Here is a 115,343-nt window from a genome sequence, read left to right on the forward strand (position 1 = left end):
GTGCTGAGGGGCCCTTGCCGAGCTCGTCTTCGAGAACGGCGAACTGGGCATCTGTGATGGTCGGGGAGTTCGCCGGGCCCGCGGAGCGCAGGGCATCGATGCCGCCCTCGCGCCAGGCATGGCGCCAGCGTTCCACCGAGCGGACACTCACCCGCAGATCCTTCGCGATCACCACGGTCTTCTCACCCGCTGCGAACCGCACCCCGGCCTCACGCCGGATCCCCTCACGAAACGCCCGACGCTCAGCGGTCAGGCCCCCACCCTCCGGATAACGCATACCTCCGACATACCGCAGGGATCATGAACCGTCACCACCCGACGACAAACCGCAAAACTCAGTAACGGGCCCTTGCTGCCCGGTGCGTGTCCTCCGGACACGCTGGTGCTGGATGCGGACGAGACCCAGATCAGCCAGGTAAGCCGCGAGCGGTTGCTGGCCGCGGACATTCTCGTGACGAACTTCCATGCTCTGGGTACGGGAGAGAAGCCCGGGGATCTGCTGGCCAAGCTGGATCCGGATGATGTCGACTTCATCGTTGTGGACGAGGCGCACATCGCTGCCAGCAACTCCTACCAGCGCCTGTTCGCCCATTTCCGGCATGCTCGGACCCTGTTGATGTCGGCATGCTTCAAGCGTCTGGACGGCAGGCCCATCGATGCCGACGTCGTCTACCGCTACAGGCTGGTGGACTCCGTCGCCGACGGCTCGGCGAAGAACCTAAGGGTGCACAGGTTCTCCCCCGATACGGCGGCGACGGTGTACGAGGCCGTATGGCCGGACGGGCGGCGTGAACAGATCGTGGGGCGCCAAGCGCTGCTGGCGGCACTCGGCAACGAAAGGAAGATGGCTCGGATCACTGCACAGTCCGACGCCCCGATCCGGCAGGTGATGGCCGTGACGCGGGTCTGTCTGGATGCGCAGGCCAAGCTACTCGCTCCGGTCAAACCTCGGGTGTTGTTCTCGGCGATGGGCGAGGCCCACGCCCAGCAGATCGCGCGCATAGCCGAGGCTCACGGCATTCCCTGCGGCACCCTGCACCACAGCATGTCGGCCTCGGCGATCGCCGCAACCCGACGCCGATTCGAATCCGACTCGGGTGACCTCCAGGGCATCGTGCAGCTACGGATGCTCGGCCAGGGTTACGACTTCCCGCCCATCAGCGTGGTCGTGCCCGTACGGCCGTACGGCAGCTTCGGCGAGTTCTACCAGTTCGTCGGGCGCGGCGTGCGCGTCCTGCGTCACCCCAGCCGGCCGGCAGACGAGCAGTACCTGGACGTGGTCTGCCATGCCGAGCTCGGCCTCGGAGAACACCTCGAGGCGATGTGTATCGACAACGACATGGATCCGGCGGTTCTGCTCGACGCTCCGCTGATCGACGCCTCTGCGCTCTTGGAAGAGATCGAAGCCAGCGACCGTGACGGAAGTGCGGAGTCTTCTGCTGCCCCGGCCGGTATGGATGCGTTCGTGCTGTACGAACAGGGGCGTGTCGAGCAGCGTGTGGTGCACGGCCTGGACCGTGTGGAGGCCAGGCGGGCGGAGCGGGAACTGCAGCTGATGGCCCAACGCTACGCGGTGTACGCACAGAGCACCGCGACCCCCATGCCGTTCGAGCAGTTCGTGGAATACGTACGGAGGCTGACCAGTGGCCAGTAACCAGCCGGGGTGGTGGCAGCAAGCCACTGACGCAACTACTTCTGACGCCCTGGCCCTGGAGTCAGCTGCAGGGCAGCAAGAGCGATTCGCCAGTCTCGACGCGCTCACGGCTCGGCTCCTGACAGCCGCCCTCAATGGCCAGACAGTGGCTACTGTCATCCAGCGCAACGGAACGCAGGTGTCGGACCTCGTCGAGGTCGTGGGGCTCACGCCCGAGGAGCGAACCCTCTGTACGACAGCGTTCGGGGTCCACGCACAGCAGCAGCGCGGTGCCTGGTACCTCCCGCAGAAGCTATCGCTGAAGGCAGGTGCCGTGAACCTGCCCCATCTGATACATCAACGCCCCGTTCACACCCTTACGATGGCAGCAGACGACAACATCCACATCAGCGCAGTGGGGAACGCTGACACCGTGCTGTTGTGGGCGTTGCTGATCCCTTTGTTCGAGACCTTGATGGAGCCTGTCCGTATCCGCGCTGCAGGCCCGGTCGGTTCGACCGAGGAACAGCGTCAGCTGTGGTCCGGGGTAGAAGAACGCTTCGCCCATCTGGGTCTCGACGGCGATGTACTCGCAGGCTTCCGCTTTGGTGGCGGCTGGCACGCGCTGGACCGGGGCGGACAGCAAGGTGCGCGTCTTCAGCTGATGCACTCACTTGCCGCCGGCGACCTCACCCGGCTCGTCGCCCGCCACCGCATGACTCAGCTCCAGCCGCTGATAGAGGGCTTCGCCAAGAAGGCGAAGAGGGGAACACCGCTCGCGCGTCGTGTGCTGACGCGCGGGTTGCAGCCAGTGGTCTCCGGATACTTCGCAGGCGACTGGTTGGCCGTACTGGACTACCTCCAGGCACCCCCTCATGCGGACGAGGAAGTCATCACCGCGCTGCCCGAACCGCGCCTGTACGTAGGTATGGCATCCCAAGCAGCAGACATGGCTGCCGAAGCTGGGATCTCGGAGGACGAGATCCATGCTGTCCTCGCAGCATTCCTCGGAGGCGCCTCGTCCCTCTCCCCTGTTGAAGAACGGCAGGAGGCTCTGCGTGAGTGGTGGATGGCCTTCGACCAGGCCCACGCCGTGCATGCTCCAGGAATGCGGTCTCTGTGGGGGCTGGTCGACCAGGAGATCATCGCTCTGTCCGGCGACGACCGCGGGCCCACTCCCCAGCTGTACCGGCATGTCCTGCCTTCTGTCGTGAATGAGCGGGTAGACCAGTTGTGGGCGTCCATGACGTTGCAACGCCAATCCCGCAGTATCGTCAGCAATCCCCTGCCTCACCAAGTGATGGCCGATGCCTTCGGCCCGGCCGTGGAGTTCTGGCACGGGGTTGCACTTACGGCCTGGTTCGTTTGCGAAGGCCCGTACTCCCGAGCGCCCTTGTCTCGGGTCGCCGACTATTACAGTCGGCCACTCACCGCGCTGCAGGCCGCCGGCTGCCCGATCGACCCGGGCCTGTTCGAGGACCTGCGCAACGCCGAGCAGCACCTCGGTCCGGAAGAGACCATCACGAAGGACACTCAGCTGAGTGCTGACACGTCCTTCGGTTCCGTCACAATGGCGACAAGCATCGGCTTCGCCACCCGCCGCGAAGGCTTCGAACGAGTACGCGACGTCGTCACCCGTCACCGGCGGGCCTGGGCCGACAAGCATCTCGACGCCTACCTCCAGCAGCGCTGGCGTACTGAGCTGGAAGACGTAGCCCACGCTCACCACCGCTTCGTTGCAGCCAAGGGCCGCCCGCCTACCCTGATCCAGTTCGCCCAGTTCGCCACGACCGCGGCCAATCACTGGACCGGCGGGGAGCTGGAGGCCCTGTACACCGCCATCGGTGAGCCAGCACCGGCCCAGCAGGAGCGCCCCACGCGCCTGCTCCATGGCGACGGCTACGACTTCGCACGCAGCGTCTATCAGGCCCTGGGCGGCAAATCCGTCGATCACGACACCATGATGGATAGCCCAGAAGAAGCCAAACGGCAATGGCAGCTCAGCTGCCTTGCCTCTGAGAGCCTGCGCTACCTCCAGCTTCAGGAGGCGCTCGGCGAACCGCCCAATGCCGAGCAGTTCGGTACCCAGCGCCTGGCCTGGCCTTGGCCTGGCGAGGAAGCCGAAGGCTGGCCCATCCTTCAGCGCGCGATTTCCTACCTCACCGACAGCAGCGTCTCCCCCGCACCGTCCCCTCCTCTATTCGGCATCCCCGCGCTCCGACAGGAGCACAGCCAGGGCAGGGACGAGATTGGGCAGATCCGGCACCTGGCCAAGGGAGCCAACGCCCCGCTTCAGACAGGGCCTGTTTCTGTGCACATCACGACTGCCGGCGCACCCGTCGACGTATCTGCGGTTCTCCTCGCACACAACGGCAAGGTCCGCGACGACCACGATCTCGTCTTCTACAACCATCCTCTCCAAGACGGAGTTCGAGCCGCTGAAGAAACCATCACCGCCGACCTGGAATGCGTCCCCGCCGACGTCAGCCGCATCAACGTCATCGTGAGCATCGATCGGGAAGCAGAACCCACCGCAGTCTTCAACCATCAGACCACCTAGCGGGCGGACATCACCCAGGACTCCAGCAGCACCTTGTCCTTCTCTCCGGAGCCCTTCGCGTCAGGCGAGACCGTCGCCATCGCGGTGGAGCTATACCGCCACACAACGTGCTGGAAGATCCGCGCCGTCGGCCAGGGTTACGACACCGGCTTGGCGGGCCTCGCCGTCGACTTCGGTATCGACGTCGACTCCTGAATCGACGAGCTGGCTGGCATGCGCTGGCGGCGCGTCGGCGCCACAACGCTGCCCGGCACCCCACCGGAGGAAGCACCGCCAACCTAACAATCCGGCAAGACCCATCGCGTGGCCCAATTCGCTGGAGTTAGGGCACTGTTCAAGATGCGACTGTGAGAGCAGCACAATGTCGACATCACCAGGTGCGGTGGTCGGGTTCAATGTCGCGCTCCACGGTCCACCGGATTTCCTGTTGCGCGGACTCGTTCACCGAGCGGTAGAAGCGGTATTCAGGAGATCCCGGTTCACAGGTGGACATGATGCGTGCCGCAGCGTCCCGCGCTTCGACGTCCTCGGCATAGGGCTCACCCGGAGTGGTTGTGCGGACTCCTTCAGTTATCGCGATGCGCAGTCCACTTTCGGCGAGATGGACGAGCTCGTCGGATGCTGCTGCAGTTGCCCGGAGGGCCTCCCGGACAAAACTTGGGTCTTGCCAGACTACGTCGCGCCCCAGCGCTTGCAGGAGGACAGCACTGGCTTGCCTCTCTCGTTCTTCGTCGGATCCCAGGTGGCGAAGAAGAAATTGCTTCACCTCTTGCTCTATAGGCTGGGCCGCAGTCCGGAAGAGGCCGGGAGCATAGAAGGCACGACGGGCAGCGAGGCGGGATCCGGGCTGCGGCTGAGCCGTCCACTCGACAATTCGCTGGAGGCGTTCGATGCGCCCTGGCGACGTGGAGAGATCCAGCGGAAGGTGCCACTTGTACGGCAGGGGGGCGTACCCGGCAATGTGGTCCATCGTCTGCTCAGCCCACTCAACACGGGCCATGAGCAACGTCAAGACCTCGTCGGAAGACAGACGGCCCAGCAGCTTCTGGATCTGATAGTCGTCCAGACGCGGAAGGAGACACAACTCGTCAAGCAGGCTGGAGCGCCGATCGGCTGGGAGGTCCTCCCAGGACAGCCACTCGTACAAGGTGATCGCTCTGGCAACTTCCTCCGCCACCTCGGCGGAGCCAAGCAAGGGGGGTGCACAGACCAGGTCGACCGCCGCGGCCATGTCCCTGCGGGCAAGTACACCTGCGGCTTGAATGACCAGCCGTCGTACGACAGGGTCGGAATCGCCTGCAAGGACCTTGCCGAGGATGGTGAGCGCCTCCGGCGGGACCTGGTGGCCTGGTCGGCGTTCCGTGAGCGCGGTGGCCACGGCGCGCTTGAGCGAAGCCCGCCCGGTCGTGGTGAGCGCATCAGCCGTTTCGATGCCGCGTTCCGGATCGGTGCGAAGCAGGGCGGCCAAGGCACTGGGGAGCACAGCCTGCTGTACGCGTTCCGGACAATCCGCCACGTCTTCACAGATCAAGAGGGCTAGCTCCGGGCGACTGTCGAGCAGGTGGGAGAGAAACGGCTGGGCGTGCTCGGGGTGATATCCGAACACGTCATACCCATCTGAGAGTACGGCGCGGATCTCTTGCCAGATCTGTTCGGCCGGCTGCGGGTTGGTGGCCTCGGCAGTGGCACGCAGCCAAGCGTCCCAGAGCTCTTCGTCCGCGGCGTCGTCCTGGTGACGGCTACGCCGGATTTTGGTCCACCAGCTGGTGTGGAGGGCGGTGGCGAGGTCGTGGGCGGTCGATGTGGAAAGGGCCTCAACGACCTCACGGGCTGCGTGTCTGTTGTCGTCAGAGCCGTACGCGAAATTCCATTCGACAGCCTGCTGTACTGCGACAGCGGCCAAGGGTCCGGGGTTGGCCGAACGCGTGCGGTCGCGCAATTCGTTCAGCAGCTGGGTTACGTACGATTCGCCTGCCCCGTGGGTGCCACGGAGGGCTTCTTCGAAGGTGAGCGCCGCTCGGGCGGACCGCCGGGCATCTCCTTGTTCGTACTCTCGAAAAAGCAGATCGAGTGCCTGGCGGCGGACTTCCCAGACCGATTCCATTGAGAGTGCGATCCGGTGAAATGTGAGAGTCCACCCCTCCTGCGTCGTGGACTCGGCTTCGGATGCGAATACGGGATCGAGCAGTTCGAGGGGCATCCGAGGGTGAACGGATGACTCTGCTTCGGCTACCCAACGGCTGACAGCGCGGATGACGGTCCGCTGCTGCGTGAGCGGCTTGCCAACCTCGTATGAGGCAAGCGACGTGAGGATTCTCAGGGCGTGGTCAGGGTGTGCGTTGAGGGTGCGTGCATCGTCCTTGCCGAAGGCCCAGAGCAGATTGCAGGCTTCTTCGGTATGCCCGGGATCATGAGCCACCGCTTCGAGAACTGGAGGCAGCGCGCCACGCAGAGCGGCTCCAGGATCACGATCGTATAGCTGGCACACCAGGGCGAGAGTTCGCTCAGGTTGGAAGACTCCGACCTGGCGCAGAAAAGCCATGCATTGCACTTGCCTCACGGGGTCAGCCCGAATAATGGAGCCAGCTACCTCGGACCAGAGGGGTTCGACAAGGCCGCTCGTTCGGGCCTGGTCCACACGCCACTGCCATTCAACCCGACTGGTGTTGATCAGCGCGTGGAGTAGGGGTTCATGCTTATCGCCGAGAAATGCGTGGGCGTGTTCTAGGTAACCGGTGGAGGAGCCCGTGGCAGGGAGGAATGCGGCTTCGCCAAGGACTGCGTCACCGAGGAGGTCTGGCACGATTCGAAGAGACGAACCTCGACGAAGGAGCAGGCCAGCCTGCTCGAGGGCCTGGATGTGAGGTGCGACATCGTAGAAGGGAAGGCCCGTGATGCCGCTGAGGGCGGCCCGGAGGTCAGGGGCATCCTCCCGGAAGGGCTGAAGAAGGGCGATCGCCCGCAGCACATCGCGAGGGCGGGTGTCTGGGATCGCAGAGGCGGGAACGGCTGTGCGCAGGAAGGCGTCGCTGAGCTGACGTCGGATGTGTTCGTCTGTGTTCAGTACAGAGGTACTCAGCGTGCCGTCGCGGAGCTGTACTGCTGCAGTCAGCAGCACCAAGGGGCAGTCTTTTGCAGCACGGGCCAGCACGAGGGCGAGATGAGCCTTGCTGGGACCGAGAGCTTCCGTTGCCAGTGCTGCGGCCTCGGTGACGGAGAGTTCCCCCAGGAGCCAGGTGGGGATCGAGGTGTGGTCGATGCCGAGGGCACGCAGGGCTTCCCGAACGGCGGGCATCCCGTAGGGGCGAGTCGCAAGCAGGATCTTGACTTCGGGGCGCTCGCGGCGAACACCAGCTAGGACGGAGCGCAGCTGCTCGCCGAGGTCTTGCGCGTCATCTACGACAAGGAGGAGGCCAGGTGAACGGGGCAAGAGTTCATACGCTTGCGGCGCGATGGGCTCACGGGGAGCCACCCGGACCGACATGGCAGGAACGCCTTCCTCAGGCCGTTCGATGCTCTGGGTGACTGCTTTCAGCAGACGACTCTTGCCGGCTCCCGCTGCGGCAATGACCAAGCCGATGGCAGACGCTTCAGGGGAATCGCCACGGACGAATGCAGCGATCTGCCCCAGTTCGACATCTCGGCCCACGAGGTCCCAACGGTGCGAGAATCGGTCGCCTTGCCCGAACCTGCCGAAGGCCTCATCGGCGGTCTCCCAGGGTGAGGGCTCGGCGATTCCGAGAAACGGTTCGCGCTGGCCAGGGAAATACTTGTCGACGACTCGTACTGCGGCGTCAGAGGCCAGCGTGCCCACCTTCCGCGCCAGGACATCGGCATCCCAAACTTCCCGCGCTCCCACTCCGCAATGAGCGGTTGTGTCACTCCGACGCGCAGCGCCAGATCTTGCTGTGACCATCCCATGGCTTTGCGCGCGGCTATGAGCCACGAGGGGAAATGCTCCACGCATCACAATCTACGCGCACGCGTCAGGGAGACACCAGGGCCGGGACCGCAGACGGGATGATCCCGACGCCCGCCAACTGCCGCGGCCGGCCGAGACCCAGCCGCGTCCCTGCCAGCGCAACGAACCCCAGGCGGATGCGCCGGGTTGCCGTCACCTACCGGTAGAGGGGCTGCCCTTGCTGGAAGCGGGCGCGCCGCAGAGCGCCCGACCCGCCATCATGCAGGCCGCCCGATCAGCACAGACCAAGATCCGGGCCATTCGCGGGCCAGCCTCCGCCCATTCTCGCCCCGCATCCATGTTTCCGCTGGTCAGAGGGGGGGGCCACTCCTGTACCACCAGCACTCGAAGAACATTCTGGTCAGCTGCTCCCCGAAGAAGCTCGGCTTCTTCTGGAGCGGTGAAATCCGCTGTCCGGGCCGGGCGGGTCCGCGCCGGACGACCTGATCAACGCCCCCTCGTAGGAGTTCTGTGGGCCAGTGGTTCGTGCGATCGTGCGGACCGTTGCCCCTTCGCACCGGCCGTCACGACCACCCACGCGTAGGCGACCGAGACGAGCAGCACGCTCGCGCAGACCACGACGGTCGGGCCGGATCGGGAACCGGACGGAGGATCGGCCACCACGGCGACGAGGACGAGCGTGATCGACGCGGCCCACAGGACGGCCGCGACGGGCTGCTGCCCCGCCCGCAGGTGTCCCCTCATGCGTTCAAGGACCACCATGGCGGGAAACAGCACGGCGACCAGGGATACGCCGATGAGCCCCCCAGGATCGTCGAGCAGGCCGCTGAGGCCGACGATGGCCGCGCAGGACAGGACGAAGACCAGCAGGGCGTATCCGAGCGACCCGAGCGCCGCCCCGGCGGGGCGGTGGCGTGCGCGGTGGGCGAAGCACAGGTACAGCAGAAGACCCTCGACGACCAAGAAGCCGGGTTCGAGGAAGTACTCCAGGCCGAAGGTCCGGAGGAAGCCGAGGACCTGCATGACGTCCCAGGCCGCCCAGCCCGCGACGGCGGTCAGCGGGACGGGGGCACAGCGTTGTCTGAACCCCACACGCAGGTACAGCACTATGGCCACGGAGAACAGGACGGCCGCGGCGAGGAACAGGACAGCGAACACCGACATGCCGACTCCGATCCTGGTAGTGCTCGACACGTACGTCGAAGGCCTCCTGGGCCGCTAGTGACGCCGGCCTGGTGGGCGGTCGCCAGCGGTCGGTGATCGCCGGGGTCATCGGTTGCCGACCGCCGGTCGTGCGGAGCCGTCGCGGAGGCCGTGGGCGTCTCCGGCCCGGGAGGTGGCCGGGGTGTCCCCCATGGGCTGTCCTATGAGGTAACGGGAGGTCCGGTTGCTCCAGTGGTTGACGCCTCCGGTGAACTTGCGCAGGCCGTCGGCGTAGCGGTGAAGCTGTTCGCGCTGTTCGGCGGGCAGGTCGCAGTCGTCGATGAGGTCGCTGGCCGCCTCCAGGTCGTCCGCGGCGGCCGCGGCCATGTCGGCGACCTCGTAGAGGGTGTCCTGCACGGGAAGGCCGAGCTGCTGGCACAGCAGCCGTACGAAGGTCCCCCCGCCGCGCCCGGCGAGGTGCTCCTTGATGAAGGAGCCGGCGTCGTTGTAGAGGAAGGAGTAGTCGCTGCAGCAGTTCTCCAACTGCACGACCAGCGGATGGCCGTGGACCTCTTCGGGGAGGTCCACGCGCGAGATCCAGGCGGTCAGCGCGAAGTAGACGGGCATCGCGGCCGACGCGCGCCGGTTGGCGATGTAGTCGGCCAGCGTGGAGAACCGCCTCTCGCCCTCCCTGGCCCTGACCTCCTCGCGCGAGGACGCCCCGTACAGGCGCATGGCCTCGGTGAACCGCACCGCGCACCGCTCGCTCATGCCCAGGCGGCGCATGCGGCCGAGGGTGTCGTCGAAGGGGAGGAACTCGGAGGTGCCGAGGGATTCCAGCACCGAGCAGGCGGACAGGCTGGTGGCCAGGGTGGACTTCCGGTCCATGAGGTCGTCCAGCCAGACCGCCCAGTGGTGGAAGTCGCACAGGGTCCGGATCTGGCGTGCCGTGGCGTCCGGGTAGACCCAGGACACGAAGCCGCCGACGTCCTCGCTCAGCAGCCGCTCGTACTCCCCCGTCTCCAGGGCGACGGTCCCCCGCAGCCACGTGGCGCTGGCCTCCATCGCCGCGGTGTGGAAGTAGTTGCGCTGCACGGGAAAGGGGCGCGGCCGTTCGGTGAGGCCGTGGCGGGGCGTGCGCAGTTCGCTCAGGAGCGTCCCGTCCCACAGCATGGTCGAGGGGCCGCGGCTGAGGTAGGCGTCCTGGGCCGACGAAGGGTCATGTGACGTCAGCGATGCCATCGTGATCCACCCCAGTAGTCGATTTCGCGGCGGATGCGTCCGTCGTCGGCGAACTCGATGATGCGGACGGGGACGGGCATGCCGGGCAATGCGCGGCGCAGGGTTCCGCGCCACGTCCACTCGATGACCCCGTAGTCCAGTGCGGCGGAGCGGCCGCGTAGGGCGGCGCCGAGATCTCCAGGTCGAAGGCGCCGTGGGAGTCGTCCCACAGCCGGACCCAGGCCCAGGCGGATGCCGACCAGGTCGCCGTGGGTGGGCAGGGAGCTCATGACGTCCTTTCCGCAGCGGTCCGGGCGATCTGGCGCAAAGTGGTGGCAGCCGCAGGGGGAGGGCCACTGCGTCCAGGGCGTGCAGGGCCCGTCGGTACCGTGCGGTGATCATGCGTTCGACTTCCGCGCGGGCTCCTGTGTCGTCGAGGACGGTACGGATCCGGGCCGCATCGTCCTCGTCCAGGCGCGGGCGACCGACGAGTCGGTGGATCTCGCGGCGCTGGGCCGGGCCGGCACAGCGCAGGGCGAGGGAGAGCAGCACGGTGGACCTGCCTTCGCGGAGGTCGTCCAGGTTGGACTTGCCGGTCCGCTCGGGGTCTCCGAAGACTCCGAGGAGGTCGTCGCGCAGCTGGAAGGCCTCGCCGAGGGGGATGGCGTAGGCGGTCAGGGCAGCCCGCAGGCCGGGCGGTGCGTCGGCGAGGGCAGCACCGATGTGGAGGGGGCGTTCGATGGTGTACTTGGCTGTCTTGTAGCGGGCGATCGTCAGGCCCCGCTCCGTGTCCGGGTCGGCTCGCCCGGCGGCCAGCAGGTCGAGGTACTGCCCGTACATCACCTCGGTGCGCATGGCTCGCAGTACCGGCAGGACCCGGTGGAGCTGGCGCGGTGTCAGGCCATGACGCGGTGAGCGGCGGGCCGCCCCCGGCGGGCCTCGGAGCGGTCCATGACGTCGTCGTGGATGAGCGCGAAGGCGTGGAACATCTCCAACGAGGCCGCTGCCTGGAGAACCCCGGCGTCCTCACCTCGGCCGCCCGCCGCGTGCCAGCCGGTCACGCACAGCAGAGGCCGCATGCGTTTGCCGCCGGCGCCCAGGAACTCGCCCAGGGTCCGGACGACTTCGTCGGGCAATCGACTGTCCTCGGCGAGACGCGCCTGCCCCGCCAGGAAGCCACCCAGCAGGGAATCGACCTCCCGTCGGACGCCGTCCAAGTCCACGCCCGGGGGCACGGTACGTGGCGACGTCGTCATTCCGTGCCCTCGCGCAGGGTGCCGGCCCCCGGACGGGGCTCACCAGCCGAACCGGCCATCATCAACGTCACCCTTCAATCGGCTCCCGAATCGGGCGAGAGCGTCACGAATCCTCGGCAGGCAGATCACCAAAGCCCTCCAGACATCCCCGGCCATCACACGCACACACATGGAACGCTGACGCGCCCCCGGTGCGCACGGGCGCACACCGGGGGCGCATCACCCTCTCCGCCCCACGCGTATCCGCTGCCACCGAGCCGACGTGTGAGGACCGGGAGTACTCGCCGAAGAAGCTCGGCTGGAGTGGGAGTCGGAGAGAAATCCGGCGCGACGTGAACCACTTGTCCTGAAGGGGCGCGACCGCGTCCCGCCGAACCCCGACCGCGGGAAGGCGAGGGAGTGGAAACACGGATGTCAAATTAACCGGAGAGACGACGAGTTGGTGTGGCGCGGGTGGCCGGGGAAGAGTCCAAGGTCACGTTGACAGCGACGATCAAGAACCCTACGCTCGCATTCAAGCAACGGAAAGATCAAGTCGCGCTGAGCACATGACGGCCGCTTTGAGAGACTTCGTCAGCGGCAGTGCCCGATGCGGACCGAACCGACTTTCCCCACCCCATTACTCCAGCGCTTTACGGAAATGTGGTCGCATGAAGGGCATAGTTCTGGCCGGAGGCACCGGCACCCGGTTATACCCATTAACGCACGCCGTCTCGAAACAATTACTTCCGGTGTACAACAAACCGTTGATCTATTACCCGCTCTCGGTACTGATGCTGGGTAAGATCCGGGACATTCTCATCATTTCCTCGCCCCAGCACTTAGGCGCCTTTCAGGAGCTCCTGGGCGATGGCAGCCAGCTCGGAATCAATATCGAGTACGCCGAGCAGGCGGAGCCGAACGGAATCGCCGAGGCCTTTATCATCGGTTCCGATTTCATCGGCTCCGATCCGGTGACGCTCGTACTGGGCGACAACATCTACCACGGCCCCGGGTTCGGCAGACTGCTCCAGGCGGAGATACAGAATCTCGACGGCTGCGTACTGTTCGGCTATTCGGTCGGCGACCCCGAGCGCTACGGCATCGGCGAGGTGGATGCCGACGGGCAGTTGATCTCCTTGCAGGAGAAGCCGGCCGCACCCAGGTCCGACCTGGCCGTCACCGGTCTGTACGTGTACGACAACGACGTGGTGGACGTGGCCAAGAACGTGCGTCCCTCGCCGCGCGGCGAGTTGGAGATCACCGATGTGAACCGCGTCTACCTGGAGCAGGGCAGGGCCAGGATGGTCAACCTCGGGCGCGGATTCGCCTGGCTGGACACCGGTACCCACGACTCGCTGCTCCAGGCCTCGCAGTTCGTCCAGACGCTGGAACAGCGCCAGGGCGTACGGATCGCATGCCTGGAGGAGATCGCCTTCCGCATGGGCTTCATCGACGCCGCGGCGTGCTACGAACTCGGCAGTCAGCTGGCGAAGACGGGCTACGGAAAGTATTTGATGGAGATTTCCCACCACAGCTGATTTCTCACCCATCTTCCACCGACTCCATCATCTTCCACTGACTCCATACTGAGAGGTGGCCCATGCGGATACTTGTCACCGGGGGTGCCGGGTTCATCGGCTCGCACTTCGTCCGGCAGACCGTGCAGAACAATTACCCGGAGCTGGCCGGATCCGAGGTGACGGTGGTCGACAAACTGACCTACGCGGGCAGCAGAGAAAACCTCGCACCCGTGTCCGCGAGCCCCGGCCTGCGCTTCGTCGAAGGCGATATCTGCGATACGCGACTGATGGCGGAATTGATGCGGGGCATGGATCTCGTCCTGCACTTCGCCGCCGAGTCCCATGTCGACCGTTCCATATCCGGGGCCGGGGAATTCGTGCGGACCAACGTGCTGGGGACGGAGGCACTGCTGACCGCCGCATCGGACGCCGGGATCGGCAAATTCGTCCATGTGTCGACCGACGAGGTGTACGGCTCCCTGGACGCCGACGAAAAGCCGTGGACGGAAGAGGAGCCCCTCGCCCCTAATTCCCCCTACGCCGCGTCGAAGGCGTCCGCCGACCTGATGGTGCTCGCCTTTCACCGCACCCACGGGCTGCCGGTGTGCCTCACTCGGGGATCCAACACCTACGGCCCGTACCAGTACCCGGAGAAAATTGTTCCGCTGTTCGTTTCCCGCCTGCTGGCCGGACAGAAAGTTCCGCTCTACGGCGACGGCGAGAACATTCGCGACTGGCTGCACGTCGACGACCACTGCCGGGGCATTGCACTGGTGGCCGCGGGCGGAAAGTCCGGGGAAATCTACAACGTCGGCGGCGGCACGGAACTGACCAACCGCGCGCTGACCGAGCGGGTGCTCGAACTGCTCGGCGCGGACGGCTCGATGGTGGAACGGGTGGCCGACCGCAAGGGTCACGACCGGCGGTACGCGATGGACATCTCCAAGATCTCGAACACCCTGGGCTACCGGCCCGCGGTGGAGTTCGACGAGGGGCTCGCGGCGACGGTCGACTGGTACCGCCGGCACCACGGTCGTTGGCAGGACGCCGCATAGTCCCGCCGGTCTCGCCCCGCTTCCGCGAGGAGGGGGCCGGGTCACAGCCGTGAAGGCTGTGACCCGGCCCCCTCCTCTCCTTCAGCTCGACACTGCGATGCGTGCGGTGGACCGGGAACCCGAGACCTCCACCAGCCGGTCGCACGCGGGGAGTTCGCCCCCGACTCCCGTCAGGAGCCAGCACGTGCGGTCCTGGGAGAGCCCGGTGAACAGCGCGGCCAGCAGCGGGTCGGCGGCGAACGGGTCCGTACCGGCCGTCGCGTCCACCACCACCAGGGACGGATCGCCGGCCAGCGCACACAAGAGCGCCAGCCGCCAGCGGTCCTCCGAGGAGAGCGGCTCGGTCGACGGCTCGGTGGACGGCGCGGTCAGCGACTCGGTCAGCGGCTCGGAAGCGATGTCCTGCGCGGCCACCGCGGCGCGCAGCCGGTTCAGCCCGTCCTGTACACCGGGCCGGTCCGCCAGCCGGTCGGGGAAGGATTCGAGCAGCCGGCTCGCCTCCTCCCGCGTGTGCCCCGCGTCCTGCGGGCGGACCCGGGCGATGTGCCGCTCCACGACGGACGGGGCGAGGGCGCTCACGTCCACCCCGCCGATGCGCACCTGCCCGGACGTGGGTGTGACGTCGCCGGTCAGCAGGTCGCCGAGCAGCAGCCGGGTGCCGTCGGGGATTCCGACGAGCGCCGTGGTCGTACCGCCCGGGATCTCGAACGAGACCGTGTCGAGCACGGTCGTGCCCTCCACCCGCAGGCTGACGCCGTCGAAGACGAGGTCGGTGCTGTCGGGCCAGTCGGCGCCCGGCCGGACCTCCTGCGACCCGGACTCCCCGGTGTCCAGCAACTTGCCGATGGTGGACATCACTTCGCGTGCGTTCATGACGGTGCTGGTCAGCAGGACGGCTTCCATCACGGGCCGGTACGTGAGGACCGACAGCACGATCAGTGCGACGCCCTTGGTTCCCGAGAGCCCGTCGCCGGAGACGGCCGCCGCGCAGGCGCCGACAGCGCCGCACGCGGCGAGTTCGACCGCCCGCCACAGCAACACCTCGCCGGTGGCGCTCGCCAGGATGCCGCCCGAGCGCCCCGCACCCTGCTCCTCGTAACTCCGGCGGAGCCACTCCGCCCCGTCGGGCTGCTCGCTGCGGGACAGCAGCCGGGCCACGAGGAGGGAGCACAGCGCCAGCACGATCAGCCCCGCCGCCAGCGTCAGAGCGATCTTCAGGTTGACGAAGGCACTGATGACGATCACGGTCAGTGGTGTGGCGGCCGCGGCCACCATCGGCCGCATGACATGTGCGGGAAGTCCCATCAGGACCACGACCGCGGTGCCGTCGAGCGCGGCCAGCCGGTCGGAACGGGCTACGCCGAGGGCGCGGTTGGGCAGTTTCGCCGTGTGCTCGGCGACCTCCCTGTGCAGGGTGGTCACCAGTTCGGCGCCCAGCTCGTTGCCTAGGGGCACGCTGCGGTAGTGCAGTACCGCGTACACCAGGCCGACGACCGCGAGAGCGGCGATCCAGGCCCAGGGCGCCGCCGCACCGGGGGTGAGCAGGCCCTCCGTGATGGGCACCACGAAGGTGAAGGCGACGCCCTGGACGACGGCGCCCAGGAGCAGGAACAGGCACAGCGACGTCAGTCCCTGTTTCCCCGAGACCTGAAGGAAACGAGCGAGCACGGCCCTCATCGGGGCACCTCCTGGAACGCGGGGGACCCTGCGGACCCGGTGGACAGGGCCACGGGGGCCGCAGCGCGGCGCGGCCCCCCGACCGGGTCGAGCAACCCGGCGTACGGGCTGCCGGGACCGGTCAGCTCCTCGTGGGTGCCCGCTGCCACCACCTTCCCGGCTTCGGTCACCACGAGAGCGCCGTCGAGGACCGCGGGCGGCCCGGTGGCGACGACCACCACGGCCGCTCGGCCTCGCAGTTCGGCAACGGCTGCCCGGACGGTGTCCGGGCAGCCGGGGAAGGCCCGCTCGTCGAGCAGGACGACCTCGCGGTCCGTGGCGAGCAGCCGGGCGAGCGCGATCCGCTGGAGCTCGGGGTACGACTGCGGCGCCTCGGAGCCCACGATCGCGTCGTAGCCCCGGGGCAGTGCGGCGATCGTGTCGTGGCAGCCTGCGATGCGCGCGACGCGTTCGGCCTCCGCGGTGCGCCCGTCCGTGCGGTCGGCGGTGATGTACGCGCCGATGGGGCCGATCACGACGGCCGGGTCGGCCTCCACCGCGGCGAGCCGCTCCGCGGGGGTATCGGCGAGCAGCCGGTCGATGACCGAGTCCGCGCCCGCGTCGGTGGTGGCGACGACGGTCAGCACCCCGCGCTCGGGCAGCTCCAGGGCGGGGCCCGGGACCGGCTCGGCCTCCGGTGACACACCGTCCGCGGTGTCCGATGTTCCCGCGCCGTCCGCGGCGGCGGAGGTGCCCGCCCCGTCCGCGGAGCCCGCCGGGGCCGCCGGGGCCGCCGGGGCCGCCGCGGGCGGCACGCTCCCGGACGCGAACCGGCTCAGGCGCGCCGCGGCCTTCTTGCCCTCCCCCCATTCTTCGACGAAGTAGGTGATGGCCAGCAGGGGTGCGGCCAGTCCCGCGCCGACCAGCAGGAACGGGATCAGATCGGCGGGGGCCAGCCACTCCGAGCGGGTCAGCAGGGCTCCCCCGCACAGGACGAAGACGAGCACGGTCAGGGGTGAGAAGGCGATCTCGGCCAGCGCCCGGCCGCCCAGCAGCGAGCCGATGCGGACCCGGAAGAACTCGCTGAACTCATCCGTGACGTCGGCCAGTCGGGCGGCGGAGCGCCGGGTCGCGGCGGCGGTCGCGGCCCGCGTGCCGGCCGGGTTGATGCGGCGCGGCAGGCCCACGGTGGGGCGTACCGCGTCGATGCCGCTGATGCTCGCCGCGTAGTCGCTCGCCATCTCGCGGAAGAAGCGCGCGGAGATGAAGCCGAAGACGGCGAAGCCGAGCAGGATCGGAGCCAGGGTGATGAGCGCCATCAACCAGTCGACCCAGAACAGATAGCCGATCGACAGGACGAACACCAGGACCGCCGAGAGGAGTTCCGACCCCGCCCGGCCCACCATGACGCCCATGGAGACGATGTCACGGCCCAGTGTGGTGCCGTGCTCCTTCCAGGCGGCGTGCAGCGGCCGGGCCGCGCGGGCGCCGCGCAGCCTGCCGGTGACCGCGAGGAGCAGTGTGTCCTGGGTACGTGCCCCCGCCTCCTTGCTCAGGACACGGCCCACCAGCTGGGCCACGAACCCGACGACCGCCGCGGCGGCGACCACGAGGACGAGCCGGCCGATCCTGCCGCCGTCGGGGTCGCCGTCGAGGAGTTCCCTGCACACCTCGATGACGGCGAGGACGGGGCCGACCGTGGCCACCGCCCCGGCCGCTTCCAGGACGAGCGCCGTCCGTGCGCGCCAGACGGCTCCAGTGGGTGTGCTCATCGCTTCGTGACCAGGTAATCGCCGAGGACCAGGAAGTCGATGTCGGTGCCGAGGAAGCACTCGACCGCGTCCTTCGGGGAGTTGACGACCGGCTCGCCCGCGACGTTGAAGGAGGTGTTGACCAGGCACGGCACATCGGTGCGCGCGGTGAACTCGCGCAGCAGCTCGGCCAGTCGGGGATTGCTGTCGTCCGTCACGGTCTGGACGCGCGAGGTGGCGTCGATGTGCGTGGCGGCCGCGATGGTCTGCGTGTACTCGGGCTTCACCGGGAACACGAAGGTCATGTACGGCGAGCGCTCCTTCTTGCCCATCTCGAAGACCTTCGGCGCGTTCTCCTCCAGGACGATCGGGGCGAACGGGCGGAACGGCTCACGGTGCTTGACCCGGGTGTTGATGATGTCCTTCATGTCCGCGTGGGACGGGTTGGCCAGGATGGAGCGGTTGCCGAGCGCGCGCGGCCCGTACTCGGTACGGCCCTGGAACCAGCCGATGACCGTCTTGCCGCTGAGCAGTTCGGCGGTCTTCGCGACGATCGCGCCGTCGGCGTGCTCCTCCCAGGTGACGCGGTCGGTGTAGGCGTCCAGGGTGGCGAGGACCTCCTCGGCGGTGTACTCGGGGCCGAGGTAGGGCGTCTTCACGGGCACGAGCGGGACGTTCTGCTCGCGGACGACGTGGGCTGCCGCGCCGATGGAGATGCCCGGGTCGCTGGCGCCGAAGCTGACCTCGGCGCGCTCGAACGGCAGCTCCTCCAGGAGCTTGGTGTTGTTGACGCAGTTGAGCGCCACACCGCCCTCGTATATGAGGTTGCGCAGGTCGGTGACGTCGGCGAGGGCGCGCAGCTGGTGCGCGGTGACCACTTCGAGGGCCTGCTGTGCGGCGCTCGCGACCCGGACCTGGTACTCGAACTCACCGCGGTTGTCGTCGTTGCCGCCGAAGATCTCGTCGAAGAGGGCGATGTAGGCGCGGGGACCACGCGGGTCGTTGGCCAGGGCCAATGAGTAGCGTCCGGGGGCGTCGAGGGAGACAACGTGGTTCAGGATCGGGTTGTCCTCCCGCGCCGGCGGCTCGCCGAACCCACCGAGGCCCATGACCTTGTACTCGTCGTTGTTCGGGGTGAAACCGAGGTATCGGGTGATCTCGGCGAAGAGCTGGGCGATGGAGTTCTGGGAGTCGATCGTGAACTGATCGAAGACCTTCACCTCGCCGTCGCGGATCTCGCCCATGATGGCGCTGTCCGACTCGCCCTGGCCGTCGCTGATGATGAAGGCGGCGTCGTCGAAGCCGGCGAAGGCGCGGCCGCAGGCGAGGTGTGCCCGGTGGTGCGGGACCGTGACGAGCTTGTCCTCGGCCAGCTCGAAGCCGGTGTTGCGGGCGAAGTCCTGGAGGATCGCGGTCTTGCCGAGCATGCCGGTGTAGAGCTCGCCGAAGTCGGAGAGGGCCTTGAACTTGTACTCGGGGGGAATCGGCGCACCGGCGATCGTGGAGATGGCGGTGTCGGCGAACTCCGGGCTGAACCGCCAGCCGAAGGCGTAGTAGTCGACGTCGGCGAAGTCGAGCCCCGCCTGGTCGAGGACCCAGCGCATGGCGTTGATCGGGAAGGCGGTGGTCTTCTTCTGGCGGTTCATGCGCTCTTCCTCGACGGCGGCGACCAGCTTGCCGTCGATGAACAGGGACGCGGCCGCGTCGTGACCGAGGAAGCTGTGCCGATCGACGCTGTCCTGCGTGTAGCCGTAGAGCTTGCCGAAGATGTCGGCGGCGCGGGAGAAACCGTTGTAACCAAGAACTATCACTGCGCTGTCTCCTCTGGAGCACGGATCTCTGTGAGCCGCGGTGGTGATGTGGTGGCCGGTGGAAGTGGCCGGTGAGAGCCGCGGGGCAGAACTGCGCCCTGCCCCGCGGAGGTTCAGATGTCGCGTTCCGCGAGCCATCCGCGGATCGCGGTGGTGGTCATGGCGATGTTCTCCTCCATGAGCGTGAAGTGGTCGCCCGGTGTGGTGATCCGCGTGTGCGGAAGGGACCAGGTGGCCCGCCAGCCGTCGTCGTCGAAGCCGTCGGCCTGGTACGGCAGGGGCTCCTCGGCGCCCACGAAGAGGGTCGGCGCCTTGGTCCCACTGAGCGCGCACTCGTCCATCAGCGTGTGGTAATGCCCCATCGCGCTGAGGCGGACGCCGCTCAACGCGCCGCTGCCGAAGAGGTGTTCGCGGGCGAAGAGGCCGTCCAGCATGGCGCGGCTCAGCTCGGCGGAGAACCGCGTACCGGCTTGGAAGGTGTCCAGGACGACGGTACCCGAGGGGGCGAGCCCCGACCGCTCCGCGTGCGCGGCAAGGGCGTGGCCGATCAGCCCGCCCGCGGAGTGCCCGAGGAGCACGAAGGGCCGCGAGCCCAGGGCCGAGCGCAGTGCCTCGACCTGGAGGTCGAGGAACGCCTCGAACGACCCCGGCACCAACTCGCCTTCATTGAAACCCGGGTTGACCAGCACCATCACATCACGTTCGCCCTGGATCTGCTGGGCGAGCCCGACGTACTGGAGGGCTCCCGCGGTCGCCGTGATGGCCGGGACGCAGACGAGGGCCGCACGGCCCTCGTCGCCCCTGGCCAGACGGATGGGCTCCTGCAGGTGCTCCGCCGCGCTCTCCTGGCCGAAGACCGCCCGCAGCCGGCCTGCGGCCTGGATGAGGTCCATGCCGGTCGAGCCCGCCCTGCCGAGGGCGTGGGACTGGCGGTAGAGAGCCTCCAGGCTGTCGAACGGCGAGGCGGGGGCGGCCGTGCCGGTGGTGCCCGTGTCGCCCGGCTCCGGCGCGGTGCCGATGAGGTCGACGAGGTGTACGGCGAGGAGTGCCGTGGTCGGGTGCTCGAAGAGCGTGGCCGCGGCGAGCTCCAGGCGTAGGAGCGAGCCGAGCCTGGTGCGTATGTCGATGCCCGCCATCGAGTCCACGCCCAGGTCGAGGAACTCGCTCTCCACGTCGATGACTTCGGCGTCGCCGTGCCCGAGGACCGCGGCGAGCTCGGTACGGATGAGGTCCTCTACGAGCCGGGCCCGTCGGTCGGGCCCGGCGGCGAGGACTCGCGCGACGGCGCCCGGCCCCGCCTGCGCGGGGCGGGCGGCGGGCCGTTGGGCCGGCGCTCGCGGGGTGGGGGCCTCGGTGTCACGGGCGCGCCGGAAGCCGGCGGTGGGCACCGCCCTGAGAGACAGCTCGCGGACCTCGGCGACCGGCCGACCCGTGGTGTCGGCCAGGTGCAGGCGGAGCGCGCCGTCGCCCGCGTCGGACACTCGTACGCGAAGGCTCGTGGTGCCGGTGGCGTCGAGGACCCGTACCCCGCTCCAGGCGGCGGACAGCCACACCTGCGCACCGTCCGCGTCCGTGTCCGTCGGCCGCTCGGCGGTGCGCGCGTGCAGCGCGGCGTCGAGCAGGGCCGGGTGCAGACCGCCGAAGCCGTGACCCGCGGCGAAGGCCTCGTCGGGCAGCGCCACCTCCGCGAGGATGTCGGTGCCGCTGCGCCAGGCGGAGCGCAGACCGCGGAAGGCGGGGCCGTGGACGTGGCCCCGCTCCTCCAACGAGGCGTAGAGGGCCGCGGGTTCGAGGACATGGGCGCCGGGCGGCGGCCAGGCCCCGGACAGTGCGCGGAACTCCGAGGTGTCCACGGGGCTCGGCAGGGCCGGCGCGACGACGGCGCGGGCGTGGCGGGTCCACTCCCCCGCGTCCACACCGGCCGCGGGTTCGGGCCTGGAGTGCACGGTCAGCGCACGCAGCCCCGCCCCGTCCGCCGCACCGACCTGGACCTGGACGTGCACGGCGGCGTTCGGATCCAGTACCAGCGGTGCTTCCAGCGCGAGTTCGGCCACCTGGGCGCAGCCGAGCCTGTCTCCCGCGTACAGCGCCCAGTCGAGCAGGACGCTGCCGGGCAGCACGACGGTGTCCGCGACCGCGTGGTCGGCGAGCCAGGGGTGGGTGGCCTGCGCGAGCCTTCCGGTGAGCAGGGCCGTGTCGCTCTCCGCCGGCTCGACCACGCCGGCGAGGAGCGGGTGGCCGGCGGCCGTGAGCCCCACCGTGCCCGCGTCGCCCGCGGGCGGGGAGACGTCCAGCCAGTAACGCTGGTGCTGGAAGGCGTACGTGGGTACGTCGGCGGGGCGCGCCGACGAGTCGAGCAGGGCCGCCCAGTCGATGGCGCCGCCGCGCGCCCACAGTGCCGCGGCGGTCGACAGCACTGCGGGGCGCGCCTCCCGGCCCTGCCGCAGGGCGGCGGTGACCAGGACGTCGGGGCCTTCGGCCGCCGTGGCCTCCTCGACGGCGGTGATCGTCTCCGCGGCGACGAGGGTGCCCAGCTCGACGATGGCCTCGACGCCGTCGCCGAGGAGCTCCTTCACCGCGGCGTCAGGCCCGGCCGGCTCGCGCAGGGTGCGGTACCAGTGCTCGGCGTCCAGGTCGCCGGCGGCGAGGCGGGCCCCGGTGACGGCCGAGTACATCCGTACGCGTCCGTCGCCCGCGGTGACCTGGGCCGCCAGCGCCCTCACCTGCTCGTGCTCGTGCTCATGCTCGGCGAGCAGGCGGCCCTGTCCGGCGGCGAGCAGCGCGCCGTCGGTGAGAGACAGGATGCCGGCGGTGCAGGCCGCGGCGATCTCGCCGCCGCCGAAGCCGACGACGGCGACCGGGGTGATGCCGAGGGCCGACCACATCTCGGCGAGCGACACCGTGACCGCCCACAGGGCGGGGCGGGCGACGGCCGGGTCGGCGAGCCTGCCGGGATCGTCGCGCAGGACGTCGAGGACGGCGAAGTCGGCGTACGGAGCCAGGGCGGCGGCGCACTCGGCCAGCGCATTGGCGAACACCGGTGAGGTGTCCAGGAGTTCTTGTGCCGCGTCGGCCAGCCCTTCGACCCGGTCGGGGAAGACGAACGCGGTCCTCAGCGATGCGCGGGCCACGCCGCGCGCGGCGCCGTCACCGGGAACGGCCCCGGCCGCGAGGGTGTCGAGGGCGGTGGTGAAGCCGGTGGCGTCCTCGGCGAGGACCACGGCGCGGTAGTCGAAGGCCGTACGGGCGGTCGCCAGCGCGACCGCCGTCCCCGCCAGGTCCACGTCCCGCGCCACGGCGTGCTCACGTAACCGCGCCGCCTGGGACCGGAGCGCAGCGGGCGACTTGGCGGAAAGCACCCACGGCAGTACGCCGACGGCCTCCCGCCCGGACCGATCCCCGGACCGATCCCCACCCTGGGCCACGGCCTCCTCCACGGAAGCCTCCCGTGGGGCCTCCTCCAGGATGACGTGGGCGTTCGTACCACTGATCCCGAAAGAGGACACACCCGCACGCCGCACACCCCGCCCGGGCCACGCGACCTTCTTCCTCGCCAGCTCCACAGCACCCGAGGTCCAGTCCACATGACTGCTCGGTTCGTCCACATGCAGCGTCGGCGGCACCATCCCGTGCCGCATCGCGAGCACCATCTTGATCACACCCGCGACACCGGCGGCGGCCTGCGTATGGCCGATGTTCGACTTCACCGAGCCGAGCAGCAGCGGGCGACCTTCCGGGCGGTCCTGCCCGTACGTCGCGAGCAGCGCCTGCGCCTCGATCGGGTCACCCAGCGACGTACCCGTACCGTGCGCCTCCACCACATCGACATCAGCGGCGCCCACACCCGCGGTAGCCAATGCCTCGCGGATCACGCGCTGTTGCGACGGGCCGTTCGGCGCCGTCATGCCGTTCGACGCACCGTCCTGATTGACCGCGGTGCCCCGCACCACGGCAAGGACACGGTGCCCGTTGCGGCGGGCGTCGGAAAGACGCTCCACCAGCAGCATCCCCGCACCCTCGCCCCACGCGGTGCCGTCCGCACCCTCGGCGAACGCCTTGCACCGGCCGTCGACGGCAAGACCGCCCTGCTTGCCGAACTCCGCGAACACGGTGGGGGTCGACATCACGGCGACGCCGCCCGCGAGCGCCAGGTCGCACACGCCGCTGCGCAACGCGGACACGGCCATGTCCAGGGCGACGAGGGACGAGGAGCACGCGGTGTCGATCGTCACGGCCGGGCCCTCGAAGCCGAAGGTGTAGGCGATGCGGCCGGAGGCGACACTGCCCGCGGTGCCGTTGCTGAGGTACCCGGCGATCTCCTCGGGGATCTCCTGGAGCCGTGCCACGTAGTCGTGGTGCATCAGTCCCGCGTACACGCCGGTCCTGCTGCGCCGCAGGCTCGTCGGGTCGATGCCCGCGCGCTCGATGGCCTCCCAGGAGGTTTCGAGGAGCAGCCGGTGCTGCGGGTCCATCGTGGTGGCCTCGCGCGGCGAGACGCCGAAGAATCCCGCGTCGAACTCGGCCGCGTCGTACAGGAATCCGCTCTCGCGGACGTACGTCGATCCGGTGCGGCCGGGCTCGGGGTCGTAGAGCCGCTGGAGGTCCCAGCCGCGGTCGGTGGGAAAGCCGCCGATGCCCTCGCGGCCGTCCGCGACCAGGTCCCACAGCTCTTCGGGCGAGCCGACGCCGCCGGGGAAGCGGCAGGCCATGCCGACGATCGCGATGGGGTCGTCGCCGGTGGCCCGCACCTCGACGACGCGTGCGCCCCGCTCCACGGGGTCCGCGAGGGTCTCGCCCAGGAAGCCGGCGAGCGCCTCGGGACTCGGGTAGTCGAAGACGAGGGTGGTGGGCAGCTGCACCTTGGTGAACTCGGCCAGCAGGTTGCGGAGTTCGACGGCGGTCAGCGAGTCGAAGCCGAGGTCGTTGAACGACCGGTCGGGCGCGATGCCCTCGGGCGTGGTGTGGCCGAGGACGGTCGCGACGTGCTCGCGCACCAGGTCCACGAGGGCGGCGGAGCGTTCGGCGGCCGACAGTCCGAGCAGCCTCTCGTGCCATGCCGAGGTGGCGGCCGCGGGGGCGTCGGAGGCACGGCGCGGGGCGGACCTGACCAGGGAGCGCAGCAGCGCGGGCGGGTCGGCCTGGCCGCGCAGGTCCAGGCGTACGGGAACGACGACCGGCTCGTCGAGCCGCACCGATGCGTCGAACAGGGCGAGGCCCTCGTCGGCGCTGATGGCGCGGAGGCCGCCCCGGCTGAGCCTGCCCATGTCGGTGTCGGTGAGCGTCCCCGTCATGGCGCTGGGATCGGCCCACAGGCCCCACGCGAGCGAGTGCGCGGGCAGCCCCGCCGCACGGCGGTGCCGGGCGAGCGCGTCCAGGAAGGCGTTGGCGGCCGCATAGTTGGCCTGGCCCGGAGATCCGAAAATGCCCGCGGCCGAGGAGAACAGGACGAACAGGTCGAGGTCCCGCTCCCGGGTGAGCTCGTGCAGGTGCCACGCCGCATCCGCCTTGGGCCGCAGCACGGTGTCCAGACGCTCGGCGGTCTGCGCGGTGACCATGCCGTCGTCGAGGACCCCTGCGGCGTGCACCACGCCGCGCAACTCGGGCAGGGATGCGATGAGTTCGGCCAGCATCGGCCGCTGAGAGACGTCGCAGGCGACGAGGCGCACCTCGGCGCCCGCAGCGCGCAGCTCCTCGGCGAGTTCGGTGGCACCCGGCGCGTCGGCGCCGCGCCGCCCGGCGATCACCAGGTCGCGGACGCCGTGGGCGGTGACCAGGTGGCGGGCCACGGCGGACCCGATGACGCCGGCGCCGCCGGTGACCAGGACCGTGCCCTGCCCGGTGTACGGGGCGGGAGCGTCGGCGTCGGTCGCGGTGCGCACCAGCCGCCGCACGAAGACGCCTCCGCCGCGCACGGCGATCTCGGTCTCCTGGTCGGCGAGCGCGGCGCGCACGGCGGGCCAGGGGACGTCGGCGGGTCCGGTGCCGGGCGCCAGGTCGAGCAGCGCGAACCGCTCGGGGTGCTCGGAGCGCGCCGAGCGCACCAGGCCGTGCACCGCGGCCTGGATCGGGTCCACGCCCTCTCCGGGGTGCACTTCGACGGCGCCCCTGGTCAGTACGGTCAGCCGGGCCGGGGCGATGCCGTCGTCCGCGAGCCAGGCGCGGATGCGCGCCAGGGCGTGGCCCACGTGGGCCCGTAACCCGTCCGGGGCTTCGAGGGCGTCGGCGTCGGCGACTCCCGCGCAGTCCAGGAGCACGGTGTCGGCGGCCGTCAGCTCTTCGAGACCGGTGTCCGGCCCCCAGATCCGCGGAGCCGCTTCCCCGGCGGCTTCCGGTGCCCCCGCCTTCCGGGGTTCCCAGGCCTCGGTGAACAAGGACTCGGCGAGCAGGGCGCGCCTCGGGCCCACGGGGGTCGCCGAGACGGGCCGCAGGACGAGTTCGTCGATGCCGACGACGGGGGTGCCGGTGGCGTCGGCGATCCGTACGCGGACGGCGGCGGTGCCCACGGTCGTCAGACAGACGCGGACGGTACGGGCGCCGCTCGCCCACAGCCGCACGCCGCTCCAGGCGAACGGCACGCGCGAGGTGTTCTCGGCGCCGTCGGCCGCGCCGCCGAGGCCAATGACGTGCAGGGCGGCGTCCAACAGGGCCGGGTGGACGCCGAAGCCCGCGACGTCGTCCGCCGCGGCCTCGGGCAGCTCCACGTCGGCGAAGACGTCGGGGCCGCGCCGCCAAGCCCCGCGCAGCCCCTGGAAGGTGGGGCCGTAGGCGTAGCCCTGCCCCGCGAGGGCGGGGTAGAAGTCCTCGATCTCGACCCGGTCCGCACCCCGGGGCGGCCACACCGCGCCGGTGACCGCGCCGAAGTCGTCGGCGTTCGGGCTCCGGTCCAGTGGGGCGACCACGCCCTGGGCGTGCCGGACCCATTCGGGCTCCACGCCGCTCGTCCCGTCGTCGGACGGTTCGAGGCGCGAGTGCACGACGACGTGGCGGTGGCCCTCGTCGTCGGCGGGGCCCACGCCGACCTGGATCTGCACGGCGTCCTCGGGGGTGAGGACGAGCGGGGTCTCCAGGGTGAGGTCGCGGATCCGGCCGCAGCCCACGTTCTGCCCCGCGCGCAGGGCGAGTTCGACGAAGGCGGTGCCCGGCAGGAGCACGGCGCCCAGGACCGCGTGGTCGGCGAGCCAGGGGTGGGTGGTGAGCGAGAGGCGGCCGGTCAGCACGGAGCCGCCGGCGGAGCTGCCGTCGGCGACGCTGACGGCAGCTGCCAGCAGCGGGTGGTCGAGTCCGGCGAGTCCGGCGCCGCTCACGTCGCTCGCGCGGTGCGGCGGGACGCGGGGCCAGAAGCGCTGCCGCTCGAAGGGGTACGTGGGCAGGTCCTGGCCCGCGGGTACGGCGGGCAGCAGCGCGCGCCAGTCCACGTCGGCGCCGCCGGCCCACAGGGCGCCGACCGCCCTCAGCAAGGTGGCGACCAGGGGCCGTTCGCGGTGGGCGACGGAGGTGACGGTGGCGGAGTGGCCCGCGGCGAGGCTGTCCTCCATCGGCCGGGCGAGCACGGTGTGCGGGCCGATCTCCAGGAAGGCGTCCACGCGCGGCTCCGCGGCGCGCACGGCGTCCTGGAATCGGACGGCCTCGCGGGCGTGCCGCACCCAGTAGTCCGGTGAGGTGATGTCGTCCGCCGCGAGTTCACCGGTGACGGTGGAGACCATCGGGACGACCGGGCGGGAGAAGGTGAGACCCGCCAGGACGGAGCGGAACCCGTCGAGCATCGGCTCCATGAGCGGCGAGTGGAAGGCGTGGCTGACCTGGAGCCTGCGCAGCCGGCGCCCCGCCCGCGCGGCGGCCTCGGCCACCTGGTCGACGGCGTCCGACGCACCGGACACGACCACCGCGGAAGGGCTGTTGACCGCGGCGATCGCCACCCGCTGCCGGTGCTGCTCGGGCAGGGCGCGCAGCCATGCGTCGGCCTCCGCCCGGGTGGCGTCGAGGGCCAGCATGGCACCGCCGTCCGGGAGTTGCTGCATCAGGTCGCCACGGGCCACGGCCAGCGTGACCGCGTCCTGAAGGGAGAGGACTCCGGCCACATGGGCGGCGGCGATCTCACCGATGGAGTGACCGAGGACGACGTCCGGGCGCACGCCCCACGCCTCCAGGGTGCGGAACAGCGCGACCTCGACGGCGAAGAGGGCGATCTGGGTGTAGCGGGTCCGATAGATCAGCTCCGCGTGGTCCGCGGGGCGGCCTGCGGAGCCTGCGAGCACCACGTCCGCGAGCGGCACGTCGAGCTGCGGGTCGGCGGCCTCACAGACGGCGTCGAACGCCGCGGCGAAGGCCGGGAGTTGCTCGTACCACTGTCCCCCCATGCCCGCCCACTGCGCGCCCTGTCCCGCGAAGACGAAGGCGGTCCTGGCACCGGGCCGTGCCGTGCCACGGACGAGGTGGCGGCCCGTGGTGCCCTTGTCCGCGAGGGTGTCGAGGGCGGTGGTGAAGCCGGTGGCGTCCTCGGCGAGGACCACGGCGCGGTAGTCGAAGGCCGTACGGGCGGTCGCCAGCGCGACCGCCGTCCCCGCCAGGTCCACCTCCCGCGCCACGGCGTGCTCACGTAACCGCGCCGCCTGGGACCGGAGCGCAGCGGGCGACTTCGCGGAAAGCACCCACGGCAGCACGCCGACGGCCTCCCGCCCTGCGCCGCCCCCACCCTGGGCCACGGCCTCGTCCACGGAGGCCTCCCGCGGGGCCTCCTCCAGGATGACGTGGGCGTTCGTACCACTGATCCCGAAAGAGGACACACCCGCACGCCGCACACCCCGCGCAGGCCATGCGACCCGCTGCGTCGCCAGCTCCACAGCACCCGAGGCCCAGTCCACATGACTGCTCGGCTCGTCCACATGCAGCGTCGCCGGCACCACCCCGTGCCGCATCGCGAGCACCATCTTGATCACACCCGCGACACCAGCGGCGGCCTGGGTGTGGCCGATGTTGGACTTCACCGAGCCGAGCAGCAGCGGCTGGTTGCCACCCCGCTCCTGCCCGTACGTCGCGAGCAGCGCCTGCGCCTCGATCGGGTCGCCCAGGGACGTACCCGTACCGTGCGCCTCCACCACGTCCACGTCGGACGCGGCGAGGCCCGCGCTGGCGAGCGCCTGACGGATGACCCGCTGCTGCGCGGGGCCGTTCGGCGCGGTCAGACCGTTCGACGCACCGTCCTGATTGACCGCGGTGCCCCGCACCACGGCGAGGACGCGGTGCCCGTTGCGGCGGGCGTCGGAAAGACGCTCCACCAGCAGCATTCCCGCGCCCTCGCCCCACGCGGTGCCGTCCGCACCCTCGGCGAACGCCTTGCACCGGGCGTCGCCGGCAAGACCACCCTGCTTGCCGAACTCCGCGAACACACCGGGGGTCGACATCACGGTGACGCCACCGACCAGGGCCAGCGGGCAGTCGCCGGCGCGCAGCGCGCGGGCCGCGAGGTGCAGCGCCACGAGGGAGGCCGAACAGGCGGTGTCGACCGTCACGGCAGGGCCCTCGAAGCCGAGGGTGTAGGCGATGCGGCCGGAGACGACGCTGGGGGCGTTGCCGGTCAGGAGGTGGCCGAGGGACTCGTGTCCCGCCTGGTTGAGCATGCCGGGGTAGTCGGCGCCGTTGACGCCGATGAACACGCCGGCCTTGCTGCCGTGCAGGCCGGTGACGTCGATGCCCGCGCGTTCGAAGGTCTCCCAGGACGTCTCCAGGAGCAGCCGCTGCTGCGGGTCCATCTCCAGGGCTTCGCGCGGGGATATGCCGAAGAAGGAGGCGTCGAATTCGGTGGCCGTATCGAGGAAACCGCCCTGCGGGCGGGTCCTGCCCTCGAACTGCTGCCAGCCGCGGTCGTCGGGGAAGTCGCTCATGGCGTCGACACCGTCGTGCAGCAGGTCCCAGAACTCCTCGGGCGTACCGGCCCCGCCCGGGAACCGGCAGCCCATGCCGACGATCGCAATGGGCTCGCGCTCGGCCTCCTCCAGGTCTCGGACTCGGCCCCTGGTGCGCTTCAGGTCCGCCGTCACCCGCTTCAGGTACTCGACGATCTGCTCTTTCTCAGCCATGTCCGAAACCCCTCATTGTGCAGAACGTGCTGGTGGGCCGTGCGTGCAGCCGTGCGTGCATCAGCTCAGCCCGATCTCGTCGTCGATGTAGCGCAGCAGCTCTTCCTCGCTGACCTCGCTCAGCTCGTCGACCCCCATGTCCTGGGCCCGGCCGCCGCCCGGCGCGGTGGCGGCGAGCGTCCTGGAGCGTTCCCGCCAGCGCAGCAGCAGGGTCTCCAGACGGGCCGTCAGCCTGTTGACCTCGGCCTCGTCGCGCTCGTCGTCGAGCATGGCTTCGAGACGGTCGACCGTCTCCCTGCCCCAGTCCTCGGCCTCCGTCGCGGGCAGCAGGATCGTGAGCAGATGGCCGGTGAGCGCCGCGGGCGTGGGGTAGTCGAAGACGAGCGTGGTGGGCAGCCTCGTACCGGCCGTCCGGGCCAGGCGGTTGCGGAGTTCGACGGCGGTCAGCGAGTCGAAGCCGAGCTCCGTGAACGGCCGGGTGGCCGAGATCTGGTCGCCCGCGCCGTACTTGAGGACCGCGGCGATCTGGCCGCGCACCGTCTCCAGGAGGGCTTCCTGCCGCTCGGCCGCGGGCAGCGCGGAGAGGCGGCTGCGCAGCGCCTGCGCGTCGTCCGGCGCCGTGGCGCGGCGCGGCGCGGCGCGCACCAGGCCGCGCAGCAGCGCGGGCGTGTCCTCACCGCCGCGCAGCTGGGCGCGGTCCAGCCGGACCGGCGCGGAGTGCGGCAGGCCGCTCGCGAGCGCGCGGTCGAAGAGGGCGAGTCCTTCCTCCGTGCTGAGCGGCAGGACACCGCCGGCGTTCATCCGCCGCAGGCCGGTCTCGCCGAGGGTGGCGGTGAGTTCGCTGGTCTCCTCCCACAGACCCCACGACAGCGACTGAGCCGCAAGACCCTCGGCACGACGCCGCACGGCCAACGCATCCAAGAACACATTCGCCGCCGCGTAATTGGCCTGACCCGGCGAACCGAACACACCAGCAGCCGACGAGAACAACACGAACAACTCCAGGCCGAGAGCCCGCGTCGCCTCATGCAAATACCACGCCGCATCCACCTTCGGCCGCAACACCGACACCAACCGCTCCGCCGTCAACCCCGACACCACACCGTCATCCACCGCACCCGCCGCATGCACCACACCACGCAACCCCGAAATCCCCGCCACCAACTCCCCCACCGCACCACGATCAGCCACATCACAAGCCACCACCCGCACCACCGCGCCCAGACCCACCAACTCATCCACCAACACACCCACACCCGGCGCCTGATCACCACGCCGACTCACCAACACCACATCACGCACACCATGCACACCCACCAAATGCCGCGCCACCGCAGCACCCACCACACCCGTACCACCCGTCACCAACACCGCACCACCACCAGGAAGCAGACCAACATCCGCACCCGCGGCCACCACAGCCAACCTGGGCACATACACATCCCCACCCCGCACAGCCAACTCCGGCTCCCCCGCGGCAACGGCCGCGGCCACCACAGAGGCAGGAACACCCTCCGCATCCACATCCGCGTCCACATCCACGAGCACGAACCGGTCGGGATGCTCCGACTGCGCCGAGCGCAAGAAGCCACGCACAGCGGCCTGCGTGAGGTCCACCGGGTCGCTGCTCGACACGGCGACGGCGCCATGGGTGACCACGGCGAGCCGTGCGTCGGCGAGCGCCTCGTCGGCGAGCCACTGCTGGGCGCGCGCGAGGGCTGCGGTCAGCGCCTCGTGGACCAGCTGTGGCAGGTGTTCGCCCTCGCTCTCCCGCTGCCCGGGGGTGACGAACGCGCTCGCGTCCAGAAGGACGAGCCGCACACCGTCGGCGACGGCGGCCTCGATCTGCTCCGCCGACCGCGTGCCGTCCCACAGGATCGAACTCGGCGCCTGTGCGGGCTCATCGAACGCACGGCGCTCCCAACTCACCTCGTAGAGCGAACGCGCCGCTGCCGCACCTGCCGAGCGGAGCCGGGCCGCGGTGACCGGACGCAGCTCGACCCGGTCCGCGCCGAGCAGCGCGATGCCCTCGGCATCGGTGACGCGCACCCGCAGGGCTCCGTCGCCGGCCGGGGACAGCAGGACCCGAACGATCCGGGCGCCGTCGACCGCCTCGTGGCCGGTGGCGGTGTCGAGGCCGCCGGCCCGCACCCGCACGCCCTGCCAGACGGCGGGCTGCAGGACTCCGGCGGTACCGGGACCGTCCGCGTCGGCAAGGCGCCAGGCGTGGCAGACGGACTCCAGGAGCGCGGCGCGCGGCGCGAGCCCTTCGACGGCCCGCTCGGGCAGCTCGACCTCGGCGTAGATGTCCTCGCCCGTGCGCCAGGCACCGCGCAGCCCCTGGAGGGCCGGACCGAACTGCTGCCCCTGGGCGAAGAGTTCGCCGTAGAGCCCGGCCGTGTCCGCCGGGGTGGCGTCGGCCGGCGGCCAGGTGCCCGCGAGCCGTGCGTACGCCTCGTCGGTCTCCTCGGCCCCGGGGTGCAGCTCGGCTGTGGCGTGCAGGGTCCACTCCGCGGTCGCGTCACCGTCGGGCTGCGCGTGGACGGTGAGGCGGCGGTGCCCGAAGTCGTCGGGCTCCGTGGCCATCACCTGGACGCGGACGGCGCCGTCGGGAGCCTGGAGCAGCGGTTCGTGCTGCTCCAGGTGTGCGACGCCGGGCAGGCCGAGGCGGTCCGCGGCGTACAGCGCCCAGTCGAGCAGGGCGCCGGCGGGCAGTACGGGCGTGTCGAGCACGGTGTGCTCCGCGGCCGAGGCCGCGGCCGGGGCGGTGAGCCTGCCGGTGAACAGGATGCTGTCCGTCCCGGCGGGGACGACGGCCGCGGCGAGCACCGGGTGGCCGGTGGCCTCCTGGCCGACACCGCCCGGGTCCCCGAAGTCGTTCGGCGCGTCGAGCCAGTAGCGCTCCCGCTGGAAGGCGTAGGTCGGCAGGTCGACGGCGGCGGCCCGCGCGTCCGGGGCCGGGGTGAGGGCGGTCCAGTCCACACCGAGGCCGCGGGTCCACAGGACGGCGGCGTTGCGGAGCAGGGCGGTGCGCTCGTTCTCGTCGCGGCGCAGGGTGCCGGTGACGACGACCTCTCGACCCCCGGCCCGCAGCGCGGCGTCCTCCAGGGCGGCGGTGGTGACCGGGTGCGGGCTGATCTCGACGAAGGTGTCGATGCCGCTCTCCATGAGGTCGGCGACGACCTGCGCGAAGCGCACCGGCTGACGGAGGTTGCGGTACCAGTACTCCGTGTCGGCCTCCCGGTCCCGCACGTCCTCACCGGTCACGGTGGAGCGCCAGGTCACCCGGGGCCGCGCCGCGCTGATGTCACCGAGCTCCTTGAGGAGGCGGTCCTTGATGAGCTCGACCTGGGGCCCGTGCGAGGGGTAGTCCACGGGGATGCGGCGAGCGCGGATCCCGTCGGACTCGCAGCCGTCCAGGAGCTGTTGCAGCGGTCCCTCGTCACCGGCGACGACGACCGCGCCGGGGCCGTTGACGGCGGCGATGACCACGCCGGTGGCGGGTTCGGCGCCGCCGGGGTTCGTGTACCGGTCGATGAGGGCCTGGGCCTCGTCGGCGGGCACGGTCAGTGAGGCCATGCCGCCGCGCCCGGCGAGCTCCTCGGCTATGACGCGGCTGCGCAGGGCCACGAGACGGGCGCCCTCGGCCAGGGTCAGGGCACCGGCCACGCAGGCCGCGGCGATCTCTCCCTGGGAGTGGCCGACGACCACGGAGGGCGTGATGCCGGAGTGCTGCCAGACCGTGGCGAGGGAGACCATGACGGCCCACAGGGCGGGCTGCACCACATCGACGCGCTCCAGGGCCTGCTTGTCGCCGAGGACGTCGAGCAGGTTCCAGTCCGCGTGCGGCGCGAGCGCGTCGGCGCATTCGCGCAGGGCTCCGGCGAACACCGGCGACGACTCCATCAGGCCGAGCGCCATGCCGGTCCACTGGGCGCCCTGGCCGGGGAAGACGAACGCGACCTTGGCGCCGGGGCGCACGGTACCGGCGACGAGCCCGGGGACCTCGGCGTCCTGGCGGGCCAGGCCCGCGAGCCCTTCGGCGAAGCCCTCGGGGCCGGCGGCGAGGACGACCGCGCGCTCGTCGAAGGCGGTACGGCCGCCGATGAGCGCGGCGGCCGTCGCCGCGGGCTCGGCCCGCGCGGCTGCGAAGGCGCGCAGTTGCTCGGCCTGGCCGCGCAGCGCGGCGGGGGACTTGGCCGAGACGAGCCACGGCAGTACGGCGCCTTCGACGGCGGCGAGCACGGGCTCGGGCCGCTCGGCACTCGGCTCCGGCTCGGCGGCCTCGGGGGCCTGTTCGAGGATGACGTGGGCGTTGGTTCCGCTGATGCCGAAGGAGGACACCGCCGCCCGCCGCGGCCTGCCCGTCTCCGGCCAGGCGACCGCCTCGGTCACCAGCTCTACGGCACCCGCCGTCCAGTCGACGTGCTCGCTGGGCCGCTCCACGTGCAGGGTCCGGGGCACGGCGGCGTGCCGCAGGGCGAGCACCATCTTCATGACGCCCGCGATTCCGGCGGCGGCCTGGGTGTGGCCGATGTTGGACTTCACCGAGCCGAGCAGCAGCGGCTGGTTGCCACCCCGCTCCTGCCCGTACGTGGCGAGCAGCGCCTGCGCCTCGATCGGGTCGCCCAGGGACGTACCCGTACCGTGCGCCTCCACCACGTCCACGTCGGACGCGGCGAGGCCCGCGTTGGCGAGCGCCTGACGGATGACCCGCTGCTGCGCGGGGCCGTTCGGCGCGGTCAGACCGTTCGACGCACCGTCCTGGTTGACGGCCGAGCCCCTGATGACGGCGAGGACGCGGTGGCCGTTGCGGCGCGCGTCCGAGAGCCGCTCGACGAGGACCACGCCCGCACCTTCGGCGACACCCATGCCGTCGGCCGCGTCGGAGAACGCCTTGCAGCGGCCGTCGTGCGCGAGGCCGCGCTGACGGGTGAACTCGGCGAAGATCGTCGGGGTCGACATCACGGTGACACCGCCGGCGAGCGCCAGGTCGCACTCGGCGCGCTGCAGGGCGCTGACGGCCATGTCCAGCGCGACCAGGGACGAGGAGCAGGCCGTGTCCACGGTCACTGCGGGGCCCTCGAAGCCGAGGGTGTAGGAGACCCGGCCGGTGGCCACACTGCCCGCGTTGCCGTTGCTGAGGAAGCCTGCGACGTCCTCGGGCACGGAGCGCAGGCGTGCCGCGTACTCGTGGTACATCAGGCCGGAGAACACGCCGGTCCTGCTGCCGCGCAGCTCCGTCGGGTCGACGCCCGCGCGCTCGATGGCCTCCCAGGACAGCTCCAGGAGCATCCGGTGCTGGGGGTCCATGGTCACGGCCTCGCGCGGGGAGATCCCGAAGAAGGAGGCGTCGAAGTCGGCGGCGTCGTGCAGGAATCCGCCCTGATCCACCAGGGAGGTGCCGGGGCGCTCGCCGGTGGGGTCGAAGAACGAGTCGAGGGCCCAGTCGCGGTCCGTCGGGAAGCCGCTGATGCCCTCACGACCGTCGGCGAGCATCTGCCACAGCTCGTCGGGCGAGTCGACGTGGCCGGGGAAACGGCAGCTCATGCCAATGATCGCGATGGGCTCGTCGTCCGCCACGACCCGCGCGACCTCGCTGCGCTGGCGCGCGGCCGTGCCGGCCAGGAGGCCGTGCAGGTGGGCGCCGAGCGCGGCCGGTGTCGGGTAGTCGAACACCAGGGTCGCGGGCAGGCGGTTGCCGGTGAGTTCGCCCAGCCGGTTGCGCAGCTCCACCGCGGTCAGGGAGTCGAAGCCGAGGTCCTTGAAGCCGCGCTGGGCGGGCACCGCTTCCGCGCCGGAGTGGCCCAGTACGGTGGCCACTTGGGCCCGGACGAGGTCGACGAGCATGCTCTCGCGCCCGTCCTCGGGCGTCGCCTCGTACTGCGCACGCCAACCGCGGCCCCCGGGGGTGCCGGTGGTGCGGCGCGCGGGGGTGCGGACCAGGGCGCGCAACAGCGGTGGCACCTGCTGGCCTTCGGCGCGGGCGCGGGACAGGTCGAGGCGTACGGGAACCAGGTGCGGGGCGTCGAGGGCCAGCGACCGGTCGAAGAGGGCGAGGCCTTCCTCGGTGCCGAGGGCCTGCAGTCCACCGCGGCCGAGCCGGGCCTTGTCGGTTTCACCGAGGGTGGCGGTGAGTTCACTGGTCTCCTCCCACAGACCCCACGACAAGGACTGAGCCGCAAGACCCTCGGCACGACGCCGCACGGCCAACGCGTCCAAGAACACATTCGCCGCCGCGTAATTGGCCTGACCCGGCGAACCGAACACACCAGCAGCCGACGAGAACAACACGAACAACTCCAGGCCGAGAGCCCGCGTCGCCTCATGCAAATACCACGCCGCATCCACCTTCGGCCGCAACACCGAAGCCAACCGCTCCGCCGTCAACCCCGACACCACACCGTCATCCACCGCACCCGCCGCATGCACCACACCACGCAACCCCGCGATCCCCGCCACCAACTCCCCCACCGCACCACGATCAGCCACATCACAAGCCACCACCCGCACCACCGCGCCCAGACCCACCAACTCATCCACCAACACACCCACACCCGGCGCCTGATCACCACGCCGACTCACCAACACCACATCACGCACACCATGCACACCCACCAAATGCCGCGCCACCGCGGCACCCACCACACCCGTACCACCCGTCACCAACACCGCACCACCACCCGACCACGACGACACACCACCACCCGAAACCACACCGACATCCGCGCCGATCAGAGCCAGCCTGGGCACATACGCATCCCCGCCACGCAGAGCCAACTCCGGCTCCCCCGCCACCACAGCCGCAGCCACAACAGCCGCAGGAACACTCACCACTTCCGCATCCACATCCACCAACACGAACCGGTCGGGATGCTCCGACTGCACCGAACGCACGAAGCCACGCACAGCCGCCTGCACCGGGTCGGGCAGCTCCTCGGGCTCGATGCCGACGGCGCCGCGGGTGACCACGGCGAGCCTGACCCGGGCGGGCGCCTCCCGGGCGAGCCACTCCTGGACGCGGGCCAGCACGACGCCGGTCATGGCATGGGTCGCAGCCGGTATGTCGTCGCCGCCGGGCACGTCCTGGACGGTGCAGTCGAGGAGGACCAACTCGGGCTCTTCAGCGAGGACTTCGTCGAGCGGGGTGCCCGGGTGCCAGGAGACGGTGAGAGGTGCGGCAGCGGTCGCGGGCTGCCAGGCGTCCCAGCGCGGGACGTACAGCGACCGGCTGGAATCCGCCGCGCGCACGTCGGCGGCGGCGAGCGGGCGCAGCACGAGCTCGTCCACGGAGGCGACGGGCGTGCCCACGGCATCCGTGGCCAGCAGCCGTACGCCGTCGCCGTCGCCACCGGCCGCGGTCAGCCGGACGCGCAGCGAGGTGGCGCCGTCGGTCCAGGTCTGTACGCCGGACCAGGCGAACGGGAGGCGCACGGCGCCCTCGTCCCCGAACAGGCCGCCCAGGCCCATGGCGTGGAGGGCGGCGTCGAGGAGAGCGGGGTGGGCGAGGAAGTCGGCGGCGGCCGCCTCCTCGGGCAGGGCCACTTCGGCGAACACCTCGCCGCCGCGGCGCCAGACGGACCGCAGGCCCTGGAAGGCGGGGCCGTACTCGTAGCCGCGCTCGAACAGCGCGCCGTAGAAGTCGCCCTTCTCGACGGCGGTGGCGCCGACGGGAGGCCAGGTGCCCTGGAGATCAGCGAACTCCTGTGACTCTCGGGGCTCTTCGGCCGTGAGGGTGGCGGTGGCGTGCCGGATCCACTCGGCGGGCTCCTCCTGGTCGGCGGTGCCGGTCCTGGAGTGGATCGTGGCGGTCCGCGCGCCGGACTCGTCGGCCTCGGCGACCTGGACCTGGAGGGTGACGCCGGTGTCCGCGGTGAGGGTGAGGGGGCGCTCCAAGGTGAGCTCCCGAACCCGGCCGCAGCCGCTCTCCCGGCCCGCGGTGAGGGCGAGTTCGAGGAAGGCGGTGCCGGGAAGGAGCACGGTCCCCAGGAGGACGTGGTCGGCCAGCCAGGGGTGCGTCGGCAGGGAGATCCTGCCGGTGAAGACGGCGGCGCCGGACTCGGCGGGAATCGTGGCGGCGGCGAGCAGCGGGTGGGCGACGGGGTCGAGCCCGATGCCCGCGGCGTCCCCGGTGCCGGCGGGACCCTCCATCCAGAAACGGCGCCGCTGGAACGGATACGTCGGCAGTTCGGCCACGTCGGTCAGGCCGGCCGGGGTCGCGCTGGTGGCCGCGCCCTCCAGGAAGGTGTCCCAGGAGAGGGCGGCGCCGCGGGTCCACAGGGTGGCGGCGGCGCGGGTCAGGGCCGTGCTCTCGTCGTGGTCCCGGCGGAGCGTCCCCGAGACCACCACGTCGTCACGGCCCGCCGCGGCCGCGAGGTCCTCGATGGCGGGGGCGATCACCGGGTGCGGGCTGATCTCGACGAACGTGTCGATGCCGTGGTCGAGGAGGGCGGTGACCGTCTCGGCGAACCGCACGGGCTCGCGCAGGTTCCGGTACCAGTACTGCGCGTCGGCGCTGCTCCCGGCGAGGGGCTGCACGGTCACCGACGAGTACATCGGTACGGACCCGGCGCGGGGCGCGATGGGTGCGGCGACCTGGAGGAGCCGGTCGCGGATGCTCTCGACGTGCGGGGTGTGGGACGCGTAGTCGACCGGGATTGTGCGGGCGCGGACACCCGCGGCCCCGGCGGCCTCGGAGACCTCGGCCAGCGCCTCGGGGGCGCCGGCGACGACGGTCGCGCCGGGGCCGTTGACAGCGGCCAGCCACACGCCGTCGCGTCCACCGAGAAGTTCGGCGGCGCGCTCGGCGGAGGCGGCCAGGGAGACCATGCCACCCTGCCCCGCGAGGTCCTCGGCGATGGTGCGGCTGCGCAGCGCGACCAGGCGCGCCCCGTCCGCGAGGGAGAGGATGCCGGCGGCGCAGGCGGCGGCGATCTCACCCTGGGAGTGCCCCACCACGACCTCGGGCGTGACGCCCGCGGCCTGCCAGACCTTGGCGAGGGAGACCATGACGGCCCACAGGGCGGGCTGCACCACATCGACGCGCTCCAGGGCCTGTTCGTCGCCGAGGACGTCGAGCAGGTTCCAGTCCGCGTGCGGCGCCAGTGCGTCGGCGCACTCGCGCATGGCCTCGGCGAAGACCGGCGAGGCCTTGAGGAGTCCGGTGGCCATGCCGGTCCACTGGGAGCCCTGGCCGGGGAAGACGAACGCGACCTTGGCGCCGGGGCGTGCGACGCCGTGCACCAGGCCGGGCGCGTCCGCCGTGCCGTCGGCGAGCGAGGCGAGGGCCGCGGGGCGCTCGTCGCCGAAGACGACGGCGCGGTGGGTGAAGGAGGCCCGGGTGCGGACCAGGGCGGCGGCCACGGCGTCCGCGTCGGGGGCGCCCGGGTCGGCGAGGAAGGTCCGCAGCGTGCCGCCCTGCTCGTACAGCGCGGCGGCGTTCTTGGCGGACAGCGGCCAGGGAGCGGGGACGCCGGTGAGCACCGGGATCGCCGCGTCGCCCGTGGACGGCTCCTCGGCCTCCGGCTCGGGCGCCTCGGGGGTCTCGGGGGCCTGTTCGAGGATGACGTGGGCGTTGGTTCCGCTGATGCCGAAGGAGGACACCGCCGCCCGCCGCGGCCTGCCCGTCGCCGGCCAGGCGACCGCCTCGGTCACCAGCTCCACGGCACCCGCCGTCCAGTCGACGTGCGGGGTGGGCTCGTCCACGTTCAGGGTGGGCGGCACCACGCCGTGCCGCAGGGCGAGCACCATCTTCATGACGCCCGCGACCCCGGCCGTCGACTGCGTGTGGCCGATGTTGGACTTCACCGAGCCGAGCAGCAGCGGGCGGCCTTCCGGACGGTCCTGGCCGTACGTGGCGAGCAGCGCCTGGGCCTCGATCGGGTCGCCCAGGGTCGTGCCGGTGCCGTGCGCCTCCACCACGTCCACGTCGGACGCGGCGAGGCCCGCGTTGGCGAGCGCCTGACGGATGACCCGCTGCTGCGAAGGCCCGTTCGGCGCGGTCAGACCGTTCGACGCACCGTCCTGATTGACGGCCGAGCCCTTGATGACGGCGAGGACGCGGTGGCCGTTGCGGCGCGCGTCCGAGAGCCGCTCGACGAGGACCACGCCGACGCCCTCGCCCCAGGCGGTGCCGTCGGCCGCGGCCGCGAACGCCTTGACGAGGCCGTCCTGGGACAGCCCGCGCTGCTTGCTGAACTCGGTGAAGGCGGCCGGCGTCGACATCACCATCACGCCGCCCACCACGGCCAGCGAGCTCTCCTTGCTGCGCAGCGACTGCGCGGCGAGGTGCAGCGCGGTCAGCGAGGAGGAACAGGCGGTGTCGACGGTGACGGCGGGCCCCTCGAACCCGTACGTGTAGGAGAGGCGGCCGGAGAGGATGCTGGAGGCGGTGCCGGTCAGCAGGTAGCCCTCGCTGTCCTGCGTGGTGCCCACGTTCGAGCCGTAGCCGGACAGGACGCCGCCGACGAAGACCCCCGCGTTCTCGCCGCGCAGCGTGGCCGGGTCGATCCCGGCCCGCTCGAACGCCTCCCAGGAGGCCTCCAGGAGGACCCGCTGCTGCGGGTCCATGGCGAGGGCCTCGCGCGGGGATATCTCGAAGAACTCGGCGTCGAAGTCCGCGGCGCCGTCGATGAATCCGCCCTTGCGGATGTACGAGCTGTGCGGGCGCAGTCCCTCCGGGTCGTAGAGGGCCCCCAGGTCCCACCCGCGGTCCGCGGGGAAGTCCGCGATACCCGCGCGCCCCCCGGCGACCAGCTCCCACAGCTCCTCGGGGGTCCGCACCCCACCGGGGAACCGGCAGCTCATGCCGATGACGGCGAGCGGCTCACGGGCGGCCTCCTCGACGGCGCGCAGCCGTGCGTAGGAGTCGCGGGCGTCGGCAACCGCCTGCTTCAGGTACTCGCGGAGCTTCTGCTCGTTCGACATCCAGTCCTCTTCCGGTCCAGCAGATTTCAGTCAGCGGGTGGATTCACGTGGCGGCGGGGCGGCCCGCCCGCCGGTCAGCTGGACCATGGCTTGTTGTCCATCAGCTCGAACAGTTCCGCGTCGCTCACGTCGGTCAGGCTGACCGGGTCGCTCACGGCCTCGCGACCGGTCCACTTCGTGAGGACCGACCGCAGCCGCACGGTGAGGTCCGCGCGCCGCGGGTCGTCCGCGGTGACCTCGTCGAGCAGCGCCTCCAGAGCGGTGAGCCGGCTCGCGGCGAGCGCGGCCGGGTCGATCTCCGGGAGCAGTTGCTGCTTGAGGTGTGCTGCGACGGCCGCGGGCGTGGGGTGGTCGAACAGCACGGTGACCGAGAGCCGCAGACCGGTGATGGCGTTGAGCCGGTTGCGCAGCTCGACGGTGGTGAGCGAGTCGAAGCCGAGGTTCTTGAACGGCCGTTCGGCGCCCACGGTCTCGATGTCCTCGTGGCCGAGGACCACCGAGGCCTGCCGGCGCACCTCCTCGGTGAGCAGTTCCTCGCACTCCTTCGGGGACAGCCGCGCCAGTCGCTCGGCGAACCCGCCGCCCGCCCCGGTGTCCGCGGCGGCGGACGCCGTCCGCTTGGCGGGGGCCTTGGCCAGACCGCGCAGCAGGGGCGCGACGTCGCCGGTGAACCTGGAGGTGTCCAGTTGCACGGGGACGGTGTGGGTGTGGTTGTCGCCGGTGGCGGCGTCGAAGAGGGCGAGACCGTCGGCGGTGGACAGGGCGCGTACACCGGTACGTGCCATCCGGTCGAGGTCGGCCTGGTCGAGCTCGCCGGTGATCCCGCTGGCCTGCGCCCACAGCCCCCAGGACAGGGACTGTGCGGGCAGTCCGAGGCGGCGGCGGTGGTGCGCGAGGCCGTCCAGGAAGGCGTTGGCCGCGGCGTAGTTGCCCTGGCCGGGCGCGCCGAACACGCCGGAGGCGGAGGAGAACAACGCGAACAGGGCGAGGTCCTTGCCGCGGGTGAGCTCGTGCAGGTGCCAAGCGGCATCGGCCTTGGGGCGCAGCACCGTGTCGAACCGCTCGCCGTTCAGGGCCGTGATCACTCCGTCGTCGATGACGCCCGCGGCATGCACCACGCCCCGCAGGTCGTCGATGTCGCCCAGCAGGCGTACGACGTCCGCACGTTCGGCGACGTCCGCGGCCACGACGCGGGCCGCGGCGCCCAGTTCGGCGAGCTCCGCGACGAGTTCGGCGGCGCCGGGCGCCTCGGGGCCGCGGCGGCTGGTGAGCACCAGGTCCGTGACGCCGTACCGCTCGGCCAGGTGCCGGGCCACGGAGGCGCCGATGGAGCCGGTGCCGCCGGTGACCAGGACGGTGCCGTCCAGGGTCGCCGTGGGGACGGTGAGGGCGACCTTGCCGACGTGCTTGGCCTGGCTGAGGTAGCGGAAGGCCTCGGGCGCCCGGCGGGTGTCCCAGGTGGTCACCGGCAGCTGGGAGAGCACGCCCTCCTCGAAGAGCCGCGCGAGGTGGGTGAGCATCTCGCCGATGCGCTCGGCGCCCGCCTCACCGAGGTCGAAGGAGCGGTAGAAGGTGCCGGGCCAGGAGGCGCCCACCGCCTCCGGCTCACGGATGTCGGTCTTGCCCATCTCGATGAACCGGCCCTCGGGGACCAGGAGGTCGAGCGAGGCGTCGGTGAACTCCCGTGCCAGGCAGTTGAGGACGATGTCGACGCCCCGGCCGCCGCTCGCGGCGCGGAAGGTCTCGGCGAAGTCCAGGGTGCGCGAGGAGGCGAGGCGTTCGGCGGGGATGCCGGAGGCGCGCACGGTCGGCCACTTGGGCTCGCTGGCGGTGGCGTACACCTCGATGCCCCAGTGGCGTGCGAGCTGGACGGCGGCCATGCCGACGCCGCCGGCCGCGGCGTGGATCAGCAGCGACTCGCCCTCCTTGGCGCGGGCGAGGTCCTGCAGCGCGTAGTAGGCCGTGAGGAACACGGTGGGCACGGCGGCGGCCTGGGCGAAGGACCATCCGGTGGGAATCGGCGCGACGGTGCGGGCGTCGGTGACGGCCAGCGGTCCCGCGTAGGCGCCGTGCAACAGGCCCATGACGCGGTCGCCGACGCGCACGCCGGTGACGCCGGGGCCGACCTCGGCGACGAAGCCGGCGCCCTCGGAGCCGAAGCCCATCTCGGTGAAGGACTTGGCGACGTCGACCACGCCGAGGGCGAGCAGGACGTCGCGGAAGTTCACGCCGGTCGCCCGGACCTCGATGCGCACCTGGCCGTCGGCCAGCGGTGCCTCGGCCTGGGGGCACGACACGAGCCGCAGTCCTTCGAGGGTGCCGCTGCCGTCCACGTCGAGGCTCCACGCGCCGTCGGCGGGCGGAACGAGGGTGTCGGCCGGTACCACGCGGACGAGCCGGGGCACCAGCGGGGCGCCCGCGCGCACCACGCTCTCCGTCTCCCCCGCGGTCACGGCGGCGGCGACGGCGGCGGGCAGGGCGGCGGCCGAGCGGGCGTCGCCGTCCAGGTCGATCTGGACGATCCTGCCGGGGTTCTCGGAGCAGGCCGAGCGCACCAGGCCGCGGACCGCGGACTGCACCGGGTCGATGCCGTCGCCGGGCACGGCGGCGGCTCCGCCACGGGTGACGACCGCGAGGGTGGCGGCCACGGTCTCCTCGGCGGCGAGCCAGGCCTGCAGCGCGTCGAGGACGGCGCCGGTCACCTCGCGGGTGGCGGCCAAGGTGTCGTCGCCTCCCGCGGGCACGGGCAGCAGCACCACGCCGGGCAGTTCCCCGCCGGTGCGTACGGACTCCTGGAGCGCGGCGAGGTCGGCGAACCGGACGGCTCCCCCGGCGCCCGCGGCGAGGTCGCCCGCGCTCCCGAGCACGGCCGGGCTCTGCCCGGACGGCGCGGGGGCCTCGGGCAACGTGACCCAGTCGAGGCGGAACAGGCCGTCCACGCGCGGCCGTTCGCGGATATCGGCGCCGACCACGGGCCGCGAGGTGAGCTCGTCGACCGTGAGCACGGGCAGACCCGCGGAGTCGGTCATCGTCAGGGAGAGGGAGCCGGCGGCGGTCGGGGTGAGCCGGACGCGGGCCGCGGTGGCTCCGGTGGCGTGCAGGCGTACCCCGCCGAAGGAGAACGGCAGCCTCGGCTCGACGTCGCCGTCCTGGTCGAGGGCGGTGGCGATCTGGCTGTGCAGGGCCGCGTCGAACAGCGCCGGGTGCACGCCGAAGCGGGCCGCGTCCGCGCCGCCCCGCTCGTCCAGGGCGACCTCGGCGAAGAGTTCGTCGCCGCGCCGCCACAGGGCGCGCAGCCCCTGGAAGGCGGGGCCGTAGGCGTAGCCCCACTCGGTCAGTCGCTCGTACAGGCCCTCGACCGGAACCGGCGTGGCGTCGGCCGGCGGCCAGGCGGACGGCTCGGCCACGGGCGCGGCGGCGGACTCCGCGGTCAGGGTGCCACTGGCGTGGCCCGTCCACTCCTGCGCGCCACCGTCGCCGCCGGCGGGGCGGGAGAAGATCCGCACCTGACGGGCACCGGTCCGGTCGGCCTCGCCGACGGTGACCTGGACGTCGACGCCGGGTCCTTCGGCGGCCAGGGCCAGCGGACTCTCCAGGATGAGTTCGGTGACCTGGTCGCAGCCGGCGTACTCACCCGCACGCAGGGCGAGTTCGACCAGAGCGGTACCGGGCACCAGGACACGGCCGAGGACCTGGTGGTCGGCGAGCCAGGGATGGGTGCGGGTGGAGATCCTGCCGGTGAGTACGTAGCGGTCGCCGTCGGCGGCCTCGACGCCCGCGGACAGCAGCGGGTGCCCCACGAGGGAGAGCCCGGCGCCGGAGACGTCGGCCGCGCCGCCGGTACCCGCGGGGAGCCAGTAGCGGCGGCGCTGGAAGGCGTAGGTGGGCAGGTCGACGACGCCGGTGGCGTCGGCGGCATCGGTGGCGTACACGGCGTCCCAGTCGACGTGGACGCCGCCGGTCCACAGCTGGGCCAGGGAGGTCAGGAGCCTGCGGATGCCGCCGTCGTTCCTGCGCAGGGTGCCGGTGACGGTGGCGGCGCGGGCGCCCGCCGGCTGGTTCGCGACCGCGTCCTGGACCGCGGTCAGCAGGACCGGGTGCGGGCTGACCTCCACGAAGGCGGTGTTGCCCTCGTCCAGGAGCAGTTGGATGGTCTCGTGGAAGCGGACGGGCTCGCGCAGGTTGCGGTACCAGTACTCGGCGTCGAGCGTCTCGCCGGGCACGGGCCCGGCGGTGACGGTCGAGTACATCGGGGTGTCCCCGGCGCGCGGGGCGACCGGCGCGGCGAGGTCGAGGAGCTGTTCGCGCACCCGCTCGGTGTGCGGGGTGTGGGACGCGTACTCGATGCCGACCTTCCGCGGCCGCAGCCCGGCGGCCTCGGCCTCGGCGTTCACCTCGGCGAGCGCGTCGAGGTCGCCGGCCACGACGGTGGACTCGGGGCCGTTGACCGAGGCGATCCACACGCCGGCCCGGCCCCCGATGAGCGCGGCGGCCCGCTCGGGCGTCGCGGAGAGCGAGTACATGGCGCCCTTGCCCGACAGGTGCTCGTTGAACACCCGGCTGCGCAGGGCCACGAGGCGGGCACCGTCCGCCAGCGACAGCGCACCGGCCGCGCAGGCGGCGGCGATCTCGCCCTGCGAGTGGCCGACGACGGCGGCGGGCACGACGCCCAGGGAGCGCCACAGCCGGGCGAGGGAGACCATGACGGACCACAGCACGGGCTGGACGACGTCGTCGCGCTCCAGCTTCTCGCCGCTGCGCAGCAGTGCGACCGGGTCCCAGTCGAGGTGCTGGGCCAGCGCGTCGGCGCACTCGCGCATGGCCTCGGCGAACACCGGGGACGCGGCCATGAGGTCGATGGCCATGCCCGCCCACTGGGAACCCTGGCCGGGGAAGACGAACACCACCTTCGCGTCGGACGAGGCGGCCTCGCCCGTCGTGACGTGCGCGGAGGTCTCCTGCCCGGCGACGGCATCGAGACCGGCGAGCAGCCCGTCCCGCTCCCCCGACAGGATGACGGCACGGTGGCGCAGCGCGGTGCGGTGCAGGGCGAGCGAGCGGCCGGTGCCGAGGATGTCCGCGGCGGTGTCCGCGGCGAACTCGCTCAGCCGGGAGGCCTGTTCACGCAGGGCGCCGGGGGTGTGGCCCGAGACGACCCACGGCACGGTGTCGCCGTGCGCGGCGAGCGGCGCGGGGGCCTCGGAGGGTAAGGCGGCCGAACCGGCCCCGCCGACCTCGACGGTCTCGACCGTCTCGGCTGCCTCGTGGTCGAACTGCTCCAGGATCACGTGGGCGTTGGTGCCGCTCACGCCGAAGGCGGAGATGCCCGCGCGGCGCGGCTGCCCGGTACTCGGCCAGTCGGTGATCTCGGTGACGAGGCGGACGTCGCCCGTTGTCCAGTCGACGTGCGGGGTGGGCGCGTCCACGTTCAGGGTCGGCGGCACGACGCCGCGCTGGAGGGCGAGCACGGTCTTGATGACGCCGGCCACGCCCGCGGCGGCCGCCGTGTGGCCGATGTTGGACTTCACGGAACCGAGCAGCAGCGGGCGGCCTTCGGGGCGGTCCTGGCCGTACGTGGCGAGCAGCGCCTGGGCCTCGATCGGGTCGCCGAGCGTGGTACCGGTACCGTGCGCCTCGACGACGTCGACCTCGGCGGCCGCCAGCCGGGCGTTGCCGAGCGCCTGGCGGATGACGCGCTGCTGCGCGGGACCGTTGGGCGCGGTCAATCCGTTGGACGCGCCGTCCTGGTTGACGGCGGAGCCGCGCAGCACGGCGAGGACGCGGTGGCCGTTGCGGAGCGCGTCCGAGAGCCGTTCGACGAGCAGCACGCCGACGCCCTCGCCCCAGGCGGTGCCGTCGGCCCCGGCCGCGAAGGCCTTGACGCGGCCGTCGGAGGCGAGGCCCTGCTGCTTGGTGAACTCGGTGAACATGCTGGGCGTCGACATGATCGTCACGCCGCCCGCGAGGGCCATCGTGCACTCGCCCTTGCGCAGTGCGTGCGCGGCCAGGTGCAGCGCGACCAGGGAGGACGAGCAGGCCGTGTCGACGGTGAGCGCCGGGCCCTCGAAGCCGAAGGTATAGGCGATGCGGCCGGAGGCGACGCTCGCGGCGTTGCCGATGCCCATGAAGCCGGCCAGCTCGGGCTGGTTGTTGCCGAGCATCAAGGTGGCGTAGTCCTGGCCGTTGGTGCCGACGAACACGCCCGTCCTGCTGCCGCGCAGCGCCCTGGAGTCGATCCCGGCCCGCTCGATGGCCTCCCAGGAGGTCTCCAGGAGGAGGCGCTGCTGCGGGTCCATGGCCAGGGCCTCGCGCGGCGAGATCCCGAAGAAGTCCGCGTCGAAGTCAGGGGCGTCGTGCAGGAACGCGGCGGCGCGGGTGGCCGATCCCGCCTCCTGACCGGGGCCGCCCTCGAAGAGCGCGGCCAGGTCCCAGCCGCGGTCCGTGGGGAACTCGCCGACCCCGTCGGCCCCTTGGAGCACCAGCTGCCACAGCTGCTCGGGGGAGGCTACGCCGCCGGGGAACCGGCAGCCCATCCCCACGATGGCGATCGGCTCCCGCTCGGCGTCCTCGACCTCGCGCAGTCGGCCGCGGACCTTGTGCAGGTCGGCGCTGACCCGCTTGAGGTAGTCGAGAGTCTTGTCCTCATCCATGGTGGATCCCATTCGTGTGTCTCGCCGCATGAGGCCTTGCCGCTCGCCGTTCGTGCGCGCGGTTCTACCGGGGTGCGCCGGCTCGTTGGTGCTCAGGGGCCGGCCGTCGTGCGCCGACCCGTTCGTGTCTCCCGGGCTGCTGTGGTTCACAGGCCCAGCTCGTTCTCGATGAAGTCGAAGACCTCGTCGCGCGACGCGGTCCGCAAGTGCTCGGCCGCCGCCTCGCGGGGCGCGGCCGAGGACCAGCGCTCCGCCAGGGCCGTCAGCCTGGCCAGGACGTCCGGCGAGGGGGCGGCCTGGGCCGCGACCGCGGCGAGCCTTCCCTCAAGACGGTCGATCTCGGCGAGCACGGACTTCTCCGACAGTTCGCCCTCGCCCAGCTGGGAGCGCAGGTGCTCCGCGAGTTCGGCCGGGGTGGGATAGTCGAAGATCGCGGTGGCCGACACGGCGAGCCCGGTGGCCCCGGTCAGCCGGTTGCGGAACTCGACCGCCGCGAGCGAGTCGAAGCCCACGTCGCGGAACGGCTTGTCCGCCTCGATCCCCGCGATCCCCGTGTGTCCGAGCACGACCGCCGCATGGGTGCGCACCAGCTCGGTCAGGGCCTGTTGCCGCTCGGCGCCGGAGAGCCCGGAAAGGCGACGGACGAGCTCGGCGGCGCCGTCCTCGACGGGCTCGGCGGGTGCCTGCGCACGCACGGCCTCGGGAAGGTCGGACAGCAGGGTGCTGGGCCTCGTCGAGGTGTACGACAGGGCGAACTTCTCCCACTCGACGTCGGCCACCGTCAGGCAGGTCACCCGCTGGTCGATGGCGTGCCGGAGCAGGTCCAGCGCGGTGTCGGGTACGAGCGCCCGCACGCCGCGTCGGCGCAGTTGCGCCTCGGCGTCGCCCTGGGCCGCCATGCCGCCCTCGCTCCACGGCCCCCACGCCACCGAGGTGGCGACGGCGCCGCGCGCCCTGCGCCGTTCGGCGAGCGCGTCGAGGTAGGCGTTGGCGGCTCCGTAGGCGCCCTGTCCCGCGCCGCCCCAGACGCCGGCCGTGGAGGCGAAGAGCACGAACGCGTCCAGCTCGGTGTCGGCGAAGGCTTCGTCGAGGTGGCGTGCGCCGTCGACCTTGCCCGCGCTGATGGCGGTCACCTCCTGCGCCGGTGTCCCGTCGATGCGGCTGGACTGGGAGACGCCCGCGGTGTGCAGCACCGACGTGACGCGCACTCCATCGGCGGTGAGCTCGCCGAGCAGTGCGTCCAGCGCGCCCCGGTCGGCGACGTCGCACGCGGCGATGGTCACCGTGGCTCCCAGGCCGATCAGTTCGGCTTCCAGGGCCGCGGCCCCGGGAGCCCGGCGGCCCCTGCGGCTGGTCAGCACCAGGTGTTCCACGCCGGAGCGGGCCAGCCAGCGGGCCACGTGGGCGCCCAGGGCGCCGGTACCGCCGGTGACCAGGGCCGTGCCGCGCGGGGTCCAGCCCGCGCTGTCCACCGTGACCGCGAGGGGGGCGCGCCGCAGTCGGCGGGCGAGGATCCCGCCGACGCGCAGCGCCACCTGGTCCTCGCCGGTGGTCCCGGCCAGGACGGCGCCCAGCCGTGCGGTGTCCCGTGCCCCGAACTCCTCGGGCAGGTCGATGAGACCGCCCCAGCGGTCCGGGTGCTCCAGCGCGGCCACGCGGCCGAGGCCCCACACCTGCGCCTGGCCCGGCCTGGTCTCCTCGGCGGCGACGGCGACGGCGCCCCGCGTGACGCACCACAGGGGGGCCAGCACGTCCGCCTCACCCAGGGCGCGCACCAGCGCGTGGGTGGCGGCCAGCAGCCAGGCGTCGCCCTGACCCTCCGCAAGCGCGAGGAGGGACAGCACTCCGCGCACGGGTGTGTCCGCGACCACGGCACGGAGCCGCGCGGCGAGGGCGTCGGGGTCCGTGGCGCCCTCCAGGTCGGCGGAGACGTCCACGGTCAGGACATCGAGGCCCTGCCGCTCCAGCGTCGCCACACACGCTGCGGCTGCCGCGCCACCCGCGGTGATCTTCAGCCAGGTGCCGGTCGGTTGTGCGGCCGGTTCGGCGAGGGAGCGCCAGTGCACGTCGTAGCAGAGCGCGCCGAGGTCGGAGCGCTCCTTGGACCTGCGGCGCCAGTCGGCGAGGACCGGCAGGATCTCCCGCAGCGGGGCCTGCCGCTCCCCCTCGTCGACGCCCAGGGTGCGGGCCAGGACCTCGATGTCCTCGCCCTCCACCGCGGACCAGAAGGCCTGGTCGAGCTCGGAGGTGTGCTCCTCACCGGTGGCGGCGGGGGCGTCGAGCCAGTAGCGCTGTCGGTTGAAGGCGTACGTGGGCAACGCGACCCGGCGTCCGGGACGCAACACCGGCCACGAGATGGCGGTGCCCCGCGCATGCAACCGCGCCAGACCCTGGACGAACGAGGCCAACTCCCCCTGCCCCACCCGCACCGAAGGAATCGCGACCACACCCTCACCACGACCCTGCACCAGACCGGAGAGGACCGCCTCAGGACCCACCTCGACGAAGTCGGTCACACCCCGACCCACCAAGCACTCCACACCATCACCGAACCGCACGGCCTCCCGAGCATGCCGCACCCAATACTCGACCGAAGCCAACTCACCCACCTCCGCGAGCACACCCGTCACGTTCGACACCACAGCCACACTCGGCTCACTGAACGACAACTCGCGCAACACCGCCGCGAACTCCTCCAACACCGGCTCCACCAAAGGCGAATGGAACGCCTGACTCACCCGCAACCGCCGAGTCCGGCACCCGGCAGCCCGCGCCAACTCCTCCACCCTCCCCACAGCCACCTCAGCACCCGAAACAACCACCGAAGAAGGCCCATTCACCGCACCCACCGACACCAGATCACCCACACCAGCCCCAGCGATCCACCCCAACGCCTGCTCCTCCGACGCCTCCAACGACACCATCACCCCACCCACCGGCAACCCCTGCATCAAACGCCCACGCGCAGCCACCACCCGCACCGCATCCTCAAGCGACCACACACCCGCCACATACGCCGCAACCAACTCACCCACCGAATGACCCATCACCACATCAGGCCGCACCCCACACCGCTCCAACAACCGGAACAACGCCACCTCAAAAGCAAACAAACCCGACTGCGTATACACCGTCTCATCGATCAGACCCGCAACCGCCGAACCCTCCTCAGCCCACAACACCTCACGCAACGGCACCTCCAACAACCCATCAAAAGCACCACACACCTCCTCGAACACCTCACCGAACACCGGCAAAGCCACCAACTCACGCCCCATACCCACCCGCTGAGACCCCTGACCCGAAAACACCAGAGCCAGGGATCGACCCGACTTCGCGCGGTCCAGGACGGTGTGCGGATCGTGCTCGCCGGAGATGACGGCGTCGAGGCCGCGCAGGAGGTCCTGGCGGGTGTGGCCCGTGACCACGGCGCGGTGCTCCATGGCGGACCGTGCGGACAGCAGCGACCAGGCCACGTCCGCGTCGGACGCCTCCGCCACCGCCACGGAATCCCGCAACCGCGCGGCCTGCCCACGCAACCCGGCAGCGGAACGCGCGGACAACACCCAGGGCACGACCGCACCCACGGACTCAACCAACGGCTCCACGGCAGAAGCAGCCGCGACGGCAATCCGATCATCGACCGGCGCCTGCTCCAGGACCACGTGCGCGTTCGTACCACTGATACCGAACGAGGAAACCGCCGCCCGACGCGGACGCCCCGTCTCCGGCCACGCACGACTCTCCATCACCAACTCCACCGCACCCGACGCCCAATCCACATGCGGCGTCGGCTCATCCACGTGCAACGTCTTCGGCACCACACCGTGCCGCAGGGCGAGCACCATCTTGATGATCCCGCCGACACCCGCGGCTGCCTGCGTGTGACCGAAGTTCGACTTCAACGAGCCCATCAGGAGCGGCTGTTCGCCGGCACGGTCCTGGCCGTAGGTCGCGAGGACCGCCTGGGCCTCGATCGGGTCACCGAGCGTGGTACCGGTGCCGTGCGCCTCGACGACGTCGACCTCGGCAGCCGTCATGCCCGCACTGGCCAGCGCCTGCCGGATCACCCGCTGCTGCGAGGGGCCGTTGGGCGCGGTCAGGCCGTTGGACGCGCCGTCCTGGTTCACCGCGGAGCCCCGCACCACGGCGAGCACCTCGTGCCCGTTGCGCCGCGCGTCCGACAACCGCTCCACCAGGAGCAGACCCACGCCCTCCGACCAGGTGGTGCCGTCGGCGCCGGCCGCGAAGGACTTGCAGCGGCCGTCGGGCGCCAGGCCCTGCTGGCGGCTGAACTCGACGAAGGAGTCCGGGGTCGCCATGACGGCGACGCCGCCGGCCACGGCCAGGGTGCACTCGCCCTGCCGCAGCGCCTGCACCGCCTGGTGCAGCGCCACCAGCGACGACGAACACGCCGTGTCCACCGTCACCGCGGGACCCTCGAACCCGAACGTGTAGGAGATGCGGCCGGTCGCGATGCTGCCGGTGTTGCCGTTGCCGAGGAAGCCCGCGAGCTCCTCGGGGACGGAGTGCAGCCGGGCGGCGTAATCGTGGTACATGAGACCGGCGAACACGCCGACCCTGCTGCCGCGCACGGCCGCGGGGTCGATGTGCGCGTACTCGAACGCCTCCCAGGTGGTCTCCAGGAGGAGCCGCTGCTGCGGGTCCATGGCGAGCGCCTCGCGCGGCGAGATCCCGAAGAACTCGGGGTCGAAATCGGCGGCGTCGTGCAGGAATCCGCCCTCGCCGACATAGCTGGTGCCCGCGCGCCGGCCGTCCCGGTCGACGAGCTCGCGCACGTTCCAGCCTCGGTCCTCCGGGAACGGCGTGACCCCGTCCCTGCCCTCGGCGACCAGCTGCCACAGCTCCTCGGGTGTGCGGACGCCACCGGGGTAGCGGCAGCTCATGCCGATGATGGCGATCAGGTCGTCCTCGCCCGACACCACCGGCGCCACGAGGGCCGGGGCCGCCGCGTCCGCCTCGTCGCCGATGAGTTCGGCGCGCAGGTGGCGGGCGAGCGCCACCGGCGTCGGGTAGTCGAAGACGAGGGTGGCGGGCAACCGCACCCCGGTGGCCGTGGCCAGCTGGTTGCGCAGGTCCACCGCGGTGAGCGAGTCGAATCCGAGCTCGGAGAAGGCCCGCTCGGAGTCCAGGTCGCTGTCGGGCGCGTAGCCGAGTGCGGCGGTGACGTGCCGCAGCACCAGTTGCAGCAGCGCCTCTTCACGCGCGGCGGCGGACAGTGCGCGCAGCCGCTCGCGGAGCCCGCCGGTGGGTTCGGCGCCCGCGGCCCGCCGAGTGGTGGCGCGGACGAGGCCGCGCATCACCGGGGGGATTCCGGCGGCCTCGCCACGGGCGGCGGCCGGGTCGAACGCCATCGGGACGAGCACCGGTTCGTCCGCGGCGAGCGCCGCGTCGAACAGCGTGAGGCCGTCCTCGACGGACAGCGCCGACATGCCGCCGCGGGAGGCGCGGGCGAGGTCCTGCTCACTCATGACGCCCGACATGGTGCTGCGCTGCTCCCACAGGCCCCAGGCCAGCGCGTGCGCGCTGAGCCCCTGGGCCCTTCGGTGCTGGGCCAGGGCGTCGAGGAAGGTGTTGGCCGCGGCGTAGTTGGCCTGGCCGACCGCGCCGAGAATGCCGGCCGCGGAGGAGAACAGGACGAAGAAGTCCAGGTCCGAGGTGAGTTCGTGCAGGTTCCAGGCGGCCTGCGACTTGGGCCGCAGCACGGTGTCGACCCGCTCGGGGCTCAGCGAGGAGACGACCCCGTCGTCCACGACGCCCGCGCAGTGCACCACGCCGCGCAGTGGCCGGCCGGCAGGGATGGCCCCGAGGACGGCGGCCAGGCTGTCCCGGTCCGCCGCGTCGCAGGCGGCGACCGTGGTCTCGGCGCCGAGTGCGGCGAGTTCGGCCACCAGCTCCTGCGCACCCGCGGCCTGCTGGCCCTGGCGGCCGAGCAGCAGCAGATGGCGTACGCCGTGCTCGCCCGCCAGGTGACGGGCCACGGCACTGCCGAGGACACCGGTGCCGCCGGTGATGAGGACGGTCCTGTTCGGGTCCCAGACCGGCGGCTTCTCGCCCTCGGTCTGCTCGGCGGGGGCGGCCGGAACCACGCGGGTCAGTCGGGGTGCCCACAACGCGTCTTCGCGAAGCACTAGTTCGGGTTCGCCCGCTGCGAGGGCGGTCCGCAAGCCCGGTACCAGGAGTGCCGCCGCGTCATCGGCGGAATCGGCCGGAAGGTCGAACTGCACCATGCGGTCCGGGTGTTCGGACTGGGCCGAGCGCAGCAGACCGCGGGCCGCGGCGTGCGCCGGGTCCGGTCCCTGTCCGTCGGTGACCGCCGCGAGGGTCGCCGCGTCGCGGGTGAGCAACACCAGGCGGGACGGGGCGAACCTGTCGTCGTCGAGCCAGGCCTGCGCCGTCTCCAGTGCCCAGACGGTGGCAGCCTTCGTGGCCTCCGGTACGTCGGCCGAGGAGTCGGGGCAGGCGACGACGACGGTCTCCGGGACGGCGGTTCCCGCATCGATCGCCTCGACGAGGTCCGCGAGATTCCCGTACACCTCGCTGTCGACGTCCGCGGCGCGGACGAGAACGGCGGCGTCGTCGCCGATGACGGCCCACCGGGGCCGGGCGGTGTCGCCCGCCACCGGGGGCAGCTCGACCCAACCGGGCTGGTGCAGCCAGTCGTTGTGACGACGCGCTGCGCGCAGTTGGCCGTCGGCGACCGGGCGCAGGACGAGTTTGTCGACGGAGGCCAGCAGCTGCCCGGCGCCGTCGGTCATGGTGACCGTCACACCGCCGGTACCCGCCGGGGCGAGACGGACCCGTACGGCGGCCGCACCCGTGGCGTACAGGCGCACGCCTTCCCAGGCGAACGGCAGGCCGCGCGGCGACTCGCTGTCGCCGGAGCCCTCCAGCAGGGACACGCCGTGCAAGGCCGCGTCGAGCAGCGCGGGGTGCAGGCAGAAGTCGCCCGCGTCACCCGCGTCGCCGCCCTCGGGCAGCCGCACCTCGGCGAACACCTCGGAGCCGCGGCGCCATGCCGCCGTGAGCCCCTGGAAGCTCGGGCCGTAGGCGAAGCCACCCTCCCTCATCGTGTCGTAGAGGCCGTCCACCTGGGCGGGTACGGCGCCCTCCGGCGGCCATGCCAGGGATGCGGGGAGCGGCCCCGGTGCCGCCTGGGCCGGGGACAGCACACCGGTGGCGTGGGTGACCCAGACTCCGGCGTCACCGGTCCTCGCGTACACCGCGAAGGAGCGCCGGCCTTCCTCGTCCGCGTCGCCCGCCGTCAGCTGGACCCGCGCGGTGACACCTTCGGGAAGCACCAGCGGGGCGTGCAGCGTGAGTTCCTCGACACCGGCGCAGCCGACTTCGTCGCCGGCCCGCAGCGCCATCTCGACGAAGCCCGCGCCGGGGAAGAGCACGGTGCCGAGCACCGCGTGGTCGGCCAGCCAGGGCAGCTCCGAAAGCGAGAGCCTGCCGGTGAGGAGCACGCCGTCGCCATCGGCCAGGCCGACCCTGGCACCGAGCAGCGGGTGTCCCGTGGTTTCGAGGCCCACGGACCCGATGGCCGCGTCCACACCGGCCGGTGCGGAGCGCCGGGGCCAGTAGCGCTGTCGGTCGAAGGCGTACGTCGGCAACGCGACCCGGCGACCGGGCCGCAGCACCGGCCACGAGATGGCGGTGCCCCGCGCATGCAACCGCGCCAGACCCTGCACGAACGAGGCCAACTCCCCCTGCCCCACCCGCACCGAAGGAATCGCGACCACACCCTCACCACGACCCTGCACCAGCCCCGACAGCACCGCCTCAGGACCCACCTCGACGAAGTCGGTCACACCCCGACCCACCAAGCACTCCACACCATCACCGAACCGCACGGCCTCCCGAGCATGCCGCACCCAATACTCGACCGAAGCCAACTCACCCGCCTCCGCGAGCACGCCGGTCACGTTCGACACCACGGCCAGCTCCGGTTCACTGAACGACACAGTGCGCAGTACCGCCGCGAACTCCTCCAATACCGGCTCCACCAAAGGCGAATGGAACGCCTGACTCACCCGCAACCGCCGGGTCCGGCACCCGGCAGCCCGCGCCGACTCCTCCACCCTCCCCACAGCCACCTCAGCACCCGACACCACCACCGACGACGGCCCGTTCACCGCACCCACCGACACCAGATCACCCACACCAGCCCCAGCGATCCACCCCAACGCCTGCTCCTCCGACGCCTCCAACGACACCATCACCCCACCCACCGGCAACCCCTGCATCAAACGCCCACGCGCAGCCACCACCCGCACCGCATCCTCAAGCGACCACACACCCGCCACATACGCCGCAACCAACTCACCCACCGAATGACCCATCACCACATCGGGCCGCACCCCACACCGCTCCAACAACCGGAACAACGCCACCTCAAAAGCAAACAAACCCGACTGCGTATACACCGTCTCATCGATCAGACCCGCAACCGACGAACCCTCCTCAGCCCACAACACCTCACGCAACGGCACCTCCAACAACCCATCAAAAGCACCACACACCTCCTCGAACACCTCACCGAACACCGGCAAAGCCACCAACTCACGCCCCATACCCACCCGCTGAGACCCCTGACCCGAAAACACCAGAGCCAAGCGACGGACGCCCGCGGTGACGTCGCGCACCACGTTCCCGGCCGGCTCCCCGGCGGCCAGGGCCTCAAGGCCCGCCAGGAACTCGGCGCGGTTCTCGCCGAGCACGACGGCGCGGTGCTCCATGGCGGATCGCGCCGAGAGCAACGACCAGGCCACGTCCGCGTCGGACGCCTCCGCCACCGCCACGGAATCCCGCAACCGCGCGGCCTGCCCGCGCAACCCGGCAGCGGAACGCGCGGACAACACCCAGGGCACGACCGCACCGACGGACTCCACCAACGGCTCCACAGGAGAAGCAGCCGCGACGGCAGCCCGATCATCGACCGGCGCCTGCTCCAGAACCACGTGCGCGTTCGTACCACTGATACCGAACGAGGAAACCGCCGCCCGACGCGGACGCCCCGTCTCCGGCCACGCACGACTCTCCGTCACCAACTCCACCGCACCCGAAGCCCAATCCACATGCGGCGTCGGCTCATCCACATGCAACGTCCTCGGCACCACACCGTGCCGCATCGCCTCGACCATCTTGATGACACCCGCGACACCGGCGGCGGCCTGGGTGTGACCGATGTTGGACTTCACCGAGCCGAGCAGCAGCGGCTCGTCCTCGGGGCGGTCCTGGCCGTACGTGGCGAGCAGCGCCTGGGCCTCGATCGGGTCACCGAGCGCGGTTCCGGTGCCGTGCGCCTCGACGGCGTCGACGTCGGCAGTGGTGAGCCCGGCATTGGCGAGCGCCTGGCGGATGACCCGCTGTTGCGCGGGACCACTCGGCGCGGTCAGGCCGTTGGACGCACCGTCCTGGTTGAGTGCGGAGCCCCGCACCACGGCGAGCACCTCGTGCCCGTTGCGCCGCGCGTCCGACAACCGCTCCACCAGGAGCAGGCCCACGCCCTCGGAGAAGCCCGTGCCGTCCGCGTCCCCGGAGAACGCCTTGCACCGGCCGTCCTGGGACAGTCCACGCTGCCTGCTGAAGGAGACGAGGAGTCGAGGAGTGGGCATGACGGCGACGCCGCCGGCCACGGCCAGGGTGCACTCCCCCTGCCGCAGCGCCTGCACCGCCTGGTGCAGCGCCACCAGCGACGACGAACACGCCGTGTCCACCGTCACCGCAGGACCCTCGAACCCGAACGTGTAAGAGACACGGCCGGAAGCCACGCTGGCCGCGTTGCCGGTGAGGAGGTGACCGTCGAGACCGTCCTCCGTGGTGAACAGGTCGGTGCTGTAACCGGAAACGGCGCCGCCGATGAAGATGCCGGTCGGGGTGGAGCGCAGGGTGCCGGGGTCGATGCCGGCCCGCTCCAGTGCCTCCCAGGTGGCCTCAAGGAGCAGCCGCTGCTGCGGGTCCATGGCCAGGGCCTCGCGGGGCGAGATCCCGAAGAACTCCGCGTCGAAGTCCGCGACGCCGTCGATGAAACCGGCGGTACGGGAGTAGGAGCTGCCCGCGCGGGCCGGGTCCGGGTCGAACACCGCGTCCACATCCCAGCCGCGGTCGGTGGGGTAGTCGCCCATGGCGTCGCGTTCGTCGGTGAGCAGCTGCCACAGCTCTTCGGGCGAGCCGACGCCGCCGGGGAAACGGCAGCTCATGCCGATGATGACGATCGGGTCGTCGTCGGAGGCAACGGTGGCCGGTGCGGCGGTGGGGGTTGCGCGGTCCCGCCCGCTGTCGCTGTCGATGCCGAGCCGGATGGCGACTTCGGCGGCGAGGGCGACGGGGGTGGGGTGGTCGAAGACAGCGGTCACCGACAAGCGCAGTCCAGTAGCGGACCCGATCCGGTTGCGCAGCTCGACAGCGGTCAGCGAATCGAAACCGATATCGCGGAAAGCACGGTCGGCCTCCACCATCTCGGCGGTGCCGTGGCCGAGGACGAGGGCGGCCTGGGCGCGCACCAACTCCGTCAGCTCGCGGTCGCGTTCGGCGGGGTCGAGTGCGGCAAGGCGCTCGCGCAGCCCGTCGCCGCTGCCCACCGGGGTGTTGGCGGCGGCCCGCTTGACCGTGGTGCGCACCAGAGCACGGAACAACGGCGCCAAAGGCCGCTGCTCGCGCAGCACGGCCAGGTCGAGACGGACCGGAACCGTGTACGCGTGCGGCAGGCGCACCGCGGCATCGAAGAGAGCAAGACCCTCATCGGTGGCGAGCGGCCTGATACCGGCCCTACGCATACGGTCCAGGTCAGCCGTGCCCAGCGCACCCGTCATCGCACTACGGTCCGCCCACAACCCCCACGCCAGAGAGTGCGCGGGCAGCCCCTGGGCGCGCCGCTCCTGTGCGAGAGCGTCCAGGAAGGAGTTCGCCGCCGCGTAACCGCCCTGCCCGGGAGAACCGAAAACTCCGGCAGCCGAGGAGAACAGCACGAACAACGCGAGGTCCCGGTCACGAGTGAGCTCATGCAGGTTCCACGCCGCATCCAACTTCGGACGAAGCACCGTATCCAGACGCTCAGGCGTCAACGCGGAGACGACACCATCATCCAAGGCTCCAGCAGCGTGCACCACACCACACAGCTCGTCGAGACCGTCGAGGAGAGTGCCGAGGGCGGCACGATCCGCGGCATCGCAAGCCTCCACGCGCACACTGGCACCCAACGCAGTCAGCTCCGCGACCAACTCCCCCGCGCCCGGGGCATCCGGGCCACGACGGCCGGTGAGCACCAGATCCCGCACACCATGCTCGACAACGAGGTGGCGGGCCACCGCCGACCCGATGACACCGGTACCACCGGTCACCAGCACGGTCCCGGTCAACGCGGCCCGCGCATTGGTCAGGACCACCTTGCCGATATGCCGGGCCTGACTCATGTGCCGGAAGGCCTGCGGTGCCTGACGCGTATCCCACGCGGTCACCGGCAACGGCGCAAGCTCCCCGCTCGCGAAAAGCTCAGCCAGATGCGCGAGCATCTCACCCAGCCGATCGGCACCCGCCTCACCCAGATCGAAAGCCCGGTAGCGCACACCTTCGTGGGCGGCGGTCACCTCCTCGGCATCACGGATGTCGGTCTTGCCCATCTCTAGGAACCGACCGCCCTGCGGAAGCAACCGCAGCGAAGCGTCCACGAACTCCCGGGCCAAACTGTTGAGAACGACATCAACACCCCGACCCCCGCTCTGCTCCAGGAACCGGTCCGCGAACTCCACACTCCGCGAGGAAGCCAACCGCTCGGCAGCGACACCGGACTCACGAACCGTGGCCCACTTGGCCTCGCTCGCCGTCGCATACACCTCGGCCCCGAGATGCCTGGCCAGCTGAACAGCCGCCATCCCCACGCCACCGGCCGCCGCGTGCACCAACAACGACTCGCCCTCACGCAACCCAGCGAGGTCGACCAACGCGTAGTAGGCGGTCAAAAACGTCACAGGCACCGACGCCGCCCGAGCGAACGACCAACCAGCAGGCATCGCAACGATCATCCGGCTGTCGGCCACCGCCGAAGGACCGGCATACGAACCCGACAGCAGACCCATCACCCGATCACCCTCCGCGAACCCGGAAACACCCGGACCCACCTCGGTCACCACCCCCGCACCCTCACTACCGAACAACGCCTCGGTTTCGGGGTCAGCGTCGGCGCCCTCAGCACTCGACAGCCCAGCCATTTTTGCGACGACGCCCAACGCCACGAGTACGTCACGGAAGTTGACCCCGGTGGCACGTACGGCGACCCGCACCTCACCGGCTCCGAGGGGCTCGGCGGCGCGCGGGGCGGCCACCAGACGCAGCCCGTCCAGGGTGCCACCAGTTTCGAGTTCCACCCCCCAGGCGTCCGCGTCGGGCAGGGCCAGAGTGCCGGCGCCGGTGGTGGAGACCCGGCCGAGCCGGGGCACGAACACCGCTCCGGAACGCAGCGCGAGGGCGGACTCGTCAGCGGCCACCGCATCGGCGACCGCGGCGGGCAGGGCCGCCGCGGACTCCGGGGCCCCGTCCAGGTCGACCAGCAGGAAACGGCCCGGATTCTCGGAGGACGCGGTGCGGATCAGGCCCTGCACCGCGGCCTGCCCGGGTTCGGGCCGCTCGCCAGGTGCCACGACAGCGCCTGCGCGGGTCACCACCGCGAGGCGCGCCCCTTCCAGCTCCGCGAGACCGAGCCACTCCTGCACGGTGGCGAGCCCGGAGGCCAGCAGCGCGCGGACGGCGGTGGGGGTGTCCCCGGCCGCATCCCGCAGGCAGGGCAGGAACACGGTCGTGGGCACGGCGCCGCCGCGACGGACGCTCTCGGCGAGCGCGGCGAGGTCCTCGTAACACGGCAGCCCGAGCTCCGCCAGACCATCGCCCAGGACCACGGCGGCAGCGGGAACAGCAACAAGGTCACCGGAACTACCGGGCAACAAAGCCCAGTTGATTTCATACAGCGAATCAACGCCCTGCCCGGAGAGCGTGTCAGCGGTGAGCGGGCGCGAGGTGAGCGTGTCGATGGTGAGCACCGGAAGGCCGGTGCCGTCGGTCAGCCGCACCGCGATCGAGTCAGCGCCCGTCGGCGTCAGCCGGACCCGTGCCGCGGTGGCACCGGTCGCGTGGAGGCGGACCCCGGCAGCGGAGAACGGCATCATCCGCTCGCCGCCGTCCTCCAGCAACGTCACCAGACCCGTCTGGAGCGCGGCGTCGACCAGCGCGGGGTGCACCCCGAACCGTCCGGCGTCCCGCTCTGCGCCCTCTGGCAGTACGACATCGGCGAACAACTCCTCGCCGCGCCGCCACACCGCCCGTATGCCCTGGAAGATCGGACCGTAGCCGTACCCGGTGGCCGCCAGGCGGTCGTAGAACCCGTCGATGTCCACGGCCTCCGCGCCCGCGGGCGGCCAGGCGGTGTCGGCCGCGGCCTGCTCTTCGGCGAGTGCGGCGGGCGCCGCGATCAGCAGCCCCTCGGCGTGGCAGACCCACTCCGCGCCATCGTCCTCCTGGCCCGGCCGCACCGCCCGGGAGTGCAACCGCGCAGCGCGCCGGCCCTGCTCGTCGGGGGAATCGACGGCGACCTGGATGTCGACCCCGGCGTCGCCGGCCGGTACGACCAGCGGGGCCTGCAGAACGAGCTCGTCGAGGATTTCACAGCCAACGCTCTCGCCCGCCCGCAGCATCAGTTCGAGCATGGCGGCCCCGGGCACCAGGACCCGGCCCAGCACCGCGTGACCGGCGAGCCAGGAATGCGTGTGCAGGGATATTCGGCCCGTGAAGAGGTGGCCCTCGCCGTTCGCGAGCGTGATACCGGCAGCCAGCAGCGGGTGACCGAGCGAGGAAAGACCGGCCCCGGAGACCTCGGTGGTACCGGCCGCACCGTCCAGCCAGTAGTGCTGGCGTTGGAAGGCATATGTGGGCAGCCCGACCCGGGATGCACCACTGCCGGCGAACACACCCTGCCACTCCGGCTCCACACCCCGCACCCACAACTCCGCCAGCGAAGTGAGGAAGCGCCGGACACCGCCCTCCTCGCGCCGCAACGTGCCTACCCCGTGCACCTCCACGCCCGCGGCCTCACCGGTCTCCTCCACCGAAGACGTCAGCACCGGATGCGGACTGACCTCGACGAAGGTGGTGTGACCCGCAGCGATCAGCTCCCCCACCGTGTCGAGGAACCGCACCGGCTGCCTCAGATTGCGGTACCAGTACTCCGCATCAGCCGCACCGTCCCCGAGGAGCTCACCCGTCACGGTCGAGTACATGGGTACGTCACCCGCACGCGGCGCCACCGGAGCGGCCAGCTCCAGCAGCGCTTCCCTCAACTGCTCCACCTGCGGGGTGTGCGACCCGTAATCCACCGGAATGCGACGGGCCCGTATCTCATCCCGCTCGCATACGGCCATCAGCTCGTCCAGCGCTGCGGCCTCACCGGCCACCACCGTGGACCGCGGACCATTGATCGTGGCAACGCTGATCCGACCCGCCCAGCGCTCGATCAACTCCAGCGCAGCACCCTCACCGACCGGCACCGACACCATGCCGCCCTGGCCGGCCAGGTCCCGCCCGATCAACTGGCTGCGTAACGCGACGATCCGCGCACCGTCCTCGACCGACAGCACCCCCGCCACCACAGCAGCCGCCAACTCACCCTGCGAATGCCCGATTACAGCAGCGGGCTGGACACCCGACGCACGCCACACCGCCGCGAGCGACACCATCACCGCCCACAACATCGGCTGGACCACATCCACCCGATCCAACGACGGCGCACCCTCACGCTCCCGCAGGACATCCACCGGAACCCAGTCCACATACGGCGCCAGAGCAGCCGCACACGCACCGAACCGCTCCGCGAACACCGGCGAGGAATCCAGCAGCCCGACCGCCATCCCGGCCCACTGCGAACCCTGGCCCGGGAAGACGAACACCACGTCCGAAGCGCCTTCCGACGCCACACCCGTGACCACGCCTGCCGCCGGTTCGCCCTCTTCCAGGGCCCGCAGGGCGGTGAGCAGTTCCTCCTGGTCCGCGCCGAGCAACACGGCCCGGTGCCCGAGTGCCGCCCGCGAAGATGCCAGCGACCAGCCCAGGTCGGCGATCGAGGCCTCGGAGGAGGCCACGAACGGGCGCAGCCGCTCCGCCTGCCCGCGCAGCCCGGCCGCCGACCTGCCCGAGAGCACCCACGGCACGACACCACCGCGGGAGACGAGGCCGGCCGGACCGGACTCGGCTCCGGCTCCGGCTCCGGGGGGCTCCTCGGCCGGGGCCTGCTCGATGATGATGTGCGCGTTCGTCCCGCTCACACCGAACGACGACACACCCGCACGGCGTGCGCGGCCCGTCTCGGGCCACGGACGCTCTTCGGTCACCAGCTCCACGGCGCCGGCGGTCCAGTCCACGTGCGGCGTGGGCTCATCGACGTGCAGCGTCTTGGGCACCACGCCGTGCCGCATCGCCTCGACCATCTTGATCACACTCGCCACACCCGCGGCAGCCTGTGTGTGACCGATGTTGGACTTCAGCGAGCCGAGCAGCAGCGGCCGGTCCTCGGGCCGGTCCTGGCCGTACGTCGCGAGCAGCGCATCCGCCTCGATGGGGTCGCCCAGCTTCGTACCCGTGCCGTGCGCCTCGACCACGTCCACCTGCGCGGGAACGAGCCCGGCGCTCTCCAGGGCCTGCCGGATCACCCGCTGCTGCGCGGGGCCATTGGGCGCGGTCAGACCGTTGGACGCGCCGTCCTGGTTGACCGCCGATCCACGGATCACGGCAAGGACCTGGTGGCCGTTGCGGCGCGCGTCCGAGAGCCGCTCCACCAGCAGCAGGCCCACACCCTCGGCCGCGCTCATACCGTCGGCGGAGGCGGCGAACGCCTTGCAGCGACCGTCCCGCGCCAGCCCCTGCTGCCGGCTGAGCCCCACGAAGACCTCGGGCGTCGACATGATCATCACGCCGCCCGCGAGCGCCATCGAGCACTCGCCGAGCTGCAGCGCGTTGATCGCCAGGTGCAGCGCCACCAGCGACGACGAGCACGCCGTGTCGACGGTGAGTGCCGGGCCTTCGAGGCCCAGGGTGTAGGAGATCCGGCCGGAGATGACGCTGTCGGCGCGGCCGGTGAGCAGATAGCCCAGCGCCTCTTCGGGGGCGGTGGTCGGGTCGCCGTACCCGTGGAAGCTGGAGCCCACGAAGACACCGGTGTCGCTGCCACGGAGCGTGGTGGGGTCGATGCCGGAGCGCTCGAACAGCTCCCAGGAGGTCTCCAGGAGCAGCCGCTGCTGCGGGTCCATGGCCAGGGCCTCGCGCGGGGATATCCCGAAGAAGCCGGCGTCGAACTCACCCGCGTCGTGCAGGAATCCGCCCTCGGCCACGTACGAGGAGCGGGGGCGCTCGCCGGTCACGTCGATCAGCGAGGCGGGATCCCAGCCGCGGTCGTCGGGCAGGCCCGTGATGGCGTCGCCGCCCTCGGAGAGCAGCCGCCACAGGTCCTCGGGAGAGTCGACACCGCCGGGAAGGTGGCAGCTCATCCCGACGATCGCCACCGGCTCGCTGCCGGCCGACTCCACGGCCTTCAGCCGCGACTTCGTCTCCTTCAGCTCGGCGGTCACGCGCTTGAGGTAGTCGAAGAGCTTCTCTTCATTCGGCATGCGCGGCGGGTCCATTCCTTAGCGGCACTAACAGGGTCGGCAGGCGTGTTCCGGGTGGAGTCACAAGGGCGGCGCGCAGGGCGTCCGGCCGGTCCGGATCACGGCTCTCCCAGCTCTTCGTCGATCATTGCGAACACTTCGTCCTGGGAGGCTCCCCGCAGGTCCCAGCTCTGCGCGGCGCTGCCGCCCGAGGTGACGACCGAGTCGGGGCTGACGCGGCGCAGCAGTTTCTCCAGCCGCTCCGCCACCTCGCCCTTGACCGGGTCGTCGTCGCGCAGGGTGGCCAGCTCGACGTCCAGGCGGTCCAACTCGGCCAGCACCGGGCTGGTGTACGTCTCGTCGGCGACCAACAGGTCGCGCAGATAGCCGACGAGGTCGGCGACCGTCGGATGGTCGAAGACGAGCCCGGCCGGCAGCTTGTGGCCGACCACGCCACCGAGGCGGTTGCGCAGCTCCACCGCGGTGACCGAGTCCAGGCCGAGCTCCGCGAACGAACGGGTGAGCGGCACCGATTCGGCCCCGTCATGGCCGAGGACGGCCGCGGCGTGAGTGCGCACCACCTCGCGCAGCACCCGGTCCTGCTCCTTACGAGCCAGGCCGAACAGACGCTCGGCAAGGCCGGGGCCCTGCGCGGCGCCGGTACCCGGCCCGCCCGCGGCCAGCTCCTGAGGGCGCTGGACCTCCGCGAGACCGTACAGCAGAGGGCTGGGGCGCGCGGCGGTGTAAGCGCGCTGGAACTTGTCCCACTCGACGTCGGCGAGGACCACGAAGGTGTCGTCGCCCGCCAGGGCCCGCTCCATGGCGAGGGTGGCGCGCTGCGGGTCCATGAGCGGCACGCCGTGCCTGCGGCGCAGATCGGCGACGGCGTCCTTCTCCGCCATGCCGCCCTGGGCCCAGGCGCCCCAGCCGATGGAGGTCGCCGCCTGGCCGTGGGCCCTGCGGTACCAGGCCAGCGCGTCCAAGTAGGCGTTTCCCGGAGCGTAGTTGCCCTGGCCCGCGGCGCCGAAGGTGCCCGCCGTGGAGGAGAAGAGCACGAAGGCCGACAGGTCCACGTCCGCGGTCAGCTCGTGGAGGTTCCACGCGGCGCCCGCCTTCGAGCGGAGTGAGGCGGCTACGCGGGGCAGGGTCAGGGTCTCCAGCGGGCCGTCGTCCAGTGCGGCGGCGGTGTGGAAGACCGCGGTCAGCGGCAGTTCCTCCGGGATGCCGGCCAGGGCGTCCGCCAAGGCGTCGCGGTCGCCCGCGTCGCAGGACACGACCGTCACCCGCGCGCCCGCCGCGCTCAGTTCGGCCCGCAGCGCGTCGGCGCCCTCGGCATCGGGGCCGCTCCTGCTCAGGAGCATCAGGTGCTCGGCGCCTCGCTCGGCGAGCCGGCGTGCGATGTGGCCGCCGAGCGCGCCGGTACCGCCGGTGATCAGGACGGTGCCCTTGGGGGGCTGCCAGGCGCCGTCCCGTCCCGGGGACGCGGCGACGCGCACCAGCCTCCTCGCGAGGACGCCGGAGGGGCGCACCGCGAGCTGGTCCTCGCCGCCGGCGCCGGTCAGCAGGGCGCACAGCCGGTCGATGTCCCGCTCCCCGGGCTCGGCGGGCAGGTCGATCAGGCCGCCCCAGCGGTCCGGGTTCTCCTGGGCCGCGACCCGGCCGAGTCCCCACACCATCGCCTGGCGGGGGCCGGTGAGTTCGGCGCCGCCGCCGGTGGAGACCGCGCCGCTGGTGACGCACCACATGGGGGCGGTGACCGCGGTGGTGGCCAGTGCCTGGATCAGCCCGAGGGTGCGGGTGAAGCCGAGGGGCACGCCGGGGTGCGCCGGGTGGGAGTCCTCGTCCCGTCCGGTCAGCGCGAGGACTCCGGCCGCGTGCTCGTGTCCTTCGACGGCGCGCAGTCGTGCGGAGATCTCGTCGACGTGCGCACGTTCGCCCGTGGCGGCGGCGTACTCGGCGCGCTCCGCGGGCAGCAGGACCTGGCGGACGGTGCCGCCGCGGCGCTCGATGCCCGCGCCGATGGCCCACACCGTCGGGTCGTCGGCGCGCTCCTCGGGCACGGCGAGCAGCCAGGTGCCGGTGAGGCGGGCCTGGGTGTCCTGGACCGGCGCCCATTCGATCCCGTAGCGCCAGGCGTCCACGGTGGACTCCTCGCGCTGCTTGCCGTGCCAGGCGGAGAGCGCGGGCAGGACCGTGGCGAGTGAGGAGCGCACGGGGTCGTCCGCCACGCCGAGCGCGGCGGCGAGCGATGCGGTGTCGCCGCCGTCGACCGCCGTCCAGAAGGCGCTGTCGACACCGGAGCCCGCGGTGTCCCGCGCGGGCGCGGGGGCGTCCAACCAGTAGCGCTGCCGGTGGAACGCGTAGGTGGGCAGGTCCACGGTCCTGCCACCGTCGAAGGTGCTCGACCAGTCCACGGGGGCGCCGGCGACGAACAGTTCGGCGAGGGAGGTCAGGAGTCTGCCGCGGCCGCCGTCCTCGCGCCGCAGGGTGCCCGCGACCACGGGGGTGGCCGCGAGGTCCGCGAGGCTGGCCTCGATGCCGGCGGTCAGCACCGGATGCGGGCTGACCTCGACGAAGACGCCGTGGCCCGCGTCGGCGAGGGCCAGCGCGGTCTGCTGGAAGCGGACGGGTTCGCGGAGGTTGCGGTACCAGTACTCGGCGTCGGCCACACCGTCTTCGAGGAGCTCGGCGGTGACGGTCGAGTACATCGGCACCCGGGACGGGCGCGGGGTCACGGAGGCGGCGAGCTCAAGGAGGGCCTCGCGCAGCTGCTCGACCTGCGGGGTGTGCGACCCGTAGTCCACCGGAATGCGACGGGCACGTACGCCGTCGCGCTCGCACACGGCCATCAGCTCGTCCAGCGCTTCGGCCTCACCGGCGACGACCGTGGACTGCGGGCCGTTGATCGTGGCGACGCTGATCCGGCCCGCCCAGGGCTCGATCAGCTCCTCCGCCGCGTCCTCGCCGACCGGTACGGACACCATGCCGCCCTGGCCCGCCAGTTCACGCCCGATCAGCTGGCTGCGCAGCGCGACGATCCGCGCGGCATCCTGGAGGGAGAGCACGCCGGCGACGACGGCAGCCGCCAACTCGCCCTGGGAGTGGCCCACTACGGCGGCGGGTTGGACGCCGTGCGCGCGCCACACCGCCGCGAGCGAGACCATGACGGCCCACAGCATCGGCTGGATCACGTCCACCCGGTCCAGCGAGGGAGCGCCCTCGCGCTCGCGCAGCACGTCCGCGGGCGCCCAGTCGATGTGCGGGGCGAGGGCCGCCGCGCACGCGCCGAACCGCTCCGCGAACGTCGGTGAGGAATCCAGGAGTTCGGTCGCCATCCCCGCCCACTGCGAGCCCTGGCCCGGGAAGACGAAGGCCGCCTTGATGTCGCGCGCCGCGCAGCCATGGACCACGCCGGGGGTCTCGTCGCCGTGGCCGAACGCGGCCAGGCGGCGCAGCAGTTCCTCGCGGTCGCGGCCGATGACGACGGCGCGGTGCTCGAATTCCGCCCGGGTGGTCAGGAGCGAGCGAGCGATGTCGACGGGGCCGGCCCCGGGAGCGGCGCTGACGTGTGCGTGCAGGCGCAGTGCCTGCTCGCGCAGGCTTTCCGGGCTCTTGGCGGAGATCACCCACGGCAGGTGGTCGCCGGTCTCCTCGGCGGCCTCGGGCTCGACCTCTGGCTCCGGGGCGTGTTCGAGGATGACGTGGGCGTTGGTGCCGCTGATGCCGAACGAGGAGACGGCCCCGCGTCGCGGCCTGCCCGTCTCGGGCCACGGCACGCTCGCGTCGGCGAGCCGCACACCGGCCGAGTCCCAATCGATGTGCGAGGTGGGCTCGTCCGCGTGCAACGTCCTCGGCACCACGCCATGCCGCAGGGCGAGCACCATCTTGATGACGCCCGCGACACCGGCCGCGGCCTGGGTGTGACCGATGTTGGACTTCACCGAGCCGAGCAGCAGCGGCTCGTCCTCTGCGCGGTCCTTGCCGTACGTGGCGAGGAGTGCCTGGGCCTCGATGGGGTCGCCGAGCGGGGTTCCGGTGCCGTGCGCCTCCACGGCGTCGACGTCGACGGTGGTGAGCCCGGCGTTGGCGAGCGCCTGGCGGATGACCCGCTGCTGCGCGGGACCACTCGGCGCGGTCAGGCCGTTGGACGCGCCGTCCTGGTTGAGCGCGGAGCCGCGGATCACCGCGAGGACGGGGTGCCCGTTGCGGCGCGCGTCCGACAACCTCTCGACGACGAGCATGCCGACGCCCTCGGCGAAGCCCATGCCGTCGGCATCGGCGGCGAAGGCCTTGGAGCGGCCATCGGGCGCGAGGCCGCTGATCCGGCTGAACTCCACCATCGGGCGCGGGGTCGACATGACGGTGACACCACCGGCGACCGCCAGCGTGCAGTCGCCGCTGCGCAGGGCGTGCGCGGCCTGGTGCAGGGCCACCAGTGACGACGAGCACGCCGTGTCGACGGTGATCGCGGGGCCTTCCAGGCCGAGGGTGTAAGCGATGCGGCCGGAGGCGACGCTGTTGGCGCTGCCGTTGCCCAGGTAGCCCTCGTAACCGCTGAGCAGGTGGGGAAAGCGCGCGGCGTAGTCGTTGTAGATCAGCCCGGTGAAGATGCCGGTCGGGGTGGCGCGCAGGGTGCCGGGGTCGATACCGGCCCGCTCCAGCGCCTCCCAGGTGGCCTCAAGGAGCAGCCGCTGCTGCGGGTCGGTGGCTTGGGCCTCGCGGGGCGACATTCCGAAGAAGCCGGGGTCGAAGTCCGCCATGTCGTGCAGGAATCCGCCGACCTTGGCGAAGTGCAGGTCGGGGGCCTCGGCGTTGTGCAGGTCGACGGAGTCCCAGCCGCGGTCGGTGGGGTAGTCGCCCATGGCGTCGCGTTCGTCGGTGAGCAGCTGCCACAGCTCTTCGGGCGAGCCGACGCCGCCGGGGAAACGGCAGCTCATGCCGATGATGACGATCGGGTCGTCGGCCGAGGCAACGGTGGCCGATACGGCGGTGGGGGTGGCGCGCACCGGTGCGACCCCCGCGTCCACTCCGAGTTGGATGGCGACTTCGGCGGCGAGGGCGGCGGGGGTGGGGTGGTCGAAGACAGCGGTCACCGACAAGCGCAGTCCGGTAGCCGAGCCGATCCGGTTGCGCAGCTCGACAGCGGTCAGCGAATCGAAGCCCATGTCACGGAAGGCACGATCGACCTCCACCGCTCCGGCGGAGCCGTGGCCGAGAACCAACGCGGCCTGAGCGCATATGAGTTCCGTCAGCTCGCGGTCGCGTTCGGCGGGGTCGAGTGCGGCAAGGCGCTTGCGCAGCCCGTCGCCGCTGCCCACCGGGGTGTTGGCGGCGGCCCGCTTGACCGTGGTACGCACCAGAGCCCGGAACAACGGCGCCAAAGGCCGCTGCTCGCGCAACACGGCCAGGTCGAGACGGACCGGAACCGTGTACGCGTGCGGCAGGCGCACCGCGGCGTCGAAGAGAGCGAGACCCTCATCGGTGGCGAGCGGCCTGATACCGGCCCTACGCATACGGTCCAGGTCAGCGGTCCCCAGCGCACCCGTCATCGCACTACGGTCCGCCCACAATCCCCACGCCAGGGAGTGCGCGGGCAGCCCCTGGGCGCGCCGCTCCTGCGCGAGAGCATCGAGGAAGGAGTTCGCCGCCGCGTAACCGCCCTGCCCGGGAGAACCGAAAACTCCGGCAGCCGAGGAGAACAGCACGAACAACGCGAGGTCCCGGCCACGAGTGAGCTCATGCAGATTCCACGCCGCATCCAACTTCGGACGAAGCACCGTATCCAGACGCTCAGGCGTCAACGCGGAGACGACACCATCATCCAAGACTCCAGCGGCGTGCACCACACCGCACAGCTCGTCGAGACCGTCCAGGAGAGTACCCAGGGCGGCACGATCGGCGGCATCGCAAGCCTCCACGCGCACCGTGGCACCCAACGCCGTCAGCTCCGCGACCAACTCCCCCGCACCCGGAGCATCCGGACCACGACGGCCAGTGAGCACCAGATCCCGCACACCATGCTCTGTGACCAGGTGGCGGGCCACCGCCGACCCGATGACACCGGTACCACCGGTCACCAACACGGTCCCGGTCAACGCGGCCCGCGCATTGGTCAGGACCACCTTGCCGATATGCCGGGCCTGACTCATGTGCCGGAAAGCCTGCGGCGCCTGACGCGTATCCCACGCGGTCACCGGCAACGGCGCAAGCTCCCCGCTCGCGAAAAGCTCAGCCAGATGCGCGAGCATCTCACCCAGCCGGTCCGCGCCCGCCTCACCCAGATCGAAAGCCCGGTAGCTCACCCCACCATGGGCCGCCGCCACCTCCTCCGCATCACGGATATCGGTCTTGCCCATCTCCAAGAACCGGCCCCCGCGCGGCAACAACCGCAACGAAGCGTCCACGAACTCCCGAGCCAGACTGTTGAGAACAACATCAACACCCCGACCCCCGCTCTGCTCCAGGAACCGGTCCGCGAACTCCACACTCCGCGAGGAAGCCAACCGCTCCGCAGCGACACCGGACTCACGAACCGTGGCCCACTTGCCCTCACTCGCCGTCGCATACATCTCGACCCCGAGGTGCCTGGCCAACTGCACGGCAGCCATGCCCACCCCGCCCGCCGCCGCATGCACCAACAGCGACTCACCCTCACGCAACCCAGCCAGATCGACCAACGCGTAGTAGGCGGTCAAAAACGTCACAGGCACCGACGCCGCCCGAGCGAACGACCACCCCACAGGCATCGCAACGATCATCCGACTGTCCGCCACCGCCGAAGGACCGGCATACGAACCCGACAGCAGACCCATCACCCGGTCACCCACCACAAGCCCGGACACACCCGGACCCACCTCGGTCACCACCCCCGCACCCTCACTACCGAACAACGCCTCGGTGTGAGGTACGACGCCCAACGCCACCAGCACGTCACGGAAGTTGACCCCGGTGGCGCGCACCGAGACCCGGACCTGGCCCTTCTGTAGGGGCACCGTGGCGCGCGGGTCGGCCACCAGACGCAACCCGTCCAAGGTGCCGCCCGTGTCGAGGTCCACACCCCAGGCCTCGGCCCCGGGAAGGGCCAGGGTGTCGGCGTTGGCCGGGGCTACCCGGCGCATGCGGGGTACGGACACGGCTCCGGAACGTACGGCGAGGGAGCTCTCACCCATGGCCACCGCACCGGCAACCGCGGCGGGCAGGGCGACGGTGGACGACGGCGCGTCGTCCAGGTCGACCAGCAGGAAGCGATCGGGGTGTTCGGAGTGGGCCGAACGCACCAGGCCCTGGACCGCCGCGTACCCCGGGTCGGGCCGCTCGCCGGGTGCGACGGCCGAGCCGCCGCGGGTCACCACGGCGAGCCTGGCCTCCTCCAGCTCCGGCAGGGCCAGCCACTCCTGAACGGTACCCAGCACGGAGGCCAGCAGTTCACGGGTGACGGCGGGGGCGGCAGCAGTGCCGACGGCGTCCGGTCGCGGGCAGGGCAGGAGCACGGTGTGCGGTACGGCGCCGCCGCTGCGGATGCTCGCGGTGAGCGCCGCGAGGTCCTCATGCCGTGGCAGATCGAGGCCCGACAGCCCTTCGCCGATGACCGCGGCCGATCCGCCGGCTTCAAGCTGCTCCGAGTCACCGCCCAGCGGTGCCCAGTTGACCTCGTAGAGCGAGTCGACGCTCTGGCCCGCGAGCGCGTCCGCGGTCAGTGGCCGCGAGGTGAGGGTCTCGATGGTGAGGACCGGCAGCCCGGTGTGATCGGTCAGCTGAACCGAAAGGGCGTCGTCGCCCCTCGGCGTCAGCCGGGCCCGGACCGCGGTGGCACCGGTCGCGTGGAGTCGGGCCCCAGCGAACGAGAACGGCATCAGCCGGTCGCCCCGCCCTTCCAGCAGGGTCACCAGACGCGTCTGGAGCGCCGCGTCGACGAGGGCGGGGTGCACCCCGAACCGTCCGGCGTCCCGCTCGGCGCCCTCCGGCAGTACGACATCGGCGAACAGTTCCTCGCCGCGCCGCCACACCGCACGGATGCCCTGGAAGACCGGGCCGTAGCCGTATCCCGTGGCTGCCAGGCGCTCGTACAGGCCATCGATGTCCACGGCCTGCGCGCCGGCCGGCGGCCAGACGGTGTCCCGCACGGACGGCTCTTCGACGGGCGCGGCGACCAGCACACCCTCGGCGTGACAGGTCCACTCGGAGTCGTCGTCCTGCCCGGGGCGGTACGCCCGGGAGTGCAGCCGCACCGCGCGCCGGCCCTGCTCGTCGGGGGCCTCGACGGCGACCTGGAGGTCGACCGCCGTGTCACCGGTCGGCACGACCAGCGGGGAGTGCAGGACGAGCTCGTCCAGCAGCTCGGTGCCCACGCTCTCACCGGCCCGCAGCATCAGCTCCAGCACGGCGGCCCCCGGCACGAGCGCCCGGCCCATCACCACGTGGTCGGCCAGCCAGGGGTGGGTGTGCAGGGAGATGCGGCCGGTGGAGACGTGGCCGTTGCCGTCCGCGAGAGCGATGCCGACGGCCAGCAGCGGGTGGCCGAGCGCGGAGAGCCCGGCCCCGGACATCCCCGCGGTGCCGGTCCCGCCGTCCAGCCAGTAGTGCTCGGTCTGGAAGGCGTAGGTCGGCAGCGCGACCCGGCGGGCATCACTTCCCTCGAAGACCGCCGACCAGTCGGGCGTACCGCCCCGCACCCACAACTCGCCGAGCGAGGACAGGAACCGACGGCTACCACCCTCATCGCGGCGCAGGGTGGCGCCCGCGAACACCTCGACGCCCATCGCCTCACCGGTCTCCTCGACCGGAGACGTCAACACCGGATGCGCACTCACCTCAAGAAACGTGACGTGCCCATCCGCGATCAGCCCACGCACCGTCTCCTCAAACCGCACCGGCTGCCGCAAATTACGGAACCAATACTCCGCATCAGCCACACCGCCCTCAAGGAGCCCACCCGTCACAGTCGAGTACATCGGCACGTCACCCGCACGCGGCGACACCGGAGCAGCCAGCTCCAGCAGAGCCTCACGCAACCGCTCCACCTGCGGGGTGTGCGACCCGTAATCCACCGGAATACGACGCGCCCTTACGCCGTCCCGCTCACACACGGCCATCAGCTCGTCCAGCGCCTCGGCCTCACCAGCCACCACCGTCGAACGCGGACCATTCACCGTCGCCACACTCACCCGACCAGACCACGGCTCGATCAACTCCAGCGCAGCATCAGCCGCCAACGGCAACGACACCATGCCGCCCCGACCCGCCAACTCCCGGCCGATCAACAGACTGCGCAGCGCCACGATCCGCGCCGCATCCTCCAACGAGAGGACCCCAGCCACCACAGCAGCCGCCAACTCACCCTGCGAATGCCCGATTACAGCAGCGGGCTGGACACCCGACGCACGCCACACCGCCGCGAGCGAAACCATCACCGCCCACAACATCGGCTGAACCACATCCACCCGGTCGTAGGACGGCGCACCCGTCCGCTGACGCAGCACGTCCTCCGGCACCCAGTCGACGTACGCCGTCAACGCAGCCGCACACGCCGCGAACCGCTCCGCGAACACCGGCGAAGAATCCAGCAGCTCCACCGCCATCCCCGCCCACTGCGCACCCTGACCCGGGAAGACGAACACCACGCCGTCTTCCCTGTCCGCCCGCACCCCCGACACCACACCCTCAGCAGGCTCACCCGCCGCCACCGCCTCCAGCCCCGCCAGCAGCTCCTCACGACTCGAACCCAGCACCACAGCCCGATGCTCAAGACCCGCACGCGACGACACCAACGAGTAGCCGACACCCGTGAGCGACGCGGCCGATGACGTCATGAACTCCCGCAGCCGCACCGCCTGTTCGCGCAGCGCCGACGCCGACTTCCCGGAGAGCGCCCACGGCACCACACCGCCACCGGCCACCACGCCGACCGCCGGTCCCGGCTTCGCCGCCGGGGCCGACTCCTCCACGGGAGCCTGCTCCACGATCACGTGCGCGTTCGTCCCGCTCACACCGAACGAGGACACACCCGCACGCCGTACCCGACCCGTCTCCGGCCACGCACGACCCTCGGTCACCAACTCCACCGCACCCGACGACCAGTCCACCTTCGGCGTCGGCTCATCCACGTGCAAGGTCGCCGGCACCACACCGTGCCGCATCGCCTCCACCATCTTGATCACGCTGGCCACGCCCGCGGCGGCCTGCGTGTGACCGAGGTTCGACTTGAGGGAGCCGAGCAGCAGCGGCCGGTCCTCGGGCCGGTCCTGGCCGTACGTCGCCAGCAGCGCCTGCGCCTCGATCGGGTCGCCCAGTGCCGTGCCGGTGCCGTGCGCCTCGACGACGTCGACCTCGGAGCCCTTCATACCCGCGCTCGTCAGCGCCTGCCGGATCACACGCTGCTGCGCGGGGCCGTTGGGCGCGGTCAGTCCGCTGGAGGCGCCGTCCTGGTTGACTGCCGAGCCGCGGATCACGGCGAGAACCTGATGCCCGTTGCGCCGAGCGTCGGAGAGCCGCTCGACCAGCAGCAGGCCCACTCCCTCGGCCGCGCTCATGCCGTCGGCGGACGCGGCGAACGCCTTGCTGCGGCCGTCGCGTGCCAGGCCCTGTTGGCGGCTGAACTCCGTGAACAGGTCGGGCGTCGACATGACCGCGACCCCGCCCGCGAGCGCCATCGAGCACTCGCCGTGGCGCAGCGCCTGAATCGCGAGGTGCAGCGCCACCAGCGAAGAGGAGCACGCCGTGTCGACCGTGACGGCGGGACCGGTCAGGCCGAAGGTGTAGGAGATGCGCCCCGAGGCCACGCTGCCCGCGGTGCCCGTCATGGCGTGCCCCTCGACCTCTTCGGGGATCGCGGGCAGTCGGCTTCCGTAGTCGCGGAAGCTGGAGCCGATGAAGACGCCCGTCCTGCTGCCGTCCAGGGCGTCGGGGGCGATGCCGGAGCGCTCGAACAGCTCCCAGGAGGTTTCCAGCAGGAGCCGCTGTTGCGGGTCCATGGCGAGCGCCTCGCGCGGCGAGATCCCGAAGAGGCCCGCGTCGAACTGTCCCGCGTCGTGCAGGAATCCGCCCTCGGCCACGTACGAGCTGCCGGGGCGCTCTCCGGTCACGTCCACCAGGGATCCCGCGTCCCAGCCGCGGTCGGTGGGGAGTCCGGTGATGGCGTCGCCGCCCTCGGAGAGCAGCCGCCACAGGTCCTCGGGAGAGGCGACCCCGCCGGGGAACCGGCAGCTCATCCCGATGATCGCCATCGGCTCGCTGTCCACCGACTCCGCTGCCTGCAGCCGCGTTTGGGTCTCTTTCAGCTCGGCTGTGACCCGGGTCAGGTAATAGCGGAGCTTCTTGGCGTCGTCCATGCTTGCGTGCCCCCGAAAGTGAGACGGAAGTGTGCGTGCGCCCGCGGAAAGGCGCGTGTCGGAACCGCGGCGTCGATCAGGGGCTCAGGAAATCCCGAACTCTTTGCCGATGTACTTGAAGAGGTCGTCGTTGCTCGCGGATTCGAGGTCTTCGGCGTCGAGGGCTTCCTCGCCGTCCACACCTGGCCCGGATGCGGTACGGAGCAACTGGCGCAGCCGTCGCGCTAGTTCGGATCTCCCAGGATCTCCGTCGGGCAGTTGCCCCAGGAGCTCCTCAAGCTGGTCGAGTTCGGCAGTGCCGGGGGCCGGCGCGTCCGTGGAGCCCACGGCCGCGTCGTTGTCGCCGAACAGTGCGTCGCCGAGGTAGCGGACGAGTTCGTGCACGGTCGGGCAGTCGAAGACGATCGTGGCGGGCAGTCGCAGACCGGTCGCCGCGTTGAGCCGGTTGCGCAGTTCCACGGCGGTGACCGAGTCCAGGCCCATTTCCAGGAATCGGCGCCGGAGCTCCACCGTCTCCCCGGAGTCGTGGCCGAGTACGGCTGCCACCTGCTGACGGACCGCCGTGCGCAACTGCCGTTCGCGCTCGGCCGGTGCGAGGCCGGCCAGCCGCTCGGCCAGCGTGAGGGTGGCGGCCGCGTCGGTGGGTTCGTCCCGCGTGAGTACGGCGCGGGCCTCCGGCAGCTCGTCGAGCAGACGGCTGGGCCTGGCCGCGGTGTAGGAGTACGCGAACCTCTCCCAGTCGATGTCCGCGATCACGAGGCTGGTGTCGCCGTGGGCGAGCGCGGTCTCCAGTGCGACGGTGGCGCGCTCCGGCGGGAGCAGCGGCACGCCGTGCCGGATGCTGGTGTCGCCGACCACGTCCCGGCCTGCCATGCCGCCCCTGGCCCAGGAACCCCAGGCCACGGAGGTGGCCGCGAGCCCCTGCGCACGGCGGTACTGGGCCAGTGCGTCCAGGTAGGCGTTGCCCGGCGCGTAGTTGCCCTGACCCGCCATGCCGACCGTGCCCGCCAGCGACGAGAACAGCACGAAGGCGGACAGCCCCATGTCCTGAGTCATCAGGTGCAGTTGGTGTGCCACAGCTGCCTTGACCCGCAGCACCCGGTCGAGCTGTTCGGGCGTCAGCGTGGTGAGCGCCCCGTCGTCCAGTACTGCCGCGGTGTGCACCACAGCGGCCAGCGGGCAGTCGTCGGGCACCGAGTCCAGCAGGTGGCGCAAGGCCTCCGGGTCCGCCACGTCGCAGGCGACCGTGGTGACGCGGGCTCCGGTGGCGGCCAGTTCGGCTTCGAGATCGGTGGCGCCGGGGGCCGTACCGCCCTGCCTGCTGACGAGCAGCAGGTGCTCGGCGCCCTGAGCGGCCAGGCGTTTGGCGACCTGGCTACCGAGTGCGCCGGTGCCGCCCGTGATCAGTACCGTGCCCTTGCCCGGCGTCCAGCCGTCGCCCAGCGCGCCGGTGAGAGGCGCGCGGACGAGCCGGCGCCCGTAGGTCGCGGTCGAGCGGACCGCGACCTGATCCTCGTCGGGCCCGGCCGCGAGCACGTCGCAGAGCCGCGCGAGGGCGCGCCCGTCCGGCTCCCGCGGGAGGTCGACCAGACCGCCCCAGCGGGTCGGCAGCTCCTGGGCCGCCACCCTGCCGAGGCCCCAGACCAGCGCCTGTGCGGGGCTCGTGAGCGGGTCCCGCTCACCGATGGACACCGCGCCCTGGGTGACGCACCACAGCACGGCGTCCGAGTCGGCGGCCTCCAGCTGCTGGAGCAGCGCGAGGTTCTGGGCGAATCCGGCCGGGGTGACGGACGCCTCCGCGAGCGGACTCTCGTCCTGCGCGAGCAGCGACAGCACACCGGCTGCCGCGGAGTGCGCGGCCAGGGCCTCGGCCCACGGATTCCCGCCCTGCCCCGCGTCCTCGGCGCCGCGCACGACCAGCGGTTCTACCACGGCCTCCTGGGCACGCAGGGCCCCGGCCACCGTCTCGTACAGCGCGCCGTCGAGCTGGTCCGGGGTGACGGCGACCAGCCAGGTTCCGGACAGGGCGGCCTTGGGGCCGGACGGCAGCGACTTCCAGTGCGCCCGGTATCGCCACGACTCCATGCCGGCCGCTTCCGCGTGCCGCTTGTGCCAAGCGGCGAGCGCGGGCAGTACGGACGTCAGCCCGGCCTGCTCCTCGTTCAGGCGCAGCGTCTTCGCAAGTCCCTCCAGGTCCTCGCGCTCCACCACCTCCCAGAAGGCGGCGTGCGGATCCGCGGTCGCCGCGGCGCGGGCCGGCGCGGTGTCGAACCAGTAGTGCTTGGTCTGGAACGCGTAGGTCGGCAGTTCCACCCGGCGGGCCCCGGTATCTGCGAACACCGCCTGCCAGTCCGGCACCCCGCCCTGCACCCACAGCTGGGCCAGGGACCTCAACCACCGCTCCGGACCACCCTCACCACGGCGCAGGGTGGCGCCCGCGAACACCTCGACGCCCATCGCCTCACCGGTCTCCTCGACCGGAGACGTCAACACCGGATGCGCACTCACCTCAAGAAACGTGACGTGCCCATCCGCGATCAGCCCACGCACCGTCTCCTCAAACCGCACCGGCTGCCGCAAATTACGGAACCAATACTCCGCATCAGCCACACCGCCCTCAAGGAGCCCACCCGTCACGGTCGAGTACATCGGTACGTCACCCGCACGCGGCGCCACCGGAGCAGCCAACTCCAACAGCGCTTCCCTCAAAAGCTCCACCTGCGCCGTGTGCGACCCGTAATCCACCGGAATACGACGCGCCCGAACCTCATCCCGCTCGCACACGGCCATCAGCTCGTCCAGCGCCTCGGCCTCACCAGCCACCACCGTCGAACGCGGACCATTCACCGTCGCCACACTCACCCGACCGGACCACGGCTCGATCAACTCCAGCGCAGCATCAGCCGCCAACGGCAACGACACCATGCCGCCCCGACCCGCCAACTCCCGGCCGATCAACAGACTGCGCAGCGCCACGATCCGCGCCGCATCCTCCAACGAGAGGACCCCCGCCACCACAGCAGCCGCCAACTCACCCTGCGAATGGCCCACTACAGCAGCAGGCTGGACACCCGAGGCACGCCACACCGCCGCGAGCGAAACCATGACCGCCCACAACATCGGCTGGACCACATCCACCCGATCCAACGACGGCGCACCCTCACGCTCCCGCAGAACATCCACCGGAACCCAGTCCACATACGGCGCCAGAGCAGCCGCACACGCACCGAACCGCTCCGCGAACACCCGCGAAGAATCCAGCAGCCCGACCGCCATCCCCGCCCACTGCGCACCCTGACCCGGGAACACGAACACCACATCCGACGCACCCTCGCGCCGCACCCCGGACACCACACCCTCAGCAGGCTCACCCGCCGCCACCGCCTCCAGAGCCGCCACCAACTCCTCACGACTCGAACCCAGCACCACCGCCCGATGCTCAAAACCCGCCCGCGACGACACCAACGAATGACCGACATCCGCAAGCGATACACCAAGCGACACAGCGGACGACGTCACGAACTCCCGCAACCGCACCGCCTGCCCACACAACCCCGCAGCCGACTTCCCCGAAAGCACCCACGGCACCACACCCCCCGCCGGCTCCGCCACCGGGACCTGCTCCTGCTCCTGCTCCTGCTCCACCACCGGGGCCTGCTCCACGATCACGTGCGCGTTCGTCCCGCTCACACCGAACGAGGACACACCCGCACGCCGTACCCGACCCGTCTCCGGCCACGCACGACCCTCGGTCACCAACTCCACCGCACCCGAGGACCAGTCCACCTTCGGCGTCGGCTCATCCACGTGCAAGGTCGCCGGCACCACACCGTGCCGCATCGCCTCCACCACCTTGATCACACCGGCGATGCCCGCGACGGCGGAGGTGTGGCCGAGGTTCGACTTCAGCGAGCCGAGCAGCAGCGGCCGGTCCTCGGGCCGGTCCTGGCCGTACGTCGCCAGCAGCGCCTGCGCCTCGATCGGGTCGCCCAGTGCCGTGCCGGTGCCGTGCGCCTCAACCACGTCGATGTCCGACGCTTCGAGCTGCGCGTTGGCCAGCGCCTGACGGATGACCCGCTGCTGCGAAGGCCCGTTCGGCGCCGTCAGGCCGTTGGAAGCACCGTCCTGGTTGACGGCCGAGCCGCGGATCACGGCCAGCACCTGGTGACCGTTGCGCTGTGCCTGGGCCAACGGCTCCAGGAGCAGCACCCCGACGCCCTCGCCCCAGGCCGTGCCGTCCGCTGCCGCGGCGAAGGGCTTGCACAGGCCGTCGGGGGCGAGTCCTCGCTGTTGGCTGAACTCGGTGAAGACGCCCGGGGTCGACATCACGGTCACTCCGCCGGCGAGCGCCATCGAGCACTCGCCATGCCGCAACGCCTGCACCGCCAGGTGCAGCGCGACCAGCGAGGAGGAGCACGCGGTGTCCACCGTCATGGCGGGGCCCGTCAGCCCGAAGCTGTAGGAGATGCGCCCCGAGGCCACACTGCCCGCGGCGCCGGTGAACAGATAGCCTCCGGATTCCTGGGCGTTGGTGGCGTCAGCCCCGTAGCCGTGCGGGACGGCGCCGACGAAGACACCGGTCCTGCTGCCGCGCAGCGTCTCCGGGTCGAGGCCGGCGCGCTCCACGGCCTCCCACGAGGTCTCCAGAAGGAGCCGCTGCTGCGGGTCCATGGCGACGGCCTCGCGCGGTGAGATCCCGAAGAAGCCCGCGTCGAACTGCCCGGCGTCGTGCAGGAATCCGCCCTGGTCGACGTAGCTGGTGCCCGCCCGCGAGGAGTCCGGGTCATACAGCGCGTCGAGGTCCCAGCCACGGTCCTGCGGCAGTCCGGAGATGACGTCCTGCCCGTCGAGCAGCAGCCGCCACAGGTCATCCGGCGAGCGTATGTCGCCCGGGAAGCGGCAGCTGGTGGCCACGATGGCGATGGGCTCGTCACCGGACGCGCCGGATGTCGTACGAGAACGCAGGGCGGCGGCTTCCGCGTCGTCGCCGTCCGAACCGTCCGCGCCGAGTATGCGGTCGCGCAGGTGCTCCGCGAGCCGCAGCGGCGTCGGGTAGTCGAACACGGCCGTCTGCGCGAGGGGCTGCCCGATCGCGATGCCCAGCCGGTTGCGCAGGTCCACGGCGGTCAGCGAGTCGAATCCGGCCTCGCGGAACGCCCGGCCCACCTCGACCTCGTGCGCCGAGGCCCATCCGAGTACGGCCGCTGCCTGCGTGCACACCTCGTCCAGCACGATGCGCAGGCGCCGGCTGGCGGTGGGCGCGTCGAGCACCTTCTGCCGGAAACCGTCGACCGGTTCGGCGACCGGAGCGGAAGGCAGCTCCACCTGTACGGGTGCACCGGCGGCCGAGGGCGCGAGCCAGTAGCGGTCGCGCTGGAAGGCATACGTGGGCAGCTCGACCGGCTCGGCGCCTTCGGCGACCGGGGCGTAGACCGCCGACCAGTCGGGCGTTCCGCCCCGTACCCACAGCTCGCTAAGCGAGGACAGGAACCGACGGCTACCACCCTGATCCCGGCGCAGGGTGGCGCCCGCGAACACCTCGACGCCCATCGCCTCACCGGTCTCCTCGACCGGAGACGTCAACACCGGATGCGCACTCACCTCAAGGAACGTGACGTGCCCGTCCGCGATCAGCCCACGCACCGTCTCCTCAAACCGCACCGGCTGCCGCAGATTACGGAACCAATACTCCGCATCAGCCACACCGCCCTCAAGGAGCCCACCCGTCACGGTCGAGTACATCGGCACGTCACCCGCACGCGGCGACACCGGAGCAGCCAGCTCCAGCAGAGCCTCACGCAACCGCTCCACCTGCGCCGTGTGCGACCCGTAATCCACCGGAATACGACGGGCCCGAACCTCACCCCGCTCGCATACGGCCATCAGCTCGTCCAGCGCTGCGGCCTCACCAGCCACCACCGTGGACCGCGGGCCATTGATCGTGGCAACGCTGATCCGGCCCACCCAGGGCTCGATCAACTCCAGCGCAACATCCTCGCCGAGCGGCACGGACACCATGCCACCCTGACCCGCCAACTCCCTGCCGATCAACTGACTGCGCAACGCGACGATCCGCGCACCGTCCTCGACCGACAGCACCCCAGCCACCACGGCAGCCGCCAACTCACCCTGCGAATGCCCCACTACAGCAGCAGGCTGGACACCCGACGCACGCCACACCGCCGCGAGCGACACCATCACCGCCCACAACATCGGCTGGACCACATCCACCCGGTCGTAGGACGGCGCACCCGTCCGCTGACGCAGCACGTCCTCCGGAACCCAGTCGACGTACGCCGTCAACGCAGCCGCACACGCCGCGAACCGCTCCGCGAACACCGGCGAAGAATCCAGCAGCTCCACCGCCATCCCCGCCCACTGCGCACCCTGACCCGGGAACACGAACACCACGCCGCCCGGCTCGCCGGACACCCGGCCGCTGAACACATGGGCAGCGGATCCGCCCGTCTCCAGTGCGTCGAGTCCGGCGAGGAACATCTCGCGGTCCTCCGCCACCACGACGGCGCGGTGTTCCAGCGCAGACCGGGTGGTGGCCAGGGCGCGTCCCAGTTCCTCGTCCGTCGCCGCACTGTCGGCGGCGACCCGCCGCAGCCGTGCGGCCTGTGCGCGCAGCCCTGCCGCTGTGCGGCCCGAGACGATCCAGGGCAGCGGGCCGCCCTCGCGCAGCCGCGCCCCGGGCAGGGGCGCCGCCGCGGGTGCCGCAGCGTCGACGGGTGCCTGTTCGAGGATGACGTGGGCGTTGGTCCCGCTGATGCCGAACGAGGAGACTCCTGCTCGTCGGACCGGGCTGGCCTCGGGCCACGGGGTGCTCTCCGTAGCCAGGCGCACCGCTCCGGTGGACCAGTCCACCTCGGGCGTGGGCCCGTCGACGTGGAGCGTGGCCGGCACGAGTCCGTGCCGGATGGCCAGTACCGACTTGATGACGCCCGCGACACCCGCGGCGGCCTGCGTGTGGCCGATGTTGGACTTGAGCGAGCCGAGCAGCAGCGGCCGGTCCTCGGGCCGGTCCTGGCCGTACGTCGCCAGCAGCGCTTCCGCCTCGATGGGGTCGCCCAGTGCGGTGCCGGTGCCGTGGGCCTCCAGCATGTCCACGTCGGCGGAGCCGAGCCCGGCGCTGGCCCAGGCGTCCCTGATGACCTGCTGCTGGGAGAGCCCGTTGGGCGCGGTGAGGCCGTTGGACGCGCCGTCCTGGTTGATCGCGGAGCCGCGTACGACCGCGAGCACCCGGTGGCCGTTGCGGCGTGCGTCGGAGAGCCGCTCGACCAGCAGCATCCCGACGCCTTCCGAGAAGCCGGTCCCGTCGGCGGCGCCGGCGAAGGCCTTGCAGCGGCCGTCGAGCGCCAGCCCCTGCTGGCTGGTCATTTCGGTGAAGATGCCCGGTGTCGACAGCACGGTGGCACCGCCGGCGAGGGCCAGCGAGCACTCGCCGCGCCGCAGGGACGCCACGGCCAGGTGGAGCGCGACCAGTGAGGACGAGCAGGCGGTGTCGACGGTGAGCGCGGGCCCGGTCAGTCCGAGCACGTAGGCGATGCGGCCCGAGGCGACGCTGGTCGTCTTGCCGGTGAGCATCAGGCCGTCGAGCGTCTCCGGGGCCTCGTGCAGCCGGGGGCCGTACTCCTGGTCCATCGTGCCGACGAACACGCCGGTCCTGCTGCCGCGCAGCAGTTCCGGATCGATGCCGGCGCGTTCAAGCAGCTCCCACGAGGTCTCCAGGAGCAGCCGCTGCTGCGGGTCCATGGCCAGCGCTTCGCGCGGGGATATCCCGAAGAAGCGAGGGTCGAAGTCCGTGGCGCCGTCGATGAAGCCGCCGACTCCGGTGGAGACGCGGCCCCGGCCGTCAGGGCTCAGCAGCCGTTCCAGGTCCCAGCCGCGGTCGTCGGGGTAGTCCGAGATCGCGTCCTGGCCCGCGGAGACGAGCTGCCACAGGTCCTCGGGGGAACTGACCCCGCCGGGAAAGCGGCAGCTCATGGCCACGATGGCGATGGGGTCTTCCGCGCCGTCCACCGCACGGTCGCGGTCGGGCTCGCGCACCGTGACGGCGGCAGGACGCCGCTCTCCGGTCCTGTCGTCGCGTACGGACTCCAGATGTGCTGCCAGCCGGGCCGGGGTGGGGTGCGAGAAGAGGGCGGCCGTGGTCAACCGCCGGCCCAGCACGGTGTTCAGCCGACTGCGCAGATCACCGAGCATGATCGAGTCGAAGCCCAGGTCCTTGAACGAGCGCCGGACGTCGACTTCCTCCGCAGTGGCGTGCCCCAGTACGGCTGCCGTGTGGGCCCGCACCGCGTGCGAGACGTCCGGCGACACGTCGTGTGCACCGCCGGCGCCACTGCCGTCGTAGGTGCCGACTGCCGCGCCTGCCACCGACACGGCGCCCGCGGCCTCGGGGTCAGCGACCGCGCTGTCCAGCCAGTAGTGCTTGGTCTGGAAGGCGTAGGTCGGCAGCGCGACCCGGCGGGCATCACTTCCGTCGAAGACCGCCGACCAGTCGGGCGTACCGCCCCGCACCCACAACTCGCCGAGCGAGGACAGGAACCGACGGCTACCACCCTGATCACGGCGCAGGGTGGCGCCCGCGAACACCTCGACGCCCATCGCCTCACCGGTCTCCTCGACCGGAGACGTCAACACCGGATGCGCACTCACCTCAAGGAACGTGACGTGCCCATCCGCGATCAGCCCACGCACCGTCTCCTCAAAACGCACCGGCTGCCGCAGATTACGGAACCAGTACTCCGCATCAGCCACACCGCCCTCAAGGAGCCGAGCGGTCACGGTCGAGTACATCGGTACGTCACCCGCACGCGGCGCCACCGGAGCAGCCAGCTCCAGCAGAGCCTCACGCAACCGCTCCACCTGGGGGGTGTGCGACCCGTAGTCCACCGGAATACGACGGGCCCGAATCTCACCCCGTTCACACACGGCCATCAGCTCGTCCAGCGCTGCGGCCTCACCAGCCACCACCGTGGACCGCGGGCCATTGATCGTGGCAACGCTGATCCGGCCCACCCAGGGCTCGATCAACTCCAGCGCAACATCCTCGCCGAGCGGCACGGACACCATGCCACCCAGACCCGCCAACTCCCTGCCGATCAACTGACTGCGCAAGGCGACGATCCGCGCACCATCCTCGACCGACAACACCCCCGCCACCACAGCGGCCGCCAACTCACCCTGCGAATGCCCGATTACAGCAGCGGGCTCCACCCCATGAGCACGCCACACCTGCGCCAGGGACACCATGACCGCCCACAACATCGGCTGGACCACATCCACCCGATCCAACGACGGCGCACCCTCACGCTCCCGCAGGACATCCACCGGAACCCAGTCCACATACGCCGTCAACGCAGCCGCACACGCACCGAACCGCTCCGCGAACACCCGCGAAGAATCCAGCAGCCCGACCGCCATCCCCGCCCACTGCGCACCCTGACCCGGGAACACGAACACCACGTCCGACGCACCCTCGCGCCGCACCCCGGACACCACACCCTCAGCAGGCTCACCCGCCGCCACCGCCTCCAGCCCCGCCACCAACTCCTCACGACTCGAACCCAGCACCACCGCCCGATGCTCAAGACCCGCCCGCGACGACACCAACGAATGACCGACATCCGCAAGCGATACATCAAGCGACACAGCGGACGACGTCACGAACTCCCGCAACCGCACCGCCTGCCCACACAGCCCCGCAGCCGACTTCCCCGAAAGCACCCACGGCACCACACCGCCACCGGCCACCACGCCGACCGCCGGTCCCGGCTTCGCCGCCCCGGCCGGCTCCACCACGGGAGCCTGCTCCACGATCACGTGCGCGTTCGTCCCGCCCAGGCCGAACGACGACACACCGGCCAGCAGCGGTACGTCCGGACGCGGCCACGGCGAGCGCTCGGTCTGGACCTGGAGGTGCCAGTCGGCGAGCGGGATGGCCGGGTTGGGCGTCTCGAAGTTGAGGCTGGCGGGAAGCTCCCCCGCTTCAAGGGAGAGCAGGACCTTGAGCAGGCCGACGATGCCCGCGGCGCCTTCCAGGTGGCCGACGTTCGTCTTCGCCGAGCCGACCTGCAAGGGTGCGTCCGTCGGGCGGGCGGATCCGATGACCGCGGCGAGCGCCGCGGCCTCGATGGGGTCGCCGACGGCTGTGCCCGTGCCGTGGAGTTCTACGTACTGGATGTCCTCGGGGCGTACTCCCGCCGCGGTGTGCGCGCGGCGGAGTACGTCCTCCTGAGCCTGCTGGCTGGGGGTGGTGAGGCTGTCACCGCCACCGTTGTTGACGGCGCTCCCGCGCAGCACGCCGTGGATGTGGTCGCCGTCCCGCAGCGCCTGCGCCAGGGGCTTGAGGAGGACGAAGCCGCCGCCCTCGCCCCGTACGTAGCCGTTGGCGCGGGCGTCGAAGGTGTAGCAGCGGCCGTCGGGGGAGAGCCCGCCGAACCGGGAGACGCTCAGGGTGCCGTCGAAGCTGAGGTTGAGGTTCACCCCGCCGGCGAGGGCGATCTCGCACTCTCCCGCGCGCAGGCTCTGGCAGGCCATGTGGACGGCGACCAGGGAGGACGACTGGCCCGAGTCGACGGTGAGGCTGGGGCCGTTCACGCCGAGGAGGTAGGAGAGCCGGTTGGCGATCATGCTTCGCTGCAGACCGGCGAGAGTGTGGTGCGAGACCGCTTGCGAGCTGCGCTGCCGGGTGAGGGTCGCGTAGTCGTCGTTCATCGCGCCGACGAAGACGCCGGCGCGCAGGGCCGCCATGCGCTCGGGGGTGATGCCGCCGTTCTCCAGCAGTTCCCAGCCGAGTTCGAGCGCGAGGCGTTGCTGGGGGTCCATGGCCGCCGCCTCGCGCGGCGAGATGCCGAAGAAGTCGGCGTCGAACTGATCGACCCGGTCGAGGAAGCCGCCTCGTTCGGAGGTTAACTCCGCGGCTTCGGCGGAGCGTTGCGGCCACCGCCCCGAGGGCAGCGGGGTGATCGCGTCGACACCATCGCGCAGGAGTTCCCATAATCGGACAGAAGAGTCGGCCTGCGGCAGACGACAGGAGAGCCCGATCACGGCGATTCGATCGCCATCGCCATCGTCATCATGCCGCACCGAACGAGCACTCCTGAACAATGTGAACCCCCGCTAATCTTCGAAGTTCGCCGAAGCGGTCCCGAATAATCTCCGGGCCAACTCCCAATCCCCATCCGTGAATACACAACTGGCGATCGATGTTGGTTTCCTAATTCACTGCACTTATTAGAACAGTTGATAAGCGCAAGATCGACTGTGTCATACCGCACCAGACCGAGGCAATGTGATGTGGATCACTTTCAGACACGCATCTGGCCTTCCGAGTACGGTGCTTGTAAGCGCGGGGACGACCGCACGGGTCTTGAAACCCTCGAACGATCTGCGTTTCTTTCGCCGCGGCACGCTCTCGAAAGAGTTGACAGCCAAGCACCGGAGACGTAGGACTAGCAGGGTTCAGAAAGCGCCTGCCCAGCCACACTCGGGTGACAGCAGGAGTGTCCCGCGCCTGCCTGACAGGGCCTGTTTCCGGACAGTTTTCCGGACAGTGGCTGAAGAAGCGCGCCGCCGCAGCCGCCCCCGCTGGATGCCTTCTTCCACTATTTGCACGCTGGTAACAATCCGCGCCAGTAAACAGCCAGAGAACAGCCAGGCAACGAGGAGCGACTACTGATGACGCACGCCCTGGAGGGCAGCGCCGACGTCTTAGCCAGGCCCGAGACCCGCTTAGCGGCCGGATTAGCCCGTTCCATGCGGGAAGCCGAACGGGCCGCGTCCAGCCTGCGGGATTTTCACGCATGGTTTGCCGCGTACCTCGAAACGGAAAGTTCAGAGATACGCCGCATCCCTTTCAGTGAGCTGAAAGGCTGGCGTTTCGAGGAGCCGCACGGAAACCTCGTCCACGAGAGCGGCAAGTTTTTTTCGGTCCAGGGTCTACGGGTACGAAACGCCCCCGGGGCGGTGCCCGAATGGGAACAGCCGATCATCCATCAGCCCGAAGTCGGCGTACTGGGCATCCTGGTCAAGGAATTCGACGGTATACCACATTGCCTGATGCAGGCAAAGATGGAGCCGGGCAACCACAACAAGGTACAGCTATCGCCCACGGTGCAGGCGACCCGGAGTAACTACACCCGCGTGCACGGCGGCCGACCGGTGCCCTATCTCGACTTCTTCCGGAACGCCTCCCGGCACCAGGTACTGGCCGATGTGCTCCAGTCGGAGCAGGGATCCTGGTTCTACCGGAAACGAAATCGAAACATCATCGTCGAAACACGCGATGACGTGGAGTTGCTGGACGGCTTCTACTGGCTGTCCGTAGGACAGCTGCACGCCCTGCTGGCAGAGCACGACCTCGTGAACATGGACTCGCGCACGGTCATGGCCTGTTTCCCGTTCACCTCCCCTTCACCGTCCGGCCCGCGGGCTTCCGACGGCGCACCGGCCGCCCCCTGGCCGGTGGAGGGCCCTGGCATCGGCTCCGCACTGGCCAGATCGCTGGATCCCGGATACGGCTCACTGCACTCCCCCGGCTCCGTCCGCAACTGGTTCACCGGGGCGCGGGCCGGCTTCACGGGCGAAGCGCACCTGGTCGATCTCGCCGGCGTCCGCGACTGGCAGCGCTCCGACGACCGCATCTCGCACGACCGCGGTGTGTTCTTCGACGTGATGGCCGTGGACGTACGGACCGGCAGCCGCGAGGTCTCCAGCTGGACCCAGCCGATGATCGAGGCGCGCGGTCAGGGCGTCGCGGCCTTCCTCGTGCAGCGGATCGGCGGCGTACTGCACGTCCTGGCCCGGATCGGCTCCGAACCCGGGTTCATGGATGCGGTCGAACTGGCGCCCACCGTGCAGTGCACTCCGGAGAACTACGCCGTCCTTCCGGCCGAGGCCGCTCCCCCGTTCCTGGACGAGGTGCTGCACGCCCCCGCCGACGCCGTGCGCTTCGACAGCGTGTTGTCCGAGGAGGGCGGCCGGTTCTTCCACACGCGCAGCCGCTATCTGATCGTCGAACTCCCCGCGGAGCGCGAGCTGGTGGAGCCGGACGACTTCCGTTGGCTGACCGTTCACCAGCTGTCGAACCTCGTGCAGCACAGCAACTACCTGAACATCCAAGCCAGAACCCTGCTCGCATGTCTGCACAGCCTGCTGGGTTCGGCCGGAGGAGAATGCACGTGAGTACTTCCCCCTCGACCGGCCCGCTGCGGGTCGGCGTGCTCGGCGCGTCCTCGATCGCGGCGCGGCGCACCCTGCCCGCGCTGCGCGAGACACCGGACACCACCATCACCGCCATCGCCAGCCGGGACCGGGCGAAGGCCGAGTCCTTCGCGTCCCGGTTCGACAGCGAGGCCGTGCACGGATACGACCGACTGCTCGAACGCGACGACATCGACGCCGTCTACGTGTCCGTTCCCAACTCCCTGCATTCCTCCTGGGTGAGATCCGCGCTCGAAGCGGGCAAGCACGTCCTGGCCGAGAAGCCCCTGACCACCTGCGCGGCGGACACCACCGCACTGACCGAGCTCGCGCGGGAGCGCGGCCTGGTGCTGCGCGAGAACCTCGCCTTCGTCCACCACGGCTTCCACCGGAGCGTGGCCGACATGGTCGCGCAGGGGCGGATCGGCCGCCTGCGGCACGTCGACGCGGCGTTCTGCTTCCCGCCGCTGCCCCCGCAGGACGTCCGCTACCGGGCCGAGCTCGGCGGCGGCGCCCTGCTGGACGCGGGCATCTACCCGGTGCGCCTCGCCCAGTACTTCCTCGGCGACGACCTCACCGTCGACGGGGCCGTACTGCGCCACGACCCGGCGTCGGGCGTCGATGTCGCGGGCAGCGCGGTGCTCGCATCGGCCACCGGGCAGATCGCCACGCTCAGCTTCGGCTTCCTCCACACCTACGGCTCCCGCTACGTCCTGTGGGGCAGCGACGCGCGGCTTTCCGTGGACCGCGCCTTCACCCCGCCGCCGACGGCGGCGCCCCTGCTGCGCATCGAGGGGCAGAACCACGCCGAGGAGCTCGTCCTGCCCGCCGAGCACCAGTTCGCCCGCTCGGTGTCCGCGTTCGCCGCCGCCGTGCGACGGACCGTCGCCGCAGGAACCGACCGGGACCACGACAGCTGGGCCGCCACCACCATACGGACCGCCGAACTGCTCGACGCCATAGCGAAGTCGGCGCTCCGCGTCACCGCCACGGAGGACATCTGATGGAGATCGTCGGTAACGGCTTCATCGCCCGCAACCTGGCCGGCTTCAGCGAACGCCATCCGCACGCCACGGTGGTGGCCGCCGGTGTGTCCAGCACCAGCGTGCTCGCGGAGGCCGAATTCGCCCGCGAGGCGAGCCTGGTGGAGGAGGTCACCCGCAGGTGCCGCGCCGACGGCCGCCTCGTGGTGTTCCTGTCCAGCGCGTCCCACGCCCTGTACGGCACCGGGGACACCGCGATGGCCGAGGACGTCGAACTGCTGCCGACCTCGCCGTACGGCAGGCAGAAGCTCCGGCTGGAGCACATCGTCGCCGAATCCGGCACGCCCTGGCTCATCCTGCGGGTGAGTCACGCGATGGGCCGCTGGCAGCGCCCGCACCAGCTGCTCCCCGCGTTCGTACAGCAGGTGCGCAGCGGCAGCGTGCGGCTGTACCAGGGAGCGCACCGCGACCTGATCGACGTGGCCGACCTGACCCGGGCCGTCGACGGACTGCTCGCACAGGACGTGGAGAACGAGGTGGTCAACGTCGCCTCCGGCACGCCGCTGCCCATCCAGGCGGTGATCCACGGCATCGAGAAGCGGCTGGGGCTCTCGGCACGGCACGAGATCGTCGAGGGGCCCCTGTCCCTCACCCGGGTGTCGGTCGAGAAGCTCTGCAAACTGCTGCCCGAGATGCGATCGGTGACCGACGCCGACTACCTCGACCGCATGCTCGACCGCTACGTCCCCTGCTACTGACACACCGCAGCACTACGGAAGCACCGCAGTACTGGCGAAACACCGCAGCAACCGAGCGGCTCCCCCTCTCACCCGTCCCTTTCGTACGGAGGACTCATGCAGGTCACACTCCTTGTCACAGGGTCACGGGGTGATGTCCAGCCCTTCATCGCGCTGGGCACCACCCTGATGTCCCGGGGGCACTCGGTCGTTCTCGCCACCCACGGAGACTTCGAGAAGCTGGTGCGCGAGTCCGGTCTGGACTTCACCGAACTGCCGGGCAGCCCCAAGGACTTCCTGGCACATCCGGCGCTCACCGAGGCACTGCAGCAGGGCGCCTCGCTCTTCACGGCGGCCCGCAAGGTGCCGCGCCCGACGCAGGAGCACATCCGGCTGCTCGCCTCCCGCATCGCGGAGGCGTGCAAGGGCGCCGACCTGGTGGTCAACAGCGTGCTGAGCCGGATCCTGTTCGAGGACAACGGCAAATCCCCCTGGGCCTCGCTGACGTGGTGGCCGCTGAACCCGACGGGGCAGTGGCCGGCGATGATAGCCCCGAAGCCCAGGCTCGGACCGCGTTACAACCGGCTGACGCACCGGATGGCGGGGCTGCTGGACTGGATCTCCATCCGGGGCTACCGCAAGGAAGCGGGCATGCCCGCCCTACCCTTCGGTGCGCCCTACCGCGAGCTGGGCCGCGACGTGCCGCTGCTGTGCCCGGTCACCCGCGAGATGTTCACCGAGCCGTCCGACTGGCCCGCGCTGTCGCGGTTCACCGGATACTGGTTCTGGGACCGCAAATGGAGCCCGTCGGCGGAGCTGGTCGACTTCGTGGAATCGGGGGACGCCCCGGTGTCGCTGTCCTTCGGCAGCATCTGGCCGGTGCACCAGCCGGAGAAGACGCTGGAGAAGGTGCTCGGCGTGGTCCGCTCGCACGGCCGGCGCCTGGTGCTGGTGGGCGGTGGCCCGGAGAAGGTGCCGGACGACGTCTTTCGTGTCGACGACGTGCACTACCCCTGGCTCTTCCCCCGCTCCTCGGTCGTCATCCACCACGGTGGCTGCAACACCACGGGCGAGGCGCTGCGTTCGGGTACTCCCCAGGTGGTCGTGCCGACATTCGCCGACAGCCCGTTCTGGGCGGCTCAGGTCCACCGGATGGGTGTGTCGCCGCAGCCCATTCCGTTCTCGAAGTTCACCGCCGAGCGCCTCGACGAGGCACTCGGCAAGGCACTGACCGACCAGGGCATGGCGCGACGGGCGGCCAGTGTCGGGGAGGCCGTGCGCGCCGAGAGGGGCACCGAAACGGCCGTCGACATCCTGGAGGACTGGGTGGAGCGGTGGAACGGTCGCCGGACGGCGTCCGACGTCGTATGACCGGGGCTCAGGCGCTCCGCAGACCCGATGACCAGGGAGTCAGCACAACCATGACCGAGACGACGGACCGCTCCGACAGTTCCATCCGGCGCTTCCACTCCTCCGAAGCGGGCGTCCGCCTCGTGTGCTTCCCGCATGCGGGCGGCGCCGCCAGCTACTTCTTCCAGGTCTCACGGCAGTTGTCGCCGGTGGCCGAGGTGCTGGCGGTCCAGTACCCGGGCCGGCAGGAGCGGCGCAAGGAGCCGTTCATCTCCGGCGTCACCGAGCTGGCCGACGTCCTGGTGGCGGAACTGCGCCAGTGGGCCGACCGGCCGCTGGCCCTGTTCGGCCACAGCATGGGTGCGCTGGTGGCCTACGAGGTCGCCCGCAGGCTGGAGGAGGAGGGCATCAAGCCGGTCGCCCTCTTCGCCTCCGGGCGCGGCGCGCCCTCGCTCTCGCGTGACGAGGGCGTGCACCTGCGCGACGACGAGGGGCTGCTCGACAAGGTGCGGGAGCTGGGCGGCACCGCGGGCGCCCTACTGGAGGACCCGGACGTGGTGGAGATGCTCATGCCCGCCATCCGCAACGACTACCGGGCGGTGGAGACCTACCGCCACACCCCGGGCCCGCCGCTGGCCTGCCCGCTGGTGGTGTTCACCGGAGACGCGGACCCGCAGGTCACCGTGGCGGGGGCGCAGGCCTGGGACGCCTTCTCCACCGGCGACTTCGAGCTGAACACGTACTCGGGCGGACACTTCTTCCTCGATGCGCACGCCGCTCACGTGCTCGGGAGGATCCGCTCCCGGCTGGACGGCTGAGCGCCCGCCGTCCGGCTCGCGGTCGCTACGGGAGGACGTCATGGAGATGCATGACGTCGTCTCGCACAAGGTCAGTCTGATCAGCCTGCAGGCCGGTGCGCTCCAGGTCGACCGGTCCGGGACGGTGGACGTCGGCGAGAGCGCCCGGTTGATCCAGGAACTGTCCGCGCAGACCGTCACCGAGCTCCATCACATGCTCGGTGTACTGCGTGCGGTCGGTGACCACGGCGCCGATCACCCTCCCGGCCCCGGCCCCGGACTCGCCGACATCGCCGACCTCGCCGCGCTGGTGCGGGCCGCTGGGATGCCGATCCGCCTCGTGGCGGCACGACAGTCCGCGTGTGACGGGGTCCGGGCTCGGCAGGATCGTTGCTCCTGCCGGTCGCCACGGAGCTCGGGCCTGCGGGCAGAGCTCGGGGTGGGCCAGGACGGCAACGAGCGCCGCTTCCAGACGTGAGGTGACGGCGAGCTTTTCCAGCACGGCGCTCACGTGCTTCTTCACGGTACGTTCGGCGATGCCCAGGCGGCGGCCGATGAGGGCATTGCCCAGGGCGCCGCCGAGCAGGAGCAGGACCTCCCGCTCCCGGACCGTCAAGGACGCGGCCGCCGCCTTGGCCCGGGACTCGACTGCCTCTCCCGTCTGGGCGAGCGCGCCGCGGAGACAGCGTGACCCAGGGCTCCCTTGTGCTGTGTGCATGACACAAACATCCGCCACCGGGCAGTAGACGTACATCCGCCGACTGGCGGGTACCCCCGGCCGACCGAGGGGGTGCCATCGGATCAGGGTGAAGGCCCGGCTCGGCGTGGCCGCGACCCCGCTACCCCTCGCTGTACGGCGACAGCCGGCGCGTGATCCGGTCGAACAGCTCCGTCAGCGGTACGCCGAGGTCCCGGCCGAACTCGGTCAGCCCATAGGTGACTTGGGGCGGCGTCGTCGGCTCGACCTCCCGCCAGACCAGGCCGTCCTGGACCAGCGCGCGCAGCGTCTGGGCGAGCATCTTCTCGCTGATGCCCTGGATGCTCTCGCGCAGCTCGTAGAACCGAAGGTCGCTGCTCCGCAAGGAGATCAGCACCCAGATGCCCCACCTGCTGGTCACGTGGTCGACCACGTCGCGCGCGGGGCAGTCGGTGTGAAACACGTCATACCGCCGCACCGTCTCGCCCTGCCTGTCCTGCGCGCTTCCCGCCATGCCATGAGCTTACCCAGAGGTATGTCCTTACCAAAAGTAAGCCCAACTCCTAGCGTGACGGCCAGAACCAAGCACTCCGACGAAGGAACTAATCATGATCGTGGTGACCGGAGCCACCGGAAACATCGGCCGGCCGTTGACGCGGGCGCTGGCGGAGGCGGGCCGGCAAGTGACGGCGGTGTCGCGGCACTCGGCGGCCGTGCCGCCGGGCGTCCGCCACGTGGTGGCCGACCTGGCCGAGCCGACGGGCCTCGCACCCGCGCTCGCCGGGGCGAAGGCGCTCTTCCTCCTGCTGTCAGGCGACCTGCACGCCACCGCGGCCAATGCCGCCGACATCATCGACGAGGCCGCGGCCCACGGGGTCCGCCGGGTGGTCCTGCTCTCCACGCTGGGCGTGGTGACCAGGCCTTCCGGTCCGACGCGGATCGCGATGCGCTCGCTGGAGGACACGCTGCGGGAATCCGGCCTGGAGTGGGCCATCCTGCGGCCGGGCGGATTCGCCTCCAACGCCCTGTGGTGGGCCGAATCCGTCCGTGCGCATCAGGTCGTCGCCGCACCCTTCGGGGACGTCGGGGTGCCGATCATCGACCCGACGGACATCGCCGCGGTCGCGGCGGCCTGCCTGTTGGACGACCGGCACACCGGCGGCATCTACGAGCTGACCGGTCCGGAAGTGATCACTCCGCGCCAGCAGGCGCGGGCCATCGCCTCCGCGCTGGGATCGCCCGTGAGGTTTCACGAGCTCACCCGCGACGAGGCCAAGGCCGCCATGACCCGGAGCATGCCGGCGGAACTCGCCGACGACACACTGGACATCCTCGGTTCCCCGAGCCCGGAGGAACAGCGCGTCAGCCCGGACGTCCAGCGCGTCCTCGACCGCGCCCCGCGCCCCTTCGCCGACTGGGCCGCCCGCAATGTCGCCGCCTTCCGCTGAACTGCCGGTACGCAAGCAACACTTCACGGCTAGAGCGTGTTCTAGAAGCCGGTGACCTGCGTGGTTGGCCGTCCGGAGGAGTTACGGGCGGCCAACCGGACGGTGGGGGCACGGGTGTTGTCCGAGTCGGTGACAGCATGGCATGCGGAACCGACGGCCCAGGCCCGTCAGTGACGAGGGTGGCTTTGTTGGTGTTCTGCCGCATCGTGCCCGAGACGTAGGCGCGAGGGCCTGGCTTGTTCGCTCGGGGGCCTCGAACCCGGACCTCCGTCCCGTCCGGCCGCAGCTCGACGTCCTCAGCCGCCGCATGGGCGAAGACGTCCGCGAGAGTGCGAAGCCGCCGGTCGCCATGTCCGGGAACGGCGAAGCCACGAGCTGCCAGAAGGGGACGGACTTCGTGGACAGCCCGGGTGATCGTGGAGCGGTCCACTCCGTAGAGCCGGGCCAGAGCCGCGTGCGGGAGCTGGAACCGTAGGACGACCAGCGTGGCGATGGCCCGGTCGGTTCCGGCACCGGTTCAATCCGAGCGTGGGAGCCCGGAGAGCAGGGCCGCGGCAGCTCTGTCGAAGGGGGCGATGCTGCCCGCGGCGCGACACAGGATGTGGGCGCCTTCGAGTGTGACGATCATGAGGGTGGCCAGATCAGCGGCCTGGGACGGGCTCATTCCGGCGTGGGTGAGTTTTCCGGTGAGCTCGCCGCCCCATCCGGTGAATGCTTCGGCCGCGACAGTGCGCAGGCTGCTCTGGTCGGCAATGGCCGCACCGCCGTCGACGGTGACCGCCGCGATTGCGCAGCCGCCGCCCCCGGCGGACGCCTGCACCACGGGGCGGACGTTGCCAAGGAACGTCTCCACGACTTCGCGTGGCGTGCGGGCCGGGAGTTCGTGCAGGTGGCCGCGGACGTCTTCCGCGTTGCGGCGGGCGGCTTCGAGCGCGAGTTGCTGTTTGCCGCCCGGGAAATGGTGATAGATCGCTCCGCGCGCGGCCCCGCTCTCGGCCAGGACGTCGGTGAAGGACATCGCGGCCAGTCCGTGGCGCTGCAGCAGTCCGATCGCTGCGCTGATCATGCGGGACTTCGTGTCCGCGGCCATCGCGACCTCCTTGACTAGTACGGCCATCCTAGTCCATGTTCACCCCACTAGGACGCACGTACTAGTGGGGTGAGCTGGGCAGCCCCCGAAACCGGAGGTTCGTGATGGGCAAGACGTTTCTCTACACCGAGATCCAGGCGGCAGTGCCGTTCGATCAGTTCGACTGGCACCAGGTCAACGTGGCGCTCAAGACCGCGCCGGGCATGATCCGCAAGACGTGGCTGTCCGGGATCGGCACCCACACCATCGGCGGTTTCTACGAGTTCGACAGCGCCGAGAACGCCCTGGCCTTCGCCCAGGGCCCCTTCGCCGAAGAAGCCCGCCGGGCCGGAGCCCCCGCAACGACACGGCTGTTCGACGGCGACATCGTCAAAGACGCCAGTATCGACCTCAACTCGCCCTACTACACCTGACACCGCGGGTTGCCGCCGAGTCGGCTCTGGACACCGCGCTGTTCGGCTGGACCGTCGGCCAACCGGACCCCAACGGCTACCGGCTCTGCACGCTACGCGGACATCTCGTCGCCGCCCTGGGGCCGGCCGAGGACGCAGGCGCACCCTACTGGACGACCAACGTCACCGTGTCGGACATCCAAGCCACCGCCACCCGCTTCACGAACCTGGGCGCCCAGATCATCGTGGCACCCACCGAAGTCGGGACGCTCGGCCACTACGCCGTCACGATCGACCCCGTCGGCGCACCACTGTCACTCTGGCAGCCCGGCACCCACACCGGCATGCAGCTGAACCACGAACCAGGAACCTTCGCCGGCATCAGCCTTCTCACCGACCACTCCGCGCATGCCGCCGCCTTCTACCGACCAGCACTGCACTGGAACTCCAACCCCCAGCACACCGAGTTCCGGTTGCCGGACAACTCCACCGCCGCCACCGGCAAGCCGCCAGGGAAACCACCGGCGCAGCGATCACTCTGGCTGGTCAGCTTCGCCACCAACAGACCCGATGCCGACGCCAAGCGGGCCCGACAGCTCGGTGCCACCGAAGTTCGCCAGAACGCCAACGGAGACGTGGTCATGCGCGACCCCACCGGCGCCCTGTTCCGCCTTACCCAGCACGTCCGATAGTCCCGCTCCGCCCGAACCGGAGAAAGCACCGAGGGGTGGGAGGCCATTGGGCTAGGGCTCCACTCCACCCGGCCGCCCCGCGCGGGCCCGCGCAGCGTAATCTCCAGGCGCCAGGACCCGGGCCCTTCCGGCCAGCACACCGCCTCCGCCCCTCCAGGCTGATGTTTCCGGCCGACGCCCTCTTCGAGATGGGGCGCCACGAGCAGGGGTTTGAGGAACATCCGTGTCAGATCGTGCGCTAAGCCGTCTCCGGGCTGATTAGACCTTTGACCTGGGGTGATTGCGCGGCGGAGCCTTCGCGGGTCGTTGTTGTCGACCTTCGGAGAGTTGTTGTGGCGGTCGAGTTCTTGTCGCTTGAGCAGGCGGCCCGGTATGGGGCGTTTCACGGGGTGCCGTCCCGTACGGAGTTGGAGCGGTACTTCTTCCTGGATGACGCGGATCTGGAGGCGGTGCAGGCCAAGCGGCGTGCACACAACCGCCTCGGGTACGCGGTCCAGCTGACGAGCGTGCGCTACCTGGGCCGGTTCCTGCCGGATCCGCGACAGGTGCCGGCGGAGGTGGCCGCATACCTGGCCGAGCAGCTGGGGATCGGGGATCCCTCGTGCCTGAGGGCGTACGGCGAGCGGGACGGAACGGCCCGCACCCATGCCGGGGAGATTCAGGAGGCCGGGGGCTGGCGGGACTTCGCCGAGGTGCGCGACGAGTTGAGCGTGTGGCTGGACGCGCGGGCGTGGACGACCGGGGACGGGCCGAAGGCGCTGTTCGACGCGGCGGCGGGGTGGCTGCGTGAGCGCCGGGTGCTGCTGCCGGGGGCGAGCCGCCTGGCCCGGCTTGTGGGCACGGTGCGGGAGACGGCGAACCAGCGGTTGTGGGACACGCTGTACGGGCTGCTGAACGTCGGGCAGCGGGCGGTGCTGGACTCCCTGCTGACCGTGGCGCCGGGTGAGCGGGTCTCGGAGCTGGACCGGCTGCGGCGCGGCCCGGTGCGGGTGTCCGGGCCGCAGATGAAGTGGTCGCTCCACCGGGCGCAGGAGATCGCCGACTTCGGGATGGGGGACCTGGACGTCTCGGGAATCCCGCCGCGGCGGCTGGCGGAGCTCTCCCGGTACGGCGTGGACGGCAAGGCGACGCTGCTCAGGCGTCACGCGGACTCGCGCCGGCTGGCGACGTTGCTGGCCACCACCGTGTATCTGACGACCCGGGCGGTGGACGACGCGCTCGACCTGCTGGAGGTGCTGATCGCCACGAAGCTGCTGGCGAAGGCGGAGCGGGAGACGGTCAAGCAGAAGATCAGGACCCTCCCGCGGGTAGAGCGGGCCTCGGCGAAGCTGGCGACCGCGTTCCAGGTCGTCTTCGACACCACTTCCGAGCTGGTCGACACCGACACCGGTGAGGTCAGCGGCCCGGCCGTGTCCTCGTTCGAGGCGATGTGGGAGCGGATCGAGGCGGTGGTGCCGCGCCGGGAGCTGGCCGCAGCGATCGCCGCGCTGTTCGAGCTGACGCCGCCGCTGGACTCGGACGCCGACAAGGCATGGCGGTCCATGCTGGTCACCCGGTTCGGCACGGTGCGGCCCTTCCTGAAACTGCTGGTCACGGTCGTCGACTTCGGCGCGACCCCGGAAGGACTGCCGGTGCTGGCCGCGCTGAAGACGCTGCCGGAGCTGATGGGCCGCAAGAAGGTGGGACCCGCCGAGATCGACACTTCTTTGCTGGTCGGCTCGTGGCGGCGCCTGGTGCTGGCGGCCCCGCACCTGGAGCCGGGCACGGTCGACTGGAAGGCGTACACGTTCTGCGTGCTGGAGCAGTTCCACCGGATGCTGCGCCGGCGGGAGGTGTTCGCGAAGAACTCCTCCCGGTGGGGCGACCCGCGGGCGAAGCTGCTGGCCGGCGAGGCGTGGGAGCGGGCCAAGCCCACCGTGCTCGCGTCCCTGGGCCTGCCGGCCGGGGCAGAGGAGCATCTGGCGGCGCGGGCCGCACTGCTAGACGGCACGTACCGGGAGGTCGCCGGACGGGTGCCGGACAACGCGCAGATCGTGTTCGACGACGACGGCAGGTTGCACTTCGCCGCGCTGGAGCCGGAGCCCGACCCCGCCTCCCTGCTCGATCTGCGGGCGGCGGTGAACGCGATGCTGCCGCGGGTGGACCTGCCGGAGGTGCTGCTGGAGGTGTTCTCCTGGACCGGCGCCGACCAGGCGTTCACCTCGGTCACCGGCGGCGAGGCTAGGCTGAAGGACCTGCACGTCACGATCGCCGCCCTGCTGGTCGCGCACGGCTGCAACGTCGGCTACACCCCCGTGATCAGCGGGATCGACGCGCTGAAGTACGGGCGGCTCTCCCACGTCGACCAGACGTACCTGCGGCTGGCGACCTACCGGGCCGCGAACGCCACCTTGATCCGGGCCCAGTCGTCCATCGGCCTCGCGAGCGCGTGCGGCGGCGGCCTGGTCGCCTCGGTCGACGGGATGCGCTTCGTGGTGCCGGTGCCCTCGGTGTACGCACGGCCCAACCCGAAGTACTTCGGCCGCCGGGGCGGGGCAACGTGGCTGAACATGATCAACGACCAGGCGGCCGGGCTGGGCGGAAAGGTGGTGGCCGGGACCCCGCGCGACTCGCTGTACGTGCTGGACGTCCTCTACGACCGCGACGGCGGCAAGCGCCCGGAGATGATCGTCACCGATACCGCCTCGTACAGCGACATCGTCTTCGGTCTGCTGACCTTGGCCGGGTTCGCGTACGCGCCGCAGCTGGCGGACCTGCCAGATCACAAGATGTGGCGTATCGACCGGGCCGCGGACTACGGCGCCTTCCAGGACGCGGCCCGCGGCCGGGTCGACCTGGTGCGGATCGAGCGGCACTGGGAGGACATCCTGCGGATCATCGGCTCCATCCACACCGGGGCCGTCCGCGCCTACGACGTGATCCGGATGCTTTCGCGCGAGGGCCGACCGACCCCGCTCGGCGACGCGATCGCGCACTACGGGCGGATCGCCAAGACCCTGCACATCCTGCGGCTGGCCGACGAGCCCGCCTACCGGCGGCAGATCAAGGTGCAGGCCAACCTCCAGGAAGGCCGGCACGCGCTCGCCCGGAAGATCTTCCACGGCCGGGCCGGACAGCTCTACCAGCGCTACCAGGACGGCATGGAGGACCAGATCGGCGCGCTCGGCCTGGTCCCGAACGCGCTGGTGCTGTTCAACACCCGTTACATGGACGCCGCCGTCACCCGGCTGCGGGCCGACGGCTTCGAGGTCCGGGAGAGGGACGTGGCCCGGCTTTCGCCGTTCGTCCGGCATCACATCAACATGCTGGGCCGCTACTCCTTCTCGCTGCCGGACCTGCCCGGCGGCCTGCGGCCCCTGCGCGCCGCGGACGCGGGCGCGGAGGAGTAGACGGACCGGTTTCCCCCGGCCGTGCGGCCGGTACCCGCGCCGGGGGAACGGTCAGGTGGCGGGCAGGAGCCGGGGTACCGCGCGGACGTAGATCACCATGCCGACGACTTCGACGAGGGTCTGGGTGACGACCACGACGGCGGCGACCGCGAGCTGGTCGGGCAGGGCCAGGGCGAGGGGAAGGACGACCAGGGAGTTGCGGGTCGCGCCGGTGAACACGATGGCCCGCCCGTCCGGGACATCGAGGCGGAAGAGGCGGGCGACGGCGAGCCCGGCGAAGGCCATCACGATCAGGAACAGCACGTAGAAGGGCACCACGCGGGCCACGTCGGCCAGGCTGTCGCCGAGCTTGGGGACCTGGGAGGCGACCACGGTCAGCAGGGTGGTGGCCATCAGCGGGACCATCGTGGTCCCCATCGCGTCGGCGACCTTCTGCCCGGCGGGGCGGCGGGCCGCCCATGCCTGGGTGAGCCAGGCCAGGGCGAGCGGGATGACGATCAGGATCAGGAACGCTTCGAGGAACGGCCCCGCCTCAACGACGTCGGCCAGGTCGGAGCCCATGAACAGGAACAGGAAGACGGGCAGCAGGACCATCTGCGCGAGCAGGAGCAGCGGGGTCGCGGCCAGCAGGCGCTGGCTGCTGCCTCCGGCGAGACCGGAGAAGACGATGACGTAGTCGACGCACGGGGCCAGCAGGACCAACAGCACGCCCAGGCGGACGGCCTGGTCGGCTGGCAGGAAGCTGAACATGGCCGCCACGACCAGCGGCACCACCACGAAGTTGACCACCAGGGCCGCGGCCAGGAACCGGCCCGCGCGCAGCGAGCGGAGCAGGTCGGCGGCGGGCACCTGGAGGAACGTGACGTAGAGCAGAACGGCGAGGACCGGGTTGACGGCGTGTTCTAGGCCCGGCCCGGCGCCGGGGGCGGCCCAGCCGACCAGGCCTCCGGCCGCGAGGGCGCCGATGTAGACGGCGACCTGGTGGCGTTCCATGGCTGGGACCAGGCCGGATGACTGCGACAACGGACGTGCTCCTTGCAGGGAAACAGTGAAGAGGGATGAGCCCGCGGCCATGGCCGGGCCGGCGAAGGGCCGGGAGATCGGGCCGGGGGTGCTGTGTTCTACCGGCCGGGCGCGGGCCGGGCGGGGGTCTGGCTGAGGAAGGCGCACTGCGGGTCGCAGCGGTCCTCGCGGTCGGGCAGGTCGTCCAGGTGCTCCACCGCGCGGTGGAGGGACGCGGTGAACGCGGCCAGCTCGGCCGCCCGCCGCTCGGCCTCCTCGATCCGGGCCACGACCCGCTCGCGCAGGTCGGCCTTCACCTCCAGGCAGGGCTTCGCCTGCCACACCCCGAGCAGTTCGGCGATCTCCTCCAGCGGCAGGCCCAGGTGCTTGGCCGCTCCGATGAACGCGAGGCGGTCGACAGCGTCCTGCCCGTACAGGCGGTAGCCGGCCGGGGGCCGATCGGCGGGCAGGAGCCCTGCGCTCTCGTAGAAGCGCAGGGTCGTCGCCGGGACGCCGCTGCGTGCCGCGAGCTGGGAGATCCGCATCGTGCTCATCCCCCGACCGTAAACCTTCCACCCGACTCGAAGGTCAAGCCCCCGGGCCCACACCGGTGATCTTCAACGGGTCTGCGGACACCTTGCAGCCGCACCCGCTCTCACCGGCGGTCTTCGGCGCGCAGGAGCAGGAGCTTCGGCGCTGCCCGAGCCACCAGGTTCCGGCGGCGAGGACGGCCAAGGCGACGGCGAGAGCGGGCAGCCAGCCCACCACCGCCCCGGCGCCCGCGCCGACGACCCCGGCCGTGATCAGCACGGGCAGGGCGCAGCATGCCACGCAGGCCAGCGCGGCCAGGCCGCCCAGGGCTTTCGGGGTGCGGTGGGGGCGGGGTTCAGCAGCAGGGTCCGGTATGGCGGTTCTCCTCGGCGAGGTCGGTGAAGGGGATGGGGCAGCACGGGCTCGCGGCGCAGAGGGTCAGGTCGTCGCAGCCGGCTGCGACGGCCGCCGTCAGGGCGGTGCGGATGGTGGTGAGGTCGGCGATCTTCGCGTCGACCTCGGCGAGCTTTGCCTGGGCGCTTTCCTGGAGACCGGCGGCGGGGCGGCCGTGCCGGTGGCGGCCGGCCTCCAGGAGCTCGGCGACCTCCTCCAGCGTGAACCCGAGCCTTTGTGCGGCCTTGATCACGCGCAGGACGGTGACCGCGTCGTCGCCGTAGAGGCGGTGGCCGCCGTTGCTGCGGTCCGGCTCGGCGAGCAGGCCGCGCCGCTCGTAGTAGCGCAGGGTCTGGATGTTCACTCCGGCGGCCTCGGCGACCTGCCCGCTGCGCAGCCCCGCGCTCACCGCTGCCCCGCAGTGGCGGTTCGCGCGGCCAGGGCCTCCAGGACTGCCTCGTGCTCCTGGTCCACCGTGATGTCCAGGCCGACCGTGTCCTCGCCGGGGGTGAGGGTGAAGGTGAAGAACGAGCAGCAGCCGCCCTCCCGCGCGACCAGGTCACGCACCCGGGCCTCGACGCCCGGGCCGGCCGTCAGCTCGAAGTGCAGCCGCAGCGGCTCGGGCCTCGACAGTGAGGTCAGCCGCTCCGAGAACAGTGCGTCCCACTCCGCGACCCGCAGGGGTTGTTCCTCGGTGGGCAGCGTGCAGGACTGCGGCACCCACGCCAGATCGCTCATCGCTCTCACTCCCGTCATCACATCCCCGAGGGTGGGGACACCTCCGACGGTAGACCTGTACCTGGGTATCGGTTGCAAGCCTCCTGGTGGCACGATCCCGGTCGGTGAACGGGCGGTTTACGTGAGGGCCTGAAGGGCGTACAGGGCGCCGATGCCCGTGGCCAGCGCGGCGAGGAGCAGACGCAGGGCGGTTTCGGGGAGGCGGGGTTGGAGGCGGGCGCCGAGGTAGCCGCCGATCAGGCCGCCGAGCCCGCAGGCGAGGCCGAGTCCCCAGTCGGGGGCGACGTCGCCGGCGGTGGTCCAGGACAGGGCCGCGTAGGCGGCGGCGCCGACGATCGAGGTGGCGAAGGTGGCTGCGAGAGCCGCCGGTGCGACGCGGGTCATGGGCAGGCCCCGGGCGGCGAGGATCGGGCCGAGGAGGGATCCGCCGCCGATGCCGTAGATCCCGCCGACCACTCCCACCGCCACGGCCAACGCGGTGAGCGCCCTCGGCGAGGGTTCCGAGCCCGCTGCGGTATGCCGGTGGCGGGCGGGGGCGAGGGTGCGCAGGCCCAGCCACAGGCCCAGCGGCAGCAGGAGTACGGCGATGAGCAGCCGGAAGACGCCGGGGCCGGGGAGTGCGTAGACGCGGATCGCGGCTCCGATGATCACGCCGGGCAGGGTGCCTGCGACCAGGCGCCGGGCCAGGTCGCCGCGCAGGGCGCCGTCGCGGCGGTAGCGCCACAGGGCGCCGGGGCCTGCGACGACGTTGAACAGCAGGTTCGTCGGCGTGATCGCCGGGGACGGTACAGCGAAGACGGACAGGTGGACCGGGAGGAGGAACACCGCCCCCGACACCCCGACCGGGGCGGTCACGACCGCGATCAGCAGGCCGGCGGCCAGGCCCGCCCACCATGTCCACTCCACCGGCCCCGCCCTTCGCTCGTCGCCCGGTCAGTATCGGCGCAGCGAGCGGCCAGGGGGCGGGTCTGTAATGCGGTGTTCATGAACAGCAGGAGCACCCGGGGGCGCAGCCGCACCCGTTCCGGTCCGGGGCGTCGGGCGCCGGCATCGGGCTGTTCACGGGGGTGGGGGCACAGCAGCCCTTGCCCTGCCAGGCGTCACGGCCTTCCCTGACGGCGATGGCGGCGATGACGAGGGCAGCGATGGGGTCGGCCCAAGACCAGCCGAGGGCGGCGTTGAGGACCAGCCCGACGAGGAGGACGGCGGAGAGGTAGGTGCAGAGCAGGGTCTGCTTGGAGTCGGCGACCGCGCTGGCGGAGCCGAGTTCGCGGCCCGCACGGCGCTGGGCGGCGGACAGGAACGGCATGATCGCGAGCGAGAGGGCGGCGATGACGATGCCGGGGACGGAGGAGTCGGCCTCGCCGGTGCCCGCCAGAGCGCGGACGGCGTCGAAGGTCACGTAGGCGGCGAGGGCGAAGAAGGAGATCGCGATGATCCGCAGGGTGGTCTTCTCCCGCGCCTCGCGCACGGTGTGGTCGCGGGCGGAGAACTGCCAGGCGACCGCGGTCGCGGAGGACACCTCAATCACCGAGTCGAGGCCGAAGCCGACCAGCGCGGTCGAGGAGGCGATCGTCCCGGCGGTGATCGCGACGATCGCCTCGATCACGTTGTAGGTGATCGTGACGGCGACCAGGAGGCGTATCCGGCGGGCGAGCGCGTCACGGCGGGCCGGGGACGGGCCCAGAGATATGGAGGCCATCAGCAGCAGCCCTTCGTGTCCGCGTCCGGGCAGGTCTTGTCGTGTTCGACGGCGACGACGGCCTGGCGCAGATGGTCCAGGGCGTGGCCGAGGCGGGCGTCGGCCAACTCGTAGCGGGTTCTCCGCCCGTCGGGGACGGCGGTGACCAGGCCGCAGTCCCGCAGGCAGGTCAGGTGGTTGGAGAGCCGGGTCCGGGAGATGCCGATGGCCTCGGCGAGGTCGGAGGGGTAGGCCGGCGCCTCGCGCAGGGCGAGCAGGATCCGGCAGCGGATCGGATCGGCGAGGGCGCGGCCGAAGCGGGCCAGCACCTCGATGTCAGGGGCGACTGTCAGCACACCACGACAGTACACAGAAACCTGAATTCAAGAGATCATGGACTCTGAGCTCAGCGCCTGCTGTCCCCCGGCGCGAGCAGGCTCGCCAGCTCCGCGATCGCCTCCGGAGACGGCTTGAAGTACCGACGTACGCTCTCCGGCTTCTTGTGCCTCGACTTCGCCATCAGCATCAGCAGCGACGCCCCCTGCTCCCCGAGGTGGGACAGGGAGGAGTGTCGGTACTCGTGCAGGTCCCAACCTGTCCCGGGCCCGCGTACGGCGGTGCGCTCGTCGAGGAGCGCGCGGGCCTGCCCGTAGGAGAGCCGCGCGAAGCCGGTGTCCGGACACATGTCACGGGGGCTGACGAGCTTCCCCGGCCCCGGGCGGCGGTGGGTGACGAACACCGGGCCCCGCGTGCGGCCCTTCAGCAGGCGGGGCAGGAGCCGGGCGGTGCCCGCGTCCCAGCAGACCGTCTCCAGCACGAAGTCCTCGCGCGCCTGGCCCCGGCGGCGGGACTTCGACTTCGCGCCCTTCGCCTTCACCGGGCAGCGGCGGCCGGCGAGGTCCAGGTCCTCGATGTTCACGCCCAGGATCTCCTCCGAGCGGCCGGAGGTCTCGTAGAGCATCCGCCACAGCGTCTTCTCCCGCAGGTGCACCTCGCGGCGGGCGATCAGCCAGTCGACGGCCATCTTCGAGCGGGCGGGAGTCTCGGGCTCCGGCACCGTCAGCCGCTTCGCCCAAGCCGGAACGGCCGGACCGTCGTACCCGTGCTCCCGGCACCAGCCGAGCCAGGACAGCACCCCGGCCCGACGGGAGTTCCAGGTGTTGACCGCGGCGGCACCCCAGAGGAGTTCGAGAGCCTCGCCGATCTCGTCGTCCGCGACCGAGGCGAGCGGACGCCCCTCGCCCAGCCGCTCGGCGGTCTTGCCGACCCCGATCCCGTAGTTGCGGATCGTGTTCGCGTTGCCGAGCGAGTCGAGGAACACATCGGCTGCCGCCCGGACAGTCAACGCCTTCCCCGCCGGCAGCTGTACGACAGTCGGCACCGCTTCCCCTTTGCCGCAGATAACAGGGCCGCTTCGCGCAGCGGCCGAAGAACGTCACCGCAGGTGACGGATCAAGCTACCGCAGATATTGGGGTGTTATCCGTGGGACGACTTCAGACCGCTCCTGCCACCGACAGCCCGCCGGCCGCCCATCAGGGCCGACGAAGGCTTAGCGCACGATCTGACAGCGATGTTCCTCGGACCCCGAGCAGGCCGGCGCACTCGCCGCGGAGCACCTCGCCGGTACCCCCGGCGACGCCACCGCCCTCGTGCTGCTCGCCCGCTGCCGGCATCACCTCGGCGATGAACAGCAGGCGCTCACCACCGTCGAGCACGCCCTGCGCGTCGCACCGAGTTGGTGAGCACCTGGCTGCTGCGCACCCACGTCCTGCTCGCCCTGACGGAGTACGAGCGGGCCGCACACGAGTCGGCCCGCACGGCCGTCGCCCTCGCCCCCGAGGAGAGCGACGCGCACGTCCTCGTCGGCGTCCACCACACCCGCGATTACCGCGTCTCCCAGCAGGCCTACGAGACGGCGCTGCGCCTGGACCCGGACAACAGCACGGCCCACAACAACCTCTCGCTGCTCCTGCTGCGTCGCCGCTGGCTCCGTCCCGGCTCGTGGACCCGGGCCGCCGAGGGCTTCGTCCAGTCCGCCGCCCTCGACCGGGACGACCGCCACGGCCGCTACAACCTGGAGAGGACGGCCGGGGGAACGCTCATGGGCTCCCGCTGGGTGGCCTTCGTCGGATCGATAGCGGTGGCGCTGGGCTCCACGAGGCTGGCTGCTGTGGCAGGCCCGGCGGGTCCCGCCCCACCTGCGCCGCCCCACCTGCGCCGCACCGGCGCAACGCCCTCTTCAGCGCGTTCGCGATTCCGCTGTTCCTCTTCGTGATCGTCATGTCCGTGGCCGGCAGTACCGCCCTCCAACAGCGGGCGCCGAAGCAGTAGGGCCGCTCGCGGGCTCTTTCGGCGACCCGCCCGCGATCGGTCACCCGTCGCGCGTTCCGCCCTCCGGTGCGGGGCCCGACAGCTCGGGGGGTGCGGGGGGAAGGGATGACGTCGGGTGCGGCGGCAGGTCGGTGGAGGTCCACAGGGCTTCGCCGGCCGTGCGCGCCGTGAAGCGGAGCAGACGGCCGTCGCGGTCGATCCAGTAGCGGGTGCTGGCGAGCCTGTCCCGACCTGCCGGCGAACCGGGGGCTCCGGGACCGGAGGCCACGAAGACGGCCGTGTCGCCGATCCGGTCGTCCCTGACCCAGCGCGCGTCGCTGCGTGCCAGGAGCTGCGCGTTGTCGGGTCGGTCGGAACCGAGGTTGAGGAGGAGCAACAGGGCCGCGTCCAGGGCCGAGCCGTGTGGGAGCAGGCGGTGGACCTCCCAGCCGGAGGAGGGGGATTCGCCGGGGAGTCCTCCGTTCCAGTGGGGGCGGGTGGCGACGGCCGTGGGGGTCCAGTGGATGAGCTCGCGGGCCGGCGGGTCGGCGTTGTCGCGGACCTCGGCGTAACCGTGGTGGCGGCGCCAGTCGATGCGTCCGGTGAGGGTGATGGTGCTGCCCCGGGAAGGAACGGTCACCGAGACGTCGCCCGTGCCGCGACGGTAGGTGGTGAACCGGGCCAGGGCCAGGCGGTCCGCTTCGTCGGCGGTGAGGGGGCGGGGAGCCGCGGGCCGCCCCGCGTCCTCAGCGGTCCGACAGGCCGCCAGGGCCAGGAGGCAGGCCGCAACGGTCGCGAAGCGGAAGGAGAAGTGGAAACGGGGGCGGAAGGAGAAGTCAAAGCAGAAGCGGAAGCGGAAGCGGAAGCGGAAGCGGAAGCGACGGCGGGTCATCGGCCGTCCCGACTGCACGTTTCGAGCAGGTCGGGGGCCGGTACGGGCACCGACTCCGGACTGATCGGCCCGGGTCCGGAATCGCTCGGCGCGCCGGGCCGCGCTGCCGCTCCGCCCGGCAGTTGGGGCTGCTCCGGCGGAAGGGGCACGTCGAGGAACGGCGTGCCGACGGGCGCGGCGGGCGCGTCCAGAGCGGTGCGCGGCCCGGCCGTGGGGGCCGGAGCTCCGGCGGGGCAGCCCATGGTCGCCGTGAGGTCCGCGGGGAGAGTGGGACCGAGCGCGCCGGTGAAGCAGTTGCCGCTGCCCGGCGCGTGGACAGAGGCCAGATAGGCGGCGTCGAGGGAGTTCTCCGCGAACAGGTTGTCCGACACGTGGTTGCCGATCGGCGGGAGGTCCTCCGACGAGGAGAGGATCAGGCCCGCACGCGGGTGGCCCGAGATGCGGTTGTGCATCACGGTGTTGTTCCGACCTCCGGCGATGCCGATGCCGATGCCGAAACCCCCGTCGGCCTGTTCGGGAGTGTCGGCGGCCGTGTTGTCGGCGATGAGGTTGCCCGCGATGGTGCCGCCGATCTGGGGTGTGAGGGCTTCGAGGTAGTCGGAGTTCACGGTCATCCCGACCCGGTTGCCGGTGAAGCGGTTGCCGACGACCCACAGCGGGCCGCTGGCGTTGGTGCCCTCGTAGCCGACTGCGTTGCGCTCGGCGACATTTCCCCGCACGAGGATGTCGCACGGCTTGCACTGGCCGACGTAGAGGCCCGAATCCGCGCTGCCGGAGGCGTAGTTGTGCTCGATGCTCCCGTGGCGGGCATTGAAGGCGTAGATGCCGTAGAGGCCGTTGTCGGCAGCGGTGACGTACTGGACGCGGAAGCCGTCGAGGGGAGGGTTCGCCACCGGGTCCAGGCGGTGGTAGCCGTCGCTGCCGCGACCGACGCCCTCTCCGTCGTTCTTCAGCCCGGTGACCAGGACGCCGTTCTGGAGGTGGCCGCTGACGGTGAGGTTCTCGATGGTCACGCCGCGGGCGGTGACCACGATGCCGTTGCCGCGCCTTCCTTCGCCGTCGACGATCACGCGGTTGCGGTCGGTCCCGCGCACGACGACGCGCTCCGTGCGGACGTGGACCGTCTCGCGGTACCGCCCCGGTGAGACGAGAACCAGGTCACGAGGGCGAGCGCGCTCCAGTGCGGCCGTGATGGTGGGGGCCTCGGCCGGAACGCGAATGGTGGCGGGTCCACGGGGAACGGCGTCGGCGGGCCCGCCCGGATCGGCGGTGCAGGCGGTCGTCTGCACCGCCGCGAGGACGAGCAGGGCGGCGAACAGACGGTGCCGGAGCCGGGGGTGACGCCGCGTCCGCAAGCGGATGCGGAGGCAGGATCGGAAGGAGGAGCGAAAGGAGGAGCGGAGGCGGGAAGCGGACACGGTACGGGGTCCTCATCCGGGCAGGGGTGGCCGGCGGCAGCGGATCGGCGACCGGTCGTTGCTGCGTAGAGTACCCACATGAGCACGCAGAGTGACAATTCCTTCCCTGTGATGCGCCGTTCGCTGCTGGGCGCGCTGCCCTCCCTCGCAGTACTGAGCGCCTGCGGGCCCGGCACGACGACCCCCGCCGCACCCGCACCCGCACCCGCTCCCGGGTCGGGTCCGGGGCCTGTCCCGGCGGCAGCGGACCCGCACCGCGCGGCGGTGCCGGCGGCCGGTCCGCGCCAGGCCGGGATCGACCGTCCCGCGCAGCCCCAACAGCACACGGTGGTATCGGTGTTCGACATCGGGCCCCGGGTCGACGTCGCCGAACTGGCGGCGCACCTCGGGGAAGCGGTCCTCGGACTGTGCGGGAAGGCCCGGGCGGCGCTCGGGGCGGATGCCGGGGACCTCACCGTGACCGTGGGGGTGGGGCCGGGGCCGTCGGGCACCGCCACCGCGCGTGCGGTCGGCGGACTGGAACTGCCCGCCTTCGCGCGCGAGGAGCGGTCCGCGGGGTCCTGGGGCGGGGACCTGCTGGTGCAGACGTGCGCGAGCGATCCCGTCGCGGCGGTCCTCGCCGACACCCGCCTGGCCGCCGACCTGGCCGCGCGGGGCGCCTCGCGCCGTTGGTCGCAGGCGGGCTTCCGCCCCCCGGGCGGCGGAGCGGTCCGCAACCTGCTGGGTTTTCCCGACGGCATCGAGAACCCGCGCACGGACGCCGAACTCTCGCGGGAGGTGTGGCTGCCCGGCCCGGGCCCGGTCGCGGGCGCCACCGTCGCCGTGGTGCGGCGGCTGCGCATCGACGCGCCCGCCTTCCTCGCGCAGTCCGTCGCGCGCCAGGAGGAGGCGATCGGGCGCCGCAGGACGGACGGTTCACCGCTGAGCGGTGGGGGGCCGTCGGACCCGCTGGACCTGTCGGCGAAGTCGGCACGCGGGCGGTACCTGGTGCCCGCCATGGCGCACGCGCGGCGAGCCAATCCGAACGCCACCGGCAGCGCAAAAATGCTCCGCCGGGGCTACAGCTACCGCAACGGCCCCGAGGACCAGGGACTGCTGTTCGTCAGCTTCCAGCGGCGACTGCGGACCTTCACCGCCACCCAGCGGCGCCTGGACGACGGCGACGACCTGATGCGTTTCGTCACCGCCACCGCCTCGGCGGCGTTCTTGGTCCTTCCGGGATTCAGCGCGGAAGTCCCGCTCGGCGGAACGCTCTTGGGGGAGCGCAGCTGAAACCGTTCCTCACGACCCCACCCCCCAGTGGGACCCCTCACTCAAAAGTGCGAATTCTCCGACCACGCCTTCCGAAGCCACCCCACGACTCGGAATCATGGTTACGCAACGTGTTCATCTACTACTTTGCGTGACGTGGAGGAAGAGCCTTGAAAGCCTTGAGGAGGGCCGCGGTGGCGTTCGTCGCCGGTCTGGCCCTGACCACCGGAGTCCTACAACAACCCGCGGCCGGCGCCGACCCCGAAGACGGCACCGTCCGCGTGAAGATCATCCGCGACTCCAACACCAACGGGCGTCACGACGCCGCCGCCGAACTCCCGGCGGCCGGCATCACCGTGGTGCTGACCGACTACGAGGGCAACGAGGTCACCGGCGTCACCGGGACGGACGGGTACGCGGTCTTCCCACCGACCACCGTGCTCACCGGCGGCAAGTACTACGTCCGCATGAGGATGCCGAACGGCTCCTTCCTCAAGCCCACCTTCGGCGCCGCCGGCGGTCTCGCCTCGGACGCCACCATCGTCGACGTGACCGACGGCGACGCCGAACTGACCATGGGCGTGCGCAATCCCGCCGACTGGTGCGAGGACGACGCGCGCGTCAGCACCGTCTGTCAGGTCGCCGCCACGAAACCGGGCGGCGTACGCACCACGGTGACCTTCCCGTTCCGCGAGCGCGGCGACAGCAACACGGGCAACACCGCCACCCTCGCCAACCGCAATGACACCGGCAACACCTACGGCGTCGCCTACCACAAGGGACAGCGCCGCATCTTCACCGGCGCCCACGCCAAGCGCCACACGGTGTACGGCCCCTCCGGGCAGGGCGCCGTCTACGTCACGCCCCGGGACGGCGGCGCGACCACCTTGTTCACCACCGTCCCGAACGCCGGCACCACCGCCCACCAGGACGCGGTCCGCTTCGACGGACCCTTCGTCGGTGCGGTCGGCAAGGAATCCCTCGGCGACATCGACATCTCCGAGGACAACCGACAGCTCTACGTCGTCAACCTGGCCGACCGCAGGCTCTACACCTACAACGCCACCACGCCCACCGCCACCGCTCCGGTGACGTCGGTGCCCATCCCGAACCCGGCGTGCCGGACCGCCTCCGACTGGCGCCCCTTCGGCCTCGGGGTCCGGGACGGAGTCGTGTACGTCGGCGGTGTCTGCTCGGCCGAGTCCTCGCAGAACGCCGCGGACCTCAAGGCCGTCGTCTGGACCTACAACCCGGTCACCGCGGTGTTCTCGGCGGCGCCGCTCCACCAGCAGCCGCTCACCTTCCCGCGCGGCGAGGCCAACGTCCAGTTCCCCGGCTTCAACCGGTGGTTCCCCTGGACGACCGGCGCGTCCACCTTTCCGCAGCAGCTCATCGCCCACCCCGAGCCGCTGCTCAGTGACATCGCCATCGAGAGCAACGGCGACATGGTCCTCGGCTTCCGCGACCGGTTCGCGGACATGACCGGGCACGAAATGCCCAACGCCAATCCCGCTTACGGCAACAGCGGAACCACCGACTCGGCCGGCGACCTCAACCGGGCCTGCCGCAAGGCGGACGGCACCTTCGAATGGGAGGGCACGGGCGCCTGCCCGAACAACGCGCCCGGCCGGCCCACCGGTGGCCAGCCCGCCAACGTCGTCGAGTTCTACCCCGGCGACTTCGTGCCGGGCGCCCACCTGGAAACCGCCCAGGGCGCCATCGGCCTGCACCTGCGCGAAAGCCGGATCGCCTCCACCGCCATGGACCCGGCCAGCCAGTTCTTCACGGGCGGCACCGCCTACTTCGACCGCACGACAGGGAGCCGCGGAGCCAACCCCGGCGAGCACGGATTCACCCTCCAGAAGCTCAACGACCCGCTGGACGGCGGCTTCGGCAAGGCCAACGGCCTCGGCGACCTCGAAGTCCTCTGCGACGAACCGGCCGTTCAGATCGGCAGCCGCGTCTGGTACGACCGCAACAAGGGCGGCGCGCAGAGCGTCGACGACGACGAGCCGGGCCTGCCCGGAGTCACCGTCCAACTCCTGTCCGAGAGCGGAGCGGTGCTCGCCACCGTCCGCACGGACGCCGACGGCTCCTACTTCTTCGGTCCCGAGCACGGAGTCCGCCCGAACACCGCGTACAAGGTCCGCTTCGACAAGTCCACCGTGGACGTCAGCGTCATCCGGCCTCGTCCCAGGGATCCCGCCAACCAGTTGTTCTGGTCCCCGACGCAGGCGTTGGGGGCTCCGGCGGACCTCGACTCCGACGCCGTGCCCGACGGGACGCCCAACGGCCGGTTCGCCACGGCCGAGGTGACCACCGGCGCGCCCGGCACCGTCAGCCACGACATCGACGCCGGCCTCTACATCAACCGCCTCTGATACCCCTGGGCCGTACGGACGGTCACACCGGTTGCCGCGGCTCAGCACGCCGCCGCTGCGGCAGCCGGCGGACCCCCGGCTCGTGCCCGCCGGCCGACCAGGCGGGCGGGCGGGCGGCCGGCCGGCGGAGCGCCTGCGCCGAGCGGGTGAGGCTCATGCGCGCCCTGCCGACGGCCTCCACCCGACGCCGGACGATGGGTCCCCCCTCTCCCGCCGCCCAGGAGGCCCCGTGCCCAGGTTCACCACCAATGACGGCGTCAGCCTGCACTACTACGACGAGGGCACGGGCCGGCCCGTGCTGCTCGTCTCCGGATACGGGGCGTCCGCCGACGACTGGGCCTTGCAGTGGGCGCCGCTGCGGTCCGCCGGATACCGGGTGATCTCGCTGGACCGGCGTTGGCACGGGCAGTCCGACCGACCCGCCTGGGGACAGCGGATGTCCCGGCACGGCAAGGACATCGACGACCTGCTCACCGCGCTCGATCTGCGGGACGTCCTCGCCGTCGGCCAGTCCATGGGCGCCAACAGCATCTGGGCCTACGTCGGCCTCGTCGGCACCGATCGGCTGGCCGGGATCGTCACGATCGACCAGACCCCGAAGATGGTCAACACCGCCGACTGGACCCACGGCTTCTACGGGCTCACCGACGACAACCTCAGCAGCTTCTTCGCCACGCCCGCGGCCTTCGCCACCGGCCACGGCCGCGCATGGCCCGACCCCGCCGTCCTGGACTCCGCGATCCGAGCGGCGGGCGGGCGCGGCGCAGAGAGCCGGATCACCCCGGACACCCACCCGCTGCTCCTCGACCACTCCCGCCAGGACTGGCGCGATGTCGTCGCCCGCGCCGACGTACCCGTGCTCATCACCGCCGGGGCGCAGAGCCAGTTCTGGCCCGCCGAACACGCGGCCGCGACCGCCGCCCTCAACCCCCGCGGGGCCTCGACCGTCTTCGCGGACGCGGGCCACACCACCCACGTCGACCAGCCGGCGGCGGTCAACGAACGGCTCATCGCCTTCGCGGACTCGCTCCGGGATCGGCATTCTCGGTAGCGTGGCCCTTCGCCGCACGGGGGTCCCCGTATGTCCGGCCGGTCCGTGCGGGGGCCGCCGACCGAGAGTGATGAGGCTGCGATGAGTGAACTGACGAAGCCCGAGGTCGACGTTCCGGAGGGTGCGGCCCCTACGGAGCTGACCATCCGGGACCTGGTCGTCGGCGACGGGGCCGAGGTGAAGCCGGGCATGGTGGTCAGGGTCCACTACGTCGGGGTGACCTTCGAGTCCGGGAAGGAGTTCGACACGTCCTGGGACCGGGGCGAGCCGTACAAGTTCGCCCTGGGCGGCGGCAAGGTCATCAAGGGCTGGGACCGCGGGGTGAAGGGCATGAAGGTCGGCGGTCGGCGCGAGATCATCGTTCCCCCGCGCCTCGGCTACGGCAAGCAGTCGCCCTCGCCCTTGATCCCGCCGGGCTCGACCCTGGTCTTCGTGGTGGACCTGCTCGACTTGTATTCCAGCACGGGCGGGTGGAGCAAGGCCCAGTGACCCCGGCCGGTCCCTGGGGTCAGGGGTGAGGTCGGCCGATTGGTGGTGAGGCAGCCGCCGCTCAGGCGGCGGCGGGCGGAGAGACCCGTCCGTTCCTCTTCCAGGGCCCACCGCCGCTCCGGGACATGTGCGCCAGCCGTCCGACATGCGCGGGGCCGTGCCACTCGGTACCGTCGAGGAGGTGCGTTCCACCCCACCAGCTGCGGCATTGCCCACTGGGCGGTCGCGGATGTCGCAGAGGAACGATCGCATGGCGAAGCTCAGCATCAGCGCGTCGGCTGCCGCGGCGGCCCTGGTCTGCCTGACGGCATTCGGTACGACGTCGAGCAGCGCGGCGGCGCCGCTCGCCCCCTCTGCCGGCCGCGGCCCGACCGCTGCGCCGCGGTTCGTGCCCGGCCCCTGTCCGAAGCCGCCCGAACCGATCGAGGCGCTGGGTGCCGCGAAGTGCGGCTTCCTGGAGGTCCCCGAGAACCGCGCCCGCGCCGGCGGCCGGACCATCGAGCTGCCCGTGGCGGTCCTTCCCGCGGCGCAGGCGGAGCCCGGCCAGGACCCCGTCGTGTTCATGGCGGGCGGCCCGGGGGCCGACACGTTCGACGACATCCCCTTCCTGGTCGACTCCGGCCTGAACGGGAACCGCGACCTGATCATCATGGGCCAGCGCGGAAACCTGTACGCGCGGCCGAATCTCGCCTGCCCGGAAGTCGATCGGTACAACGCGACCGCCGTGGGCCTGCGTTACGACGCGCCGGCATCGGCAAAGCCCCTGCTGGACGCGCTGAAGCAGTGCCATGACCGCCTGGCGGCCGACGGAATCGACCTGGGCGCCTACAACACCACGGAGAACGCCGCGGACTTCGCCGATCTGCGGACGGCGCTGGGCATCGGACAGTGGAACGTCTACGGGTACTCCTACGGCACCAACCTGGCCCTCACCTACCTGCGCGAACACCCCGAGGGCATTCGCGCGGTGGCGCTCGACTCGCTCGCACCGCCGAAGGAAACCGTCCTGCCGGTGACTTGGAGCAGCGCCCGGCAAGGGATCGAGGGCATCCTCGACGCGTGCGCGGCCCAGCCCCGCTGCAAGAGCCGCTACCCCGACGTCGACCGCACGCTGACCGAGCAGGTGCGCACGCTGGAGGCGAAGCCGCTGGTGCTGAACGCCAAGCCGGCCAAGGGTGGAGACACCGTCGAGGTCGACATCGACGGCGGCGCACTGCTGAACCTGCTGGTCGCCAACGCCATCAAGCCCGTCGACCTTCCGGCGGCGCTCGACGAGCTAG

At 71.3% G+C, this 115,343-nt stretch carries 47 protein-coding genes and 8 pseudogenes (1 of these 55 running past the window's edge); 21 read left to right on the forward strand and 34 right to left on the reverse strand.

Annotated features, from left to right (window positions below; translation table 11 throughout):
• Nucleotides 1–277, reverse strand: a 277-nt coding sequence (locus tag ACIQWR_RS31285; protein WP_404016448.1) for a helix-turn-helix domain-containing protein, incomplete at its 3' end; no start/stop codon positions are given.
• Between the two features lie 105 nt (nt 278–382).
• Between ACIQWR_RS31285 and ACIQWR_RS31290 the strand changes: the two genes are divergently transcribed.
• Nucleotides 383–1,654, forward strand: a complete 1,272-nt coding sequence (locus ACIQWR_RS31290; protein WP_404016451.1) for a DEAD/DEAH box helicase — start codon at nt 383–385, stop codon at nt 1,652–1,654.
• A 694-nt stretch (nt 1,655–2,348) separates the two neighbouring features.
• Nucleotides 2,349–4,388: pseudogene (locus ACIQWR_RS31295) on the forward strand (TerD family protein).
• 175 nt (nt 4,389–4,563) lie between these two features.
• Here ACIQWR_RS31295 and ACIQWR_RS31300 read toward each other — a convergent pair.
• From ACIQWR_RS31300 to ACIQWR_RS31330, 7 genes and pseudogenes are all read right to left on the reverse strand, one after another.
• On the reverse strand, nt 4,564–8,007 hold the full coding sequence (locus tag ACIQWR_RS31300; RefSeq protein ID WP_404016693.1) for a hypothetical protein: 3,444 nt from the start codon (nt 8,005–8,007) through the stop codon (nt 4,564–4,566).
• Between the two features lie 41 nt (nt 8,008–8,048).
• Nucleotides 8,049–8,156: pseudogene (locus ACIQWR_RS31305) on the reverse strand (multiprotein-bridging factor 1 family protein); the annotation flags it as partial.
• Between the two features lie 445 nt (nt 8,157–8,601).
• Nucleotides 8,602–9,279, reverse strand: a complete 678-nt coding sequence (locus tag ACIQWR_RS31310) for a hypothetical protein (RefSeq protein WP_404016453.1) — start codon at nt 9,277–9,279, stop codon at nt 8,602–8,604.
• A gap of 105 nt (nt 9,280–9,384) precedes the next feature.
• Nucleotides 9,385–10,500: a hypothetical protein gene (locus tag ACIQWR_RS31315; RefSeq protein WP_404016675.1), complete on the reverse strand. Its 1,116-nt coding sequence runs from the start codon at nt 10,498–10,500 to the stop codon at nt 9,385–9,387.
• On the reverse strand, nt 10,488–10,769 hold the full coding sequence (locus ACIQWR_RS31320) for a hypothetical protein (RefSeq protein WP_404016696.1): 282 nt from the start codon (nt 10,767–10,769) through the stop codon (nt 10,488–10,490). The genes ACIQWR_RS31315 and ACIQWR_RS31320 overlap by 13 nt, the downstream gene beginning before the upstream one ends.
• Before the next feature lie 220 nt (nt 10,770–10,989).
• A pseudogene (locus ACIQWR_RS31325) lies at nt 10,990–11,334 on the reverse strand (polyprenyl synthetase family protein); the annotation flags it as partial.
• A gap of 41 nt (nt 11,335–11,375) precedes the next feature.
• Nucleotides 11,376–11,702: a polyprenyl synthetase family protein gene (locus ACIQWR_RS31330; protein WP_404016455.1), complete on the reverse strand. Its 327-nt coding sequence runs from the start codon at nt 11,700–11,702 to the stop codon at nt 11,376–11,378.
• A 683-nt stretch (nt 11,703–12,385) separates the two neighbouring features.
• Between ACIQWR_RS31330 and rfbA the strand changes: the two genes are divergently transcribed.
• On the forward strand, nt 12,386–13,255 hold the full coding sequence (gene rfbA, locus ACIQWR_RS31335) for a glucose-1-phosphate thymidylyltransferase RfbA (RefSeq protein WP_404016458.1): 870 nt from the start codon (nt 12,386–12,388) through the stop codon (nt 13,253–13,255).
• Nucleotides 13,256–13,317: 62 nt separating this feature from the next.
• A complete protein-coding gene (rfbB, locus tag ACIQWR_RS31340) occupies nt 13,318–14,292 on the forward strand; it encodes a dTDP-glucose 4,6-dehydratase (RefSeq protein ID WP_404016461.1) in 975 nt (324 codons plus the stop codon).
• Nucleotides 14,293–14,373: 81 nt separating this feature from the next.
• On the opposite strand, the gene ACIQWR_RS31345 is transcribed toward rfbB, so the two are convergent.
• The 11 genes and pseudogenes from ACIQWR_RS31345 to ACIQWR_RS31395 all read right to left on the reverse strand — a co-directional run bounded on the left by ACIQWR_RS31345 (nt 14,374) and on the right by ACIQWR_RS31395 (nt 86,196).
• Nucleotides 14,374–15,969 carry a hypothetical protein gene (locus ACIQWR_RS31345; RefSeq protein WP_404016464.1) on the reverse strand — a complete coding sequence of 532 codons (1,596 nt, stop codon included), beginning with the start codon at nt 15,967–15,969 and terminating at the stop codon, nt 14,374–14,376.
• Nucleotides 15,966–17,720 (reverse strand): hypothetical protein, encoded by a 1,755-nt coding sequence (locus ACIQWR_RS31350; protein WP_404016467.1) that lies wholly within the window; start codon nt 17,718–17,720, stop codon nt 15,966–15,968. The genes ACIQWR_RS31345 and ACIQWR_RS31350 overlap by 4 nt, the downstream gene beginning before the upstream one ends.
• Nucleotides 17,717–19,510 (reverse strand): carbamoyltransferase, encoded by a 1,794-nt coding sequence (locus tag ACIQWR_RS31355; protein WP_404016471.1) that lies wholly within the window; start codon nt 19,508–19,510, stop codon nt 17,717–17,719. The genes ACIQWR_RS31350 and ACIQWR_RS31355 overlap by 4 nt, the downstream gene beginning before the upstream one ends.
• 113 nt (nt 19,511–19,623) lie before the next feature.
• The gene (locus ACIQWR_RS31360; RefSeq protein ID WP_404016474.1) at nt 19,624–29,586 is read right to left on the reverse strand and encodes an SDR family NAD(P)-dependent oxidoreductase; all 9,963 of its coding nucleotides are present in this window, start codon (nt 29,584–29,586) and stop codon (nt 19,624–19,626) included.
• Between the two features lie 60 nt (nt 29,587–29,646).
• Nucleotides 29,647–40,542, reverse strand: coding sequence for a type I polyketide synthase (locus tag ACIQWR_RS31365; protein WP_404016677.1), 10,896 nt, complete (start codon nt 40,540–40,542; stop codon nt 29,647–29,649).
• A gap of 44 nt (nt 40,543–40,586) precedes the next feature.
• On the reverse strand, nt 40,587–47,258 hold the full coding sequence (locus ACIQWR_RS31370) for an SDR family NAD(P)-dependent oxidoreductase (protein ID WP_404016680.1): 6,672 nt from the start codon (nt 47,256–47,258) through the stop codon (nt 40,587–40,589).
• 50 nt (nt 47,259–47,308) lie between these two features.
• Entirely contained in the window at nt 47,309–60,079 is a 12,771-nt protein-coding gene (locus tag ACIQWR_RS31375) for a type I polyketide synthase (protein WP_404016683.1), read from the reverse strand.
• A 102-nt stretch (nt 60,080–60,181) separates the two neighbouring features.
• Nucleotides 60,182–61,012: pseudogene (locus ACIQWR_RS31380) on the reverse strand (polyketide synthase dehydratase domain-containing protein); the annotation flags it as partial.
• A 30-nt stretch (nt 61,013–61,042) separates the two neighbouring features.
• A pseudogene (locus tag ACIQWR_RS31385) lies at nt 61,043–63,793 on the reverse strand (type I polyketide synthase); the annotation flags it as partial.
• A 137-nt stretch (nt 63,794–63,930) separates the two neighbouring features.
• Nucleotides 63,931–75,051 (reverse strand): annotated as a pseudogene (locus tag ACIQWR_RS31390) (type I polyketide synthase); the annotation flags it as partial.
• A gap of 171 nt (nt 75,052–75,222) precedes the next feature.
• The gene (locus ACIQWR_RS31395; RefSeq protein ID WP_404016477.1) at nt 75,223–86,196 is read right to left on the reverse strand and encodes a type I polyketide synthase; all 10,974 of its coding nucleotides are present in this window, start codon (nt 86,194–86,196) and stop codon (nt 75,223–75,225) included.
• A gap of 630 nt (nt 86,197–86,826) precedes the next feature.
• On the opposite strand from ACIQWR_RS31395, the gene ACIQWR_RS31400 reads away from it, so the two are divergent.
• The 6 genes from ACIQWR_RS31400 (at nt 86,827) to ACIQWR_RS31425 (ending at nt 92,695) form a co-directional block, all read left to right on the forward strand.
• Nucleotides 86,827–88,332, forward strand: coding sequence for an NDP-hexose 2,3-dehydratase family protein (locus ACIQWR_RS31400; protein ID WP_404016479.1), 1,506 nt, complete (start codon nt 86,827–86,829; stop codon nt 88,330–88,332).
• Nucleotides 88,329–89,354: a Gfo/Idh/MocA family protein gene (locus ACIQWR_RS31405; protein ID WP_404016482.1), complete on the forward strand. Its 1,026-nt coding sequence runs from the start codon at nt 88,329–88,331 to the stop codon at nt 89,352–89,354. The genes ACIQWR_RS31400 and ACIQWR_RS31405 overlap by 4 nt, the downstream gene beginning before the upstream one ends.
• Nucleotides 89,354–90,091: an NAD-dependent epimerase/dehydratase family protein gene (locus ACIQWR_RS31410; protein WP_404016485.1), complete on the forward strand. Its 738-nt coding sequence runs from the start codon at nt 89,354–89,356 to the stop codon at nt 90,089–90,091. Before ACIQWR_RS31405 ends, ACIQWR_RS31410 begins: the two co-directional genes overlap by 1 nt.
• A gap of 96 nt (nt 90,092–90,187) precedes the next feature.
• On the forward strand, nt 90,188–91,441 hold the full coding sequence (locus ACIQWR_RS31415; protein WP_404016488.1) for a glycosyltransferase: 1,254 nt from the start codon (nt 90,188–90,190) through the stop codon (nt 91,439–91,441).
• A 50-nt stretch (nt 91,442–91,491) separates the two neighbouring features.
• The gene (locus tag ACIQWR_RS31420) at nt 91,492–92,238 is read left to right on the forward strand and encodes a thioesterase II family protein (RefSeq protein WP_404016491.1); all 747 of its coding nucleotides are present in this window, start codon (nt 91,492–91,494) and stop codon (nt 92,236–92,238) included.
• Nucleotides 92,239–92,284: 46 nt separating this feature from the next.
• Nucleotides 92,285–92,695, forward strand: a complete 411-nt coding sequence (locus ACIQWR_RS31425) for a histidine kinase (protein ID WP_404016686.1) — start codon at nt 92,285–92,287, stop codon at nt 92,693–92,695.
• Here ACIQWR_RS31425 and ACIQWR_RS31430 read toward each other — a convergent pair.
• Nucleotides 92,681–92,971: pseudogene (locus ACIQWR_RS31430) on the reverse strand (helix-turn-helix transcriptional regulator); the annotation flags it as partial. The gene ACIQWR_RS31425 and the pseudogene ACIQWR_RS31430 sit on opposite strands and share 15 nt — an antisense overlap.
• A gap of 85 nt (nt 92,972–93,056) precedes the next feature.
• Nucleotides 93,057–93,428: a winged helix-turn-helix transcriptional regulator gene (locus ACIQWR_RS31435; RefSeq protein WP_404016493.1), complete on the reverse strand. Its 372-nt coding sequence runs from the start codon at nt 93,426–93,428 to the stop codon at nt 93,057–93,059.
• Between the two features lie 94 nt (nt 93,429–93,522).
• Between ACIQWR_RS31435 and ACIQWR_RS31440 the strand changes: the two genes are divergently transcribed.
• Nucleotides 93,523–94,362, forward strand: coding sequence for an SDR family oxidoreductase (locus ACIQWR_RS31440; RefSeq protein ID WP_404016496.1), 840 nt, complete (start codon nt 93,523–93,525; stop codon nt 94,360–94,362).
• Here ACIQWR_RS31440 and ACIQWR_RS31445 read toward each other — a convergent pair.
• Together ACIQWR_RS31445 and ACIQWR_RS31450 are read right to left on the reverse strand one after the other, a co-directional pair.
• Nucleotides 94,277–94,855, reverse strand: coding sequence for a transposase family protein (locus ACIQWR_RS31445; RefSeq protein WP_404016688.1), 579 nt, complete (start codon nt 94,853–94,855; stop codon nt 94,277–94,279). The genes ACIQWR_RS31440 and ACIQWR_RS31445 overlap by 86 nt on opposite strands.
• Before the next feature lie 24 nt (nt 94,856–94,879).
• Nucleotides 94,880–95,452: a TetR/AcrR family transcriptional regulator gene (locus tag ACIQWR_RS31450; protein WP_404016497.1), complete on the reverse strand. Its 573-nt coding sequence runs from the start codon at nt 95,450–95,452 to the stop codon at nt 94,880–94,882.
• Between the two features lie 104 nt (nt 95,453–95,556).
• On the opposite strand from ACIQWR_RS31450, the gene ACIQWR_RS31455 reads away from it, so the two are divergent.
• The 3 genes from ACIQWR_RS31455 to ACIQWR_RS31465 all read left to right on the forward strand — a co-directional run bounded on the left by ACIQWR_RS31455 (nt 95,557) and on the right by ACIQWR_RS31465 (nt 99,925).
• Entirely contained in the window at nt 95,557–95,865 is a 309-nt protein-coding gene (locus ACIQWR_RS31455; protein WP_404016500.1) for a hypothetical protein, read from the forward strand.
• Nucleotides 95,866–96,032: 167 nt separating this feature from the next.
• Nucleotides 96,033–96,536 (forward strand): VOC family protein, encoded by a 504-nt coding sequence (locus ACIQWR_RS31460; RefSeq protein ID WP_404016503.1) that lies wholly within the window; start codon nt 96,033–96,035, stop codon nt 96,534–96,536.
• A gap of 332 nt (nt 96,537–96,868) precedes the next feature.
• Entirely contained in the window at nt 96,869–99,925 is a 3,057-nt protein-coding gene (locus tag ACIQWR_RS31465) for a Tn3 family transposase (protein ID WP_404016505.1), read from the forward strand.
• Nucleotides 99,926–99,976: 51 nt separating this feature from the next.
• Here the strand turns inward: ACIQWR_RS31465 and ACIQWR_RS31470 are convergent, their stop codons facing one another.
• The 9 genes from ACIQWR_RS31470 to ACIQWR_RS31510 form a co-directional block, all read right to left on the reverse strand.
• Nucleotides 99,977–100,918 carry an arsenic resistance protein gene (locus ACIQWR_RS31470; RefSeq protein ID WP_404016691.1) on the reverse strand — a complete coding sequence of 314 codons (942 nt, stop codon included), beginning with the start codon at nt 100,916–100,918 and terminating at the stop codon, nt 99,977–99,979.
• Between the two features lie 128 nt (nt 100,919–101,046).
• Nucleotides 101,047–101,481, reverse strand: coding sequence for a MerR family transcriptional regulator (locus tag ACIQWR_RS31475; RefSeq protein ID WP_404016508.1), 435 nt, complete (start codon nt 101,479–101,481; stop codon nt 101,047–101,049).
• Between the two features lie 34 nt (nt 101,482–101,515).
• Nucleotides 101,516–101,758, reverse strand: coding sequence for a hypothetical protein (locus tag ACIQWR_RS31480; protein ID WP_404016511.1), 243 nt, complete (start codon nt 101,756–101,758; stop codon nt 101,516–101,518).
• A 55-nt stretch (nt 101,759–101,813) separates the two neighbouring features.
• A complete protein-coding gene (locus tag ACIQWR_RS31485) occupies nt 101,814–102,260 on the reverse strand; it encodes a MerR family transcriptional regulator (protein ID WP_404016514.1) in 447 nt (148 codons plus the stop codon).
• On the reverse strand, nt 102,257–102,589 hold the full coding sequence (locus ACIQWR_RS31490) for a hypothetical protein (protein ID WP_397720207.1): 333 nt from the start codon (nt 102,587–102,589) through the stop codon (nt 102,257–102,259). Before ACIQWR_RS31490 ends, ACIQWR_RS31485 begins: the two co-directional genes overlap by 4 nt.
• Before the next feature lie 117 nt (nt 102,590–102,706).
• On the reverse strand, nt 102,707–103,495 hold the full coding sequence (locus ACIQWR_RS31495; protein ID WP_404016517.1) for a sulfite exporter TauE/SafE family protein: 789 nt from the start codon (nt 103,493–103,495) through the stop codon (nt 102,707–102,709).
• A gap of 76 nt (nt 103,496–103,571) precedes the next feature.
• Nucleotides 103,572–104,291, reverse strand: coding sequence for a cation transporter (locus tag ACIQWR_RS31500; RefSeq protein ID WP_404016520.1), 720 nt, complete (start codon nt 104,289–104,291; stop codon nt 103,572–103,574).
• Nucleotides 104,291–104,626: an ArsR/SmtB family transcription factor gene (locus ACIQWR_RS31505; RefSeq protein ID WP_404016522.1), complete on the reverse strand. Its 336-nt coding sequence runs from the start codon at nt 104,624–104,626 to the stop codon at nt 104,291–104,293. Before ACIQWR_RS31505 ends, ACIQWR_RS31500 begins: the two co-directional genes overlap by 1 nt.
• 50 nt (nt 104,627–104,676) lie before the next feature.
• Nucleotides 104,677–105,651, reverse strand: coding sequence for a tyrosine-type recombinase/integrase (locus ACIQWR_RS31510; RefSeq protein ID WP_404016525.1), 975 nt, complete (start codon nt 105,649–105,651; stop codon nt 104,677–104,679).
• Nucleotides 105,652–105,860: 209 nt separating this feature from the next.
• Between ACIQWR_RS31510 and ACIQWR_RS31515 the strand changes: the two are divergent.
• Together ACIQWR_RS31515 and ACIQWR_RS31520 are read left to right on the forward strand one after the other, a co-directional pair.
• Nucleotides 105,861–106,013: pseudogene (locus ACIQWR_RS31515) on the forward strand (hypothetical protein); the annotation flags it as partial.
• On the forward strand, nt 106,010–106,546 hold the full coding sequence (locus tag ACIQWR_RS31520) for a tetratricopeptide repeat protein (RefSeq protein WP_404016528.1): 537 nt from the start codon (nt 106,010–106,012) through the stop codon (nt 106,544–106,546). The pseudogene ACIQWR_RS31515 and the gene ACIQWR_RS31520, both read left to right, overlap by 4 nt.
• A gap of 96 nt (nt 106,547–106,642) precedes the next feature.
• Here ACIQWR_RS31520 and ACIQWR_RS31525 read toward each other — a convergent pair whose 3' ends face one another.
• Both ACIQWR_RS31525 and ACIQWR_RS31530 read right to left on the reverse strand, forming a co-directional pair.
• A complete protein-coding gene (locus ACIQWR_RS31525) occupies nt 106,643–107,473 on the reverse strand; it encodes a hypothetical protein (RefSeq protein ID WP_404016530.1) in 831 nt (276 codons plus the stop codon).
• A complete protein-coding gene (locus ACIQWR_RS31530) occupies nt 107,470–108,828 on the reverse strand; it encodes a NosD domain-containing protein (RefSeq protein ID WP_404016533.1) in 1,359 nt (452 codons plus the stop codon). The genes ACIQWR_RS31525 and ACIQWR_RS31530 overlap by 4 nt, the downstream gene beginning before the upstream one ends.
• 141 nt (nt 108,829–108,969) lie before the next feature.
• Here ACIQWR_RS31530 and ACIQWR_RS31535 point away from each other — a divergent pair, with 141 nt between their 5' ends.
• The 5 genes from ACIQWR_RS31535 to ACIQWR_RS31555 all read left to right on the forward strand — a co-directional run.
• Entirely contained in the window at nt 108,970–110,163 is a 1,194-nt protein-coding gene (locus ACIQWR_RS31535; protein ID WP_404016535.1) for a Dyp-type peroxidase, read from the forward strand.
• 173 nt (nt 110,164–110,336) lie between these two features.
• Complete coding sequence (locus tag ACIQWR_RS31540) at nt 110,337–112,523, forward strand: SdrD B-like domain-containing protein (protein WP_404016538.1); 2,187 nt, start codon at nt 110,337–110,339, stop codon at nt 112,521–112,523.
• 229 nt (nt 112,524–112,752) lie between these two features.
• A complete protein-coding gene (locus tag ACIQWR_RS31545) occupies nt 112,753–113,574 on the forward strand; it encodes an alpha/beta fold hydrolase (protein WP_404016541.1) in 822 nt (273 codons plus the stop codon).
• A gap of 81 nt (nt 113,575–113,655) precedes the next feature.
• A complete protein-coding gene (locus ACIQWR_RS31550; protein ID WP_404016544.1) occupies nt 113,656–114,063 on the forward strand; it encodes an FKBP-type peptidyl-prolyl cis-trans isomerase in 408 nt (135 codons plus the stop codon).
• Nucleotides 114,064–114,313: 250 nt separating this feature from the next.
• A protein-coding gene (locus ACIQWR_RS31555) for an alpha/beta fold hydrolase (protein WP_404016547.1) crosses the window boundary here: on the forward strand, nt 114,314–115,343 show its 5' portion. It continues 521 nt past the right edge of the window; 1,030 of the gene's 1,551 nt are visible here — the first part of the coding sequence; the start codon lies at nt 114,314–114,316; its stop codon lies off the right edge, out of view.

Source organism: Streptomyces sp. NPDC098789, from assembly GCF_044759975.1.
Taxonomy (GTDB): domain Bacteria; phylum Actinomycetota; class Actinomycetes; order Streptomycetales; family Streptomycetaceae; genus Streptomyces.

Coding starts and splice junctions, on each gene's coding strand:
- ACIQWR_RS31345 (WP_404016464.1), bottom strand. CDS start 15,969: ATGAGGGCCGTGCTCGCTCGTTTCCTTCAGGTCTCGGGGAAACAGGGA.
- ACIQWR_RS31350 (WP_404016467.1), bottom strand. CDS start 17,720: ATGAGCACACCCACTGGAGCCGTCTGGCGCGCACGGACGGCGCTCGTC.
- ACIQWR_RS31475 (WP_404016508.1), bottom strand. CDS start 101,481: ATGAGCACGATGCGGATCTCCCAGCTCGCGGCACGCAGCGGCGTCCCG.
- ACIQWR_RS31455 (WP_404016500.1), top strand. CDS start 95,557: ATGGGCAAGACGTTTCTCTACACCGAGATCCAGGCGGCAGTGCCGTTC.
- ACIQWR_RS31425 (WP_404016686.1), top strand. CDS start 92,285: ATGCATGACGTCGTCTCGCACAAGGTCAGTCTGATCAGCCTGCAGGCC.
- ACIQWR_RS31550 (WP_404016544.1), top strand. CDS start 113,656: ATGAGTGAACTGACGAAGCCCGAGGTCGACGTTCCGGAGGGTGCGGCC.
- ACIQWR_RS31500 (WP_404016520.1), bottom strand. CDS start 104,291: ATGGCCTCCATATCTCTGGGCCCGTCCCCGGCCCGCCGTGACGCGCTC.
- ACIQWR_RS31535 (WP_404016535.1), top strand. CDS start 108,970: ATGAGCACGCAGAGTGACAATTCCTTCCCTGTGATGCGCCGTTCGCTG.
- ACIQWR_RS31415 (WP_404016488.1), top strand. CDS start 90,188: ATGCAGGTCACACTCCTTGTCACAGGGTCACGGGGTGATGTCCAGCCC.
- ACIQWR_RS31450 (WP_404016497.1), bottom strand. CDS start 95,452: ATGGCCGCGGACACGAAGTCCCGCATGATCAGCGCAGCGATCGGACTG.
- ACIQWR_RS31440 (WP_404016496.1), top strand. CDS start 93,523: ATGATCGTGGTGACCGGAGCCACCGGAAACATCGGCCGGCCGTTGACG.
- ACIQWR_RS31470 (WP_404016691.1), bottom strand. CDS start 100,918: ATGGAACGCCACCAGGTCGCCGTCTACATCGGCGCCCTCGCGGCCGGA.
- ACIQWR_RS31435 (WP_404016493.1), bottom strand. CDS start 93,428: ATGGCGGGAAGCGCGCAGGACAGGCAGGGCGAGACGGTGCGGCGGTAT.
- ACIQWR_RS31315 (WP_404016675.1), bottom strand. CDS start 10,500: ATGGCATCGCTGACGTCACATGACCCTTCGTCGGCCCAGGACGCCTAC.
- ACIQWR_RS31360 (WP_404016474.1), bottom strand. CDS start 29,586: ATGGCTGAGAAAGAGCAGATCGTCGAGTACCTGAAGCGGGTGACGGCG.
- ACIQWR_RS31320 (WP_404016696.1), bottom strand. CDS start 10,769: ATGAGCTCCCTGCCCACCCACGGCGACCTGGTCGGCATCCGCCTGGGC.
- ACIQWR_RS31490 (WP_397720207.1), bottom strand. CDS start 102,589: ATGAGCGATCTGGCGTGGGTGCCGCAGTCCTGCACGCTGCCCACCGAG.
- ACIQWR_RS31400 (WP_404016479.1), top strand. CDS start 86,827: ATGACGCACGCCCTGGAGGGCAGCGCCGACGTCTTAGCCAGGCCCGAG.
- rfbA (WP_404016458.1), top strand. CDS start 12,386: ATGAAGGGCATAGTTCTGGCCGGAGGCACCGGCACCCGGTTATACCCA.
- ACIQWR_RS31410 (WP_404016485.1), top strand. CDS start 89,354: ATGGAGATCGTCGGTAACGGCTTCATCGCCCGCAACCTGGCCGGCTTC.
- rfbB (WP_404016461.1), top strand. CDS start 13,318: ATGCGGATACTTGTCACCGGGGGTGCCGGGTTCATCGGCTCGCACTTC.
- ACIQWR_RS31310 (WP_404016453.1), bottom strand. CDS start 9,279: ATGTCGGTGTTCGCTGTCCTGTTCCTCGCCGCGGCCGTCCTGTTCTCC.
- ACIQWR_RS31420 (WP_404016491.1), top strand. CDS start 91,492: ATGACCGAGACGACGGACCGCTCCGACAGTTCCATCCGGCGCTTCCAC.
- ACIQWR_RS31525 (WP_404016530.1), bottom strand. CDS start 107,473: ATGACCCGCCGTCGCTTCCGCTTCCGCTTCCGCTTCCGCTTCCGCTTC.